The sequence below is a fragment of the Mesorhizobium sp. M0598 genome (assembly GCF_040320865.1).
In the GTDB taxonomy this organism is placed as follows: domain Bacteria; phylum Pseudomonadota; class Alphaproteobacteria; order Rhizobiales; family Rhizobiaceae; genus Mesorhizobium.
On the sequence record NZ_JAMYQL010000001.1, the window covers coordinates 115,344 to 227,839 of the forward strand.

General features: G+C 63.1%; 111 protein-coding genes and 1 tRNA gene (1 of these 112 only partly in view). 53 read left to right on the forward strand and 59 right to left on the reverse strand.

What is annotated here, in order from left to right; translation table 11 throughout:
- Positions 1-401: the 5' portion of a L,D-transpeptidase gene (locus NKI59_RS00500; RefSeq protein ID WP_352701680.1), read on the reverse strand. Its footprint begins 364 nt before the window's first position; 401 of the gene's 765 nt are visible here — the first part of the coding sequence; the start codon lies at positions 399-401; its stop codon lies off the left edge, out of view.
- A gap of 187 nt (positions 402-588) precedes the next feature.
- On the opposite strand from NKI59_RS00500, the gene NKI59_RS00505 reads away from it, so the two are divergent.
- The 3 genes from NKI59_RS00505 to xylB all read left to right on the forward strand — a co-directional run bounded on the left by NKI59_RS00505 (position 589) and on the right by xylB (position 4,193).
- Positions 589-1,212: a LysE family translocator gene (locus tag NKI59_RS00505; RefSeq protein WP_352568431.1), complete on the forward strand. Its 624-nt coding sequence runs from the start codon at positions 589-591 to the stop codon at positions 1,210-1,212.
- Positions 1,213-1,221: 9 nt separating this feature from the next.
- On the forward strand, positions 1,222-2,547 hold the full coding sequence (locus NKI59_RS00510) for a tetratricopeptide repeat protein (protein ID WP_352568433.1): 1,326 nt from the start codon (positions 1,222-1,224) through the stop codon (positions 2,545-2,547).
- A 191-nt stretch (positions 2,548-2,738) separates the two neighbouring features.
- On the forward strand, positions 2,739-4,193 hold the full coding sequence (gene xylB, locus NKI59_RS00515; RefSeq protein WP_352568569.1) for a xylulokinase: 1,455 nt from the start codon (positions 2,739-2,741) through the stop codon (positions 4,191-4,193).
- 38 nt (positions 4,194-4,231) lie between these two features.
- On the opposite strand, the gene NKI59_RS00520 is transcribed toward xylB, so the two are convergent.
- Positions 4,232-4,594 (reverse strand): nuclear transport factor 2 family protein, encoded by a 363-nt coding sequence (locus NKI59_RS00520; protein ID WP_352568435.1) that lies wholly within the window; start codon positions 4,592-4,594, stop codon positions 4,232-4,234.
- Between the two features lie 110 nt (positions 4,595-4,704).
- On the opposite strand from NKI59_RS00520, the gene xylA reads away from it, so the two are divergent.
- Positions 4,705-6,030, forward strand: coding sequence for a xylose isomerase (gene xylA / locus NKI59_RS00525; protein ID WP_352701684.1), 1,326 nt, complete (start codon positions 4,705-4,707; stop codon positions 6,028-6,030).
- Positions 6,031-6,162: 132 nt separating this feature from the next.
- On the opposite strand, the gene NKI59_RS00530 is transcribed toward xylA, so the two are convergent.
- Positions 6,163-6,795 carry a TetR/AcrR family transcriptional regulator gene (locus NKI59_RS00530; RefSeq protein ID WP_352634890.1) on the reverse strand — a complete coding sequence of 211 codons (633 nt, stop codon included), beginning with the start codon at positions 6,793-6,795 and terminating at the stop codon, positions 6,163-6,165.
- Positions 6,796-6,888: 93 nt separating this feature from the next.
- Here NKI59_RS00530 and NKI59_RS00535 point away from each other — a divergent pair, with 93 nt between their 5' ends.
- Both NKI59_RS00535 and NKI59_RS00540 read left to right on the forward strand, forming a co-directional pair.
- On the forward strand, positions 6,889-7,545 hold the full coding sequence (locus NKI59_RS00535) for an O-methyltransferase (RefSeq protein WP_352701686.1): 657 nt from the start codon (positions 6,889-6,891) through the stop codon (positions 7,543-7,545).
- 166 nt (positions 7,546-7,711) lie between these two features.
- Positions 7,712-7,921 (forward strand): hypothetical protein, encoded by a 210-nt coding sequence (locus tag NKI59_RS00540; protein ID WP_023680243.1) that lies wholly within the window; start codon positions 7,712-7,714, stop codon positions 7,919-7,921.
- A 62-nt stretch (positions 7,922-7,983) separates the two neighbouring features.
- On the opposite strand, the gene NKI59_RS00545 is transcribed toward NKI59_RS00540, so the two are convergent.
- Entirely contained in the window at positions 7,984-8,964 is a 981-nt protein-coding gene (locus NKI59_RS00545) for a GlxA family transcriptional regulator (RefSeq protein ID WP_352634886.1), read from the reverse strand.
- A gap of 76 nt (positions 8,965-9,040) precedes the next feature.
- On the opposite strand from NKI59_RS00545, the gene bcoG reads away from it, so the two are divergent.
- From bcoG to NKI59_RS00580, 7 genes are all read left to right on the forward strand, one after another.
- Positions 9,041-9,952, forward strand: coding sequence for a 3-dehydrocarnitine:acetyl-CoA trimethylamine transferase BcoG (bcoG, locus tag NKI59_RS00550; protein ID WP_352451615.1), 912 nt, complete (start codon positions 9,041-9,043; stop codon positions 9,950-9,952).
- A 31-nt stretch (positions 9,953-9,983) separates the two neighbouring features.
- The gene (locus NKI59_RS00555) at positions 9,984-10,613 is read left to right on the forward strand and encodes an HD domain-containing protein (protein WP_352620667.1); all 630 of its coding nucleotides are present in this window, start codon (positions 9,984-9,986) and stop codon (positions 10,611-10,613) included.
- Entirely contained in the window at positions 10,610-11,683 is a 1,074-nt protein-coding gene (locus NKI59_RS00560) for a 3-hydroxyacyl-CoA dehydrogenase NAD-binding domain-containing protein (RefSeq protein WP_352701688.1), read from the forward strand. Before NKI59_RS00555 ends, NKI59_RS00560 begins: the two co-directional genes overlap by 4 nt.
- Positions 11,684-11,687: 4 nt before the next feature.
- Positions 11,688-12,851 carry an acyl-CoA dehydrogenase family protein gene (locus NKI59_RS00565; protein ID WP_352701691.1) on the forward strand — a complete coding sequence of 388 codons (1,164 nt, stop codon included), beginning with the start codon at positions 11,688-11,690 and terminating at the stop codon, positions 12,849-12,851.
- 201 nt (positions 12,852-13,052) lie between these two features.
- Positions 13,053-15,131, forward strand: a complete 2,079-nt coding sequence (locus NKI59_RS00570) for an acetate--CoA ligase family protein (protein WP_352620661.1) — start codon at positions 13,053-13,055, stop codon at positions 15,129-15,131.
- The gene (locus NKI59_RS00575; protein ID WP_352451620.1) at positions 15,124-15,906 is read left to right on the forward strand and encodes a carnitinyl-CoA dehydratase; all 783 of its coding nucleotides are present in this window, start codon (positions 15,124-15,126) and stop codon (positions 15,904-15,906) included. The genes NKI59_RS00570 and NKI59_RS00575 overlap by 8 nt, the downstream gene beginning before the upstream one ends.
- A gap of 216 nt (positions 15,907-16,122) precedes the next feature.
- A complete protein-coding gene (locus NKI59_RS00580; RefSeq protein WP_352590827.1) occupies positions 16,123-17,061 on the forward strand; it encodes an alpha/beta hydrolase in 939 nt (312 codons plus the stop codon).
- Positions 17,062-17,107: 46 nt separating this feature from the next.
- Here NKI59_RS00580 and NKI59_RS00585 read toward each other — a convergent pair whose 3' ends face one another.
- From NKI59_RS00585 to NKI59_RS00595, 3 genes are all read right to left on the reverse strand, one after another.
- Positions 17,108-17,374 carry a hypothetical protein gene (locus NKI59_RS00585; RefSeq protein ID WP_352701693.1) on the reverse strand — a complete coding sequence of 89 codons (267 nt, stop codon included), beginning with the start codon at positions 17,372-17,374 and terminating at the stop codon, positions 17,108-17,110.
- 94 nt (positions 17,375-17,468) lie between these two features.
- Positions 17,469-18,254 (reverse strand): DUF899 domain-containing protein, encoded by a 786-nt coding sequence (locus tag NKI59_RS00590; RefSeq protein ID WP_023677589.1) that lies wholly within the window; start codon positions 18,252-18,254, stop codon positions 17,469-17,471.
- Between the two features lie 159 nt (positions 18,255-18,413).
- Positions 18,414-18,968, reverse strand: coding sequence for an autotransporter (locus tag NKI59_RS00595; RefSeq protein WP_352701696.1), 555 nt, complete (start codon positions 18,966-18,968; stop codon positions 18,414-18,416).
- Positions 18,969-19,067: 99 nt separating this feature from the next.
- Between NKI59_RS00595 and NKI59_RS00600 the strand changes: the two genes are divergently transcribed.
- The gene (locus NKI59_RS00600) at positions 19,068-19,814 is read left to right on the forward strand and encodes a GntR family transcriptional regulator (RefSeq protein ID WP_023677587.1); all 747 of its coding nucleotides are present in this window, start codon (positions 19,068-19,070) and stop codon (positions 19,812-19,814) included.
- A 164-nt stretch (positions 19,815-19,978) separates the two neighbouring features.
- On the opposite strand, the gene NKI59_RS00605 is transcribed toward NKI59_RS00600, so the two are convergent.
- The 5 genes from NKI59_RS00605 to NKI59_RS00625 form a co-directional block, all read right to left on the reverse strand.
- Positions 19,979-21,637 (reverse strand): FAD-binding dehydrogenase, encoded by a 1,659-nt coding sequence (locus tag NKI59_RS00605; protein WP_352634875.1) that lies wholly within the window; start codon positions 21,635-21,637, stop codon positions 19,979-19,981.
- A gap of 58 nt (positions 21,638-21,695) precedes the next feature.
- Positions 21,696-22,682: a Gfo/Idh/MocA family protein gene (locus NKI59_RS00610; RefSeq protein WP_352701698.1), complete on the reverse strand. Its 987-nt coding sequence runs from the start codon at positions 22,680-22,682 to the stop codon at positions 21,696-21,698.
- 146 nt (positions 22,683-22,828) lie between these two features.
- Complete coding sequence (locus NKI59_RS00615; RefSeq protein ID WP_352701701.1) at positions 22,829-23,404, reverse strand: YceI family protein; 576 nt, start codon at positions 23,402-23,404, stop codon at positions 22,829-22,831.
- Positions 23,405-23,472: 68 nt separating this feature from the next.
- Entirely contained in the window at positions 23,473-24,051 is a 579-nt protein-coding gene (locus tag NKI59_RS00620) for a cytochrome b (RefSeq protein WP_352701703.1), read from the reverse strand.
- A 59-nt stretch (positions 24,052-24,110) separates the two neighbouring features.
- Complete coding sequence (locus tag NKI59_RS00625; protein ID WP_352701705.1) at positions 24,111-25,001, reverse strand: LysR family transcriptional regulator; 891 nt, start codon at positions 24,999-25,001, stop codon at positions 24,111-24,113.
- Positions 25,002-25,106: 105 nt separating this feature from the next.
- On the opposite strand from NKI59_RS00625, the gene NKI59_RS00630 reads away from it, so the two are divergent.
- Positions 25,107-26,102, forward strand: coding sequence for an aldo/keto reductase (locus NKI59_RS00630; RefSeq protein ID WP_352568464.1), 996 nt, complete (start codon positions 25,107-25,109; stop codon positions 26,100-26,102).
- A gap of 270 nt (positions 26,103-26,372) precedes the next feature.
- Here the strand turns inward: NKI59_RS00630 and NKI59_RS00635 are convergent, their stop codons facing one another.
- The 7 genes from NKI59_RS00635 to infC all read right to left on the reverse strand — a co-directional run bounded on the left by NKI59_RS00635 (position 26,373) and on the right by infC (position 33,034).
- Entirely contained in the window at positions 26,373-26,975 is a 603-nt protein-coding gene (locus NKI59_RS00635) for a nucleotidyltransferase family protein (RefSeq protein ID WP_352701707.1), read from the reverse strand.
- A 37-nt stretch (positions 26,976-27,012) separates the two neighbouring features.
- Positions 27,013-29,421: a phenylalanine--tRNA ligase subunit beta gene (gene pheT, locus NKI59_RS00640; protein ID WP_352701709.1), complete on the reverse strand. Its 2,409-nt coding sequence runs from the start codon at positions 29,419-29,421 to the stop codon at positions 27,013-27,015.
- A gap of 106 nt (positions 29,422-29,527) precedes the next feature.
- Entirely contained in the window at positions 29,528-30,613 is a 1,086-nt protein-coding gene (gene pheS / locus NKI59_RS00645) for a phenylalanine--tRNA ligase subunit alpha (protein ID WP_352663440.1), read from the reverse strand.
- Between the two features lie 96 nt (positions 30,614-30,709).
- On the reverse strand, positions 30,710-31,111 hold the full coding sequence (rplT, locus tag NKI59_RS00650) for a 50S ribosomal protein L20 (RefSeq protein WP_006201247.1): 402 nt from the start codon (positions 31,109-31,111) through the stop codon (positions 30,710-30,712).
- 147 nt (positions 31,112-31,258) lie between these two features.
- The gene (rpmI, locus tag NKI59_RS00655) at positions 31,259-31,462 is read right to left on the reverse strand and encodes a 50S ribosomal protein L35 (protein ID WP_006201248.1); all 204 of its coding nucleotides are present in this window, start codon (positions 31,460-31,462) and stop codon (positions 31,259-31,261) included.
- 191 nt (positions 31,463-31,653) lie between these two features.
- On the reverse strand, positions 31,654-32,295 hold the full coding sequence (locus tag NKI59_RS00660; RefSeq protein ID WP_352697215.1) for a methyltransferase family protein: 642 nt from the start codon (positions 32,293-32,295) through the stop codon (positions 31,654-31,656).
- Positions 32,296-32,497: 202 nt separating this feature from the next.
- The gene (gene infC / locus NKI59_RS00665) at positions 32,498-33,034 is read right to left on the reverse strand and encodes a translation initiation factor IF-3 (protein WP_023677573.1); all 537 of its coding nucleotides are present in this window, start codon (positions 33,032-33,034) and stop codon (positions 32,498-32,500) included.
- Positions 33,035-33,249: 215 nt separating this feature from the next.
- On the opposite strand from infC, the gene NKI59_RS00670 reads away from it, so the two are divergent.
- Entirely contained in the window at positions 33,250-34,017 is a 768-nt protein-coding gene (locus NKI59_RS00670; protein ID WP_352701712.1) for an alpha/beta hydrolase, read from the forward strand.
- Between the two features lie 2 nt (positions 34,018-34,019).
- Here the strand turns inward: NKI59_RS00670 and NKI59_RS00675 are convergent, their stop codons facing one another.
- The gene (locus tag NKI59_RS00675; protein WP_023677571.1) at positions 34,020-35,033 is read right to left on the reverse strand and encodes a 1-aminocyclopropane-1-carboxylate deaminase; all 1,014 of its coding nucleotides are present in this window, start codon (positions 35,031-35,033) and stop codon (positions 34,020-34,022) included.
- Between the two features lie 170 nt (positions 35,034-35,203).
- Between NKI59_RS00675 and NKI59_RS00680 the strand changes: the two genes are divergently transcribed.
- From NKI59_RS00680 to NKI59_RS00695, 4 genes are all read left to right on the forward strand, one after another.
- Positions 35,204-35,668 (forward strand): Lrp/AsnC ligand binding domain-containing protein, encoded by a 465-nt coding sequence (locus tag NKI59_RS00680; RefSeq protein ID WP_023677570.1) that lies wholly within the window; start codon positions 35,204-35,206, stop codon positions 35,666-35,668.
- Between the two features lie 258 nt (positions 35,669-35,926).
- On the forward strand, positions 35,927-36,415 hold the full coding sequence (locus NKI59_RS00685; protein ID WP_023677569.1) for a DUF2852 domain-containing protein: 489 nt from the start codon (positions 35,927-35,929) through the stop codon (positions 36,413-36,415).
- A 100-nt stretch (positions 36,416-36,515) separates the two neighbouring features.
- A complete protein-coding gene (locus NKI59_RS00690; RefSeq protein WP_352701714.1) occupies positions 36,516-37,274 on the forward strand; it encodes a M48 family metallopeptidase in 759 nt (252 codons plus the stop codon).
- Between the two features lie 3 nt (positions 37,275-37,277).
- Positions 37,278-37,703, forward strand: a complete 426-nt coding sequence (locus NKI59_RS00695) for a hypothetical protein (RefSeq protein ID WP_352701717.1) — start codon at positions 37,278-37,280, stop codon at positions 37,701-37,703.
- Positions 37,704-37,775: 72 nt separating this feature from the next.
- Here the strand turns inward: NKI59_RS00695 and NKI59_RS00700 are convergent, their stop codons facing one another.
- Positions 37,776-37,994, reverse strand: coding sequence for a hypothetical protein (locus tag NKI59_RS00700; RefSeq protein ID WP_023677566.1), 219 nt, complete (start codon positions 37,992-37,994; stop codon positions 37,776-37,778).
- Between the two features lie 167 nt (positions 37,995-38,161).
- Here NKI59_RS00700 and NKI59_RS00705 point away from each other — a divergent pair, with 167 nt between their 5' ends.
- The 6 genes from NKI59_RS00705 (at position 38,162) to NKI59_RS00730 (ending at position 43,779) form a co-directional block, all read left to right on the forward strand.
- Positions 38,162-38,821 (forward strand): phosphoribosylanthranilate isomerase, encoded by a 660-nt coding sequence (locus tag NKI59_RS00705; protein ID WP_023677565.1) that lies wholly within the window; start codon positions 38,162-38,164, stop codon positions 38,819-38,821.
- A 33-nt stretch (positions 38,822-38,854) separates the two neighbouring features.
- A complete protein-coding gene (gene trpB / locus NKI59_RS00710; protein ID WP_352576311.1) occupies positions 38,855-40,105 on the forward strand; it encodes a tryptophan synthase subunit beta in 1,251 nt (416 codons plus the stop codon).
- A 2-nt stretch (positions 40,106-40,107) separates the two neighbouring features.
- Positions 40,108-40,947, forward strand: a complete 840-nt coding sequence (gene trpA, locus NKI59_RS00715; protein WP_023677563.1) for a tryptophan synthase subunit alpha — start codon at positions 40,108-40,110, stop codon at positions 40,945-40,947.
- A gap of 37 nt (positions 40,948-40,984) precedes the next feature.
- Positions 40,985-41,911, forward strand: a complete 927-nt coding sequence (accD, locus tag NKI59_RS00720; RefSeq protein WP_023677562.1) for an acetyl-CoA carboxylase, carboxyltransferase subunit beta — start codon at positions 40,985-40,987, stop codon at positions 41,909-41,911.
- A gap of 62 nt (positions 41,912-41,973) precedes the next feature.
- Positions 41,974-43,299 carry a bifunctional folylpolyglutamate synthase/dihydrofolate synthase gene (locus NKI59_RS00725; protein WP_352472565.1) on the forward strand — a complete coding sequence of 442 codons (1,326 nt, stop codon included), beginning with the start codon at positions 41,974-41,976 and terminating at the stop codon, positions 43,297-43,299.
- A gap of 60 nt (positions 43,300-43,359) precedes the next feature.
- Entirely contained in the window at positions 43,360-43,779 is a 420-nt protein-coding gene (locus tag NKI59_RS00730) for a VOC family protein (RefSeq protein ID WP_352701719.1), read from the forward strand.
- 48 nt (positions 43,780-43,827) lie between these two features.
- Here NKI59_RS00730 and NKI59_RS00735 read toward each other — a convergent pair whose 3' ends face one another.
- The 13 genes from NKI59_RS00735 to NKI59_RS00795 all read right to left on the reverse strand — a co-directional run bounded on the left by NKI59_RS00735 (position 43,828) and on the right by NKI59_RS00795 (position 61,754).
- Entirely contained in the window at positions 43,828-44,109 is a 282-nt protein-coding gene (locus tag NKI59_RS00735; protein ID WP_254815949.1) for a cupin domain-containing protein, read from the reverse strand.
- Between the two features lie 132 nt (positions 44,110-44,241).
- Entirely contained in the window at positions 44,242-44,565 is a 324-nt protein-coding gene (gene trxA, locus NKI59_RS00740) for a thioredoxin (RefSeq protein WP_023677558.1), read from the reverse strand.
- A gap of 73 nt (positions 44,566-44,638) precedes the next feature.
- A complete protein-coding gene (gene addA, locus NKI59_RS00745) occupies positions 44,639-48,151 on the reverse strand; it encodes a double-strand break repair helicase AddA (protein WP_352701721.1) in 3,513 nt (1,170 codons plus the stop codon).
- The gene (gene addB, locus NKI59_RS00750; RefSeq protein ID WP_352701724.1) at positions 48,148-51,285 is read right to left on the reverse strand and encodes a double-strand break repair protein AddB; all 3,138 of its coding nucleotides are present in this window, start codon (positions 51,283-51,285) and stop codon (positions 48,148-48,150) included. Before addB ends, addA begins: the two co-directional genes overlap by 4 nt.
- The gene (locus tag NKI59_RS00755) at positions 51,282-52,040 is read right to left on the reverse strand and encodes a nucleotidyltransferase family protein (protein ID WP_352701726.1); all 759 of its coding nucleotides are present in this window, start codon (positions 52,038-52,040) and stop codon (positions 51,282-51,284) included. Before NKI59_RS00755 ends, addB begins: the two co-directional genes overlap by 4 nt.
- 41 nt (positions 52,041-52,081) lie before the next feature.
- Positions 52,082-53,593, reverse strand: coding sequence for a tRNA (adenosine(37)-N6)-threonylcarbamoyltransferase complex ATPase subunit type 1 TsaE (tsaE, locus tag NKI59_RS00760; RefSeq protein WP_352701728.1), 1,512 nt, complete (start codon positions 53,591-53,593; stop codon positions 52,082-52,084).
- Between the two features lie 8 nt (positions 53,594-53,601).
- The gene (locus NKI59_RS00765) at positions 53,602-56,163 is read right to left on the reverse strand and encodes a sensor histidine kinase (protein ID WP_352701730.1); all 2,562 of its coding nucleotides are present in this window, start codon (positions 56,161-56,163) and stop codon (positions 53,602-53,604) included.
- A gap of 188 nt (positions 56,164-56,351) precedes the next feature.
- Entirely contained in the window at positions 56,352-57,752 is a 1,401-nt protein-coding gene (gene ahcY / locus NKI59_RS00770; RefSeq protein WP_352701732.1) for an adenosylhomocysteinase, read from the reverse strand.
- 156 nt (positions 57,753-57,908) lie between these two features.
- Positions 57,909-58,205, reverse strand: a complete 297-nt coding sequence (locus tag NKI59_RS00775; RefSeq protein ID WP_023677551.1) for an HPr family phosphocarrier protein — start codon at positions 58,203-58,205, stop codon at positions 57,909-57,911.
- The gene (locus NKI59_RS00780; protein WP_023677550.1) at positions 58,202-58,603 is read right to left on the reverse strand and encodes a PTS sugar transporter subunit IIA; all 402 of its coding nucleotides are present in this window, start codon (positions 58,601-58,603) and stop codon (positions 58,202-58,204) included. The genes NKI59_RS00775 and NKI59_RS00780 overlap by 4 nt, the downstream gene beginning before the upstream one ends.
- Positions 58,604-58,767: 164 nt before the next feature.
- The gene (locus NKI59_RS00785; protein ID WP_352701735.1) at positions 58,768-59,214 is read right to left on the reverse strand and encodes an HPr kinase/phosphorylase; all 447 of its coding nucleotides are present in this window, start codon (positions 59,212-59,214) and stop codon (positions 58,768-58,770) included.
- A gap of 31 nt (positions 59,215-59,245) precedes the next feature.
- Positions 59,246-61,030 (reverse strand): sensor histidine kinase, encoded by a 1,785-nt coding sequence (locus NKI59_RS00790; RefSeq protein ID WP_352701737.1) that lies wholly within the window; start codon positions 61,028-61,030, stop codon positions 59,246-59,248.
- A 22-nt stretch (positions 61,031-61,052) separates the two neighbouring features.
- Positions 61,053-61,754 carry a response regulator transcription factor gene (locus NKI59_RS00795; RefSeq protein WP_023677547.1) on the reverse strand — a complete coding sequence of 234 codons (702 nt, stop codon included), beginning with the start codon at positions 61,752-61,754 and terminating at the stop codon, positions 61,053-61,055.
- A 342-nt stretch (positions 61,755-62,096) separates the two neighbouring features.
- Here NKI59_RS00795 and NKI59_RS00800 point away from each other — a divergent pair, with 342 nt between their 5' ends.
- From NKI59_RS00800 to NKI59_RS00810, 3 genes are all read left to right on the forward strand, one after another.
- Positions 62,097-63,707 carry a phosphoenolpyruvate carboxykinase gene (locus tag NKI59_RS00800; protein ID WP_352701739.1) on the forward strand — a complete coding sequence of 537 codons (1,611 nt, stop codon included), beginning with the start codon at positions 62,097-62,099 and terminating at the stop codon, positions 63,705-63,707.
- 79 nt (positions 63,708-63,786) lie between these two features.
- Complete coding sequence (arfB, locus tag NKI59_RS00805) at positions 63,787-64,224, forward strand: alternative ribosome rescue aminoacyl-tRNA hydrolase ArfB (RefSeq protein WP_023677545.1); 438 nt, start codon at positions 63,787-63,789, stop codon at positions 64,222-64,224.
- A 131-nt stretch (positions 64,225-64,355) separates the two neighbouring features.
- Positions 64,356-64,973 carry an alpha-ketoglutarate-dependent dioxygenase AlkB family protein gene (locus tag NKI59_RS00810; RefSeq protein ID WP_023677544.1) on the forward strand — a complete coding sequence of 206 codons (618 nt, stop codon included), beginning with the start codon at positions 64,356-64,358 and terminating at the stop codon, positions 64,971-64,973.
- On the opposite strand, the gene NKI59_RS00815 is transcribed toward NKI59_RS00810, so the two are convergent.
- From NKI59_RS00815 to hisB, 14 genes are all read right to left on the reverse strand, one after another.
- Positions 64,936-66,549 (reverse strand): hypothetical protein, encoded by a 1,614-nt coding sequence (locus tag NKI59_RS00815; RefSeq protein ID WP_023677543.1) that lies wholly within the window; start codon positions 66,547-66,549, stop codon positions 64,936-64,938. The genes NKI59_RS00810 and NKI59_RS00815 overlap by 38 nt on opposite strands.
- 91 nt (positions 66,550-66,640) lie before the next feature.
- On the reverse strand, positions 66,641-68,215 hold the full coding sequence (locus NKI59_RS00820) for a hypothetical protein (protein WP_352701741.1): 1,575 nt from the start codon (positions 68,213-68,215) through the stop codon (positions 66,641-66,643).
- Positions 68,205-68,600: a GtrA family protein gene (locus tag NKI59_RS00825; RefSeq protein ID WP_023677541.1), complete on the reverse strand. Its 396-nt coding sequence runs from the start codon at positions 68,598-68,600 to the stop codon at positions 68,205-68,207. The genes NKI59_RS00820 and NKI59_RS00825 overlap by 11 nt, the downstream gene beginning before the upstream one ends.
- A 7-nt stretch (positions 68,601-68,607) precedes the next feature.
- Positions 68,608-69,378 carry a class I SAM-dependent methyltransferase gene (locus NKI59_RS00830; protein ID WP_023677540.1) on the reverse strand — a complete coding sequence of 257 codons (771 nt, stop codon included), beginning with the start codon at positions 69,376-69,378 and terminating at the stop codon, positions 68,608-68,610.
- Positions 69,378-70,385, reverse strand: a complete 1,008-nt coding sequence (locus NKI59_RS00835) for a glycosyltransferase family 2 protein (protein WP_051406152.1) — start codon at positions 70,383-70,385, stop codon at positions 69,378-69,380. Before NKI59_RS00835 ends, NKI59_RS00830 begins: the two co-directional genes overlap by 1 nt.
- Positions 70,386-70,462: 77 nt before the next feature.
- Positions 70,463-71,422, reverse strand: coding sequence for a type I pantothenate kinase (gene coaA, locus NKI59_RS00840; protein WP_023677538.1), 960 nt, complete (start codon positions 71,420-71,422; stop codon positions 70,463-70,465).
- Between the two features lie 18 nt (positions 71,423-71,440).
- Positions 71,441-71,767 (reverse strand): phosphoribosyl-ATP diphosphatase, encoded by a 327-nt coding sequence (locus tag NKI59_RS00845; RefSeq protein WP_352645299.1) that lies wholly within the window; start codon positions 71,765-71,767, stop codon positions 71,441-71,443.
- Positions 71,768-71,803: 36 nt separating this feature from the next.
- On the reverse strand, positions 71,804-72,598 hold the full coding sequence (gene hisF, locus NKI59_RS00850; protein ID WP_023677537.1) for an imidazole glycerol phosphate synthase subunit HisF: 795 nt from the start codon (positions 72,596-72,598) through the stop codon (positions 71,804-71,806).
- On the reverse strand, positions 72,595-73,431 hold the full coding sequence (locus tag NKI59_RS00855; RefSeq protein ID WP_352634852.1) for an arginase family protein: 837 nt from the start codon (positions 73,429-73,431) through the stop codon (positions 72,595-72,597). The genes hisF and NKI59_RS00855 overlap by 4 nt, the downstream gene beginning before the upstream one ends.
- A gap of 3 nt (positions 73,432-73,434) precedes the next feature.
- The gene (hisA, locus tag NKI59_RS00860) at positions 73,435-74,178 is read right to left on the reverse strand and encodes a 1-(5-phosphoribosyl)-5-[(5-phosphoribosylamino)methylideneamino]imidazole-4-carboxamide isomerase (protein WP_023677535.1); all 744 of its coding nucleotides are present in this window, start codon (positions 74,176-74,178) and stop codon (positions 73,435-73,437) included.
- Between the two features lie 2 nt (positions 74,179-74,180).
- On the reverse strand, positions 74,181-74,471 hold the full coding sequence (locus tag NKI59_RS00865) for a DUF1330 domain-containing protein (protein ID WP_023677534.1): 291 nt from the start codon (positions 74,469-74,471) through the stop codon (positions 74,181-74,183).
- A 3-nt stretch (positions 74,472-74,474) separates the two neighbouring features.
- The gene (gene hisH, locus NKI59_RS00870; RefSeq protein ID WP_023677533.1) at positions 74,475-75,125 is read right to left on the reverse strand and encodes an imidazole glycerol phosphate synthase subunit HisH; all 651 of its coding nucleotides are present in this window, start codon (positions 75,123-75,125) and stop codon (positions 74,475-74,477) included.
- 1 nt (position 75,126) lies between these two features.
- Complete coding sequence (locus NKI59_RS00875; protein WP_023677532.1) at positions 75,127-75,600, reverse strand: DUF2628 domain-containing protein; 474 nt, start codon at positions 75,598-75,600, stop codon at positions 75,127-75,129.
- 4 nt (positions 75,601-75,604) lie between these two features.
- Positions 75,605-76,204, reverse strand: coding sequence for an imidazoleglycerol-phosphate dehydratase HisB (gene hisB / locus NKI59_RS00880; protein ID WP_352634850.1), 600 nt, complete (start codon positions 76,202-76,204; stop codon positions 75,605-75,607).
- Between the two features lie 226 nt (positions 76,205-76,430).
- On the opposite strand from hisB, the gene hslV reads away from it, so the two are divergent.
- From hslV to NKI59_RS00905, 5 genes are all read left to right on the forward strand, one after another.
- A complete protein-coding gene (gene hslV / locus NKI59_RS00885; protein WP_023677530.1) occupies positions 76,431-76,982 on the forward strand; it encodes an ATP-dependent protease subunit HslV in 552 nt (183 codons plus the stop codon).
- Positions 76,972-77,514, forward strand: a complete 543-nt coding sequence (locus NKI59_RS00890; protein WP_352701744.1) for a GNAT family N-acetyltransferase — start codon at positions 76,972-76,974, stop codon at positions 77,512-77,514. Before hslV ends, NKI59_RS00890 begins: the two co-directional genes overlap by 11 nt.
- Positions 77,515-77,518: 4 nt before the next feature.
- Positions 77,519-78,115 carry a DUF2585 domain-containing protein gene (locus NKI59_RS00895; RefSeq protein ID WP_352701746.1) on the forward strand — a complete coding sequence of 199 codons (597 nt, stop codon included), beginning with the start codon at positions 77,519-77,521 and terminating at the stop codon, positions 78,113-78,115.
- Positions 78,116-78,119: 4 nt separating this feature from the next.
- Positions 78,120-79,433 (forward strand): ATP-dependent protease ATPase subunit HslU, encoded by a 1,314-nt coding sequence (gene hslU, locus NKI59_RS00900; RefSeq protein ID WP_352454824.1) that lies wholly within the window; start codon positions 78,120-78,122, stop codon positions 79,431-79,433.
- 182 nt (positions 79,434-79,615) lie between these two features.
- Complete coding sequence (locus NKI59_RS00905) at positions 79,616-80,575, forward strand: DUF1402 family protein (protein WP_352576350.1); 960 nt, start codon at positions 79,616-79,618, stop codon at positions 80,573-80,575.
- A 34-nt stretch (positions 80,576-80,609) separates the two neighbouring features.
- On the opposite strand, the gene NKI59_RS00910 is transcribed toward NKI59_RS00905, so the two are convergent.
- The 3 genes from NKI59_RS00910 to NKI59_RS00920 are packed head-to-tail and all read right to left on the reverse strand — an operon-like array spanning position 80,610 to position 83,324.
- Positions 80,610-81,839, reverse strand: a complete 1,230-nt coding sequence (locus tag NKI59_RS00910; protein WP_352635044.1) for an NAD(P)/FAD-dependent oxidoreductase — start codon at positions 81,837-81,839, stop codon at positions 80,610-80,612.
- 2 nt (positions 81,840-81,841) lie between these two features.
- The gene (locus NKI59_RS00915) at positions 81,842-82,156 is read right to left on the reverse strand and encodes a MocE family 2Fe-2S type ferredoxin (RefSeq protein WP_352454826.1); all 315 of its coding nucleotides are present in this window, start codon (positions 82,154-82,156) and stop codon (positions 81,842-81,844) included.
- Between the two features lie 40 nt (positions 82,157-82,196).
- Positions 82,197-83,324, reverse strand: a complete 1,128-nt coding sequence (locus NKI59_RS00920; protein ID WP_352701749.1) for a fatty acid desaturase family protein — start codon at positions 83,322-83,324, stop codon at positions 82,197-82,199.
- A gap of 137 nt (positions 83,325-83,461) precedes the next feature.
- Here NKI59_RS00920 and NKI59_RS00925 point away from each other — a divergent pair, with 137 nt between their 5' ends.
- From NKI59_RS00925 to NKI59_RS00955, 7 genes are all read left to right on the forward strand, one after another.
- Positions 83,462-84,493: a LacI family DNA-binding transcriptional regulator gene (locus NKI59_RS00925; protein ID WP_023677522.1), complete on the forward strand. Its 1,032-nt coding sequence runs from the start codon at positions 83,462-83,464 to the stop codon at positions 84,491-84,493.
- 309 nt (positions 84,494-84,802) lie between these two features.
- Positions 84,803-85,744: a sugar ABC transporter substrate-binding protein gene (locus NKI59_RS00930; protein ID WP_352451673.1), complete on the forward strand. Its 942-nt coding sequence runs from the start codon at positions 84,803-84,805 to the stop codon at positions 85,742-85,744.
- 114 nt (positions 85,745-85,858) lie between these two features.
- On the forward strand, positions 85,859-86,935 hold the full coding sequence (locus NKI59_RS00935; RefSeq protein WP_292655972.1) for an ABC transporter permease: 1,077 nt from the start codon (positions 85,859-85,861) through the stop codon (positions 86,933-86,935).
- Between the two features lie 2 nt (positions 86,936-86,937).
- Positions 86,938-87,705 carry an ATP-binding cassette domain-containing protein gene (locus tag NKI59_RS00940; RefSeq protein ID WP_254815918.1) on the forward strand — a complete coding sequence of 256 codons (768 nt, stop codon included), beginning with the start codon at positions 86,938-86,940 and terminating at the stop codon, positions 87,703-87,705.
- A gap of 68 nt (positions 87,706-87,773) precedes the next feature.
- Positions 87,774-88,775 (forward strand): inositol 2-dehydrogenase, encoded by a 1,002-nt coding sequence (gene iolG / locus NKI59_RS00945; RefSeq protein ID WP_352701752.1) that lies wholly within the window; start codon positions 87,774-87,776, stop codon positions 88,773-88,775.
- Between the two features lie 23 nt (positions 88,776-88,798).
- Positions 88,799-89,593 (forward strand): SDR family oxidoreductase, encoded by a 795-nt coding sequence (locus NKI59_RS00950; protein WP_352701754.1) that lies wholly within the window; start codon positions 88,799-88,801, stop codon positions 89,591-89,593.
- Positions 89,594-90,067: 474 nt separating this feature from the next.
- Positions 90,068-91,159 (forward strand): 3-deoxy-7-phosphoheptulonate synthase, encoded by a 1,092-nt coding sequence (locus NKI59_RS00955; protein WP_352701756.1) that lies wholly within the window; start codon positions 90,068-90,070, stop codon positions 91,157-91,159.
- 197 nt (positions 91,160-91,356) lie between these two features.
- Here the strand turns inward: NKI59_RS00955 and NKI59_RS00960 are convergent, their stop codons facing one another.
- Entirely contained in the window at positions 91,357-92,466 is a 1,110-nt protein-coding gene (locus NKI59_RS00960) for a Gfo/Idh/MocA family protein (protein ID WP_352701758.1), read from the reverse strand.
- Positions 92,467-92,619: 153 nt separating this feature from the next.
- On the opposite strand from NKI59_RS00960, the gene NKI59_RS00965 reads away from it, so the two are divergent.
- Positions 92,620-93,465, forward strand: coding sequence for a MurR/RpiR family transcriptional regulator (locus tag NKI59_RS00965; RefSeq protein WP_023677514.1), 846 nt, complete (start codon positions 92,620-92,622; stop codon positions 93,463-93,465).
- Here the strand turns inward: NKI59_RS00965 and NKI59_RS00970 are convergent.
- On the reverse strand, positions 93,462-94,352 hold the full coding sequence (locus NKI59_RS00970) for an AraC family transcriptional regulator (RefSeq protein ID WP_352701761.1): 891 nt from the start codon (positions 94,350-94,352) through the stop codon (positions 93,462-93,464). The two genes, NKI59_RS00965 and NKI59_RS00970, sit on opposite strands and share 4 nt — an antisense overlap.
- A gap of 138 nt (positions 94,353-94,490) precedes the next feature.
- On the opposite strand from NKI59_RS00970, the gene NKI59_RS00975 reads away from it, so the two are divergent.
- The 9 genes from NKI59_RS00975 to phnN all read left to right on the forward strand — a co-directional run bounded on the left by NKI59_RS00975 (position 94,491) and on the right by phnN (position 103,973).
- Entirely contained in the window at positions 94,491-95,219 is a 729-nt protein-coding gene (locus NKI59_RS00975; protein WP_352701763.1) for an SDR family NAD(P)-dependent oxidoreductase, read from the forward strand.
- Positions 95,220-95,418: 199 nt separating this feature from the next.
- Positions 95,419-97,353, forward strand: coding sequence for a bifunctional 5-dehydro-2-deoxygluconokinase/5-dehydro-2-deoxyphosphogluconate aldolase (locus tag NKI59_RS00980; protein WP_352701765.1), 1,935 nt, complete (start codon positions 95,419-95,421; stop codon positions 97,351-97,353).
- Positions 97,354-97,387: 34 nt separating this feature from the next.
- A complete protein-coding gene (iolD, locus tag NKI59_RS00985; protein WP_352701767.1) occupies positions 97,388-99,232 on the forward strand; it encodes a 3D-(3,5/4)-trihydroxycyclohexane-1,2-dione acylhydrolase (decyclizing) in 1,845 nt (614 codons plus the stop codon).
- Positions 99,233-99,276: 44 nt separating this feature from the next.
- On the forward strand, positions 99,277-100,194 hold the full coding sequence (gene iolE / locus NKI59_RS00990; RefSeq protein WP_352701769.1) for a myo-inosose-2 dehydratase: 918 nt from the start codon (positions 99,277-99,279) through the stop codon (positions 100,192-100,194).
- Between the two features lie 27 nt (positions 100,195-100,221).
- Positions 100,222-100,440: a hypothetical protein gene (locus NKI59_RS00995; protein WP_023677508.1), complete on the forward strand. Its 219-nt coding sequence runs from the start codon at positions 100,222-100,224 to the stop codon at positions 100,438-100,440.
- A 2-nt stretch (positions 100,441-100,442) separates the two neighbouring features.
- The gene (gene iolB, locus NKI59_RS01000) at positions 100,443-101,255 is read left to right on the forward strand and encodes a 5-deoxy-glucuronate isomerase (protein ID WP_352619340.1); all 813 of its coding nucleotides are present in this window, start codon (positions 100,443-100,445) and stop codon (positions 101,253-101,255) included.
- A 148-nt stretch (positions 101,256-101,403) separates the two neighbouring features.
- Positions 101,404-102,111 carry a DUF1045 domain-containing protein gene (locus NKI59_RS01005; protein WP_352701772.1) on the forward strand — a complete coding sequence of 236 codons (708 nt, stop codon included), beginning with the start codon at positions 101,404-101,406 and terminating at the stop codon, positions 102,109-102,111.
- A gap of 96 nt (positions 102,112-102,207) precedes the next feature.
- Positions 102,208-103,347, forward strand: coding sequence for an alpha-D-ribose 1-methylphosphonate 5-triphosphate diphosphatase (locus NKI59_RS01010; RefSeq protein ID WP_023677505.1), 1,140 nt, complete (start codon positions 102,208-102,210; stop codon positions 103,345-103,347).
- On the forward strand, positions 103,344-103,973 hold the full coding sequence (phnN, locus tag NKI59_RS01015) for a phosphonate metabolism protein/1,5-bisphosphokinase (PRPP-forming) PhnN (RefSeq protein WP_023677504.1): 630 nt from the start codon (positions 103,344-103,346) through the stop codon (positions 103,971-103,973). Before NKI59_RS01010 ends, phnN begins: the two co-directional genes overlap by 4 nt.
- Before the next feature lie 91 nt (positions 103,974-104,064).
- Here the strand turns inward: phnN and NKI59_RS01020 are convergent, their stop codons facing one another.
- The 4 genes from NKI59_RS01020 to NKI59_RS01035 form a co-directional block, all read right to left on the reverse strand.
- Positions 104,065-104,595, reverse strand: a complete 531-nt coding sequence (locus NKI59_RS01020; protein ID WP_352701774.1) for a DUF2231 domain-containing protein — start codon at positions 104,593-104,595, stop codon at positions 104,065-104,067.
- 154 nt (positions 104,596-104,749) lie between these two features.
- The gene (locus NKI59_RS01025; RefSeq protein WP_023677502.1) at positions 104,750-105,745 is read right to left on the reverse strand and encodes an ABC transporter permease; all 996 of its coding nucleotides are present in this window, start codon (positions 105,743-105,745) and stop codon (positions 104,750-104,752) included.
- A 23-nt stretch (positions 105,746-105,768) separates the two neighbouring features.
- On the reverse strand, positions 105,769-107,313 hold the full coding sequence (locus tag NKI59_RS01030) for a sugar ABC transporter ATP-binding protein (RefSeq protein ID WP_023677501.1): 1,545 nt from the start codon (positions 107,311-107,313) through the stop codon (positions 105,769-105,771).
- A 114-nt stretch (positions 107,314-107,427) separates the two neighbouring features.
- On the reverse strand, positions 107,428-108,390 hold the full coding sequence (locus NKI59_RS01035) for a sugar-binding protein (protein ID WP_352588525.1): 963 nt from the start codon (positions 108,388-108,390) through the stop codon (positions 107,428-107,430).
- 603 nt (positions 108,391-108,993) lie between these two features.
- Between NKI59_RS01035 and NKI59_RS01040 the strand changes: the two genes are divergently transcribed.
- Entirely contained in the window at positions 108,994-110,100 is a 1,107-nt protein-coding gene (locus tag NKI59_RS01040; protein ID WP_352701776.1) for a LacI family DNA-binding transcriptional regulator, read from the forward strand.
- 69 nt (positions 110,101-110,169) lie between these two features.
- The gene (locus NKI59_RS01045; RefSeq protein ID WP_352701778.1) at positions 110,170-111,312 is read left to right on the forward strand and encodes an alpha-hydroxy acid oxidase; all 1,143 of its coding nucleotides are present in this window, start codon (positions 110,170-110,172) and stop codon (positions 111,310-111,312) included.
- A gap of 46 nt (positions 111,313-111,358) precedes the next feature.
- Here NKI59_RS01045 and NKI59_RS01050 read toward each other — a convergent pair whose 3' ends face one another.
- Entirely contained in the window at positions 111,359-111,673 is a 315-nt protein-coding gene (locus tag NKI59_RS01050; protein WP_352701780.1) for an antibiotic biosynthesis monooxygenase family protein, read from the reverse strand.
- A 646-nt stretch (positions 111,674-112,319) separates the two neighbouring features.
- Positions 112,320-112,396: transfer RNA gene (locus tag NKI59_RS01055), tRNA-Arg, on the reverse strand.
- Positions 112,397-112,496 lie beyond the last annotated feature (100 nt).

A 112,496-nucleotide genomic window follows, 5' to 3' on the forward strand; every position in this document is an offset into this window, starting at 1 on the left:
GGCTGCACCAGATAGAGCAGCCGTTCCTGCGAGTGAACGACGATCGTGCCGGGTTGCTCGCCGGTCGGATCGACGACGATCTGGCGGCGGAACTCCGGCTTGACCTTGAGATAGGGCACTTCCGGCACATTGAAGCCACCGTCGGTGAGCGAAGCGTACATCACGTCGGGGCTGGTGATGTTCTTGTCGACGCTGATACTCGGACGGATGGGCCGGATCGAGCCGGTGGTGACGTCGTCGAGCTGGAGCGACGGCAGATCCAGCGTCTGGCTGCAGCCGGCGATGCCGAGCAGCGCCAGCGCACCGGCGCCGGACAGCACCGTGCGACGGGAAAGCTGTATTTCGGTTTCGATTGCGTCGCCATTGTGCGGCAGCGACAGACCTTGCGGCAACTCACGCATTTACCCAAACCCTACGCTGTCGACGGGAAACACGGTCCGGCCGAATAGCAGGCATTTTCGCCAATCATGGTTGAAAAAGCGTGAAGGCCGGCCGCCTGGCATTAACGAGGGGCTTTTTCGATTTTGCCTCTTTACATCTGCGCGAGGCCAAGGATTTATCCTCTTCTTTGAGCTCAAGGAGAAGAAAATGTCCTTCGAAAACTGGGCCGCTTTTGCCGCCGCCTCGGCAGTCCTTCTGGTCATTCCAGGTCCGACCATCCTGCTGGTGGTGTCCTATGCGCTCGGCCAGGGCTGGCGCACCGCGCTGCCGATGGCAGTCGGCGTGGCGCTCGGCGACTTCACCGCGATGACATTGTCGATGCTGGGCATCGGCGCGCTGCTGGCGGCGTCGGCCACCGTGTTTACCGTGCTGAAGGTGATCGGCGCCGGCTATCTGATCTATCTCGGCATCAAGCTGTTTCGCGCCGGCGGCGCGCTCCGGGCCGAACCGCGCACCGATGCGGTGTCGTCGGCGAAAATGATGGCGCATGCCTGGCTGGTTACCGCGCTCAATCCGAAAAGCATCACCTTTTTTGTCGCCTTCCTGCCGCAGTTCCTCGACCGGCATGCGGATTTCTGGACACAGATGCTGATCTTCGAGACGACCTTCCTGGCGCTCGCCTTCGCCAATGCCTTCGGTTATGCGCTGATCGCGGCAAGGGCGCGCAACGTGGTGCGCAACCCAAAGGCGATCCGCATCTTCAACCGCACCGGCGGCACGCTGCTGGTCGGCGCCGGCATCGCGACAGTGGCGATGCGCTCGGGCAACTGAGAACAGACCATGGCGGTGAGCGACGCATTTGGCCTGACGCTGTCTGGCGCGACGGAGGCCGGGCTCTCGTCCTACAGCCGGGCTGTTCGCGAATTGCAGTGCTTCATCGGCGATCCGGTCGGTTCCATTGACCGGGCAATCGCCGAAGATCCCGGCTTCGTCATGGCGCATGTGTTCAAGGGTTATCTCTTTGGCCTTGCCACCGAGCGCGAAGCGACGGCGGTGGCCAAGGCATGTCACGAGGCGGCGCTGCCGCTTGCCGCGACGACGCGCGAGCAGGCGCATGTCGCCGCCCTTGGCTACCTTGCGGATGGACGCTGGCACGAGGCCGCCCGCGTGCTGGAGGATATCGCCATCGAGTTTCCGCTCGATGCGCTGGCGCTGCAGACCGGCCACCAGATCGACTTCTTCACCGGCAATGCGCGCATGCTGCGCGACCGCATCGGCCGCGCGCTGCCGTCCTGGCAGAGCGGCATGCCGGGCTATCACGCCATACTCGGGATGCAGGCCTTTGGCCTGGAGGAAATGGGCGACTACGCGCGCGCCGAAAAACTTGGCCGCACGGCGGTGGATCTCGAGCCGCGCGACGGCTGGGCCCAGCATGCGGTGGCCCATGTCATGGAGATGCAGAGCCGGCAGAAGGACGGCATTCTGTGGATGCGCGCCAATCCCGAAGCGTGGACGCGGGAAAGCTTCCTGCAGGTGCATAATTGGTGGCATCTGGCGCTGTTCCATTATGATCTCGGCGAGACCGACGAGGTGCTGGCGCTCTACGACGGGCCGATCTATGGCGAGCGCTCGAAGCTGGCGCTCAACATGGTCGATGCCTCGGCGATCCTGTGGCGGCTGCATCTCGGCGGCGTCGATGTCGGCGAGCGCTGGACGGCACTCGCCGCCAACTGGTTGCCCAAGGCGAGCGCCGGCCATTATGCCTTCAACGACGCCCACGCGATGATGGCGTTTGTCGGCGCCGGCCTCGAAGCGCCGGCCCGCGGCTTGCTCGAGGCGCAGCGCGAGGCGATCCGCGGCAAGGACGACAACGCTGCTTTCACCAGGGATGTCGGCCAGCCCCTGACGCTCGCCATCAAGGCATTCGGCGAGGGCAATTATGCCGGGACGATACGCCTGATCCGGCCGATCCGGGCAATCGCCCATCGCTTCGGCGGCAGCCACGCACAACGCGACGTCATCGACCTGACGCTGATCGAGGCGGCATTGCGTTCCGGTGATGGCGCGCTGGCGAGGGCGCTTGCGGCGGAACGCGCGCTGGCACGGCCGGACAGCCCGTTGTCGGCACTGTTTTCACGGCGTGCAACCGCTCTCGCGGCGAATTGACCAAGGCCACATCTTGCCTTAAAAACTGCCCCGGCCAGATTTTTTCGAGCGTCGAAAAAATCTTCGCGTGTTGACCGGGGTGCGTTTCCGGCGGCACGATTGCCGGGATATCTTCGCCGCCCGTGTCACAGGACTGGGCAGGGAAGCAAGAAAGACCGTCGCCGCCAGGCATGACGGACATGGGAGGAAACATGTATCTCGGCCTCGATCTCGGCACGTCGGGCGTCAAGGCGCTGCTGATCGATGCAAGGCAGAGCATCGTCGGTTCCGGCCATGCACCGCTCGACGTGTCGCGCCCGCATCCCGGCTGGTCCGAGCAGAACCCGGCCGACTGGATCCGCGCCTGCGAAGCGGCGGTCGGCGAGCTGCGGTCAATGCATGCGAAGGAACTCGCGGCGGTCAAAGGCATCGGCCTTTCCGGCCATATGCATGGCGCCACTCTGCTCGATGCCGCCGATCAGGTGCTGCGCCCCTGCATCCTATGGAACGATACACGCAGCCACGCCGAGGCGGCCGCGCTCGACGCCGACCCGCGCTTTCGCAAGCTAACCGGCAACATCGTCTTTCCCGGTTTCACCGCGCCAAAGCTGGCCTGGGTCAAGAACAACGAACCGGCTGTTTTCGCCAAGGTGGCAAAGGTCCTGCTGCCGAAGGACTTTTTGCGGCTCTGGCTCGCCGGCGAGCATATTTCGGAAATGTCGGATTCGGCTGGCACGTCGTGGCTCGATGTCGGCAAACGAGCCTGGTCCGCCGAACTGCTCGCCGCCACATCGCTCGACGAAAGCCAGATGCCGTCGCTGGTCGAAGGCACGGCCAAGGCCGGTGCCTTGCGCGCCGAACTGGCCGCGAAATGGGGCATGCAGGCGGGCATCCCGATCGCCGGCGGTGCCGGCGACAATGCGGCTTCGGCCTGCGGCATGGGCACGGTCGGCGCCGGGCAGGCGTTCGTCTCGCTCGGCACGTCCGGCGTGCTTTTCGCCGCCAACGCGTCGTATCTGCCCAACCCGGAAAGCGCCGTGCACACATTCTGCCACGCACTGCCCGGCACCTGGCACCAGATGGGCGTCATCCTGTCGGCAACCGATTCGCTCAACTGGCTGTCGGGGATCGCTGGAAAAAGCGCCGGCGAGTTGACCGCCGAACTCGGCGATGCGCTGCAGGCGCCGGCCGGTGTCTCCTTCCTGCCGTACCTGTCAGGCGAGCGGACGCCTCACAATGATTCCGTCATTCGGGGCGCGTTTACCGGGCTTGCCCACGAATCCGGCCGCGCGGCGCTGACCCAGGCCGTGCTCGAAGGCGTCGCTTTCGCTTTCCGCGACAGCCTCGAAGCTCTGGCCAAAGCCGGCACGACGCTGACCCGGGTGACGGCGATCGGCGGCGGCTCGCGCTCGCGCTATTGGCTGAAGGCCATCGCCACAGCGCTTGGCCTGCCAGTCGATATTCCAGCCGACGGCGATTTCGGCGCTGCCTTTGGCGCGGCCCGACTTGGCCTGATCGCGGCGACCGGTGCCGATCCGCGCGCCGTCTGCGCGGCGCCGGCGACCGACGCCACGGTCGAGCCGGTCGCCGCCCTCGGTGACGCCTATGCGCAAGCCTATCAGCGCTATCGCCAGCTTTATCCGGCGATCAGAGGCGCCACGGCGTGAACGGTTTCCCGCCCACGCCGCGGCCTGCCGAGAAGGCCTCATTGTGCCGGCACTTTGTCGAGAAAGCCGGTGACGCTTTTCAGCCGGCCATTTTCGATGACGCCGATATCCGTGCCTTCGATGACGGATTCGATGCCGTCCGGCCCAAGATTCCACGAAAAGCGGATGGTATCGGCGAAGCCGTCCGGCTTGCCTTTCAGCGAGAACCTAAAGCCGGCAAAGCGCTGCTGCACGCCGTCGATCAGCGCCGCGATGCCGTCATGGCCGTCGCCCCGCATGATCGGATCGCGATAGCCGACGTCCTCGGTGAAGGTTGCCTCGAGCAAGGCTTTTCTGCGCGCGTCGTCGCTCTCGTTCCAGGCGGCGATGTAGTTTTCGGCAATGGTGTTGAGGTCGGTCATGGTATGTCTCCTTCGTTGGGTGGCTTTGACATGAGCCTTTTCGACCAGCTTCAGCGCGAAACCAATTACGCCTGAGGTAATCAGGCCGAACCATGCGAGAGGAAAAGAACATGAGCAGCGGTTTTTTCGGCGACATCCAACAGATCAAATACGAGGGACCGGATTCGACCAATCCGCTGGCCTACCGGTTCTACAATCCCGACGAGATCGTCGCCGGCAAGCGGCTGGAAGACCATCTGCGCTTTGCCGTCGCTTATTGGCATTCCTTCGCCTGGCCGGGCGGCGATCCGTTCGGCGGCCAGACGTTCGACCGGCCATGGTTCCCCAAGGCCGGCGGCACCGACACCATGGAGCTGGCCAAACTCAAGGCCGACGTCGCCTTCGAGATGTTTTCGCTGCTGGGCGCGCCTTATTTCTGCTTCCACGATGCCGACGTGCGGCCGGAGGGCCGGGACTTTTCCGAAAGTGCGGCGCGGCTCGACGAGATCGCCGATTACTTCTCGGGAAAGATGAAGCAGACCGGCGTCAAGCTGCTGTGGGGCACGGCCAACCTGTTCTCCAACCGCCGCTTCATGTCAGGCGCCGCCACCAATCCCGATCCGGACGTCTTTGCCTATTCGGCGGCGACGGTGAAACACTGCATCGACGTCACCAAGCGGCTGAACGGCGAGAACTACGTGCTGTGGGGCGGCCGCGAGGGCTATGAGACGCTGCTCAACACCGACCTTGCCCGCGAACAGGAACAGGCCGGCCGTTTCCTCAACCTGGTCGTCGATTACAAGCACAGGATCGGCTTCGAAGGCACCATCCTGATCGAGCCGAAGCCGCAGGAGCCGACCAAGCACCAGTATGATTACGACGTCGCCACCGTCTATGGCTTCCTCAAGCGTTTCGGACTGGAGAACGAGGTCAAGCTCAACATCGAGCAGGGCCACGCCATCCTGGCCGGCCATTCGTTCGAACATGAGTTGGCGCTGGCCAATGCGCTCGGCATTTTCGGCTCGATCGATATGAACCGCAACGACTACCAGTCGGGCTGGGATACCGACCAGTTCCCGAACAATGTACCGGAGATGGCACTCGCCTATTATCAGGTGCTGCAGGCCGGCGGCTTCAAGACCGGCGGCACCAATTTCGATGCCAAGCTCAGGCGCCAGTCGCTCGATCCGCAGGACCTGCTGATTGGCCACATCGGCGGCATGGATTGTTGCGCCCGCGGCCTCAAGGCAGCGGCACGCATGGTCGAGGACAAGGCGCTGTCCGCCCCGCTCGCCGAGCGCTATGCCGGCTGGGATTCGGCCGAGGCCAAGGCGATGCTTGCCGGCAAGCGCACGCTGGAGGAAATCGCCGAGCGCGTCGTCAAGGAGAAGATCGAGCCGCAGCCCAGATCCGGCCGCCAGGAATTGCTCGAAATCATCGTCAACCGGTACGTCTGAGGCGTACCGTTTTCACGGCCACATTGTTCAGCGGCCGCCGGCTAAAGACGGCTTTCCGCGGGGCTGAACCGACGAAGGTTTTGCCCCGTGTGAAACTCGCGTGGCCTGTTCGCTGACCGGGTTTGGCGCGTCTTAGCCGTGATCGAGGCCTCTCAGGTAGGCGCAGAACATGTCGGCCATGGCGTCGGCGTAGGCTTCAATCTCCGCGGGGGTTCGGGGCAACTCCGAGAACTGCTTCCCCACCGTGCTGAGCGTCGTCATGACCAGATCGCCGGCCAATTCGCGAGTCGCTTGCGCGGCGTTGGGCAACGCTTCCTGCATGAAGAGCTGGATGGTGCGGTCTCCGGACGCCCTTGCCGTCTGCGCCTCGGGCGCGTCGCGGTAAAGCGGTGCGGCGTCGTCGAGCGCCACACGCACCGCGGCCTCCTCACACTCCGAGCGGAGGAAGGCGTGGACCAGGTCGCGCAGCCGGTCAAGTGGCGGTTTCCTCACGTCCTCGAGGATGTCGCGCAGCAAATCGGTCGTCTGCCGCCATTCGTCGCTCTGGAGCCGGAACAGGATCGCCGCCTTGTTCGGAAAATACTGATACAGCGATCCGACACTGACACCGGCCTTCTCGGCCACCCGCGCCGTGGTGAAGCGCTGCGCGCCTTCCCTCGCCAAAACCTGAACAGCAGCCTGCAAAATCGCAGCGACGAGCTCCGCCGAGCGGGCCTGCTTCGGCTGTTTTCGCGAGGAAATCCGCGGACTTCGGTGATCGCTCATTGAGAGCCGCGCCAATGCGATTAGTGAATGCGAATGATTAGTCGTATTTTGAATGCCGCACAAGAACGCATTCAATTCCGACTGGAGACCGATATGACCACACTGACGACAACGCCGCTCGCGCCCCTGCTGGACCGCCTGTTCGAGGAAGCCGCCGCCGCAACGAGCCCCGCGGTGGCGGAACTCTCCGCCGAGGAGCGGATGCGCCTCGTTCGGAGCAAGACCGAATACCTCGATTTCTATGGGCGGCTAAAGGACCTCTGGCTTCCCGTCTCGCGAGAGACTGGCACGCTGCTCTACATGCTGGCACGAGGCAGCGATGCACGGACGATCGTTGAATTTGGAACCTCGTTCGGCATCTCGACCCTGCACCTTGCCGCAGCCTTGCGGGACAATGGCGGCGGCCGCCTGATCACCAGCGAGTTCGAGCCATCCAAGGTCGCGCGCGCGAGGAGTAATCTGACAGCAGGTGGTCTCATCGACATGGTGGAAATCCGCGAAGGAGACGCGCTGCAAACATTAAGCGTCGATCTTCCCGAAACGGTCGACCTGCTTCTGCTCGACGGCGCCAAAGCGCTCTATCCCGAGATCTTGAGTCTGGTTGAAAGCCGCCTCAGGCCGGGCGCCTTCGTCGTTGCCGACAACGCAGATCTTTGCCCCGAATACCTCGAGCGGGTGCGCTCGACCGGGAGTGGCTACATGTCCACGCCGTTCGGCGAGGATGTTGAACTGTCGATGCGGCTTGGCTGAAGCACTGCCTGACCTGCCGGAACGATCGTGCCCAAGATGGGCGGCGGCGGACAAAACTTTGCCCGGCATCGCCCATCAATCGCCTCGCTCTTGCCTTCAAACAGCCGTCACGAACCTCCTATAGTGTGGTTCGTGGCGGGATTCAGAAAGAAGGAGGCGAAACGATATGCAGCACGAACGCGAAATCGACGCCCTGCTCTCATCTGGCGAGGCTGGATCGATCATCGACCGGCTGATGGCGCTGCCGCACCCGAAACAAGGTGCGCTGAGTGCAAACGAATGGGATCGCGCGGTCGCCAGCCGCTTCGAGACCCATCTTGCGAGACAGATGCGCTCGCAGATCGACGGCAGCAGCGACCGCCAGGACGCTGCCTGATCTACCTTTGTCTATGCATGTCGTTATCCCAAAACCGCTCCGCACTTTTGGGGCGACATGCATTATCCCCGACGCAGCCTGACCGGCGCTTCGCCGAACGCTCTTGAAAACGCTCTGGAAAATGCCGCGGCGGACGAAAACCCCGTTCGCCCGGCAATGTCCGCCATGGCGATGCGCGTGTCGACCACCAGCCGGCGCGCGGCGCCGAGGCGCAGCCTGAGGTAATAAGCGCCGGGCGTTTCGCCGATCGACTTGCGAAAGATGCTTTCCAGCGTCCGTGCCGTCACCCCGGCGCGCTTTGCCACGGCGGCGACAGTCAGCGGCTGGTCGACATGCGCTTCCATCAGCCGGATGGCTTGCGCCAGCCTGGGATCGTAGCCGTCGAGACGGCCGAGCGAGACCAGCGGTTGCGCGTCCGTCGCGGCGCGCGCCTGGTCGTAGATGAAGACGCTCGCGACATCGAGCGCCACGGCCATGCCGAGCCGCGTGCGGATCAGATGCAGCATCAGGTCGAAGGTCGGCGAGGCGCCGCCGGTGGTGAACACCGGGCCATCGATGACGTAGCGGTCGGGGCGCACGTCGACGCCGGGAAAGGCCGACGAGAAATCCTCCATGTCCTCCCAGTGGGTGGTGGCGCTGCGCCCCTCCAGCAGACCCGCGCGGGCAACCAGCCAGGTGCCGGCCTCGACGCCGCCGCAGGCGCGTGCCGCGCGCGCCGCCCGGCGCAGTCCGGACAGCAGGGCCGATGTGGCGTAGTTCTGCGTGCCGAAGCCGGCGACGACGACCAGCATATCGGTTGTGTCAGCCGCATCGAAGCGGCCGCTGACCACCACCGGCAGGCCGCATGTGGTGACCGGCGCCTCGCCTGTCACCGAGACCAGCCTGAAATCGAACAGCGTCTCACCGGCAATGCGGTTGGCGGCGCGCAACGGATCGACGGCCGACGCGACGCACATGATCGACGAGCCGGAGAATACCAGCAGCGTTACCTTGAGCGGCAAACGCTCGGCCCGAAAGATCGTCGGTTTTTCGTTTTTGGTCACACGATCTTCGTAAAACGCAAAACAGTTTCCGGCAAGTCAGGCATTCTTGCCCTACGTTCTATTGGGAGAGAGTCCGATGCCGTTAGCGATGAACCGTGAGGTTTTCATTACCTGTGCCGTGACCGGGTCCGGCGGTTCGCAGGACCGCAGCCCGCATGTGCCGCGCTCGCCCAGAGAGATCGCCGATTCGGCCATCGAGGCGGCAAAGGCAGGTGCTGCAATCGTGCACTGCCATGTGCGCGATCCCGAGACCGGCAAGCCTAGGCGCGACGTGCATCTCTATCGCGAAGTAACCGAGCGCATCCGCGCGGCAGACGTCGACGTGGTGCTGAACCTGACCGCCGGCATGGGGGGTGACATGGTATTCGGCCCGCCGGAGAAGCCGCTGCCGCTGAACGAAAAAGGCACGGACATGGGCGGCGCGAGCAACCGCATGGAACATGTGCGCCAGTGCCTGCCGGAAATCTGCACGCTCGATTGCGGCACGATGAATTTCGCCGAGGCCGATTATGTCATGACCAATACGCCCGGCATGCTGCGTGCCATGGGCGGCATGATGACGGCGCTCGGCGTCAAGCCGGAGATCGAGGCCTTCGACACCGGGCATCTGTGGTTCGCCAAGCAATTGGTCGAGGAAGAAGTGCTGAAGCCGGACGCGCTGGTGCAATTGTGCATGGGCGTGCCGTGGGGCGCGCCGGACGACCTCAACACCTTCATGGCCATGGTCAACAATGTACCGTCGACCTGGAACTGGTCGGCCTTTGCCATTGGCCGCAACCAGATGGCCTATGTCGCGGCCGCGGTGCTGGCCGGCGGCAATGTCCGCGTCGGACTGGAGGATAATCTCTGGCTCGACAAGGGCGTGCTGGCGACCAATGCGCAGCTGGTCGAGCGGGCGGTCAGCATCGTGTCGAATATGGGCGCCAGGGTCATCGGCCCGGACGAAGTCCGCAAGAAGCTGAACCTGACGAAGCGCGCACCGCTTTGAAAAGCCGGTAGCCGGTTGGGAGGAGCCGCCGATGAAGACCGTGAAATTCACCGCCATGAAGGACGGCGACCGCGAGGACTATGCGTTCCTCACCGAGCACGAGATCGACTATGCGGTAAAGACCGGCGAGCGGCTGCTCGACGCGCTCGTCCAGCTTGATGCGGGCCTCTCGGGCTACAAGATCACCCGGCTCGGCCATTCACTGCAAGCGGCAACACGGGCCTGGCGCGACGGCGCCGACACCGACTGGATTGCCTGCGCCTTGCTGCACGATATCGGCGACATCTACGCGCCCTATAACCACGACGAGTATGCGGCGTCGATCCTGAAGCCTTTTGTGCGCGAGCAATGCACCTGGGTGGTGGAGAAGCACGGCGATTTCCAGCGCCTCTATTACGCCCACCACCTCGGCGGTAATCCACACGCCCGCGACCGTTTCGCCGGGCACATCTACTTCGACGATTGCGATGAGTTTTGCGAACGCTGGGATCAGTCGAGCTTCGATCCCGACTACGAGACATTGCCGATCGATTTCTTCCGGCCCTTCGTGCTCGAAGTGTTCGCGCGCAAGGCCTATGACGCATCCGTGATCCGTGCCGGCGAGCGTGTCGCCCTCACCGACCCCGCAACAGCCCGCACAAGAACCGGAGCTTCCGCATGAGCATCATCAACAAGGCGGCCGCCATCGGCGGCGGCGTCATCGGCGCCGGCTGGGTGGCGCGGCTGCTGCTCAACGGCATCGACGTGTCGATCTTCGATCCCGACCCCGAGGCGTCACGCAAGGTCGGCGAGGTGATGAAGGGAGCGCGACGCGCCTACAAGCAGATGCTGCCCGGCGGCCTGCCGAAGGAGGGCAAGCTTACCTTCGCCAAGACGATCGCCGAGGCGGTGGCCGACGCCGACTTCATCCAGGAAAGCGTGCCGGAGCGGCTCGACTTGAAGCACCGCGTGCTGGCCGAGATCGACCTTTATGCGCCGGCCAACGCCATTATCGGCTCCTCCACCTCCGGCATCAAGCCGACCGACATGCAGGTGGCGATGAAGAAGCACCCGGAGCGGCTGGTCGTCGGCCATCCGTTCAACCCCGTCTATCTGCTGCCGCTGGTCGAAATCGTCGGCGGCGAACAGACCTTTCCCGAGGCGATCGAAGTCGCCAAGGAGATGTATGCCTCGATCGGCATGAAGCCGGTGGTGATCCGCAAGGAGATCGAAGCGTTCGTCGGCGACCGGCTGCTCGAAGCGGCCTGGCGCGAGGCGCTGTGGCTGGTCAAGGACGGCATCTGCACGGTCGAGGAGCTCGACGACATCATGCGCTACGGCTTCGGCCTGCGCTGGGCGCAGATGGGCATGTTCCAGGTCTATCGCGTCGCCGGCGGCGAGGCCGGCATGCGCCACTTCATGGCGCAGTTCGGCCCGTGCCTGAAATGGCCGTGGACCAAGCTGATGGACGTGCCGGAGTTCAACGATGAGCTGGTCGAGCTGATCGCCACGCAGTCGGACGACCAGGCGCACGGTCTGTCGATCCGCGAGCTCGAAAAGATCCGCGACGACAATCTGGTCGCCATCATGGAGGCACTGTCGAAGCAGAACAAAGCCAAAGGCTGGGGTGCCGGCGCCCTGCATAAGGACTACACCAGGCAGCTGGCCAAGCTCGCGGCCAAGAAGCCCACCGCCTCCAAGGCGGCCGAAAAGGCAAAGGCTGAAAAGCCGAAGAAAAGGAAGAAAGGCTGAGACCATGGATTTTGGTCTTTCGGAGGAGCAGAAGCTCATCGTCGAGACGACGCGGGCCTTCGTCGAGAACGAGCTTTACCCACATGAGCGCGAAGTGGAGCGTACCGGCGTGCTGCGCCGCGAGCTGATCGAGGAGATCAAGGCCAAGGCGATCGAAGCCGGCCTCTATGCCGCCAACATGCCGGCCGATGTCGGCGGCGCCGGGCTCGATACGGTGACCTGGCTGCTCTATGAAAAGGAACTCGGCCGCGCCAATTACGCGCTGCATTGGACCTGCGTGGCGCGGCCTTCGAACATCCTTCTCGCCGGCACGCCGGAGCAGCGCGAAAAATATCTGTTTCCCTGCATTCGCGGCGAGAAATGGGATTGCCTGGCAATGACCGAGCCGGGCGCCGGCTCCGATCTGCGCGGCATGAAGGCAACCGCCGTGCAAGACGGCGACGACTGGGTGCTGAACGGCACCAAGCATTTCATCAGCCATGCGGACCTCGCCGATTTCGCCATCGTCTTCATGGCCTCGGGTGAGGAAGGGTCTTCGCGTGGAAAACGCAAGAAGATCACCGCCTTCTTTGTCGATAAGGGCACCAAGGGTTTTACGGTGCGCGACGGCTACCGCAACGTCTCGCATCGCGGCTACACCAATGCCATCCTCGAATTCGACGATTGCCGGTTGCCGGCCAGTCAGGTTCTGGGCGAGGTCCACAAAGGCTTCGACGTCGCCAATTCGTGGCTTGGCGCAACGCGCCTGCAGGTCGGCGCCACCTGCCTCGGCCGCGCCGAGCGGGCGCTTGGCCACGCCGTCGAATACGCCGCGCAGCGCCAGCAGTTCGGCCAGCCGATCGGCAAGTTCCAGGGCGTGTCGTTCAAGCTCGCCGACATGGCGACCGAGCTGAAGGCCGCCGACCTGATGGTGTTCGAAGCCGGCTGGAAGTACGATCAGGGTACCGTCACCGACCAGGACATGGCCATGGCCAAACTGAAGGCCACCGAGATGCTCGCCTTTGTCGCCGACGAGGCGATCCAGATCCATGGCGGCATGGGGCTGATGGACGATTTGCCGCTCGAGCGCATCTGGCGCGACGCCCGCGTCGAGCGCATCTGGGAAGGCACCTCGGAAATCCAGCGCCACATCATCTCGCGGGCGCTGCTGCGCCCGTTCGGGGGCTGAACAGCGCAATGTTTGCATTCCTTCGCGCCCCCCTCTGTCCTATCGGACATCTCCCCCTCAAGGGGGGAGATCGGCCGCCATTCCTGATTTCGCCAGTTATTGCCGTTGCATGCCTGGGGCCGGCGGCCCAACTGCCAATCTCCCCCCTTGAGGGGGAGATGCCAAGTTTTGGCAAAGAGGGCAGGGCAGAGGAGGGTGTTCATGCACAAACTTGAGCGCCTTTTGCGCCCGCGGACAATCGCGGTCTTCGGTGGCGCGCAGGCTGCCGCCGTCGTCGCGCAATCGATCAAGATGGGCTTTGCCGGCGAGATCTGGCCGGTGCATCCGAGCAAGGCCGAGGTCGCCGGCCGCAAGGCCTATCGCTCGGTGGCCGAATTGCCCGGTGCGCCGGATGCCGCTTTCGTCGGCGTCAACCGGCACTTGACCATCGAAGTGGTCAAGGCACTGGCCGAGCGCGGCGCCGGCGGTGCGGTCTGCTTCGCCGCCGGCTTCCTCGAAACCGAGGCCTATGACGAGGACGGCGAGCGGCTGCAGGCCGAGCTGGTCGCGGCGGCGGGCCAAATGCCAATCATCGGGCCGAACTGCTACGGGCTCATCAACTATGCCGACGGCGCGCTTTTGTGGCCCGACCAGCATGGCGGCATCAGGCTGCCAGAAGGCGGTCGCGGCGTTGCCATCATCACCCAGTCGTCGAACATCGCCATCAATATGACGATGCAGAAGCGCGGCCTGCCGATCGCCTTTCTGATGACCGCCGGCAACCAGGCGCAGACCGGGCTTTCCGAAATGGCGCTCGGCCTGATCGAGGACGACCGTGTCACCGCGCTCGGCTTGCATATCGAGGCTTTCGATTCGGTAGCCGGCTTCGAAAGGCTGGCGGCACGGGCGCGCGAGCTGAAAAAGCCTGTCATCGCCATGAAGGTCGGCCGCTCCGAGCAGGCGCGGCAGGCGACCGTTTCCCATACCGCGTCGCTGGCCGGCTCGGACGCAGCGTCCGGCGCCTTCCTGAAGCGGCTCGGCATCGCCCGCATCGATTCGATCCCGGCCTTCATCGAGGCGCTCAAGCTGCTGCACGTCACCGGCCCCCTGCCCGGCTACCGGCTGTCGTCGATGAGCTGTTCGGGCGGCGAGGCGTCGGTGATGGCCGACAGCGCCGAAGGCCGCTGGGTGACGTTTCCGCCACTCACCCCCGAGCACCGCGCGCATGTCAAATCGACGCTCGGGCCGCTGGTCGCGGTGGCCAACCCGCTCGACTACCACACCTTCATCTGGAACAACGAGCCGGCGATGACCGCCACCTTCACCGCGATGGTGTCGGGCGGCTTCGACCTCAACATGCTGGTGCTCGATTTCCCGCGCCCCGACCGCTGCTCGGACACCGACTGGTGGGCGACGCTGCGCGCCTTCGAAGTGGCGCTGAAGACCAACAGCGCGCAAGGCGCGATCGTCTCCTCGCTGCCGGAGAACCTGCCCGAGGAATACACTGCCGGCCTGATGGCGCGGGGCATGGTGCCGCTGTTCGGCATCTCCGAAGCCATGGACGCCGCCCAGGCGGCGGCCTTCATCGGCTGGGCCTGGCGCGAGCCGCAGGCGCAGCCGATCGACACTTCGGCGTCCGGCGCGCCGGTCGGCGACCATGTCACGCCGGACGAGGCCGAGGCGAAGGCGCGGCTCATTGAGGCCGGGCTCCCCGTGCCGAAGGGCGAGCGCGCCGGCAACGCGGTCGAAGCTGTCATCTCCTCGATGGCGCTCGGCTTCCCGGTGGCGCTGAAGGCCCTTGGTGTCATCCACAAGTCCGAGCTCGACGCGGTCCGGCTCAATTTGAGGGATGCCGAATCCGTCAGCACCGCCGCCCACGATCTCGGCCCGCTCGGCACGGGCCTTTATGTCGAGCGCATGGTGCGCGACGGCGTCGCCGAGCTGCTCGTCGGCTTCACCCGCGACCCGATGTTCGGCGCGGTGATGACGCTCGGCACCGGCGGCGTGCTGGTCGAGCTGTTGCGCGACAGCGTCACGCTGATGCTGCCGGCGACCCGCGACGATATCGAGGCCGCTTTGCGCGGGCTGAAACTGTTCCCGCTGCTCGACGGCTATCGCGGTCGGCCGAAGGCCGATGTCGCAGCGGCAATCGATGCGATATCGGGCATTGCCGCTTTCGTGCAGCAAAACGCCGGCGAGATCGAGGAACTCGACATCAATCCGCTGATCGTCTGCACCGAAGGCAAGGGCGCCTGGATCGCCGATGCGCTGCTGGTGCTTGGAGACAAGAAGAATGTCTGAAATCATTTCGACCCGCCGCGAAGGCGCTGTCCTCGAAGTCACGCTCGACCGGCCCAAGGCCAATGCCATCGACCTGAAGACGTCGCGGCTGATGGGCGAGACTTTCAAGGCGTTTCGCGACGATCCCGACTTGCGCGTCGCCATCGTCAAGACCGCCGGTGACAAGTTCTTCTGCGCCGGCTGGGACCTGAAGGCCGCGGCCGGCGGCGACGCGGTCGACGGCGACTACGGCGTCGGCGGCTTCGGCGGGCTGCAGGAACTGCGCGATCTCAACAAGCCGGTGATCGCCTGCGTCAACGGCATGGCGGTCGGCGGCGGCTTCGAACTGGCGCTATCCTGCGACCTCATCTATGCATCGGATCACTCCTCCTTCGCGCTGCCCGAAATCCGCGCCGGCACGCTTGCCGATGCGGCGACGATCAAGCTGCCGAAGCGCATCCCCTACCATGTCGCCATGGACCTTCTGCTCACCGGCCGCTGGATGGATGTCGCCGAGGCGCATCGATGGGGCCTGGTCAACGAGGTGCTGCCCAAGGAAAGACTGGAGGACCGCGTCTGGGAGATCGCGCGGCTGCTCGCCAGCGGCCCGCCGCTGGTCTTCGCCGCGATCAAGGAGACGGCCCGGGTCGCAGAATCGCTGACTTTCCAGGACGCGATGAACCGGGTGACGCGCCGGCAACTGTCGACGGTTGACGCACTCTACGGCTCGGAGGACAATCTCGAGGGCTTTCGCGCCTTTGCCGAGAAGCGCGATCCGGTGTGGAAGGGGAAGTAGTGGTATTGCAGGAATGATGGCGCTCACCCCCCTCTGTCCTGCCGGACATCTCCCCCTCAAGGGGGGAGATTGGATGTCATCATCGCTTTCGCCAATTGTCGACGCCGGAGAAAAGGCGGTTTCGCCGAAGCTGCCGATCTCCCCACTTGAGGGGAAGATGGCCGGCAGGCCAGAGGAGGGTGTTCAGGCGGATTCATTGCGATCCATTCAGCGCCCATGACCGACTACAAAACCCTCATCGACGCCGAGACCTGGGCCTTCATCGAGCGGACCAATTCTTATTATCCGCCCGATACGATCGACTACACCATCGCCGAGCAGCGCGAGATCTACAACCGGATGTGCCGCGAGTTCTTTGCCGGCTATCCCCAAGGCGTCACGGCGGAAACCACCGCCATTGCCACACCCTGGCACATTCCGATCCGCGTCTACCGCGCCCCGGCGCCGGAAGCTTCGGCGATGGTGCTTTATTTCCATGGCGGCGGTTTTATCCTCGGCGGGCTCGACAGCCACGACGACCTCTGCGCCGAGCTTTGCGGCCGCACCGGCTATGAAGTGGTTTCGGTCGACTACCGGCTGGCGCCTGAGCACCTTCATCCGGCCGCCTTCGACGACGCCATCAGCGCCTTCGAATGGGCGGCGGCGACTTACGAGCGTCCTGTCCTGCTCTGCGGCGACAGTGCCGGCGGCAATCTCGCCGCCGCTGTCAGTCACGCAACGCGCGGCCATGCGCGCAAGCCGATCGGCCAGATTCTGGTCTATCCCGGCCTTGGCGGCGACAGCTCCGCCGGTTCCTACGTCACCCACGCGGAGGCGCCGATGCTTACCGCGCGCGACCTCGTTTTCTACAGGGACATCAGGACCGGTGGCGACGATCGCACCGGCGATCTCACTCTGTGGCCGCTCGCCGACGCCGAGTTCGCCAATCTTCCGCCCACCGTCGTGATCACCGCTGAATGCGACCCGCTGTCGTCGGACGGCGAAGCCTATCGCGACCGCATCGTTGCCGCGGGCGGGCGCGCCTGGTGGCTCGAGGAGCCGGGGCTGGTGCATGGCTATTTGCGCGCCAGGCACACGGCCGGCCGCGCCCGCTCGAGCTTTACCCGGATTGTCGATGCGGTAGCGGTTTTGGGAAGGGGCGAGTGGATCTGGTGAGGGATGTCTTCCCGACCAGAACGGGCCTTTGTCGGCCGGTACAGCTCTATTTGCGGCGGCGTCGCCGGCCGGAAACCTGCTTCAGCCAAGGTCCTAAATGAAAGCCGCTCATCAGCAGGTACATCGGGACCATGCCGCCCAGCGGTGACGCCTCTTGCCCGGTCGAGCACATCATGTCCGGCACGCCGCCGAGAAGCGTCAGCAGCGCCATGGTTGCGAAGGTCGGCGCGGCCGCAAAGGACAGCCAATCGGCTGCACTATCGCCGGCCGGGCTCGCATCGCCGGTGGATCCGCCTGCATGAATCTCGCTCATGTCCGTTGTCCTGCATAGCGAGCGGGATGCGGTCGAACCGTGCATCCCGCTCCTCCAATTGTCCTGGCCGCATTTGCGCGACGCCAAAGACGTTCTATTCAGTGCGGTTCCGGAACGCGGCCTCTCCGGCGTCCGACACCTCGACCCACTTTTTGTCGGGAACGGCTTCGGCGCCGTAATTGTCGTGCCAGTTCCACCACTTGTACGTCGGCGTCTGCGGATAGCCCTCGGGCGAATCCTCCCAAACCTCCTGGCGGCCGAGCGGCGACAGGTCGAGATAGCTCCATACGGTCCCCATCGCCTCGTCGCCGCGGTTGTTAATGAAGTAGGTACGGAACACGCGATCACCGTCGCGGATGAACACGTTGTGGCCGTGCCATTCGTCAACGCCGAAATCGGCATCGAAGCTGTCGGTGATGGTGTACCAGGGCATCTTCCAGTCCATCCGCGCCTTCAGCCGCGCAATGTCGGCCTGCGGTGCGCGCGAGGCGTAGGCAAGCGTGGTGTCGCGGGCGTTCAGATGGGCAAGATTGCCGACCTGGTCCGCCCCCAGCGAGCAGCCGCGGCAAGCGTGGTCGGGCCAGCCGAATACGCCGGGCTCGAAGAAGGCGCGGTAGACGATCAGCTGACGGCGGCCCTCGAACAGGTCGAGCAGGCTCACCTTTCCGTCGGGGCCCTCGAACGTATAGGTCTTCTCCACCGCCATCCACGGCATCCGCCGGCGCTCGGCGGCCAGTGCGTCGCGAGCCCGGGTCACAGTCTTCTCCTTCACGAGCAACTGCTGGCGCGCGGCCTCCCACGCGTCAGGCGAAACGACCGGTGGTGTCTTCATCGCGAGCCGCGTCGTCTGCTCGCCTGTGCCATTCTGATGTGCCGTCATTGTGCATCTCCCTTGCTGGTTTGTCGCCGCACCGGCGCGACGTGTTGGGTCGTGAGCCAGGATAGGGGCGATAGCGGATTGGCGAGAGTGACAAGTGTGACGCGATTCCGACGGGTCCGCTGATCACGGCCAATTTCGCCGCCCGCGACGCCCCTGCGCTCATTCGTGCCCGGACTGCTGAATGGGCCGAGCGCCGGCCAGATAGCGGTCATTGTCAAACGGCTCGGCGTGGTTGCTGTCCGGACTCCACAGCTGCCGGTGGGTTCGTGTGAGATCGCCGAGGTAGACATGCAGCGCACCCGATCGCGCACCGCCCGTATTCGCAACCGCATGCACGGTATTTGACGCCATGTGCACCACGGCAGGCGCTGCGATGTCCTGCCTTTCGGGAACATCGAGTTCGCTGCCGGCAACGGGATAGATGAAGTTCGTCTCGCTGCCCTTGTAGATGCCGATCAAGGCATCCATCAGGTGGTTGTGAGGCGGGTACTGCAGGCCGGGCGACAGAGTGATGTGATAGATCGTCAGGTTCGGACTCGCATGCAGAAGCACCTCGTCGTCGTCTTCTTCGTGAGCGAGTGTTCCCGATGCGTGAAAGCGGTTGGTGTAGTCGCCCAGGACCGTCCTTACCGCTTCGAGGGGACCTGGCCCCTTCGCGGCATTGACGATATCATCGGCAGCGGCGTAGAGAGGCGAGTTGGCGGGTAAAGGCATATCAGTTATCCTCCCTGAGATGCTCAGATTATCAATCTGAGATGCTCACGCTACCGAATGCTGATGCCAGCGTCAACCGGACAGCCAGACGGACAGAATATGAAAACGACGAAGTTGACCGCCGAACCGGCAAGGCCGGCCACGGTCGAGGCGACAGCACTGTCAGCCGCCGACGTCCTTCGCAGGGAACAGGCATATGAGCAGCTGAGGAACGACATCATTGCCTGCGTGTTGCGCCCCGGCGAAGCGCTGACGGAGAAACAGATCGGTGATCGATACCAGATCAAAAAGGCGACCATCCGCGCGGCGCTGGCCCGACTGATGCAGGAAGGACTGGTCAGGAGCGAGCCGCGCCGCGGCTACGTCGTTGCTACGCTCAGCCTGCGGGATGTCAACGAGATCTTCGATGTCCGCAGCTTGATCGAGCCGGAAGTGTTCAGGGTGGCGGCATCGAACATGACCGAGCGCGGGCTCGAGGATGTCAGGCTGGCAGCGCAAAAAGTGCTGAAGCCGGAGACGCTACGCAGCCACGTTGCCTTTCTTGCGGCCGACCGTGCCTTTCGTCTGGCCCTTGCGGAGCTCTCGGGAAATTTACGACTGGCGCATCTCCTGGACCAGATACTCGACCAGTCGGCGCGGGTTCTCCACCTCGGCTTCAAGTCCCGCGACTTCACCCAGTTGATCATCGCCCAGCAAAAGGAGCTGGTCCTTGCCTGCGAGGCAGGCGAGGTTTCCGCCATCGTCAAACTTGCCCGTTCGCAGTGCCTGTCTCTCAAGAAGCAGGTGCTCGAGGCTTTGCTTGCCGGTTCCAAGCTTCAAGACGTCAATTTGCAGCCCTTCGCCTAGAGCGGTTCCGGTTCTCCTGGAACCGGTAACCCGCTCTAACCATCTGTTTTGCCGCATTTATGCGGACGCCAAATGATTCCATTTTGGCTGCAAAATGCTCTAAGGGAAGTTGGCCATTCGGTGCAATCGCCACCTTGGCGCAACGGCCGCCGGCGGGCCTTGTTTCACCCCACCGCGCGTGCCGCCGCCCGTCCGGCACTGCGGCCGGAAAAGATGCAGCCGCCGAGAAACGTGCCTTCGAGCGCCGCATAGCCGTGCATGCCGCCGCCGCCGAAACCGGCGGCCTCGCCCGCCGCGTACAGCCCCTCGACTGGTTGGCCGCCGGCGCCCAGCACGCGGCTGTCGAGGTCAGTCTCCAGCCCACCGAGCGTCTTGCGGGTCAAGATGCTGAGCCTGACGGCAATCAGCGGGCCATTGGCGGGATCGAGCAGCTTGTGCGGCCTAGCCGTGCGGATCAGCCGGTCGCCGAGATAGGCTCGCGCGCCGCGCAACGCAGTAATCTGCATGTCCTTGGAGAACGGATTGTCGAGCTGCCGGTCGCGGGCGCGGATTTCGCGCTCAACCTGCGCCAGTTCGAGCAGCGGCTCGCCGCCGGCCACTGCGTTCATGCGGGCGACCAGCGCCGGCAAATCAGGCTCGACGATGAAATCCTCGCCCTTCTCCATGAACGCCTTGACCGGCGCGGGCACGCCGCTGGTGGCGCGGCCGAGCACCTGGCGCCAGCTCTTCCCCGTCAGATCGGGGTTCTGCTCGGAGCCCGACAGCGCGAACTCCTTCTGGATGATCTTTTTGGTCAGGATGAACCAGGAATGATCGAAGCCGGTGCTCATGATGTGGCTGAGCGTGGCCAACGTGTCGAAGCCGGGATAGAGCGGGACCGGCAGGCGCTTGCCGCGCGCATCGAGCCACAGCGATGACGGGCCGGGCAGGATGCGGATCGCATGATCGGTCCAGATCGGTGCCCAGTTCCTGACGCCCTCGACATAGTGCCACATGCGGTCGCGGTTGATCAGCCGGCCGCCGGCGGCTTCGGCGATCGCCAGCATGCGGCCGTCGACATGATCGGGAACGCCAGTGATCATGCGTTTCGGCGGCGCGCCCATCCGCTTCGGCCAATTCTCCCGGACCAGCTGGTGATTGGCGCCGATGCCGCCGGAGGCGACGATGACGGCCTGCGCCTTCAGCTCGAAATCGCCGGTGATCTCGCGCGAGCTCTTGCGGCCGCGCTCGGCATCGCTCGCCGCCAATAGGTCGCCGCGCACGCCGTCGACGACGCCGCCCGTCCGCGTCAATTCGTTGACCCGGTGACGGAATTTGAAGCGGATCAGCCCGCGCTTCTCGGCCTCGCGTACGCGCTGCGCGAACGGTTCGAGCACGCCAGGGCCGGTGCCCCAGGTGATGTGGAAGCGCGGCACCGAATTGCCGTGGCCGACGGCATTGCCGCCGCCGCGCTCGGCCCAGCCGACCACCGGAAAGAATTTCAGGCCGCGCTGCATGAGCCAGGAGCGCTTCTCGCCGGCGGCGAAGCCGAGATAGGCCTCGGCCCAGCGGCGCGGCCAGAGATCTTCCGTGCGGTCGAAGGCTGCGGTGCCCAGCCAGTCCTCGAGCGCCAGCTCATACGAATCGCGGATGCGCATGCGCCGTTGTTCGGGCGAATCGACAAGGAAGATGCCGCCGAGCGACCAGAATGCCTGGCCGCCAAGCGACTGTTCCGGCTCCTGCTCGACGATGATGGTCTTCTTGCCGGCCGCAGTCAGTTCGGCCGCAGCGACAAGGCCGGTAAGGCCGGCGCCGACAATGATCACATCCGCATCGTCGGACATCTATTTGGCCATGATCTTGTCCAAAAACCGGTCCCCACTTTTTGGGATCATGGCCGGCCTAGACTGTTTCCCAGCCTTCCTTCTCGCCGGCGCGGAAGATGGCATCGATGACCTTCTGGTTGAGCACCGATTCTTCCAGAGTGAAGACGCGGTCCTTGCCGCCCTGGGCCGCCCGCGCAAAGGCCTCGACTTCCAGCCGGTATTGCTGCGTGCCGGGAAAGCGGAACACCTGCGCCTCGCTGTGGTTCTGGTTGTGCAGCTCGACGCGGTGATGGTCGTAGAGCCCGGCGTTGAACGGTGAGAACACCTCGATGAAGCCCTTCTCGCCGTGCAAGACCATCACCTGGCGTGCCGCCATCTGCGTCGACAGGTAAAACGACAGCTCGAAGTCGCCGAAATCGGCGCGGATCGAGGAATAGATGTCGGTGCCGAATGTCTTGTCGCGCTCGATCGTCGCCTGGACGCGCAGAGGCTCCTTGCCGGTCGAAAAGCGCGTCGATACCGTCGGATAGACGCCGATGTCGGGCAGCGCGCCGCCGCCGAGATCGAGCTTGTTGCGCATGTTGTTGGGGTCGACATTGTAATAGGAGAACGCGCCCTGGACATGGCGCAGCCGGCCGATGGCGCCGTTGGCGATCAGGTCGCGCACCTTGATCCACTGCGGATGGTAGACGACCATGAAGGCTTCGCAGACCAGCACCTTCCTGGCATCGCGCAGCTTGATCAGCGGCGGAATGTCCTTGGCATCGAGCGCCAGCGGTTTTTCGACCAGGACATGCTTGCCGGCCTCGATCGCCTTGGCCGTCCATTCGACATGCTGCGAGGTCGGCAGCGGAATGTAGACGCCGTCGATGTCGCTGGAGGCGAGCAGCTCCTCATAGGAGCCGAACGCGTGGCGCGCACCGAAGCGTTCGCCCAGCGCCCGCGCTTTCGACAGATCGCGGCTGGCAATCGCGGACAGCACGCCGTTCTCCGCCTCGACGATTGCCGGCAAAAGCTGCTCGCGGCCGATCTTGGCCGTCGACAAAACACCCCATCGGAACATCAGATTTCTCCTCTCGATTGCAGGCCTGGAGGTTTGCCTGAAATCGGCGGAAAAGCCAATGCAGGAGCATGGCGGCGAACAGGGCGATCATCTGCGGCTTGTCCGGATGCCGGCGCTGCCCTTGCGGAACCTGGGTCCTGCAAAGGCTATCCCCGCTTGCCGGTCAGCGTCATGTCGAAGTCGACGACGTTGGAATAAATCGGCGTGCCGACATCCATGCCGTAGCGCGACCGCAGCACCTTGCCGGTGACGTGGAATTTTATCGTACCCGCCTTGAGGCCACCGAGATCGGCCGTGAACTTTTCCTGAAAGGTCTTGCCGCGCGCCGTCAGCCGGCCGGTGACAAGGGCTGACGTGTCGCCGGTCCGTTTGACGCTGGTCGAACGGAACTGGATCTCCGGATTGTTGGCCGCGTCGAAGACTGCGTCCGAGCGGAGAAAGGCATCGATGCGGCTTTGGCCGGTACCGACGCTTTCGGGGAAGATGGTGAAATTGACCTGGGACCGGCCGACATCGCTGTTGTCGATGAGGATACTGCCCTTGAAGCGGGAGAAAGCGCCGTCGAGCCCGCCGCCGCCGAGCTTGCCGATGGAGAAGTGGATGCTGGAACTCCCCGGGCGGATGATGTAGCTGCCGGCCGCGTCGCCGAGGGCAACGGCGGCGAAAACAGGCATGGCAAAACAAGCGGCGGCGGCCGCAAATCCGAAGATGCGCGCGTACATGGAAATGGTCCTCTTGGCAGGCAACGCTTTCTTGCGTCCTCGCCCCATCAACGAATGAGCGGTCCGCTCTATTCCCTGTCGTGATGTGACGAAGCCTTGATCATGCGCGTCAGCACGGTATCCCTCAGCCAGAAATGATGGCGCAGCGCTGCGGCGAGATGCAAAGCGACAAGTCCGATGCCGGCATAGGCGAGATACCAGTGCGTCGCTGCCCAGAAGCTTTCTGCCGTGTCCGATTCACCGAGCGGCAGATTGGGCATGACGAACAGATTGAACGGCACGCTCGGGATCTCCAGCACCGAGACCGAGACCAGCGCCCAACCGGACAACGGCAGAGCGAGCTGAAACGCATAAAGCGCGAGATGGACCAGCGGCGCCATCCGGCGCTCGAACGGGCCGACCGAGCGCGGCAGCGGCGGGGCCGGTCTGCCAAGGCGCCAGGCGATGCGCAGGATGACCAGTCCAAGCAGCAGGAAGCCGAAGGATTTATGCAGCTGGATCAGCTCGAAGGCGGTGCGCTGGCTGGACAGCCGCACCATGACGAAGCCGAGCACGAACTGGCCGATAAAGAGCGCCGCGATCAGCCAGTGAAGGATGATCGCCGTCCAGCCGTAGCCGGCCGTCTGGTTTTTGGGCAGTGCTGACATGGTCGGTGAACGAATGCCAGGTCGGCTTTCTTCCACCCTCACCCCTGTGTAGGGTTGGCTTACTCGCCGACCTTGAAAAAATCGACAAAGGCCCTGAGCGCCGGCCGCATCTGGCGGCGGCTGGGGTAATAGACGAAGAAGCCGTCGAAGCGCGGGCACCAGTCCTCCAGCACGCGAACGAGCTTGCCGGCGGCGAGCGCGTCGCGGACATAGTCCTCGAACACGAAGGCGAGCCCGGCGCCGTCGACCGCGGCGTTGGCAATCAGATGGTCCTCGTCGAGGATCAGCGGCCCTTGCACCGGTATCTCGATCTCCTCGCTGTTTTGCTCGAATTCCCAGCGGTAGAGAACGCCGCTGGAAAAGCGGAAACGGATGCAGCGGTGAGCGGCGAGATCGTGCGGATGCTGCGGCTTGGGCACGGTCTCGAAATAGGATGGCGCGCCGACCACGGCGCCGCGAAGGTCTGGTCCGATGCGCACCGCGATCATGTCGCGTTGCAGGCTCTCGCCCAGTCGCACACCGGCATCGAAGCCGCCCTCGACGACGTCGGTGAAGCGGTCCTCGATGACGATCTCCAGCACGATGTCGGGATAGGCAGCAGCAAAGGCGCCGAGCCTTGGCGTCAGCGCCAGGTGGGCGGCGGTGCGCGGCACGGTCAGCCGGAGATTGCCCGCCGGCCGGTCGCGCGCCTCGATCGCCGATTCCAGCGCCAGGTCGATTTCCGACAGCGCCGGCCTGAGGCGCTCGAGCAGTTGCGCGCCCTCCTCGGTCGGAGCGACGCTGCGCGTGCTGCGCGCCAGCAGGCGAACGCCAAGACACGCTTCCAGGCTGGACACCGCATGGCTGACCGCCGATGGCGCGATTGCCAGTTCCTTGGCGGCGCCACGAAAACTGCCGCACTGGGCGACGGTTGCCAGCACCGCGAGCTGTGAAAGATGGGTTCGCTGCATTGATCTATTTCTTGGAACAGCCCGTACACATGAGAGCCGATTATCGAACTCAGTGCAAGACGCTATCTCTGCGGCATCACAACCATCACAACAAGGAGACACGTGATGCAAACCCGCAAGCTTGGCAATAAACTTGACGTCTACCCGGTCGGCCTCGGCTGCATGGGGATGAGCTTTGCCTATGGTGGCCAGCCGGAGGCGGAGGCGATTGCCACGCTGCGCCATGCCGTCGAGATCGGGGTCAATTTCTTCGACACGGCCGAGGTCTATGGCCCTTACGAGAACGAGATCCTGGTCGGCAAGGCGCTGAAGCCGGTGCGTGACAAGGTGACGATCGCAACCAAATTCGGCTTCAAGATCCTCGAAGAAGGCAGCGGCATGGAGCGCATGGCCGGTGTCGATAGCCGCCCGGAGCATGTCAAGGCGGTGGCCGAAGCGTCATTGAAGCGGTTGGATACGGAGGTGATCGATCTCTATTACCAGCACCGCGTCGACCCCAACGTGCCGATCGAGGATACGGTCGGCGCCATGGCCGAGCTGGTGCGCGAGGGCAAGGTGCGGGCGCTCGGCCTGTCGGAGGCGAGTGCGGCGACCATCCGCCGGGCGCATGCCGTGCACCCGATCGCCGCCGTGCAGAGCGAGTATTCACTGTGGAGCCGCGATCCGGAGGGGGAAGTGTTTGCCGTCTGCCGCGAGCTCGGCATCGGCTTTGTCCCCTATAGCCCGCTCGGCCGCGGCCTGCTCACCGGCACGATCGCCAAGCCCGATGTTCTCGGCGCCGACGACTGGCGCCGCGGGTTGCCGCGCTTCCAGGCCGACGCCATGGCGGCCAATGCGGCGGTCGTCGCCGTGCTGGAAAAGATGGCCGCCGGGAAGGGCGTGACGCCGGCGCAGCTGGCGCTCGCCTGGGTGCTGCATCAGGGCGACTTCATTGTCCCGATCCCTGGTGCGCGAAAAATGCGCCATCTGGAGCAGAATACGGCGGCAGCCGATATCGTGCTGAGCCAGGCCGAGGTGGCATCCATCGGCGACGCCCTGTCGCCGGAAAAGGTGGTCGGCAAGCGCTATACCGAGGAGCTGCTGGCGCTGGTTAACGGGTGAACGGCAATCGACGGCCTAATCGAAACGGGGCGTTTCGGCACCCCTTTTTGACTAATACGGTGCGATGCAAAGCGTTGTGAGACCTCGGCGCGAGGCACCCCCCTCTGTCCTGCCGGACATCTCCCCCTCAAGGGGGGAGATTGGCAGTTCCCGCGCCCTGCCCGCCCTTCCGGCGCCGGTGATTGGCGAAAGCCGAGGCGACATCCGATCTCCCCCCTTGAGGGGGAGATGCCTGGCAGGGCAGAGGGGGGTGCCTCGCGCCGACATTTCCTACCAAGGCACGACACTGATCTCCGGCCAGTTCTCCCTGGCACGCGCGCCCTTCATCTCGTGCGTCTGCCGATTATCCAGTGTACGGTTCGGGGTAACGCGAAACGAGAAGATGTCGTCGAGCCCGAACGGCGCCACGGGCGCGAGTTGCCCATCGGTGCCGAATCTAACCCCGACCGCATGGGTTTTCGAAGCGAAATAGGACAGCGCCTCGGCGGACGACGACAGTCTGGGATAGGAACCGCCAAAGCGCGCCTCAAACCACAGATGCACCCGCGCCTGGTTGCGCACTTCGACCGGCAGCGTCAGTCCTTCAAACTGCTTCGCCGCCCGGCGGATGACCGTGTCCTCGGCTTCATAGGACAGATCGCTCTCATCGAAATAGAACAGGTCGACATCCCGGATGCCGTACCCCGAGGGCTTTCCGGTCAGATGATTCCAGACGCTGTTGTAAAGCGCGCCGGAAACGACCAGCCAGTCGGGGAGGTCGAGACCGCGTACCCGCGACAGCGTCTCACTGACCAGCGGATCGGCTGAGACGATATCGAGAAAGACTGCTCGCTGTTCCTCAAAGGGCAGCCCTGAATAGCGCAGATGGTCCATCGCCCTTTGGAGGGCGATTCGCCATATGTCCGCAAGCTCAGCCGCGCAGCACGCCGCCGGTCTGCTTGCCGACATTCTCGACGATGCGCTTGGCCAGCGCCTCGAAATCGTCGTCGGTCAGCGTCTTTTCGACCGGCTGGATCGACACTTCGATAGCGATCGATTTCTTCGCCGCGCCGAGCGCTGCACCCTCGAAAACATCGAACACCGAGACGCCGGAAATCAGCTTTCGGTCGGCGGCAAGGGCGGCGCGAACGAGTGTGCCGGCTTCGACCGCCTTGTCGACGACGAAGGCGAAATCGCGCTTGACCGCCTGGAAGGCGGACAGATCCAGCCTCGGCTTTGTTCGCGTCGGCTTGGCCTTCGGCTCAGGCACGGTATCGATGAACACTTCGAAGCCGCAGAGCGGGCCGGAGACGTCCAGCCCCTCCAGCGTCTTCGGGTGGAACTCGCCAAACGTGCCAAGGATTACCTTCGGCCCAAGCTTGATCGTGCCGGAGCGGCCGGGATGATACCAGGCCGGGCCGCCAGCCTCGATCTGCAGCCGCTCGACCGGCGCGCCGCAGGCTTCGAGTGCTGCGATCGCATCGGCCTTGGCATCGAAGACGCCGACGGCGCCGGCATTGCCGGCCCAATGGCGGCCGGAGCCCTCGAGCCTGGCGGTGCCGCGCCGCACGCCGGCGGCAACACGCCGCTGCTGGTCGGCGCCGTCGCCCTCGTAAGTGCCCGACACTTCGAACAGCGCGACATCGCCGATGCCCCTGTCGGCATTGCGCTGTGCTGCCGCAATCAGCCCCGGCAGCAGCGACGGCCGCATGTCCGACATATCGGCGGCGATCGGGTTGGCAAGCTTCAGCGCCTGCTGGCCGCCGCCGAACAATTCGGCGTGTTTTGCCGGAACGAACGACCAGGTGACGGCCTCCATCATGCCGCGCACGGCAAGCGCCCGCTTGGCGGCGCGGGTGCGGATCTGCAGCACAGTCAGGATCCTGGCGTTGACCGCATCGTGCGAACCAAGCGGCTGCGGCGCGATATTGTCGACGCCGTGGATGCGCATGACCTCCTCGACCAGGTCGGCCTTGCCGTCGACATCCGGCCGCCAGGACGGGACCGCCACATTGACGACATCGCCCGTGCCCTCCGGCTTGAAGCCGAGGCGGGCTAGAATGTCGAGGCTCGTCGCGCGCGGCACTTCGATGCCGGTCAGCCGCTTCACTTCCGACAATGGGAACGAGACGATCTTCGGCTGATGGCCGGCATAGCCGACGACTTCGGTTTGCGCCGGCGTACCGCCGCAGAAATCGAGCACCAGCTTCGTTGCCAGCTCCAAGCCGGGAACCATCATTTCCGGGTCGACGCCACGCTCGAAGCGGTAGCGTGCGTCGGTGATGATGCCGAGCGCGCGGCCGGTGCGGGCGGTGGTGATCGGGTCCCAAAGCGCCGACTCGATCAGCACGTCGGTGGTGTTCTCGTCGCAGCCGGAATGCTCGCCGCCCATGATGCCGGCAATCGATTCGATGCCGTCCTGGTCGGCGATGACGCACATCTCCGGCGTCAGCGTGTATTCGCGGCCGTCGAGCGACAGCACCTTTTCGCCATCACGCGCCCGGCGCACGGCGAGATTGCCGGTGACCTTCGCAGCGTCGAAGACATGCAGCGGCCGGCCGCGGTCGAAGGTGACGTAATTGGTGATATCGACGAGCGCGCTGATCGGCCTCAAGCCGATGGCGAGAAGCCTTTGCTGCAGCCATTTCGGCGACGGTCCGTTCTTGACGCCGCGCACCAGGCGCAGCGCAAAGCCGGGACAGAGCTCCGGCGCTTCGATCGTCACCTTGACCGGCGTCTCGCCCTTGCCGGGGATCGGCTCTATCGGCGCGCTCTTCAGCGTGCCGAGCCCGCTCGCCGCCAGATCGCGGGCGATGCCATGGACACTGGTCGCATCCGGCCGGTTCGGCGTCAGATTGATCTCGATCAGCGGGTCGTCGAGATGGGCATAGGCGGCGAAGCTGGTACCGACCGGCGCATCGGCCGGAAGGTCGATGATGCCGTCATGCTCCTCGGACAATTCGAGCTCGCGCTCGGAGCACATCATGCCGTGGCTTTCAACGCCGCGGATCTTGCCGACGGTCAGCGTCACGTCGATGCCGGGAATATAGGTGCCCGGTGCTGCAAAGGCGCCGACCAGGCCCGCGCGGGCGTTCGGCGCTCCACACACGACCTGCACCGGCGGCTTGCCGTCGCCGGTGTCGACGGTCAGCACGCGAAGCCGGTCGGCGTCGGGATGCTGGACCGCCGTCACCACCTTGGCGATGACGAAGGGAGCCAGGCTCGCCCGGTCGTCGACATGCTCGACCTCGAGGCCGATCGAGGTGAGACGCTCGACGATTTCCGCCAGCGAGGCGTCGGTCTCGAGATGATCCTTGAGCCAGGAGAGGGTGAGTTTCATGACTGTGTTCCGTCTGGTCTGGGCACGCTGCACTTGAAGCTATGCGGCCGCGCGTCGGACATGTGCAGGAAGGCGAGCTGCCCGCGGATTTGCTGCGGCCCGGTCGTCACGCGCTCAAGCCCCCGAACAGCGTCGGCATGTCAAGCGGCCTAAAACCGTAATGCGACAGCCAGCGCACATCGGCGTCGAAGAAGGCGCGCAGATCCGGCATGCCGTATTTCAACATGGCGATGCGGTCGATGCCCATGCCCCAGGCGAAGCCCTGGTATTCGTCGGGATCGAGCCCGCCGTAACGGAGCACATTGGGGTGGACCATGCCGCAGCCGAGGATCTCCATCCAGTCCGAGCCCTCGCCGAAGCGCACCTCGCCGGGCCGCGAACGGTCGCACTGGATGTCGACCTCGAGGCTGGGCTCGGTGAACGGGAAGAAGGACGGCCGGAAGCGCATCTTGACGCTCGGCACTTCGAAGAAGGCCTTGCAGAACTCCTCCAGCACCCATTTCATGTTGGCGACGTTGGCCGATTTGTCGATCACCAGCCCCTCGACCTGATGGAACATCGGCGAGTGGGTGGCATCGGAATCCTGCCGGTAGGTCTTGCCGGGAATGACGATGCGGATCGGCGGCTTCTGCATCTCCATGGTGCGGATCTGCACCGGCGAGGTGTGGGTGCGCAAAAGCTTGCGCTCGCCCTGCGCGTCCGGCTGGAAGAAGAAGGTGTCGTGCATCTCGCGCGCCGGGTGGCCTTCCGGGAAGTTCAGCGAGGTGAAATTGTAATAGTCGGTCTCGATGTCCGGACCTTCGGCGATGGCAAAGCCGAGATCGCCGAAAATCGCCGCGATCTCGTCGATAACCTGGCTGATCGGATGGATGCGGCCGCGCTCGGCCGGCGATTGCCTGACCGGCAAGCTGACGTCGACCTTCTCGGCGGCAAGCCGTGCCGTGATCGCCACATCTTTCAGCTCGGCGCGGCGCGCCGAAAGTGCCTCGGTGACGCGGTTCTTAAGGCCGTTGATTGCCGGGCCTTTGACCTGTCGCTCCTCGGCGCTCATCGAGCCGAGTGTCTTCAGCATCTCGGAAACCGAGCCCTTCTTGCCAAGGGCAGAGACACGCACCGCCTCGATCGCCTGCTCGTCGGCGGCCGAGGCGATCTCGGCCATCAGGGAATTTTCGAGAGTTTCCATGTCACTCATGTTCCAGATCCGATTGGAAGCAAAGAAAAACCCGCGCCAGCCCTGCCAGCGCGGGTTTCCCAAATCAAGTGTCGAATAGCTTGGGAAGCGCTGGTCTTAAGCGACAGCGCTTTCAAAAGCATTCGGCGTGGTATTCTTCAGGTATTCGAGCGCGACCTTGGCCTTGGCCACGAGTGCGGCGAAGGCCTGCGGCTCGTGGATGGCCATGTCCGACAGGATCTTGCGATCGATCTCGATGCCGGCCTTGTTGAGACCGTCGATGAAACGGCCGTAGGTCAGGCCATGCTCATGCGTCGCCGCATTGATGCGCTGGATCCACAGCGCGCGGAACGAGCGCTTGCGGTTCTTGCGGTCGCGATAGGCGTACTGCAGCGACTTTTCCACCGCCTGCTTGGCGATGCGGATGGTGTTCTTGCGACGGCCGTAAAAACCCTTGGCGGCTTTCAGGACCTTCTTGTGCTTGGCGTGCGAGGTGACGCCTCTCTTTACGCGTGCCATGTCATGATCTCCTTAAAAGCAATTCCAGGAAAAGTGCCTGGCGGTTTTCCGTTCGGAATTGCGTAAAACAAATGCGTGCCCAGACCGAATGCTCTTATTTTGGCGCATGATGTTTCCAAAAAGTCTGCAACTTTTTGGCATCATGCCCTAGAGGCCGTTCGGCAGAAAATTCTTGATGACCTTCTTGCCATCCGGTTCAGCCAGAACCATCGTGCCGCGGGCATTTCGAATGAACTTGTTGGAACGCTTGATCATGCCGTGACGCTTGCCGGCCGCAGCCGACAGAACTTTACCCGTACCTGTGATCTTGAACCGCTTCTTGGCGGCCGATTTGGTCTTCATCTTGGGCATTTTGCTACTCCGTTTATATGCGCACCAATGCGCTTTTTGTTCGCTTCAGGCCGACCAAAGCCCGAAAAGCAAATGAAACCGCCACGGCATGCCCTGCCGGGCGGTTTTTTGGGAACGGCGGTCCTATACGTCAAAGCGGGCTGGCGCGCAACACCCCGTGCCCAGCAACACTGTACTCAGCAACACTGCACTCAGGGGAAACGGAACAGCACCGGCAATATGCCGGACTGCTGGGCGCCGTCGATCAGTTCGAAAGCCGGCAAGGCAACCAGGAAGACCAGACCGTCCAGCAGCGTGGTTCGCAGCAGGCGCGGCTTGAAGCTGCCGGTGTCGCCTTCCTGATACAGCGATAGTTTCGGGAAGAAGCGCGGCACTTTCGCCAGGTAGGCCTGGTATGGCGCGCCGAGAACCTGCTTGAGGAATTTCTCCTCGCGCAGGATAACGATGTAAAAGGCACCCGCGCAGAGCGCTCCAAAGCCGATCGTGGCGGAGATGGAGCCGATCTGTGCGCCGACACCGGCGGCAGCTAAAGTGGAGAAAAGGTAGAGTGGGTTGCGCGTAATCGAATACGGTCCGCCGGTCACCACTTCTGAGGATTTGCGTCCACCGATGTAGAGCGTCGACCACAAGCGTCCGACGACGCCGAGAAAGATCAGCACGACGCCGACCATTTCGATCGTTTCATGCACTGGCGTATCGGGCGGGAAAACCGACTGGCCGAACAGCAGCGCCGCAAACATCACCACGATCAGAACGGCAAGTACCATCCTGCGCGTGTGCTGATAGCTGCCCAGTCCATATCTGGCTTCCGAATGCTTGACTTCATTGACCATGTCGGGAATCCGATCGTCGAGGGAACCAGAGCGTCTTTGCTCTCGCCGGCGATCGCAGCGTCTGGCCAAGAAAACAGGCGCCCCGCCGATCGCCGGGACGCCTTGCAACATGATTCAGGCGGATTTTATGCACGTCGCCCAAAAGTGCGCAGCGGTTTTGCGACAACGACATGCACAAAACAGAACTAAAGCGCAACGCGCTTTAGCGGGGCGCCAGCACCATCATCATCTGGCGGCCTTCGAGCTTCGGTTCGGCTTCGACCTTGGCGATGGGCGCCACTTCCTCGCGAACCTTGTTCAGAAGCTGCATGCCGAGTTCCATATGCGCCATCTCGCGACCGCGGAAGCGCAATGTCAGCTTGACCTTGTCGCCTTCCTCGAAAAAGCGCCGGACGGCCTTCATCTTGGTCTCATAGTCGTGGCTGTCGATGTTCGGGCGCATCTTGATCTCCTTGATCTCGATGACCTTCTGGTTCTTGCGCGCCTCGGCCGCCTTCTTCTGGTTGGCGTATTTCAGCTTGCCGAGATCGAGGATCTTTACGACGGGCGGCACTGCATTGGGCGATATCTCGACCAGATCGAGCCCCGCCTCTTCGGCGAGCAGCAATGCATCGTTGATGGAGACATCGCCGCGGTTCTGGCCTTCGGCGTCGATTAGCTGGACCCGGGGAACCCGGATGTCACGGTTGGAGCGCGGGCCTTCCTTGGTGGGCGCCGCTGCTTTGAAAGGTCTGCGAATGGTCGTGGTCTCCTTGAGCCGTTTCGTTAAGGGGTTCTTCAGTTCAGAATTGCGAACGCGCAATGTGGTGAGCGCGCGGTCGGAGTCAATAGCACAGCATTCTCAGGAAATCACCTGCTCGATGGAATGCTCCTCTGCACCAAGCGAAGAAAGTGGCGGAGCACTTTTCGTTGAACCCCCGCTTGTGCCAAAAGACCGGCGTGAGGGAATACACCATGACCACCACCCCGATCTTCCTGGACGTCGACGGGACGAGCATCGCCGTCAGGCATGCGGCAGGTGCCGAGCCCGGCATCGTCTGGCTCGGCGGCTACAAATCCGACATGCTGGGCACCAAGGCCGAAACGCTGTCGGAATGGGCGCGCAAAGAAGGTCGCGCCTTTCTGCGCCACGATTATTCCGGCCACGGCGAATCGGGTGGCGCCTTTGCCGACGGCACCATCTCGAAATGGCTGGGCGAGAGCCTGGCGGCTTTCCGCCGCTTCACCCAGGGCAGGCAGATCCTGGTCGGCTCCTCGATGGGCGCCTGGATCGCGCTGCGCATGGTGCAGGAATTGCGCAAGGCGGGCGAAAACAGCATCGCAGGTCTTGTGCTGCTGGCCCCGGCGCCCGATTTCACCGCTGAACTGATCGAGCCGGTGCTGACCGGAGCGCAAAAGCGCGACCTCAGGAAAAAGGGCTTTTTCGAGGAGCCGTCGGACTATTCAGCCGAGCCTTACATCTACACGCGCGCGCTGATCGAGGACGGCCGCAACAACCGGGTGATGACCGGGCCGATCGACACGCACTGTCCGGTCCACATCCTGCAAGGCCTTGCCGATCCCGACGTGCCGTCGAGCCATGCGTTGAAGCTGGTCAGCCTGCTGCCGGCCGACGACGTCACGCTGTCGCTCATTCCCGACGGCGACCACCGCCTGTCGCGGCCGCAGGATCTCGACATGCTGGTGCGGGCGGTGGACGCCATGGTGCGGCAGGCGGGATAGATTCAGCCGTTGCGGAACGCATAAGCATATCCGTTGATGGCCGGAGCGCCGCCAAGGTGGGCGTAGAGCACTTTCGATCCCTTGGGAAAATAACCCTTGCTCACGAGATCGATCATGCCCTGCATGGATTTTCCCTCATAGACCGGATCCGTGATCATGCCTTCAAGACGCGCGCAGAGACGGATTGCTTCCTTCGTCTCCTGCGAGGGGACGCCGTAGACCGGATAGGCATAATCTTCGATCAGGACGACATCGTTCTCATCGAGCTCCTTGCCGAGTTCGACCAGCGTCGCGGTGCTCTGCGCGATCTTGAGCACTTGCGCCTTGGTCTGCGCCGGGGTGCAGGATGCGTCGATGCCGATCACCTTGCGCTCGCGGCCGTCCTTGGCGAAGCCGACCAGCATGCCGGCGTGAGTCGAACCGGTGACGGTACAAACGACGATGTAGTCGAAGGCAAAGCCGAGCTCCTTCTCCTGCGCGCGGACCTCCTCGGCAAAGCCGACATAGCCCAGGCCGCCATATTTGTGTACCGAAGCCCCGGCCGGAATTGGATAGGGTTTGCCACCCTTGGCCTTCACATCCGCGATTGCCTGTTCCCAGCTTTCCCTAATCCCGATGTCGAAACCCTCATCGACCATCTGGACATCAGCGCCCATGATCCGGCTCAAAAGGATATTGCCGACGCGATCGTAGACGGCGTCCTCGTGGGGCACCCAGCTTTCCTGCACGAGGCGGCACTTCATGCCGATCTTCGCCGCGACGGCCGCCACCATGCGCGTATGGTTGGATTGGACGCCGCCGATCGACACCAGTGTGTCGGCGTTTGAGGCGATCGCGTCCGGGACGATATATTCGAGCTTGCGCAGTTTATTGCCACCGAAGGCAAGGCCGGAATTGCAATCCTCCCGCTTGGCATAGAGATCGACCTTCCCGCCGAGATGACCACCAAGCCGCTCCAGTTTCTCGATATGGGTCGGCCCGAATGTGAGCGGATAACGTTCGAATTTCTCGAGCATGAGAGTGCCCTCGCTTGTTCCATTCATTGCGGTGTGGTGCGATGAACACTATCAGCTCTGCCTTGAAATGTGCTCTCAAAGATCGAGCCCAGAATATCCAAAATATCGCTTCATGGCATTGAAATGTCATATATATTCGATTCTTAATCCGAATAACGGAAGAATCTTTCATGCGCGCAGCGCTCGACCGGATCGACCTGAAAATGTTGCGCCTGCTCCAGGGCAATGGGCGACTGACCAATGCGGAGCTGGCGCAGTCGGTCGCTGTTAGCCCGGCGACGTGCCACCGCCGGACGCAACGCCTGTTCGATGAAGGCTACATCAGCCATGTCAGGTCGATGGTGACCCCGCAGAAGGTCGACAGAGGCGCGTTGGTGATGGTTGGCGTCGTACTCGACCGTTCGACCCCGGAGAGTTTCGCGGAATTCGAAAAGGCCGTCGCCAAGCTGAAATTCATCCTCGACTGCCATCTGGTGGCAGGCGACTTCGATTATTTTCTGAAGATCAGGGTTGGTGACATGGCGGATTTCAACCGAATCCACGGGGACCAATTGATCGCACTGCCTGGCGTTCGCCAGACCAGAACCTTCTTCGTGATGAAAGAGGTCGTCGACAATGCGCCTCTGGATTTTTGAACGGACGGCTTCGAAGCGTCAAACCATTGCACTCAGCCAGCAGACGCGATCGGCGCTGGATTTTCACTACAGAACCGTCGGCGGCATTGCCCCCTTACGGGGCCTGACTGCTCTTTTCCTCGAAATGCTCAAAAAGCGATAATCATTTCAGCCGCTTGTCCGGTTTTGGCGGTCGCTGTCTTGAATCGCCGTTTTCTCCATCCCATTTCGATTTCACGCAGCCGGATTTGGCTGTCTCCAACTGAAGGATTGGGAGAAATGAACACATCTGCATTGATCCGTCCGGCCTGGACGCCGGCGACCATCGCGTTGATGGTGATCGGGTTCATGGTGTTCTGGCCGCTCGGCTTCGCCATGCTCGCCTACATCATCTGGGGCGACCGGCTCGAGGGCTTCAAGCGTGACGTCAATCGCGCCACAGACGGCATCTTCGCCGGCTGCCGCCGCGGGTCCGACAAGGCCGCGCGCTGGGGCCATGGCTCCGCCCGCACCGGCAACGTCGCTTTCGACGACTGGCGCGAAAAGGAACTCGAGCGGCTTGCCGAGGAACGCCGCAAGCTCGACGAGATGCTGAGCGAGTTCGACGAATATGCCCGCGAATTGCGCCGCGCCAAGGACCAGGAAGAGTTCGACCGCTTCATGGCCAACCGCAACAAGTCGACGTCGCCCACGACCGGTGGGTCAACCGGCTCGACGACGAACAACAAACGCGGCGGTAATTCCACGCCAGGCCTGCTCGACGAGTAAAGGTCCTTGCCCCGATAAATAATTCAAAAACGGCGTCGCGTCAGCGGCGCCGTTTCTTTTTTGTTCTATTCGTTTCCCTCGAATCGCGTATCGTCCCGGCATGTCATTCGGCTTCTTCCGCACCCCGGCGAAACCCAAGCCCACGCCCGTCGTGGAGCGCGAGCATTGCGTTGCCGGCCGCACGCTGCCGCTCAAGATCGTCGAGAACGACCGGGCGCGGCGCCTGACGCTGCGCATCGACTCCGGCGGCCGCGGCCTGCGCATCACCGTGCCGCCGGGGCTGCGCCGCGGCGAGGTGGAAAAATTCCTCGACCGCCATCAGGACTGGCTGGTGCAAAGGCTGGCCAAGGTACCCAACCGGCCACAGGTGCGGCCCGGCATCAAGGTACCGGTGCGCGGTGTGCCGCATCGCATCGTCCATGAACCGTCGAAACGCGGAACCGTCACGCTGTCGCGCGACGAGCGCGGACCGCTGATGATCGTGCATGGCGAACGCGTGCATCTGCCGCGCCGCATCGCCGATTTCCTGAAGCGCGAAGCCAAGCGCGAGATCGAGGCGCTGGTGACGAAGCACAGCGCGGCGATTGGCAAGCGGGCCAAGGCGATCCGCTTCAAGGATACGTCGAGCCGCTGGGGGTCCTGCACGTCGGACGGCAATCTGTCGTTTTCCTGGCGCATCATGATGGCGCCGCGGCCGGTGATAAACTACCTCGTCGCGCATGAGGTGGCGCACCTCAAGGAGATGAACCACGGCCCGAAATTCTGGAAATTATGCGAGCAGCTTTGCCCGGACACCGAGCGCTGCAAGGACTGGCTCAAGCGCAATGGCGGCGCGCTGCAGGCGATCGCGTTCGAGTGATTGATGCCTGCGCGGATGGAATACCGGCTGATTGGAGCGGGCTGGGCGATGTGCGATGTCACGGTTGGGGACCTTCAGGCGACCGTGGCGGCGTCTTATCTGGGCGATGCCCTCAACGAGTTGCTTGGCGCCACGCTGAACGCGCTGAAAGGCACCAGGTATTCGGTCGCACGCTTCTGTGATGAGCCCGGTGAGTATCGCTTCGTCCTGGTGCCAGAAGGCGCTTTTGTCAGAGTGCAGATACTGGAATTTTCAGAAATCTGGTCTGACGAGCCAGACGACTTCGGCGAGGTGAAACTTGAAGCCACATGCGGGTTGCGAGAGTTCGCAGAAGCAGTTCTCAGTGCCGCGCGTGAGGTTTTGAACACACATGGCCTCAAGGTTACAAGGAAAACTGGCGCAAACATGACTTTCCGTTGGAGGCCATGAACAACCTAAGTTGCGCGTTGAGAGGAGGAACACTCCATTGACAGAGTGCGCTTTTGATCAGGGCTTAATTGCTCAATCGTCATTGGCCGCGTTCAACTCCTCCGGCCGCAGCCCCTCGTCGGCGTGGCGCGGCCAGGGCAGGAAATCCTTCTCAAAGCCATCGTTGCTGAAATAAGCCAGCGCCCGGTGCGCCTCGGCGCCGTTGAAGGCGGCCTTGTCCATCAAATGAGCGATGACCTCATGGGCCTGCGCCAGCTTTTGCCTGAGTTCCGCGACGGTCTTTTCCGGCATGATCTTTGTTCTCCCGCCTTTGTGCCTGAGCAAGGCAGCGCGTTGCGTTCTTAGATTAGCAAGGTAGCGCGTTGCGCTCTTACATTAGCAAGGTAGCGCGTTCCGCGCTGGCGGCAAACAGGATGCTTTTTCTCGACTCTTTGGCCGTTTCGTGCCAATCCCGCGCCATGGCGCTCGACATCAAGATATGCGGGTTGAAGACCGACAAGGCACTGGCCGCGGCATTGGCCGGCGGCGCCAGCCATGTCGGCTTCATTTTCTTTGCCAAAAGCCCGCGCTATGTCGAGCCGGCGGAAGCTGGCCGCCTGCGCGAAGCGGCGCGCGGCAGGGCCAAGGCGGTTGCGGTGACGGTCGACGCCGGCGACGCGTTTCTGGATGAGATCGTCGAAAAAATGCAGCCCGACATGCTGCAGCTTCACGGCGCCGAAACCCCTGAGCGGGTGGCCGAGGTGAAGGCGCGCTACGGCTTGCCGGTGATGAAGGCGCTGCCGGTCAGCGAGGCTGCCGATCTCGAGCAGGTAAAACCCTTCGTCGGCATTGCCGACCGCTTTCTGTTCGATGCCAAGCCGCCTAGGAATTCGGAATTGCCGGGCGGCAACGGTCTTGCCTTCGACTGGCGCATTCTTGCCGGCCTTGACGCCGGCGTCGATTACATGCTTTCCGGTGGGCTCAATGCTGGAAATATCGGCGACGCCGTTCGGCTCGTGAACCCGCCCGGAATAGATATTTCTTCGGGCGTGGAAAGCGCGCCGGGCGTCAAGGAACCGGCGCTGATCGAACAATTTTTCCGGGCCGTCGGGGCAGCACGCGACAACCGCGCCGCCTGACCACGCTTCAAACCGCAGACCAGGAGATCGGCGATGGATAAGCCGGCGATACCGAATTCCTTCCGCACCGGCCCCGACGAGCAGGGCATGTTCGGCATTTTTGGCGGTCGTTTCGTTGCCGAAACGCTGATGCCGCTGATCCTCGAGCTGGAGCGGCACTGGAACGAGGTCAAGAACGACCCGGATTTCAAGGCCGAGCTGACCGATCTCTCGACGCATTACGCCGGGCGGCCTTCGAAGCTCTATTTCGCCGAAGGCCTTACCCGGCATCTTCGCGGGGTTTCCGCGGCTAAGGGCCTCGGGGGCGGCGCAAAAGTCTATTTCAAGCGCGAGGACCTGAACCACACTGGCTCGCACAAGATCAACAACTGCCTCGGCCAGATCCTGCTCGCCAAGCGCATGGGCAAGACGCGGATCATCGCCGAGACCGGCGCCGGCCAGCATGGCGTCGCGTCCGCTACAGTGGCGGCGCGCTTCGGGCTTCCTTGTATCGTCTATATGGGTGCAACCGATGTCGCCCGGCAAAGCCCCAACGTCTTTCGCATGAAGCTTCTGGGCGCCGAGGTGCGGCCGGTGACCGCCGGCCACGGCACGCTGAAGGACGCCATGAACGAGGCGCTGCGCGATTGGGTGACCAATGTCGAGGATACCTATTACCTGATCGGCACCGCCGCCGGCCCGCACCCCTATCCGGAGCTGGTGCGCGACTTCCAGTCGGTGATCGGCACCGAGGCGCGTGCCCAGATCCTCGAGCAGGAAGGCCGGCTGCCGGACACCATCATCGCTTGTGTCGGCGGCGGCTCGAACGCCATCGGCCTGTTCCATCCCTTCCTGGATGACAGGCAGGTGCGCATCATCGGCGTCGAAGCCGGCGGCCGCGGGCTCGACGGCATCGAGCATTGCGCCTCGATGAGTGCCGGCGCGCCCGGCGTGCTGCATGGCAACCGCACCTACCTCCTGCAGAACGCCGACGGCCAGATCATGGACGGCCACTCGATCTCGGCCGGCCTCGACTATCCCGGCGTCGGGCCGGAGCACTCATGGCTGCGCGATTCCGGCCGCGTCGACTATGTGCCGATCCTCGACGACGAGGCGCTGGAGGCGTTCCAGCTGACGACACGCGTCGAGGGCATCATTCCGGCGCTGGAATCGGCCCATGCCATCGCGCAGGCGGTGAAGATCGTGCCTGATATGGACAAGGACCAGATCGTCATCGTCAACCTGTCCGGCCGTGGCGACAAGGACGTGCACACAGTGGCCAATATGCTGGGCATGGAGATCTGATCATGGCCACTCGCATCGACCGCCGCATGGCAAAGCTGAAGGCCGAAGGTCGACCGGCACTCGTCACCTATTTCATGGGCGGCGACCCGGACTACGACACCTCCCTGTCGATCATGAAGGCGCTGCCCGGCGCCGGCAGCGACATCATCGAGCTCGGCATGCCGTTTTCCGATCCAATGGCCGACGGCCCGGCGATCCAGGCGGCCGGCCTGCGGGCGCTGAAGGGCGGCCAGACACTGGTCAAAACGCTGAAGATGGCCTCGGAATTCCGCGCCGGCGACAGTGAAACCCCGATCGTCTTGATGGGCTATTACAATCCGATCTACATCTACGGCGTCGAGCGCTTCCTGAGCGATGCGCTGGCCAGCGGTATAGACGGGCTGATCGTCGTCGACCTGCCGCCTGAGATGGACGAGGAGCTTTGCATCCCGGCACTCAAGGCCGGCATCAATTTCATCCGGCTGGCGACGCCGACCACCGACGACAAGCGCCTGCCCAAGGTGCTGCAGAACACGTCGGGTTTCGTCTACTACGTCTCGATGACCGGCATTACCGGTTCGGCGCTGGCCGACACCGGCAAGGTGGCGGCAGCGGTCAAGCGCATCAAGAGCCATACCGACCTGCCGGTCTGCGTCGGCTTCGGCGTCAAGACCGCCGAGCAGGCGCGCACCATCGGCGCGTCGGCCGACGGCGTCGTTGTCGGCACCGCGATTGTCAATGCCGTCGCCAACGTGCTCGGGCCGAAGGGCGAAAAGACCGCCGATCCGGCCGAGGCCGTCGCCACGCTGGTCAGCGGGCTTTCGCAAGGGGTTCGCGCGGCTCGCCTTGCTGCCGCCGAATAATCTTCCTACGTCTTCTTAAGGGACAGGAGCCGAAGCGATGAACTGGATCACCAATTACGTCCGTCCGAAGATCAATTCGATGCTCGGCCGCCGCACCGACATGCCGGAAAACCTGTGGATCAAGGATCCCGAGACCGGTGAAATGGTGTTCCATAAGGATCTGGAGCAGAACCAGTTCGTCATTCCGTCCTCCGGCCATCATATGAAGATATCGGCAAAGGAACGGCTGAAATTCTTCCTCGACGACGGCAAATACGAGACGCTGGAAAACCCCAAGGTCGTTCAGGATCCACTCAAGTTCCGCGACGAAAAGCGCTACATTGACCGGCTGAAGGATGCCAAGGCCAAGACCGGCATGGAAGATGCCATCATCAATGCGCTGGGCACGGTCGAGGGCCTGCCGGTGGTGGTGACGGTGCAGGATTTTGCCTTCATGGGCGGCTCGCTCGGCATGGCGGCCGGCGACGCCATCGTGCATGGTTTCGAGGTCGCCTTGCAGCGCAAGCGGCCGCTGATCCTGTTTGCGGCCTCCGGCGGCGCCCGCATGCAGGAAGGCATCCTGTCGCTCATGCAGCTGCCGCGGACCACGATTGGCGTCGACAGGCTGAAGGAGGCCGGCCTTCCCTACATCGTCGTCCTGACCAACCCGACAACCGGCGGCGTCACCGCCTCCTACGCCATGCTGGGCGACGTGCACATTGCCGAGCCCGGGGCGCTGATCGGCTTTGCCGGACCGCGCGTCATCGAGCAGACCATCCGCGAAAAGCTGCCCGACGGCTTCCAGCGCGCCGAATATCTGATGGAACACGGCATGGTCGACATGGTGGTGTCGCGGCTGGAGATGCGCCAGACGGTTGCGCGGCTGCTGAGAATGCTGCTCAAGCTGCCGGAAGAGCAAAACCCGCGGGAGCCGGAAATCCTGCCGCCGGTGGCGATACCGGCCGAAGCCCGGCCGCAAGCCTGACGCGACATCACGCGGCGCGAGCGGCTGTTGTGTGCCGTTGTGCGCGCGCGTAGGATTCCTTCATGACCACGCTTGCCGCCGACCGCGAAATCGAAAGCCTGATGGCGCTTCACCCGAAGGGCTTCGACCTTTCGCTCGACCGCATTTCGCGGCTGCTCGAGCGCCTCGGCAATCCGCAAGACCAGTTGCCGCCGGTCATCCACATCGCCGGCACCAACGGCAAGGGCTCCTGTGCTGCTTTTTCACGGGCGCTGCTCGAAGCCGCCGGCTACCGCGTCCACGTCCACACCTCGCCACATCTGGTGAACTGGCACGAGCGCTACCGGCTGGCCGCAGATGGCGGCGGCAGGCTGGTGGACGACAAGGTCTTCGCCGAAGCCATCGCCCGCGTCGCCAAAGCCAATCAAGGCCAGAAGATCACCGTCTTCGAAATCCTCACCGCCGTCACCTTCCTGCTGTTTTCCGAACATCCGGCCGATGCCGTCATCCTCGAGGTTGGCCTTGGCGGCCGCTTCGACGCCACCAATGTCATCGCCGAACCGGCCGTGTCGGTGATCATGCCGGTGTCGCTCGACCACGAAGCCTATCTCGGCGACCGCGTCGAGCTGATCGCCGCCGAAAAGGCCGGCATCATCAAGCGCGGATGCCCGGTCGTCATCGGCGCGCAGGAAAGCGAGACGGCCCAGCAGGTGCTCATCGAAACCGCCGAGCGGCTCGACTGCCCCGCCTTCGTCTATGGCCAGGATTTCCTTGCCTATGAGGAAAACGGCCGCATGGTCTATCAGGACGAAGACGGATTGATGGACCTGCCGCCGCCGCGCCTGCCGGGGCGCCATCAATTCGCCAATGCGGCGGCGGCGATCGCGGCGGTCAAGGCGGCGGGCTTCGAGATCAGCCACCGCGCTGCCGAGAAGGCGATGGCGAATGTTGCCTGGCCGGGCCGCATGCAAAAGCTGCCGCAAGGACGGCTGAGCGAACTGGCGCCGAAGGGCGCCGACATCTGGCTCGACGGCGGCCATAATCCCGGCGCCGGCGTGGTCGTCGCTGAGGCCCTGGCCGAGCAGGAGGAAAAGAACCCGCGGCCGCTGTTCCTGATCTCGGGCATGATCAACACCAAGGACCAAAGCGGCTATTTCCGCGCCTTCAAAGGGCTGGTGCGGCACGTCTACACCGTGCCGGTGAGCCTGAGCGACGCCGGCGTACCGAACGACGAACTGGCGACCCGCGCCATCGAGGCAGGCTTGTCGGCCGAACCGGTTAGTTCCGTTGCAAACGCACTGATGCTGCTGCGCGACACATGGGACGGACCGCCGCCGCGCATCCTGATTGGCGGGTCACTTTACCTGGCCGGCGCGGTATTGGCCGAAAACGGCACGCCGCCGGTTTGAGGCGTGCTTCAGCCGGCCACGGTGACGCCACACTTATCAGACCACCGCGAGGAGCCAATCATGATCAAGGTAAAGCAGCTCGCTCACGTTTGCATTTTCGCGAATGACCTGGAGATGACGCGAAGCTTCTATCGGAACGTCCTCGGCATGGACACCCAGTTCAATTTCCTGCGCGACGGCAAGATTTTCGGCTTCTACCTCAATTGCGGCAGCCGCAGCCATGTCGAGGTGTTCCAGAAAGACGGCGCGAGCTATAGCGACTGGAACCAGATCAACCACTTCTGCCTCGAAGTGGAAAACATCGATGCCGCGATCGCCCATCTGAGGTCAAAGGGCGTTGATGTCACTTCAAAGAAACGCGCGTGCGATGACACCTACCAGGCTTGGATCCGCGACCCCAACGGCGTGAAGATCGAACTGTTTGAATATACTGAGAAAAGCGCACAATTCGTCGGCGGCGATCGTATCGCGGATTGGTGATCGCGCCTCGCCGGACAATTGTGGCGGCGCAGCCGATGCGTTGGTGGACTACTTCAGCTCGACCTCGATGAAGGCGAATTCGCCATCGTTTGCGCTGATGACGTCATGTTCGACGCCCTCGTTGCGGAAATACGGCGAGCCCTTCTTCATCTCGGCAAAGGATTCCCCATCCTTGGTCAGGAGCTTCACCTTGCCGTCGGTCAACGGCACGATCACATAGTCGTGGCCATGGCGATGCCAGCCGGTGTTGTCTCCCGGGGCGAAGCGGTATTCGGTGACGATGACGCGCTCATTGTCGATGAAGACGGTGGCCTTGGCGGATCCGGTCATATCGCTTCTCCTTTGAATTCAGAAGAGAAGAATACCGGGCGGCAAGCCGCGAGTGCCAGAGCGGCCCACCAATGACGCCAGCAAAAGAAGGCCCGGCGCGAGGCCGGGCTTTTCTGCAAAATTTTGATCGGATCAGGCGAGGCTGCCGTTGATCCAGTGCGACAATGCCGTTTTCGGCGCAGCACCGACCTTCATGTCGGCGACTTCACCGCCCTTGAAAATCATCAGCGTCGGGATCGAGCGTACGCCGAACTGCGCGGCCAGCTCAGGATTCTCGTCGATGTTGAGCTTGGCGATCTTTATCTTACTGCCGAGTTCGATGGCGATGTCCTCGAGCGCCGGGGCGATCATCTTGCACGGGCCGCACCATTCCGCCCAGAAATCGACCACGACCGGCTCCTTGGCGTTGAGCACGTCGGCCTGGAAATTGCTCTTGTCGACCTTGACGGTGGCCATGCTGAGATCCTTTCGATTTGTTCGTCGCACCAAATGTGGTGGTGATCGCGTCCGTCTTCAAGCAAGTGTTGTGTCACGCTCCCGTGAGTCTAGCAAGCGCATCGTCCAAGGCCGCCGCCGGCAGCTCGATCAGCCGCGGCGCCTCGGTGAACAGCAGCGCCGCCGAGACCTCGCGTCCCGGATAGAGCGGCTGAAGCAGCGCGCGATAAAGTGCGAGCTGCAGAACATAGGCTTGCGGCACTTCGGCGAGCGTAGCTGGCGCTGGCCGATTGGTCTTGTAGTCGACGATCGAAACCTTGTCCGGCGTTACTGCCAGCCGGTCGATCTTGCCGGAAATCGAGCGCAGTTTGCCCCTTACCTCCAGGCTGCCCATGATGGCGACTTCGGCGCGCGAGTTTGGCGCAAACAGCGGCGCGAAGCGGCTGTCGGCAAGAATTCTGAAAACGCCAGCCAAGGCCTTGTCGTGCTCGTCGTCGAGCCATTCCGCGCCGGCTCTTGCCAGATAGCGTTCGGCGGCATCCCGGCGTTTTCCCTCGGCGATGCCGGGCAGCATCTGCAGCAATTTGTGCAGCGCCAGACCGCGCATGACGGCAAAGCCGGGCTCGGCGTCGGCATCCAGTACCGGCGAACGCGTGTCGGCCACCGCTTGCCGCGCCTCGTCGATCAGCACCGAGGCGCCGGACGGCGAGAGCGGCCGCGGCAATTCCTCGAAGGGCGGCAGAGGCCGGAACAGGGTTTCAGGCAGTGGTGCAAAGCGTTCCGCCTGTCGTGCCTCATTCACTGCCGCCAGTGGCATGGGCGGCAGTTTCGTCACCTGGAAACGATGCACGGTCTCGCCAGTGGCGGGATGCCGGCGTTCTTCGCTCTCCGCGGCACCGACCAGTGCGCGGCTGACGATCGAATGCCAGGTGCCGGTATTCGGCGCCCGCTTGCCATGGTAGCCGCAGACGATCAGCCGATCCTCGGCGCGGGTCATGCCGACATAGAGCAGCCGGCGGTATTCGTCATCGGCGAGCTCGCGGGCGCGGGCCGATGCGGCGCGTGAAAACCCATTGGCGACATCGCTGGCCGAACGCCAGAGATAGCCCTTGCCCTCCCAGCAGTCGCCCGAGCCTTCGAACGGCATCAATCTCGGCAGATGCTGGTCGCTGAACGGCGCGGAGCCGCCATCGACAAGGAATACCACCGGCGCTTCCAGGCCTTTGGCGGCATGCACGGTCATGACGCGAACCTCGTCGCGGGTCTGGTCCATTTCGCGCTTGATCTCGGGGCCGGCGTTTTCCAGCGTCGACAGGAAGGATTCCAGCCCTGGCAGGCCGGTTCGCTCCTCGGCCAGGCAGAAATTCAGGAATTCGTCGAGGATATCGCCGGCCTCCGGACCGAGCCGCGCGATCATCTTCTTGCGCAGGCCGTCGCGGGCGAGAGCTGCGGCATAGAATTCGAACACCGGCTTGAATGCGGCCTCGTTCGACCATGTGTCGAGCCGGCTGACGACTGCGGCCAACGCCTCGCTTTCGCCGACATGCCGGCGCAGCGAGGCGATCAGCGAGACGCCCGACGGCCTCTGGGCAGCAAGCGCGAAAAGCTGCTCTTCCGAAACATCGAAGATCGGGCTGCGCAGCACGGCGGCCAGCGACAGATCGTCCTCGGGCTGGATGAGAAAATGGCCAAGTGCGATCAGGTCTTTCACCGCGACGTGGCCGGGCAGGCTGAGCCGGTCGGCGCCGGCCACCGGAATGTCGCGGCGCTTCAGCGCCCGCGTCAGCGCATGGACGAAGCGATCGCGCTTGCGCACCAGCACCAGCACGTCGCCGGGGCGGAGTTTCTTGCCGCGGCCTTCGATGACCTCACCGTTGCCGATCCAGCCGGCAATCGTTGCGGCGACGTTTTCAGCGACGCGGACTGCCGGCGCGTGGGCATGGTCGACCGCTTGCGTCCAATCGTCTGGTTCGTCGACGACGTTGGCGCCGATCGACGGCCAGACCTCGACATGACCCGGCGCATCGGTGCGGATCGCCTTGTGGTCGAGCGGATCAGGATCGTGGCTGATGCCGCGCCGCACGTTCGGGTCGGCAAAGACCCGGTCGACGGCGGCAAGAACATCTTCGGTCGAGCGGAACGACCAGGTCAGCTTGAGATCGGCGAAGGCGGCGGCGGCGGATCTAACTTTGCCGGCAAACAAAAGCCGGCTGTCGGCAAAGGAATCCGGGGCGGCTCCCTGGAAGGAATAGATCGACTGCTTTTCGTCGCCGACAGCAAAGATGGTGCGGTGGACCGCGTCGCGTGCGCCGAGCCCGGCAAAGAACTCCTCTGCCAGCCGCTTGACCACCTCCCACTGGTCGGGACTGGTGTCCTGCGCCTCGTCGAGCAGGATGTGGTCGATGCCCTGGTCGAGCTTGTACTGCACCCAAGGGCCGGCATCGGGCCGTGCCAAAAGGTTGACCGTGCGGGTGATCAGGTCGTTAAAGTCGAGGAAGCCGCGGGCGCGCTTCAATTGCTCGTAACGGGCGATCAGCCAGTCGGCGATGGTCAGCGCCGCACGCGTGCCTTCCAGCATCCTGAACAAGGCCAGCCGGTCGGAGATTTCGAGAATGGCGTCGACCGCCGCCAGATAACGTTCGGCAAGATCGGGCAGCCGGTCAAGCAATGCCCTTTTAAATGTCTTTGCCGGATCGTAAGGCTCGCCGTCGGCCCTCAGGAAAGCCTTGGAGAGCAAATTCAGGCGACGTACCGGATCCTCCTCGGCAAAGGCAAGGCGGGCGTATGGCAGCAGATTGTTCAGCACGATGCGCGCATCGGCGGCCTCGGCCGCCCGTGAAAAGGTGACGAGATAATCCGGCAGGAAGCCGGGCAGCGGCCAGACCGAGGCGGCTATACCTTCGGCCGTCTGGCCGGCGCGGAAATGGAACTCGTCGAACAGCGCCTGAAAACCATCGCCGCCGGCCGCGGCGATGAACGCACGCAAACCATCGCGCTTGCGCACGATCTCGGCCAGCAGTGCGTCGAGCCCATGCTCGCCGCCGCGCTCCAGCACGGTGGCGAAGGCCTCGGACAATGCCGCATCGCCTGCAACGCCGCCCGAAATCATGTCGCGGCGGGCGGCGGCAAACAGCGAAGCCTCCATTTGCGGATCGAGCATTTCGAAATGCGCAGGGATATTGGCTTCCAGCGGGAACTGATGCAGCACCGATTCGCAGAAGGCGTGGATGGTCTGGATCTTCAGCCCGCCCGGTGTTTCCAGCGCCTCGGCAAACAACCGCCGCGCCCGGCGCATGGTTTCGCGGTCGGGCTGGCGGCCGTCTAGCGCCTCTATCCGTGTCGAGAGCTCGGTATCGCCCAGGGCCGTCCATTGCGACAGGGTCGAAAACACCCGGTTGGACATGTTGGCGGCGGCGGCACGCGTATAGGTCAGGCACAGGATCTTGGACGGATCGGTGCCGCGCAGCAGAAGCCGGATGACGCGCTGGGCGAGCACATGGGTCTTGCCCGATCCGGCATTGGCCGACACCCAGGCGGAATTGCGCGGGTCGGAGGCGCTTGCCTGGCTGGCGGCAGTGTCGCTTGGAATGGGGTAGGCCTTTTTCATGCCTCTCCTCCCTCGTCGTCGGCATCGCCGCCGGCCGACCATTCGAGCACGCGGGCGAGATGGTCGTAATCGCCGTCGGTCTCACCCTCGCGGAACGGCAACGCCCGCGACAAATACCCGGTCGTCGGGTCGGCATAGTGGATCAGCAGCTTTTCCAACCTCGCCCAGGCCTCTTCGGCGAGATCGGCGGCGGTTCGCGGCTTGCGGTTGTATTCGAGGATCGATTCTTCGAACACCTCGCCATTCGGCCTCAGCCGCACGAAAGCCAGTTGCGACGGCTCACAGGCGCCAAGCTCCTTGAAGGCGCCGCGACGCAGCAGCGCGCCCTCCAGCGCCAGTTGCGGCGCGAGCAGCGTGTGCGCCTGCGCTTTGGATGGCGAGGAGCCGGTCTTGTAGTCGAGGATGTCGGCCATGCCGCCAGCCAGCAGATCGATTCGATCAGCGTAGCCGGACAGGGTCACGCCGGATAGGCCGACACCGGTCTTTTCGGCGCGTTCCTCGGCGTGCCGCCGTGCCACGGCGGCGGCCCGGCCGCGCTCCCATTCGATGATGCCGGCGGCAAGCTTTTCAAAACGCGGCCACCACACCGCCTCGACATCGGCGGGCAGGGACGCGTCGGCAAAGCAGGAGCGGCCTGCGGCGATGAGCCCGTCCAGCGCCTCCGGCGCGCGCGGGTCGGCCACCCTCGCCGAGAAGAGGTGCAGAATGGCGTGAAACAGCGTGCCACGCTCGGCGGCGCCCGGATCGCGAATGACCGGATCGAGCGGCATCAGGCCGAGTATCCTTCTGGCATAGACCGCATAGGGATCGCGGCGTAGCGTTTCGATCTCGGTGACCGAGAAGTGGTGCGGCCGCGCGGCGAGCGGCGGCTTCGGCTGCGGCCTCGGCGCAAAGTCCTGCTTTTCGCCGGCATCGAGCGCACGCGCCCAGGCAAGCAGTTCGTCGCCGCGCCGGCGAAGTGCAGCAGCTTGGTCCTCGCCGACGAATGTAAGGATGCGCTGCAGCCAGCGCGAAGGTACCGACGGTGCGTCGCCGGAGCGGCCGGAGCGAGCCAGCACCACTTTTTTGGCGCCCATGGCCATCTGGAAATCATGGGCGGCAAGGCCGATGCGCCGCTCGGGCGGTTCAAGATCGATGCCGGTCTTCATCAGCCGCGACATGAAGCGGTCGCTCTCCGGCTTGCGCGGCCACACGCCTTCGTTGAGCCCGCCGACGACCAGCGTGTCGACATCCTGAAGCCGCGCTTCCAGCGCACCCCAGATGGCGATGTTCCTGTCGGTGCCCTGCGCCGGCTTGACCGTCTCGGGCGCGATCAGCGCCTCCATCACGTCAGGCCATTCGTCAGCGGCGAAGGAGAACGACACCGAGGCCGCGACCAGCCCGCGCAAGAGCTCGGCGAGCTTTTCGCCGGCATCGCCCGCATAGAGTTCGCTCAGGCTGCCGTCAGCGGCGCGGCCGAGACTTTCGAGCGCAACGACGCTGGCGCGCACAAGGGTGGCAAGATCGGCATTCTCGTCGCAGCGAAAAGCAACCAGCGGCGCCAGCGCGGCCGTTAGCCGGATCAGCAGGTCGCGCGCCTGTTCGATGCGCCTGACCGAAAGCCGCGGCCACCAGAAGGGTGGGCGGCGATTGCCGCCGCCGTCGAATTCGAGGAGCCGGGTGTCGAAGAGCTGCGGCAGCGACGCCACGTCCGGACGCCCTGTGCCGCCGCGCAGCCCCACGAGTTCGACGATTTCGGCCGCATAGCGCACGCTTGCCCTCTCCAGGCCGAGGCCAAGCAGGGGATGTTTGAGCAGCGACAGCAGGGCGACGGGGTCGCCCGGGCGGAAGGCTGCCTGAAGCGCCAGCCTGAGCAGGCTGGCGGCTGGTGTGTTGATCAGCGGCGTGCCGCCGGAATCGTCGGCGGCAACGCCGAAGCGCAGCAGCTCGACTGAGACGCGCCGCGCCAGAGCGCGGTCGCCGGTGACGAGTGCGGCGCGCCGGCCGGGCCGTTCGACGGCCTGTTTGAGCGCGACAGCGATCGCCACGGCTTCGTCGCGTTCGCTGGCGGCTTCGAGAAGCGTCACATCGGCGAAGGCCTCGGCAATATCGCCGGCCCTAAAGCGGGCGCGCGTCTCGGCCCAGAGCTCGGTGGTCTCCGCCGGGCGCAGCGCTTCGCCGACAAGTGCGGCGCGCAGCGCAAGCGGTCGCGGCGCAACAGCAATCTCCTCGACATCGGCGCGCGGCACGCCGATCTTGCCGATCAACTTTGCCAGGCCGTATTGCGGGTGGCCAAGCACGGCTGGGCGCGCGCCCGGTGTGGTGATCGCGGCAAAGGACGGCTCGTCCAACGCCCGGTCGAGCCCGGGCAGCACGACGGCGCCATTGGGCAGACCGGCGATCACGGCAAGCAGCTCGGCCGTGGCGGGAATGGAGCCGGTGGAACCGGCGGCGATCACCGGTCCGGCTGGCGGATTACGCTTCAGCCGCGCCGCCTCCAGCCTTATCAGGGCATTACGATGCGCGGCCGGATTGGAACGATGGCGTTCCTCGAGCAGGTTCGGCCAGTTCTCCGTCACGATGGTCAGGAAGTCGAGTGTCACCTGCCACCAGCCTGCAAGATTGCCGGTTACAAGGTCGGCGAGCCTTGCCCAATCCGTGCCTTCGGTGTCGATCTCATCCATCAGGCGTGCAAGGTCGCGCGCCAGCCAGATGGCGTCGGCGGCGGAGGCCGGTATGACGATCTCCTCGTCGAACAATGCCGCGACATGTGCCGGCAGGCGGCGTTTCCACGCCCGCACCAGCGGCGCAAGCAGCAGAAGACGCTCGACCGCGGCGATCGGCGGCGCAAGGTCGATGGCGACCGAAGCTCCTGCCTCGAAGGCGGCTTCATCTTCATCGAACTCACCAAGCGGGCGGATGACCGGCAGGATCGCCGAGCGGCTTCCCGAGCGCGAGAGAGCATCGACGAAGACGCCGCGAAGCGCCCGCGCCGCACGGCGCGTCGGCACATAGATGGTGAGATCGGCCAGCGCCAGCGGATCGCCGTCATAGGCGAAGCCGGGAACCAAGCGCCCCGCAAGCAGCGCCTCGGCCAGCGTCGGCAGGAACGGCGCTCCGGGCGGGATCGAGAAAACGCGGCGGGAGCCGCTCATTTCGACTCGGTAAGAGCGCCGGGTGCCTCAGCAACAGCATTGGGCGTGCCGGCAAGCGCGGCGGCGACCGCTGCTTCCGCCCGCGAGATCGCGTCAGGTGTGCCGACAGTAATCCAGTGGCCCTGCATTTTCATGCCGAACAGGCGGCCGGCGGCGATTGCCGCATCGAAATAGGCGTTGAGAGAGTGTGGACCGGCCGGCGCATCCTTGAAGATGCGCGGATGGACGATTGCGGCGCCGGCATAGATCAGGCCGGCCGGATCGTTGTTCGCACGCCGCAAGGCGCCGTCCGGCGCCACCAGGAAATCGGTGCCGCCGCTATGTCCGGTTGCCGACTGGAGATCCGCAAGCATCAGCAGAATGTCCATTGTCGCGCCCTCCCATGCAAGGGCAAGACGCCTGAGATTGGAGACGCCGCTGTCGATCCAGAAGGTGTCGGCGTTGAGCACGTAGAAGGGCACCCCTAAACTGGGCAATGCCTTGACGATACCACCGGCGGAGTCAAGCAAGCCCCTGCTCTCATCCGAGATGACGATTCTCGGCGCACTGCGGCGGGCTACATGGTCCACGATCTGTTGCGGGAGGTAATGGACGTTGACGACGGCCGTGGCGACGCCGGCTTCGGCTAGGCAGTCCAGCCCCCAGTCGAGCAATGTCTTGCCGGCGACCTTGACCAGCGGCTTCGGCATGGTGTCGGTGATCGGCCGCATGCGCTTGCCGAGGCCGGCGGCGAGCACCATGGCGGTCGTCGGCATCGGCTGCTCATCCGACGCCTTCAGGCCCAAATCCTTAGCCGTCAAATCGAGCGTTCCTCCAGCAAGCCGTGGGCGATGTAGAAATCCTGCAGCCCGGCCAGCGCCGGATGCGCCAGTGCCCGGCGAAGATAGTCGCGGATGCGCGGCAGATGCTTCAGATAATAAGGCTTGCCGTCGCGTTTTTCGAGCCGCACGAAGATGCCGAGGATCTTGGAATTGCGCTGTGCGGCCATGATTGCATAGGTTTCGCGGAATTCGTTCTCATCGAAGGCACCGGCAGCGCGTCGCGCGGCGATGTAGGCGGCGAGCGTGTGCTTTTCGATTTCGGGTGAGATAGTGACGCGCGCGTCCATGGCGAGCGAGGCGACGTCGTAGGCGGACGGCCCGATCAGCGCGTCCTGGACATCGACGACGCCGAGGCGATCGTGACCGGAACGGTCAGCGCGCCAGATCAGGTTGGGTGAATGGAAATCGCGCAGCATCAGCGTGTATTCGCGCCCCTCCAGCCGATCGAGCACCGCACTCCATTCGCTGCGGTAACCGGCGCGCAGCGCCTCTCTAGGCGGAGCGCCTGATATCGCCGGGACATACCAGTCGACCAACAATTCGGCCTCGATCATCATGGCGTCGCGGTCGAAAGGCGGCACCTCATGGAAGACGCCGGGGCCGGCCTGCATGCGGGTCGGCCATGTTTTGCCGTGCATCATGGCAAGCAGTTCGGCCGCCGCAGCGTAGCGCTCGGCCACCGGCTGGCCGCGCTTGTCGAGAAACCCTTGGGAACCGAGATGCTCCAGCAGGAGAAAACCCTGGTCGAGATCCTGGGCATAGATTTCCGGGACGCTGACGCCGCCGGCCCGCAAGGCCCGGTCGATGGCGACGAACGCCGAAACGGATTGCGCGGTGTGAGCGATCTCGACATAGGGTTTGCCGTCGCGGACTGGCGGTCCGAGCACCAGCCTTGGCGAGTTCATCAGCACCCGCAGCGGAAATCTGGCGAGCGTGACGATCTCGTAGGAGCGAGCCGAGGCATCACCGATGAAATATCGTCGCTGCGCTTCGCCCCAACCGGCCTGCCCGAGAAAATCGCGCATTGCCAGCGATCGCGCCGCGCGCTCGAAGGCGGCGCCCTCTCCCGATAGTCTCGCCAGTCGGCCGTCGCCCTGCTGGAGAAGTTCGACCAGCACCGAGGTTTTCGGCAGATATGCCTCTGCCCGCTCCGGCCATTCGACCAGCGCGGCGCCTTGCGTCAGCGCCTCGTCGAAGCCCAGCTCGTCCAGCTCGGATGCCGTGCCCAAGCGGTAGAGATCGAAATGATGAACCGGCACACGCGTGTCGTAGCTCTGGACCAGCGTGAAGGTCGGGCTCGGCACGTCGAGTCCGGCATCGTCGGCCAGTGCCCTGATCAGCGCCCGTGCCAAGGTCGATTTGCCGGCGCCGAGATCGCCCTTGAGGGCGAGCACGTCGCCAATGCGCAGCGACATGGCGAGATCCTCGCCGAACCTTGCCGTCGCAGCCTCGTCGGCGAGAAAACGCTCCAGCACCAATACCGCCATCGAACGCGCTACTCGGCCGCCGCGCGGATGCCGGACGGCGTGTCGGGAAAGGCGCAAACAACCGTGGTGCCCTTATCCCTGCCGGTCTCGATGCGGACGCTGCCGCCATGCAGTTCGACAAAGCTCTTGACGATCGACAGGCCGAGCCCGGCGCCACGGCGGCGGCCGCCATTGGTGCGCGGCTCGAAGCGCCGGAACACTGAGTCAAGCAGGTCCGGCGGCATGCCGGGGCCGTCATCGTGAACGGAAAATTCCACGCCGTCGGCAAGTTGGCGGCAGGCGAGCGTTATGGTGCTCGCCTCCGGCGCGTAATTGGCGGCATTGCTGAGCAGATTGTAGAGGATCTGGCGGACGCGGATCTCGTCGCCGTGGAAGGTTTTCGGCGCGGCCGCCGCGTCGATCCTAAGCTTGATCGCATGTTCCTCCAGCCGGTCGGCGACCAGTTCGGCGGCAGCCGTAATGGTTCGATCGATGTGAACTTCGGAAATGTCGAGTTCCATGATGCCGGCATCCACCGTCGCCAGGTCGAGGATGTCGTTGACGATGGTGAGCAGGACCGAGGAGGACGAGCCGACATGCCCGATATATTCGCGTTGCTTCTGGTTCAGCGGACCAGTCGACGGCAGTGAAAGAAGCTCGGTAAAGCCGATGATGTTGGTGAGTGGCGAGCGCAGCTCATAGGAGACGTGCTGCACGAATTCGTTCTTGATCTGGTCGGACTTTTGCAGCGCCTCATTCTTGTCCTTCAGCGCCCGCTCGACATTGACGCTGTCGGTAACGTCGACGAAGGTCATCATCACCTGGCCGTTGGGCAAAGGGATGACGGCGTAGCGCAAAACGGTGCCGTTGTTCAATTGGGTTTGGCCGTGGCGGTCGCGGCGCTCGTCGTCGAAGCCGGTGATGGCGGCAACGAACCCGCCCCACGGACTGTCGACGGCACGGCGGTCGCAAAGGTCGCGGATCGTCGAGACATGGACGTTGGGTTTTGAGGCATCGGCATCCAGCCCCCACAATGCCGCGAACGCCGGGTTCGACAATCTCAGCCTGCCGTCGGGGCCGAACACAGCGACGCCTTCGGCGAGGTTGTCGAGCGTCTCGCCCTGGACCCGGACGGCGGTCTGGTAGCGGCTTTCAAGGTCCATCTTCTCGGTCAGGTTCTCGAACACCCAGGTGACGCCGCCCTTGGGCTGCGGATTGGCGACGACGCGAATGGTCTTGCCGTCCGGCAGATGCCACCAATGCTCCTGCGATTCAACCGCGCGGTAAGCGCCGAGCAGGCTCTCTTTCCAGCGCCGCCATTCGGGCTGCTCGGCGATCTTGCCTTCGCTGCGCAGGCGGTCGAGCAGCAAGGCGTTGTCCGGCGCGCTGTGCAGGAAGCCGCTGTCGAGGCCCCATAGTTTCTGGAACGCCTGATTGAAAAACCGCAATTTCTGATCGGTGTCGAAAATCGCCACGGCGGTGTTGAGCTGATCGAGCGTGTCGGCGTGGCTCTGCATGGTCCGCTCATATTCGGCGCGAATGGCCTCGATAGCGCTGATGTCGCAGGCAAGACCAGCCGAACCATCCGCCCAGGCAAAATCGGTCACGGCAAACATACGGCGGTCGCCTTCGATGACCGTGGAGAGCGTCTGTTCAAAGACCGCGCGCGACTTGTGCTGCGCAGCGATCGTGTCGCGCGCCTGGCCGCCGAGGAATTCCTTGCCATCGCGGACCGCCGCTTCGGCATTCTCGGCCTCGACCGCTTCGGCATAGGCGCGGTTGACCCATTTCAGCCGCCCGTCGACAGTACGCAGCCATGACGGCATCTTGAGCGCATCCAGAAGACCGATCAGCGTCTCATGGTCGGCGGCTAAGCGCTGGTTCTCGATCTTCAGCCTGGCCTGGCTTCGCTGTGTCTCCGAAAGCGAGACGAAGCGAACCAGCACATGCGCCGCACTCTTGCGGCCGTGAACCTCGAGCGGCTGGCCGGCCTGCGATTCGATGACCAGATCGAACGGCTTTGCCTTGTCCCGCAGTGCCGCGACGGCATGTTCGAGTGCGGCCGCAGAACGCGGCATCAGCCAGCGGCCGAAAGCCAGGAAGGCCGCCCGGTCCTCCGGCGCGCCGCTCTCGATCGGCAATGTCCCGACAAGCTCGGGCTTCTTGTTCTCGGCCGCCCATACCACCACGCGCTGATCGCGGGAATGGAGCAGCGCCTCCGAGCGCTGCAGCGCGGCATTGACGTCGGCGATACGGGTCCTGAGCTCGGCATTTTCCGCCGCGGTGCGCGCCCGTTCGCGGATCAGAAAGATGGCCGACAGCAATGCCGCCCCCATGACGCCGACGAACATGGCGAGTTGCATGACCTCGACCGTGCTGACCGACAGCCCGGCCTTTTGCGCCACGCGGGTTTGGGCATGTGCAGTAAAGCCAAGCAGCGGACCAACCAGCGCGGAAGAAGCAAGCAGCACCCCGACACGGCTGCCGGCGCGCCATAGAAGGCTGCCGCCTCTGGCAGCGGAGCCCGTGATCGAATCGTTATGGCCGCCGGAAACGGCCTGTCCCGCGCAAGGCGGGTTATCCCCCGGCATGTCTTGGTCCTCTTCGCCGCCTGAATGCAAGACCGCCCTGATGCGTGCGCCCGGGCCTCGTCCCCGGACCGCGAATCAGCACCATAGCGCTTGCGCGAATCGGCGTGAAGAATCAATCAGCGCAAAAATAAAGCCGGGCGAAAAGTCAATCGCCCGGCTTCAATATCTAGTGGCAAGTTTCGCCGTGGTTAATAGCGGTAGTGTTCCGGCTTGAACGGTCCCTGCGGAGTGACGCCGATATAGGCGGCCTGTTCGCCGGACAGTTCGGTCAGGCGGGCACCGAGCTTGTCGAGATGCAGGCGCGCGACCTTTTCGTCGAGATGCTTCGGCAGGACATAGACCTGGTTCTCGTACTGGCCGGGCTTGGTGTACAGCTCGATCTGGGCCAACACCTGGTTGGTGAAGGACGCCGACATGACGAAGCTCGGGTGGCCGGTAGCGTTGCCGAGGTTGAGCAGGCGGCCTTCCGACAAAAGGATCATCCGCTTGCCGTCCGGGAAGGTGATCATATCCACCTGAGGCTTGATGTTGGTCCATTTCAGGTTGCGCAGCGAGGCCACCTGGATCTCGTTGTCGAAGTGACCGATGTTGCCGACGATCACCATGTCCTTCATCAGGCGCATGTGGTCGAGGGTAACGACGTCCTTGTTGCCGGTGGTGGTGATGACGATGTCGGCCGTCGGCGCTGCGTCTTCGAGCGTGACCACCTCGAAACCGTCCATCGCCGCCTGCAGCGCGCAGATCGGATCGACCTCGGTGACCTTGACGCGGGCGCCGGCGCCCTTGAGCGAAGCCGACGAGCCTTTGCCGACGTCGCCATAGCCGCAGACAACCGCGACCTTGCCGGCCATCATCGTGTCGGTGCCGCGGCGAATGCCGTCGACAAGCGATTCCTTGCAGCCATATTTGTTGTCGAATTTCGACTTGGTGACGGAATCATTGACGTTGATCGCCGGGAACGGCAGCAGGTCTTTTTTCTGCAACTGATAGAGCCGGTTGACGCCGGTCGTCGTCTCTTCGGTGACGCCGCGGATCGCTTCCTTCTGCTTGGTGAAGAAGCCGGGCGATGCCTGCATGCGCTTCTTGATCTGGGCAAACAGGATCTCTTCCTCTTCGCTGCCCGGATTGGACAGCACATCCTCGCCGGCCTCGGCGCGGGCGCCGATCAGGATGTACATGGTGGCATCGCCACCGTCGTCGAGGATCATGTTGGAGGTGCCGCCATCGGCCCACTGGAAGATCTTGTCGGTGTAGACCCAATAATCCTCCAGCGTCTCGCCCTTGACGGCAAACACCGGAATTCCGGCCTCGGCAATGGCCGCGGCAGCGTGGTCCTGGGTCGAGAAGATATTGCAGGAAGCCCAGCGGATATCGGCGCCGAGCGCCTTAAGCGTTTCGATCAGCACCGCCGTCTGGATGGTCATGTGCAGCGAGCCGGTGATGCGCGCGCCCTTGAGCGGCTTCTTGTCGCCGAATTCTTCGCGGCAGGCCATCAGGCCCGGCATTTCGGTTTCGGCGATCTCGATCTCCTTGCGGCCCCAGCCGGCAAGCGCGATGTCTGCGACCACATAGTCCTTGCTACCCGTCATGGCAGTGCTCCGATGCGAATTGATTGCGGGACGCGCCCGCCCCGAAAGCGTGTCGGAGGGCGCGAGTTGCCGGCCTGACTAGCAGATCGGGAGTCGGACGACAATGGGATATAAAGAAATCTTTATCCGTGCATGTCTTCGGAAGCGACCCGCACGTCAGCATTCCTCGCCAAAACGGGAAGCAACCAGTTGCTCCAGCGCATCGATGACCTCTTCGGCCTCCGGGCCGGTGGCGGTGACGCGGATCGAATAACCGGGGCTCGCCGCCAGCATCATCAGGCCCATGATCGAGGTGCCGCCGACCTTGACGCCGTCCTTCTCGACCTGGACCGTGGCGTTGAAGCCGCTGGCGATTTGAACGAACTTGGCCGAGGCGCGTGCGTGCAGGCCGCGCTGGTTGACGATCGGAAAGTCGCGAACGATCTTGTCCTTTTCCGGCAACAGCGCGCTCATTTGCTGCTCAGGAGTTGACTGGCGACATTGATGTATTTACGGCCGGCAGCCTGCGCCTCATCCAGCGCGGCCGTCATGTTGTCGCCCTTGCGAACGCTGGACAGCTTGATCAGCATCGGCAGGTTCATGCCGGCAATGACCTCGATACGCCCGGATTCCATCACGGAAATGGCGAGGTTAGAGGGCGTGCCGCCGAACATGTCGGTCAAAACGATGACGCCTGATCCCGTATCGACGCGGCCGACTGCCTCGATAATGTCGCGGCGGCGCTGTTCCATATCGTCGTCGGCACCGATCGCCACGGTCTCGAAATTGTCTTGTGGCCCAACGACATGTTCCACGGCATTGCGGAACTCGGCGGCCAGTTGACCGTGCGTTACAAGCACGAGTCCGATCATTCTTTGGTGGCTCCCGTCATCGCCGCTTCACAGGCGCATTTTATGCTCGCCGACCGTTCCAGGTGGCGGGAGCGCTATCTTGTCGACGCAAGGCCCGTTGACAAGCCCAAAATTGCGCCGGCCCAAGCCAATTTGACGCATTGCAGCAAAAAATCGAAATCGGATCACAGGAAAGGCGCAATCGACAGGCGCGACATCACTGCCGGCAAGGCCGCCGCTACATTGCGCCCGGCAAGATCGATGCGCGGCACTGGTACGCCGACAACGAGTTCGCTGCAGTCTTCCTGGAAGCGGGCCATTTTGCCGGCTGGCACCAACCGGATAATGAGGTCGATCACGCAGCTTGGCTCGAACTGTAACGGTTTGGGGCCGAATCCCGGCACCTCGACGAGGCCGGCTATGCTGGCTGGTGCGCGGCAGACCAGCCGCCCGTCGCAATCTGCAGCATAGAGCTGGTCATCGCCGATCAGCCGGGAAAACAGCCCACGCTGGCTGCAATGATCGATCAAGGCGAGCGCCAGCGTCGTCTTGCCCAAGCCGGACGGTCCGGTGATGAGAATGCCGCGATCACCTATCAGGATCGCGGTGCCGTGGATATTTTCAGGCTGCACAATAGGACCAGGCGTGATTGGAATTCATCCGTCAGCCTTCCGCCGGCAGCGTCACTACGAAGCGCGCGCCCTTGATCTCGCCAGGCTTGGTGCCCGGGATGTTCTCGGCGCTCAGCATGCCGCCATGGGCTTCAACGATCTGCCTGGATATCGACAGGCCAAGGCCCGAGTTCTGACCGAACGCCTCGCCGGCCGGCCGATCGGTATAGAACCGCTCGAAAATGCGATCGATGTTATCGGCCCGGATACCGGGTCCATTGTCGTCGATGGTGACGATGTTGAACTTGCCGGCGCGCGCCAGCGATATGGTGATGTGGCCACGTTCCTCGGGAACGAACGAGCGGGCATTCTCGATCAGGTTGGTGATCACCTGGCCGATCCTCAGATCATGACCGACGACGAAGTAGCCTTTCACGCCCTGTGGCAGTTTGGCGACTTTGAATTCGATCTCGACCGCCTTCTTGTTGCGCGTGGCCTCGCGCGAGACGGCGACCAGATCGGTGATGAACTTCTTGAGGTCGACGGTTCCCGCATCTTCCCGCGCCAGCTCGGCATCGAGACGGGAGGCATCGGAAATATCGGTGATGAGACGGTCAAGCCGCCTCACATCGTGCTGGATGATATCCATCAGCCGGCTGCGCGAATTGTCGTTCCTGGCCAGCGGCAATGTCTCCACCGCGCTGCGCAGCGAGGTAAGCGGGTTCTTCAACTCGTGCGAGACATCCGCGGCAAAACTTTCGATCGCCTCGATGCGGGCGTACAGCGCATTGGTCATGTCGCGCACGGCGATCGACAGATTGCCGATCTCGTCCTGCCGATCGGAGAAGTCGGGGATTTCCTCGCGGTTCTTGACACCGCGGCGAACCCTGACGGCTGCCGCGGAAAGCCGGCGCAGCGGATTGGCGATGGTGGAGGCCAGCAGCATCGACAGGATGGCGGTAACCAGGGCGGCAATGCCGAACACGCGCAGGATCGCCTTCCGCTCGGCCGCGACGATCTTGTCGATGTCGCCGCCTTCGGTCGACAGCATCAGCACGCCGAGAACGGCACGGAAGCGCTGGATCGGCACCGCCACAGAAACGATCTGCTCGCCCTGCTCCGAGATCCGCACGATCGTCGACGGGCTGCCGGTAAGCGCCTTGACCACTTCCGGAAACGCGGCGCCGTTGCCACCCGGCTGCTCGCGATAGACGGGCAGCTGCTTGTTGCGAAAGAAATCAAAGACGAATTTCTGGATGCGCTCCAGAAGGTCTGGCTGTTCCTCTTCGACCGGCGGCAGGTCGTAGCGAAGGATCTGGCCGCGCGAATAGAGATGGCGGGAATCGAGCAGCAGGTTGGCATCGCGGTCGTAAATGCGGGCTCGGGTCCGCGTCGGCGAGATCAACCGCCTGAGCACCGGCGCCACGCGCTCCGGATTGATCGGGAAATCGAGGTTATCGAGCTGATCGGAGCCCGGGCCGAGGCTTTCGCCGGCCTGCAACTCGAGCAGCTTCTCCGGATCGATGCTGATCGAATCGGTCTCGACCGTCGCCGAGGCGGCGATCGCGCCGGCGATGATCTCGCCTTGAGTCATCAGGCTCTCGACACGGGCGTCGATCAGCCCGTCGCGAAAGGTATTGAGATAGAGAATGCCGGTGACCAGGACGGCAAGGCCGGCAAGGTTGAGAAAGAGGATACGCCGCGTCAGGCTGGAAAAGATGTGATGGCCGAGAAACCGGCGCATCGGCACCGTAATTTTCGACACGAAGGCGGGCAGAATCCGCGGCGGGCGCCTGGCGGCGCCCGACCGTCTCACTCGCTCTACTTGCACTGCCATCGAATAGCAGCTCCCGCTCGACTCAAGCTTCGCGGAACCGATATCCGACTCCGTAAAGGGTTTCGATCATTTCGAAGTCATCATCAACGGCCTTGAACTTTTTGCGTAGCCGCTTGATGTGACTGTCGATGGTGCGGTCATCGACATAAACCTGCTCATCATAAGCCGAATCCATCAGCGCATCACGGCTTTTTACAACGCCCGGACGCTGTGCCAGCGAATGCAGGATGAGGAACTCGGTGACGGTAAGCGTCACCGGCTCGCCCTTCCAGGTGCAGGTGTGGCGCTCCTGGTCCATGACAAGCTGGCCGCGCTCAAGCGACCGAGCCTGCTGGTTGGGCGCCTTGGCAGCCGCCTCGCGGGTGCTGGCGCGGCGCAGCACGGCGCGGACGCGTTCGACAAGAAGACGCTGCGAGAAGGGTTTGCGGATGAAGTCGTCGGCGCCCATCTTGAGGCCGAACAGTTCATCGATCTCGTCGTCCTTGGAGGTCAGGAAGATCACCGGCAGGTCGGATTTCTGACGCATCCGGCGCAGCAACTCCATGCCGTCCATGCGCGGCATCTTGATGTCGAGGATGGCGAGGTTCGGCGGGCGCGCCGCCAGTCCCTCCAGCGCCGATGCCCCATCCGTGTAGGTTTCGACCCGATAACCCTCGGATTCGAGGGCGATCGAAACCGAAGTCAGAATGTTGCGATCGTCGTCGACAAGCGCGATTGTTGCCATTTCAAGCGGCTCCCTCATGAGCTGTCCCTTCTTTCGTCGAGAAGGGGCTTTTGCAGGACAAATTAGGTACAAAATGTGGCATAGGCTGTATCCGCTGTCACGCACGGCATGTCGACGGCCACAATTGTACCTCGATATGGATTGGACGAATGAACATCGCCAATCCTTTGGGCAACCATCAGTGTTTTTGCACATATAAACGATTTAAACAACTTTCAAAATATTTAAATCGATTAATGATTTGATATCATTCGCCTTTTCTGGTTTTGACGTTTTTAGCTCCTGCAATGGGAGTTCCGGAATTCGCCGGTAAAGACGCGGTAAATCGAAGAAGGGACACCCATGTCGGAAGCCGGCAAACGCAATCCTGCATGTGCAATCGATCGGATCGGCCTAAGAACCACGGGCGTGGTGCGCTATAATTTCGGCGCGGCCGCGCTCTACGAGGAGGCAATCCGCCGTGGCGAGGCCCGACTCACCGCGCATGGCGCGCTTGCCGCCGAGACCGGGCAGCACACCGGCCGCTCGCCCAGGGACAAATTCGTGGTGAGCGACGAAAGCACCGCGCCGCATGTATGGTGGGACAACAACAAAGCGATTTCGCCGATCCAGTTCGATACGCTGCTTGCCGATTTTCGCGCCCACGCGGCTGGAAAGGACCTTTATGTGCAGGACCTGGTCGGCGGCGCCGACGAGGAGCTGAAGCTGCCGACCAGGGTGATCACGGAGCTTGCCTGGCACTCCTTGTTCATCCGCAATCTGCTCATCCGACCGGCCGCCGCCGAACTCGAGCATTTCATGCCCGATTTGACGATCATCGACCTGCCGTCGTTCCGCGCCGATCCCACCCGCCACGGCACGCGCGGCGAAACGGTGATTGCCGTCGATCTTTCGCACATGATCGTGTTGATCGGCGGTACCTCGTATGCCGGCGAGATGAAGAAGTCGGTGTTCACCGTGCTCAACTATCTGCTGCCGGCAAAAGGTGTGATGCCGATGCACTGCTCGTCCAATGAAGGGCCCGTCGGCGACGCGGCCGTTTTCTTCGGCCTTTCCGGGACCGGCAAGACGACGTTGTCGGCCGACCCGTCGCGCACGCTGGTCGGCGACGACGAGCATGGCTGGGGACCGCACGGCATCTTCAATTTCGAGGGCGGCTGCTATGCCAAGACGATCAAGCTTTCGGCCGAAGCCGAGCCGGAGATCTTCGCCACCACCCAGCGCTTCGGCACGGTGCTGGAGAATGTGGCGCTCGACGCAGGCCGCGTGCCGGATTTCGACGACGGCGGGCTGACCGAAAACACACGCTGCGCCTACCCGCTCCACTTCATCCCCAACGCCAGCAAGACGGGGCGCGCCAGCCACCCGAAGAACATCATCATGCTGACCGCCGACGCATTCGGTGTGATGCCGCCGATCGCGCGGCTGACCCCGGCGCAGGCCATGTACCATTTCCTCTCCGGCTATACCGCCAAGGTGGCGGGGACCGAGAAGGGCGTTACGGAACCCGAAGCGACATTTTCGACATGCTTCGGCGCACCGTTCATGCCGCGGCATCCGTCGGAATACGGCAATCTGCTGCGCGAGCTCATCGCCCGCCACGGCGTCGATTGCTGGCTGGTCAACACCGGCTGGACCGGCGGCGCCTACGGCACCGGCAAGCGAATGCCGATCAAAGCAACGCGGGCGCTGCTTGCGGCGGCGCTCGACGGCTCGCTGAAAGCGGCCGACTTCCGCACCGACGCCAATTTCGGTTTCGACGTACCGGTGACGGTTGCCGGCGTCGACCGCGCCATTCTCGACCCTAGATCGACCTGGATCGACAAGCCCGCCTACGACCGGCAGGCGGCAAGGCTGGTCGGCATGTTCGTCGACAATTTCGAAAAGTTCGAAGCCCATGTCGACGCCACCGTGCTCGGCGCCGCACCACGCATGCAGATAGCGGCTGAATAGCCGTCGCCCCTGGTGATGCTTCAAGGCCCGGCTTCGATCGGGCCTTTTCTTTTTTCGCCTGCCGCGCCATGAGTGCGGCATGAACGCCGACGACAAGATCATCATTACCGACGATGCGGTGATTAATCCGGGCGACCTGCACGAGGACTTCATCCGTTCGTCCGGCCCGGGCGGCCAGAACGTCAACAAGGTGGCGACGGCAGTGCAATTGCGCTTCGATGCCGCCAATGCGGCCGGCCTGTCGGAGCGGGTGCGCGAACGGACCATCAAGCTTGCCGGCCAGCGCGCCACCAAGGACGGCGTCATCGTCATCGAAGCCGGACGCTTCCGCACCCAGGAGCAGAACCGGGCGGACGCCCGGGCGCGGCTGACGGCACTGGTCGCCAAGGCCGCCGAACCACCACCACCGCCGCGCAAGAAGACAAGGCCGTCCAAAGGCGCGGTCGAAAGACGGCTCAAGAGCAAGGCCGGGCGCGGCTCGATCAAGAAACTGCGCGGCCGGGTCGGGGATGAGTGACAGCCAAAGCGGCTTCGGATCTCAGATCGCCGGTTAAAGCGCGCAGCCACCGTCGGAGGCGGCTTTCGGGTCGCCGTTTTCATTTGACGGTGGCATTCTGATTTCTCCAGACCAACGGATTAAGCGACGCGATGCTCGTACTGCCCAAAGGCGTCCGCCATATGCCCGGCTACCTGTCGCGCGCCATGCAGGAAGTGCTGGTGGAAGATATCCGGCAGGTCGTGCAGAAGGCGCCGCTGTTCGTGCCGGCGATGCCGCGTACCGGCAAGGAGATGAGCGTGCGCATGACCAATTGCGGTCCGCTGGGCTGGGTCACCGACAAGGAGCACGGCTATCGCTACCAGCCGACCCACCCGGTGACCGGAAGGCCTTGGCCGCCGATCCCGGAGATGCTGCTCGAACTGTGGCGGGATGTATCTGCCTATGCGCACCCGCCGGAAGCCTGCCTGGTCAATTTCTATTCGCAGGATGCCAAGATGGGTCTTCACCAGGACCGCGACGAGAGCGATTTCTCCGCGCCTGTCGTCTCGGTGTCGCTCGGCGACGATTGCCTGTTCCGGGTCGGCCAGACGACGCGCGACGGCGCCACCAAATCGTTCAGGCTGAGGAGTGGCGACGTCGTCGTGCTTGGCGGCGAAGGGCGGCTCTGCTTTCACGGCGTCGACCGTATCTACCCGTCGACCTCGGCATTGCTCAGGAGTGGCGGCCGCATCAATCTGACGCTGCGACGGGTGACGATGCCGAAATAGGCTGTTCGGGTGGCCGGTGGCCCGGGCGGACATAATCGTCGCGCAGATAGATGCGCTCGGTCTCGTCCTCGATAAGAATGCGGTAGTGCGCCAGGATGGCGTCAAAGCCAAAACGCCCCATCAGTTGGCTTGTCCACATTGTGTTGTTTTTCTTGAAGACGACGATATCCGGGCGCAGACGCGCGAACTCTTCGCGTTTGCTTTCGACGTAGCGCGCCATGATGGCTCGGTAACGCGTGGCTTCGGCGGTGTCACCCGAGAGAGCTGCCTGCCGGGACAGGGAAAGTGCGAACGCTCCAAGCCAATCGCTGACGTGGGTCGAAACGAACTGCCCATCGATCATACGGTTCAACGGATGTCCCGAGGAAATATCCGAACTGACCAACGCTACGGTCGGCCGATCGGTGGCGGCGCGAATTGCGGCAACCAGTGCCGGCCCTGGTTTCTGGGTGCTCCAATAGGGCAAGAAAGCGATTGCCACCGCCGCCAATGCCCAAGCTCGCGAAGGAGCCGTCACGAACGTCAACAGCTTCGACGGCTGCTGCACGATCCTGGGCAGTGCCAGCAGGCAGAAAATGGCTGCCACAGCGCAAAAGATCGCGGGATAGGCATGATAAGACCAGCCTTTGGCTTGGTAGAACAGGGGAAACATGCCGGCGATCGATGCAGCCAACGCTACCGCCGCCAGCTCTGGAAACCGCCTGGCCGGCCACAGCCACCAGATCAGGAAGACAAGGAAACACCACGAGAAACCGTAGCCGATCACAATCGGCCAAAAGATGCCGATCTTTGCATAAACATCCGCCAAGAGGGGATAGATGTCGCGCACGAATTCCGGATGGATCAGCGTGACCGTGCTGAGATAGACAACGCAGATTCCGCCAATGACCCAGTGTTCCAGGGCGAAGATCGATTTCAGACTGCGCCGGCGCACTGCAACGACCAGCGCCGGCGCCAACACCATGATCGCATAGTAGGGCTTGACCAGCAGCAGAATGCTGCCCGACAGGCCGGCGAGTACGGCGAGCCCGGGGTCTGGTTGGGCAGCTGCATCTCTGCGCGCGCGCCAGGCATGAAGCGCAAGCAGCGGCATGAAAAGTGCCATGCCGATATGCTCCCGCTCGCTGAAGGCATTTCCGGGGAAGACCACCAACATTGCGCAAAACGCTGGCCCCAGTGCAAACAATGATGCAGTTTCGGTGAAACCCGCACGCTTGACGATCACGCCCGAGAGCGAAAGTCCGATAAGCACGGCAAGGTATGTCCAGGCCTCAACCAGGATTTCCGGGGCGGTGCCCAGCAATCTGGCCGCAGCCACTGGCGGCAGATAGAGCCAGACGCTGAATGGGGGATTGGTCTCGTAGATTTGCGAGTAAAGCCGCTCACCGGACAGCATACGCTCGCAGACCGTGATCAGCCAGCTAGTGTCGGGAACAGTCCCCCAACGTCGCTGCCAGAAGATCGAGAAGACGGTGACTGCGGCAATGGCCAGGACATTGCGGCTAGGAAGCAGCGACGCCGCAATATCCCGGTCGCGCCAGCGGCTCAAGCCGCCAATGTCGTTCGAGACGCTCATGCTGTTGCACCGAGGCTCTCGAGATCGAGCCATATGTCGTCCAGCGGAGCGATTGGATCCAGCCGTGTCATGGGTTTCCGGGGGCTCCTGCTCAATCGGTTTGGAGCGGCGCAGGCGCCGTGTAACGCAGATAGACAGTGATTTCCGGCTCGGCGTGCAGCAGACGATAGTCGGCCAAGGCGACCTGGATCCGCTTGTCCTGCAGCATCAGGGCAGTCCACGCGGGCGAGCCTGACAGCACGATATCGGGCTTCTTCGCTGATATCTCGGCGGCGTTTTCGCCGATCACCCGATCGCGGATGCTTTCAAGTTCCGGTCTCCGTTCGAGATCGCCGGTGACGCGGGCGAGCGTGTCCGCGTTGGAGACCGCCCAGGCGCTCGGATGGCGTGATGTGAACCTGCCGCCGACCAGCCTGGCGAGGGGATGGGCAACCTGCATCTGGTCGGCAATCGACATGATGGTCGGGGTTTCGACCGTTGCGCGGATCGCGGCGACAGACCGGGCGATCGGGCCGTTATCCGTCGTCAGCGCCGCGTACTGTGCCCTGACCGCTATTTGCAGCACCAGCACGCAGCCGAAGATCAGGGCGGCCTTGCGAACGAAGCCTGCACTGCCGAATGTGCCGAACCGCACAAGCTGGATGCCAAATGCAAGTGTCGCAACAACGACCATCGGCAGCGCGTGATTGGGCCAACCCTTGCCCATGACGATGAAGGCCGGAATGAACCCCAGGGCGGTCAGGAGCGGAATCCTGACGTCCCAGTTCGTCTTTCTCAGGCCGCCGGCCGCAAGCACGGTGGCGGCGGCCAGAAGCAGCACCACTTTCGGCCAGTTTGCCAGCATATCGGCGGCAGAGGCCCTCAACGGAAGATAGACCTCCCTGACCAAGGGCAGGACGTCGCTGACGTAAGCGCGGTCGAAGAGCGCGATGGACGCGATATAGGCGGCCACGATCGCAGCGCCCACCAGGTTCTCTGCGACGAAGAGCGGTCTCAGCGACCGCCTTTCAAGCGCAAGACAGAGCGACGGCAACATGAAGGCCAGCACAAAATAGGGCGGCTTGACCATGACCACGACCGCCGCGCCGAAGCCCGCGACCATGTGCTCCAGGCGCGAGCCCGCGCTGAAATCCAGGTTCCGCTGACGTGTGCATTGCAACGCCACCCAAGGCAGAATGGCAACCAATGCGAAGTGCTCGCGTTGGCCGAATTGATCCGGCATGAAACACAGGATCAAAAACAGGGCCGCCGCTGCCGCCCACAGCGCATGGGGCTGCCGATAGACCGGTTCATCGCGCGCGAGAATGTGGACGGAAACGGAAAGACTGGCCAGGCTCAGGCAAACGACGCCAAGCGTCAGCCAGAATTCCGCACGCATGCCAGTGAGCTTTTCCAGGAGCATGAACGGCATGTAGAGCCAGATCGAGAAAGGGGGGTTGGTCTCCACGATGTCGGTGTTGAGCCGCTCTCCGCCAAGCAGGCGGTCGCAGACGACCAGAAGCCACGACACGTCAACATTGGTCGGAATTGCAACGGTCGATAGCCAGACGGCGTATGTGACGACCAGACTGGCCAGCAGCAACGGAGCACCCGCTACGCCCACAAAGGGCGAGAAGCGGTTGGCGCCGGGCAGCAGTTCACTGAGGGATCGCGCGCTAGAGACCACGAAACACCCACCGCCCGAGGACGACATAGTTGATGACCGGCACGGCAATGCAGGTGAGCAGGATCGGGATTGCGGCAGGGACGCCGAGCATCTGGGTCAAAAGCCCCGGCAGGGCGATCGCGACGGCGAGGCCGGAAGCGGTGAGCAGGAGGAAGCGGGGCAATTCCATAGCGTGGCTGCCGCCCGAGGTGAACGTGAAATATTTATGCCCGGTGTAGGAGAACAGCGCGGCGACGGCGTAGGCCGCAAACGATGTGAGCGCCGCCGGCAGGGCCGCCGTTGCCTGTCCACGCGACAGCAGAAAAGCGCAAACGGCGTAGATCAGCGTCGACGCGATGCCAATCAGCGCAAAGCGCGATAGTCGACGATACGAGCCGGTGCCCATGACGCGGTCAAGCTGCCAATTTCTCGTCGAGGCGAGCGGTTTCGACGGCGCTGTCCTCGCGGAATACCGCCAGCAGCGAAACCCCGAAGGGCAAGCTTGCATTTGGTATGATGCGGCCTTCCGCCGAAAAGACTGCCTTCATCGCCGCATTCAGTGGTTTTGGCGGCGTGGCATGGCCGGCTGGCAAGGCCGACTTGCGCAACCTGTCCACCAGTCGTGCCAGCGCCGCTACCGGGAAGAGCGCGGCATTTGTGTAGCTCAGCCGGTCGATCGCGAAACCAGCCCTTTCGATTCGTTCACGCAGCAGATTGCGTGAATAGCGCCGCATATGATGCAGCCCCACATCATGCGTGCTCCACAACCATTGGTGTGCGGGCACAGTGAGGACGACGCTGCCGCCCGGTTTCAGCACTTGGCGGATCGCGGCAAGCGACGCCTCGTCTTCGGCGACATGCTCCAGCACGTCGAACAGGCAGACGAGGTCGCAGCTTTGCGGCGCGACAGGAATGTTGTCCGGCAGATGTCCGGCGAGGAAGTCGCGGCCGGTCTTTTCCCAGGCAATCCTGCGCGCGAGATCGCTCATCTCGACTGCCGTCACTGCGCCGAACTGCTCCAGCATCCGGATGTTGCCGCCGGTGCCGGCGCCGATCTCGACGATGCGCGCGTTTTCAGGCAGGCCGATGCTGCGAATGACCGCCTCGGCGATGGCGCGACGCCCGCAGAACCACCAATGCTCGTCTTCGGTGGCGGCCATCTGTCGGTAGGCGTCGATCTCCATCAGCTCATTCCCTCATATTTGCGGCGCACGATGTAGATCGGACGCTGCTTGATCTCGGCGTAGACCCTGCCGAGGTATTGTCCGATGATGCCGATGCCGAGTAACTGGATGCCGCCAAGGAAAAGAACACTGACCAGCAGGGAGGCGTAGCCGGGCACATCAACGCCAAAGATCATTGTCTTGGCGACGATCAGCAGGCCGTAGAGGAACGACAGCGCGGAAATCGTCGCGCCGACATAGGTCCAGATTTCAAGCGGAGCGGTGGAGAAGCTGGTGATGCCTTCGAGCGCGAAGTTCCACAGCTTCCAGCCGGAGAATTTCGACTGGCCGGCGATGCGCTGATCGCGGACATATTCGACGCTTGCGGTGCGGAACCCGACCCAGGCGAACAGGCCCTTCATGAAACGACGGCGTTCGGGCAAAGACCGCAGCGCCTGGATGACCTGGCGGTCGATCAAACGGAAGTCGCCGACATCGTGCGGGATCTTCTGCTGCGCGATCCAGTTGTGAACGCGGTAGAACATCGAGGCGGAGCGCTGCTTGAGAAAGCTGTCGCTCGACCGATTGGCTCGCTTGGCCAGAACAACCTCAAAACCCTCGCGCCACTTTTCCACAAGCAGCGGAATGACATGCGGCGGATCCTGCATATCGACATCCATCGGAATCGCTGCATCGGCATCGCAGCTGTCGAGCCCCGCGGTCATCGCGGCTTCCTTGCCGAAATTGCGTGAAAGGTCGATTACGTGGATGCGGGGATCGGTTTGTTGGGCTTCGATCAGCTTTTCGAGCGTCGTATCGCTGCTGCCGTCGTTGACGAAGATGAACTCGAGGGCAACGCCTTTGTCCTTCAGCGGCGCGGTGCTTTCGCATACCGCCTTCAGGAATGGAGCAATTGCGCCTTCCTCATTGTGGACAGGCACGATCAGGGCAATCGTTGCGCCGCCGCTGCCCGGACGTGCGATGCGGTCAGCTGCCGGCTGATCGATGTTTAGGAATGGCGCATTCATTTGTTTGCCGAGCCCGCAGATCAGGCCCGACAATAGAAAGACTGGGTTAAGATGACTTTAAGGAATGTCCCGGGATTTCACAGTTTCCTAAGCGCCACTTCCTCGACCAGATGGTTGGCGCCCTTGCGCAGGATGAGATCGGCACGGGCGCGGGTCGGCAATATATTCTCGCGCAGATTCTTCAGGTTGATGTTGGTCCACAGGCCCTCGGCGATGGCGCGGGCCGCATCCTCGGAAAGTTGCGAATAGCGGTGGAAGAAGGAGGCCGGGTCGCGGAAGGCGGTTTCGCGCAGCCGCATGAAGCGGGCGATATACCAGTGATGGATCAGCGCCTCCTCGGCATCGATATAGATGGCGAAGTCGAAGAAATCCGACAGGAAAGGCACGATCTTGCCGTCCTTGGGCAGCTTGCCCGGCTGCAGGACATTAATGCCTTCGAAGATCAGGATGTCGGGCCGGTCGATGGTCTGGAACTCGCCCGGAATGACGTCATAGGTCAGGTGCGAATAGACCGGCGCGCGGACGTTGCGCTGCGCCGATTTGATGCCAGACAGGAAGCGCAGCAGCGCGCCGACGTCGTAGCTGTCCGGAAAGCCCTTGCGCTCCATCAAATTGTTGCGGCGCAGGATTTCGTTCGGCAGCAGGAAACCGTCGGTGGTGACCAGGTCGACCTTGGGACTCGACGGCCAGCGCGCCAGCAGCTCCTTTAGCACGCGCGCCGTGGTCGATTTGCCGACCGCCACGGAACCTGCAATGCCGATGATGAACGGTGTCTTGGCCGCGTCCAGCGCGTTGAAGAAGGCCTGGCGTTGCCTGAACAGGAGTTGACTGGCTTCGACATGAGCCGACAACAGCCGTGACATCGAAAGATAGATGCGCTCGACCTCGTGGAGATCGACCGGATCGTTCAGCGACCGCAGACGACGGACCTCGTCCTCGGTGAGCGTCATCGGCGTATCGGCGCGGAACCGCGACCATTGCTCGGCCGAGAAGAAACGATAGGGTGAATACTTCTCGGTAGGAGCGAGCTGGTCCATCGAGTTCCTCCGCAGCGATCAGCCCCGGTCCAGCCGAGACGCCTTTTCGGCGATGCCCGAACGACCGGTGCGGCGTTCAAGCTCGTTGAGCACATCGCTCAGCGGAATGTCCGCTATGCCGAGAACGACAAGCCAATGATAGATGAGATCGGCGCTTTCCGAAACAAGCGCGTCCCGGTCGGCGCTGACGGCTGCGATCACCGTTTCGACCGCCTCTTCGCCGAGTTTCTGCGCTGCCTTGCTCATGCCGCGCTGAAAGAGCTTGGCCGTCCACGAATCCGGATCGCCGGAACGTGCGCGTTCGCCAATAATCTTCTCCAGTTCGGAGAGCGAGAACTCGGTCATGACGGCGTTTACAGCCTCTTCTTAGCCGGAAAGGCTCTAGGACCGATTACCCGGCGAGTCCAGCCGCATCGGCAGTCCGGCCTGAGCCATGTGCAGCTTGGCTTCGGCGATGCTGTAGGTGCCGAAATGGAAGATCGACGCCGCCAGCACCGCGCCGGCATGGCCGTCGCGAATGCCTTCGACAAGGTGGTCGAGCGTGCCGACGCCACCGGAAGCGATGACCGGCACGCGTACGGCATCGGCGACCGCGCGGGTAAGGGCTATGTCGTAGCCGGCCTTGGTGCCGTCGCGGTCCATCGATGTTAGCAGGATCTCGCCGGCGCCGAGATCGACCACTCGCCGAGCGAACTCGACGGCGTCGATGCCGGTCTTCTCGCGGCCGCCATGGGTGAATATCTCCCAGCGATCAGCCTCGCTCGCAGCGGACACTTTCTTGGCATCGATGGCGACGACGATGCACTGGTTGCCGAATTTGTCGGCAGCCTCGGCGACAAAATTTGGGGTCTTCACCGCCGCCGTGTTGATCGACACCTTGTCGGCGCCGGCCAGTAGCAGCTTCCTGATGTCGGCGACCTGACGGACGCCACCGCCAACGGTCAGCGGCATGAAACATTGTTCGGCGGTGCGGGCGATGACATCGAAAATGGTCTCGCGGTTTTCCGACGAGGCGGTGATGTCGAGAAAGCAGAGCTCGTCGGCGCCGGCCGCGTCATAGGCTTTTGCCGCTTCGACGGGATCGCCGGCATCGACCAGGTCGACGAAATTGACGCCCTTGACGACACGGCCGTTCTTGACGTCGAGACAGGGGATGACGCGGGCTTTCAGCATCAGATCCTCTCGATCGCCGCAAGAAAGTCGACAAGCAGCTGGCCGACGACGGGCGGAACTTCGGACTGAGAATCAAAGGCCGGGTCGTAGGCCGAGAGCGTCACGCCGACGATTGGGATTGACCTGGCCAGTCCGCAGGCAAGCTGCCGTAGCTGTTCCGGACTCGGGCCGCCCGGGTGCGCGTAGCGGTTCACCTGCAACACATCCGGATCGAGGACATCCAGGTCGAGATGCAGATGCGCCCGCACAGTCCCTGTCGCCGTGAGCTTTCCGATCATATCGAGTGCACCGGCACATTCGGTGCGCACGATCGGCAAAGTTTCCAGCAGTCGCTTTTCGTCGGGATCGAGGTCGCGGGCATCGACCAGCATGCAGCGCGCCGGGTCTATCGGCCGGAACGCCGGAATTGCTGCCGCCATCGGATGCCAGCAGAGCCCGAGCGTCGCCGCCAGCGCCATGCCGTCGAGAAAGCCGTAGGAGGACGTCTCCGGCGTGTTGAGATCGCCATGCTGGTCGATCCAGATGATCGAATCCGCAACTTCACCGGCGACCGCACCGGCGGCGGTCAGGCAATTTCCAGCAAGGATAATGGGGAAGCGTCCTCCATCGCGGGCGAGGTTAACCCTGGTCGCGACGGCGTTGCAGACGGCGAAGCCGGTTGCAATTTCGCGCCCCTGCTCGTCTCCGACCTTGCCGATATCTTCGACGGCGACGTCATGGCCAGCCACGGTCAGGGCTTCGACCAGCCCACCGCCGATGATGGCGTCCGGCCCCTGGCCGCACCCTTCGTGATAGTGCCCGCTGTCGTAGGGAGCAACGATAATCGAGACCTTCACGTTTCACACCCCTGCCATCGGTTTGCCACGCAGGATCGCCAATGCCTCGGCCGGGTCGATGCGGCCGTCGTAGAGGGCGCGTCCGGAGATCGCGCCTTCGAGCTTGCGGGCATCGGGCAGGGTCATGCGCACGATGTCGGCGATCGAGGCGAGCCCGCCCGAGGCGATAACCGGGATCGACACCGCGTCGGCGAGATCGATGGTGGCGTCCCAGTTGATGCCGGTCAGCACACCGTCGCGGTCGATATCGGTGTAGATGATGGCGGCGACGCCGGCACCCTCGAATTTCCTCGCCAGTTCAATGACGCCGAGGCTCGAGGCTTCAGCCCAGCCTTCGACCGCGACCTTGCCGCCCTTGGCGTCGATGCCGACGGCGATCTTGCCCGGGAATGCCTTGCAGGCCTGCCTGACCAGATCCGGATCGCGCACCGCCACGGTGCCAAGAATGACGCGGGCCAGCCCACGGTCGAGCCAGTCCTCGATCTGCGCCAGGGTGCGGATGCCGCCGCCGAGCTGCACCGGATTGCTCGTCGCCTTCAGGATGGCGCCGACCGCGGCGCTGTTGACGCTCTGGCCCTTGAAGGCGCCGTTGAGGTCGACGACGTGCAACCATTCGAAGCCCTGCTCTGCGAAGGCGCGCGCCTGAGCGGCGGGATCGTCATTGTAGATGGTGGCGGTCGCCATGTCGCCATGCCTGAGGCGCACGCATTTGCCGTCCTTGAGGTCTATCGCCGGAAACAGAAACACCTTCAGGCGCCTTCGACGATGACAAAGTGGCCGGTCGAGCCGGCGAGCCTGTACTTCAAGGCCTCCTGGTATTCAGGCGAGCCGTAGCATTCCAGCGCCTTTTCATAGGATTCGAATTCCACCAGCACGTGGCGATTGCCTGCCGGTCCTTCCGGGCTGGTGTACCGCCCGGCGCGCACCGGGAACTTCGCGCCGTATTTCGCGAAAGCCGCGGCATTGGCCTCGATGTACTGCTTGTAGATCTCGGGATCGTGGACATCGACCATTGCCATCCAATAGCCCTTCTTGCTCATGGTTCAGGGCCTCCAGCCTAGGAAATTGGTGATCAGCGCCAGGCCCAGCGCCTGGCTCTTCTCGGGGTGGAATTGCGTTCCGGCTAGGTTGTCGCGGGCGACAGCGGCCGTTACCGGGCCGCCATAGTCGGCAACCGCCAGCACCTCATCCTCCTTCCGTGCATCGAGATGGTAGGAGTGGACGAAATAGGCGTGCAGTCCCTTGCCACCCGTCGCAATGCCGGAAAACAGCGGATGCTTGCGCTTCAGGTCAATCGTGTTCCAGCCGATCTGCGGGATCTTCAGTGTCGGATCGGCCGGCGTGATCTCCTTGACGTCGCCGGCGACCCAGCCAAAGCCCTTTGTGACGGTCTTTTCCAGGCCTCGCTCCGACATCAGCTGCATGCCGACGCAGATGCCGAGGAACGGCCGAGCCTTGGCGATCGCCACCTCCTCGACCGCTTCCCACATGCCGGCGACCGCACGCAGTCCAGCGGCGCAATCGGCATAGGCACCGACGCCGGGCAGGACGATGCGGTCGGCGGTCCTGACCCGCTCGGCATCGGCGGTGAGTTCGATCGCGGCGGCAATGCCGGCTTCATGCGCAGCACGCTCGAAGGCCTTGGTGGCCGAGCGCAGATTGCCCGACCCGTAATCGATGATCGCCACCCTCATCTCAGGGCTTTCCCGGAATATGGTTCAGCCCCAGCGCCAGGCCCATCTGCGCCGACCGGGCATGTGCTGCGTCTGGGACGATGCGTTGCACCGTCGGTTGTTCATCCGACTGAGCATCGGCTTCCAATGCATAGCGGACGTCTGCGTCGTCGAGCCTGTCGGCCTCGACCACGCCCCATTCATGCCAGCCGCGACGGCGCAGGGCTGCGATCCGCAAGCCCTGCCCTTCCAGTCCGACAAAGAGCATGACAAGCAGGGATAAAAGCGAGCCGGCTGTTTCCAGGTCCAGCCTTTCGCCCAGCATCGAGAGCAGGCCCATGGCGACAAACGCCAATGCCGCCTCGACCCACAGCCGGTGCCAGGCCAGCCACAGCGGCGGCACTAGGAAGCCGAGCCAGGCAAAGCCGTCACGGATAAAGGTAGTGTCCACGCTTTCGCTGCGGCCTGGCGGCTCCATTACGACATAGATGGCCATGGCGTTACCCTTTCAGGGATCCCTTGGTGGAGGGAACCGCGTCCGGCTGGCGCAGGTCGCGCTCAAGTGCCGAACGCAACACACGCGCCACGGCCTTGAAGCAGGTCTCGGCGACGTGGTGGTTGTTGGCGCCGTAATGATTGGTGACATGCAGCGTGATGCCGGCATTCTGCGCCAGCGCGTGGAAGAATTCGCGCACCAGCTCGGTGTCGAACGTACCGATCTTCGGCGACGAGAATGAAACATTCCAGACCAGAAAAGGCCGGCCGGAGACATCGATTGCCGCCCGCGTCAGTGTCTCGTCCATGGCGAGATCGATCGAGGCGTAGCGCATGATGCCGCGCCGCTCGCCCAATGCCTTGGCCAGCGCCTGGCCGAGCGCAATGCCCGTATCCTCGACCGTGTGGTGGTCGTCTATGTGCAGGTCGCCCTTGGCCCTCACGGTCATGTCGATCAGCGAATGGCGCGACAACTGGTCCAGCATATGGTCGAAGAAGCCGACGCCCGTCGAAATGTCGGATTTGCCCGAGCCGTCGACCTGAACCGATACGGCGATGTCGGTTTCCCTGGTCTTGCGGCTTATCTCGGCGGAACGGGGCGCCATGACCTCATCCTTGTCTCAGATTTTGCACGATTCAGGCGTTCACATGCCTGAAAACGAAAGCCTTCTAGCAGCATGATCCGGCGATTGCCAGTTACCGCTGCGGAGCCCGATCCGACCCGGTGGATGGCCGGTTTGCAATCGTCCGGCCTATGCATACATATGGCCGATCAAGTCACTCGTAACGCGCCGATCGCCTCGATGGGATCGGTGCTTATCGGAGCAGAAAATGTCGAATGAACTGACCATGCATGCCACGACCATCCTGACCGTGCGCAAGGGCGGCAAGGTGGTGATCGCCGGCGACGGCCAGGTCAGCCTCGGCCAGACCATCATGAAAGGCAACGCCAAGAAGGTGCGCCGCATCGGCAAGGGCGGCAACGTCATCGCCGGTTTCGCCGGCGCCACCGCCGATGCCTTCACTCTGCTCGAGCGGCTTGAAGCCAAGCTCGAACAATATCCCGACCAGCTGACACGCGCCTGCGTCGAGCTTGCCAAGGACTGGCGCACCGACCGCTATTTGCGGCGGCTGGAAGCGATGATGCTGGTGGCCGACAAGTCGGTGTCGCTGGCGCTGACCGGCACCGGCGACGTGCTGGAGCCCGAATTTGGCGTCATGGCCATCGGCTCGGGCGGCAATTACGCGCTGGCAGCGGCACGCGCGCTGGTGGACAGCGACAAGGGCGCAGAGGAGATCGCCCGCAAGGCGATGCAGATCGCGTCAGACATTTGCGTCTACACCAACAACAACTTCGTCGTCGAAACCCTCGATGCCGCCTGAGCGGAGCCTCCGCTATGGTTTTCGGCCGGTGACCCAGAGGGACCTGCCGATGATCGCCGGCTGGCTTGCCGAGCCGCATGTCGCCGAATGGTGGAACGACCCAGAGACCGAGATTGCGGAGATCCGCGAGCATATCGACAGCATTTCGGTCGAGCCGCTGATTATCGAGCTCGACGGAAAGCCCATCGGCTATTTGCAGAGCTACGATCCGCATCTGGAGGACGGCCATCCCTATAGCGACCAGCCGTTCGGCACGCTCGGCATCGATCTGTCGATCGGCGTGCCGGAGCTTGTCGGGGTCGGCCACGGCTCGGCGATCGTCCGGCAGTTCGTCGAGCAGCTTTTCGAGGAAGGTACGCCGCGCGTCATCATCGACCCGGACCCCGCCAATGCACGGGCTATCCGTGCCTATGAAAAGGCCGGTTTCACGGCTATCGATCGCAGGAAGTCGGAATATGGCGATGCCGTGCTGATGGCGATTGATGCCCCAGAGGGTTATGCCGAACAGGGTGACGCAGAAGAGGGGCAATAGCAGCATGAGCGTATCCAGCGACAAAACCGTCTCGGCCTACTACGACAGTTGGCGAATGGGGCTTCTGCTGGTTCTCGGCCTGGTCATCTTCCAGGCCGGGGTCCTCTACGGCATGGGGCGGACGCCGATCTGTACCTGCGGCTACGTCAAGCTGTGGCACGGCATTGTGCAAAGCTCGGAGAATTCCCAGCATATTTCGGACTGGTACAGCTTCTCGCACATCATTCACGGCTTCCTGTTCTATGCGCTGGCGTGGTTCGTTTTCCCGCGCTCGCCGATCGGGCTCAGGCTGGCCTTTGCGGTGGTTATAGAGGGCGGCTGGGAGCTGCTCGAGAACAGCCCTTTCATCATCGATCGCTATCGCGCCGGCACGATCTCGCTCGACTATTATGGCGACAGCATCATCAATTCGGTGTCGGACACGCTGGCCATGGTGCTGGGGTTTGTCATGGCGCGAAGGCTTCCTATATGGGTGATCGTAACCCTCGCCCTCATCTTCGAATTCGGTGTCGGCTATCTCATCCGGGACAATCTGACACTCAACGTGATCATGCTGCTGCATCCGTTCGAGTCCGTTCGGCAGTGGCAAACTGGAATTTAGTGACATGAGCACCTTCTCTCCTCGCGAAATCGTTTCGGAACTCGACCGCTTCATCATCGGCCAGAAAGACGCCAAGCGTGCCGTGGCGATTGCCTTGCGCAACCGCTGGCGCCGCCAGCAGCTCGAGGGCCAGATGCGCGAAGAGGTGATGCCGAAGAATATCCTGATGATCGGCCCGACCGGCGTCGGCAAGACCGAGATTTCGCGCCGCCTGGCACGCCTTGCCGGTGCGCCTTTCGTCAAGGTCGAAGCCACCAAGTTCACCGAGGTCGGTTATGTCGGCCGCGATGTCGAGCAGATCATCCGCGACCTGGTCGAGATCGCCATCGGGCTGGTTCGCGAGAAGATGCGCGAGGACGTCAAGGCGCGTGCCCACATCAACGCCGAGGAACGGGTGCTCGAAGCGCTCGTCGGCAAGACGGCGAGCCCGGCCACCCGTGACAGTTTCCGCAAGAAGCTGCGCGACGGCGAGCTCGACGACAAGGAGATTGAGATCGAAGTGGCCGATACCGGCAATGGCGGCATGCCCGGCTTCGAGATCCCCGGCATGCCGGGCGCCAATATCGGCGTGCTCAACATCAACGATATGCTGTCGAAAGCGATGGGCGGCAAGAAGACCAAGTTGCGCAAGACGACCGTCAAGGAGTCCTACGGGCTGTTGATCAGCGACGAGTCCGACAAGCTGCTCGATCAGGACGAAGTAGTGCGCAGGGCACTCGAATCGACCGAGAATGACGGCATTGTCTTCCTTGACGAGATCGACAAGATCGCCTCGCGCGAAGGCGGCATCGGTGCCGGTGTTTCGCGTGAAGGTGTGCAGCGCGACCTGCTGCCGCTGGTCGAAGGCACCACGGTTGCGACCAAATACGGACCGGTGAAGACCGACCACATCCTGTTCATCGCCTCGGGTGCGTTCCACGTCGCCAAGCCCTCCGATCTGCTGCCGGAATTGCAGGGCCGCCTGCCGATCCGCGTCGAGCTGCGGGCGCTGGAGAAGGGCGATTTCGTCCGCATCCTCACCGAGACCGAAGCCAGCCTGATCAAGCAGTATATCGCGCTGATGAAGACCGAAGGCGTCGATCTGGTCTTCACCGACGACGCCATCGATTCGTTGGCCGGCATCGCCGTGGACCTCAACGCCAGCGTCGAGAATATTGGCGCCAGGCGGCTGCAGACGGTGATGGAACGGGTGCTGGACGATATCTCCTATGACGCGCCGGACCGCAACGGCACCTCGGTGACCATCGATGCCGCCTATGTCGAGAAGCATGTCGGTGACCTCTCCAGAAACACGGACTTGTCGCGTTTCATCCTGTAGGAGACGCTTCATTCTCGAAGAGGGTCGGGGAATTGCTCCCGGCCTCCCCAATTTGGCCCAGCATTCCCGATGTGTGGCCAAATGGAAGCATCCGGCAAGCTTTCGTCCCGTCGGGTGCAGGCGTCTCTCGACTCCCGGTGGAGCATTACCTAGTTTGCCGGCGACTATTTGGGCGGCGGCGCATGAAAAAACTAATCCTCGTCATTTTGGGGCTGACGCTGGCGGCAGCCATGTTCGCCGCACAAGCGGCAACGATGGTGCCGCCGGGCAACCGCAACACCGAGCAGCCCGACATACCGGGCGCTTCGAGCCGGCGCACCCAGGCGACCAACACCACCTTCCAGGCGAAATACCGCAAAGTCTTTGCGCTGCTCCAGAACGATGCCGAGCTGCGCGGTAAGATCAAGCAGGCAGCCGCGGCCTATGACATCGACCCAATGCATATCGTTGGAGCCATCGTCGGCGAGCATACCTATAATGTCGATGCCTATGACCGGCTGCAGACCTATTACGTCAAGGCGATCTCGTATCTGTCGAGCAAGCTCTCCTTTGCCTATGATGGCGAGGACATCACCGATTTCGTGCAACGGCCGCAATTTGCGAAATGCGCAGGGAAGTCCGACAGCTACGATCTGTGGGAGTGCCGCGAACAGGTGTGGAACCGGTCGTTCCGCGGCAAAACCGTCAACGGCGAGAGCTTTCCCAACGACCGCTTCGGCGCCACTTTCTTCCAGCCTTATTATGCCGGCCAGACTTTTGGCCTTGGCCAGCTCAATCCGCTGACGGCACTGCAGATGAGCGATCTCGTGCACAAGGTTTCCGGCCTGCCGGAACTCGACGTCGGTGACCCCAATGCGGTCTACAAGACGATCATGGACCCTGACCTGACACTGCCTTATGTCGCGGCGACGATAAGGAAGTCGATCGACGCCTATAAAAGCATTGCCGGCTTCGACATCTCAGGCAATCCCGGCATCACGTCGACGCTCTACAATGTCGGCAATCCCGAACAGCGCGCCTATGCGCTGAAAGCCGAGAACGACAAGCGCCGCGCTGCGGGCGAGCCGGAAAAGCTGCCCGAGGAAAATTACTATGGCTGGCTGGTCAACGACAAGCTGCCGGAGCTGAAAGCGCTGTTTTAGCCGAACGCGTTCGGCCAATTATCCACGCGGCGGATCAAGCCGCCAGCAGCGATTTTAATTTGACCGCCTGCGAGACTAGCGCTTCCGGCGCCGGCCTTGCCTGCTTTGCAATCAGCATCTCGGCCAGCCTTATGTCGCGGGCGACCGCGTTGCCTGGGCCGATGCCGCTTGCCGCAACCAGCCTGCCGTCCTCGGCGAGGTGGAACAGGATGAAGGCGCCGTAGCCGAGGTCGCGGCGCACGATGCTGCGGCCTTCGTCCGACAGGCCGGCGATCTGCAAGGTCAGGCCGTACTGATCCGACCAGAACCACGGCACCGCCGCATGGGACTCGCCGGCGCCAAGCATATTCCTTGCGGCGAGCGCGCCCTGCTCCTGTGCATTGCGCCAAGCTTCGAGCCGCACGCGCCGGCCGCCATAGATGGCGAGCGGAAACGAACAGCAATCGCCGGCGGCAAAGATATCCCGGTCGCTGGTGCGAAGCTCGGCGTCGACGGCGACACCATTGTCGACGGTCAGCCCCGCCTCCGCGGCAAGTCCGGTCACCGGCACGGCGCCGATGCCGATCACGGCAAGATCGGCGACAATGTCGTGTCCACCGGCGAGCGCGATGCGCACTTCGGCGCCATCATCGGCAATGGCGGCGATGCCCTCGCCGCACAGGATTTTCACGCCTTCGGCTTCATGCGCCTGATGGATGATCTCAGCGATCTCGGCCGGCACGCCGCGCATCAAGATGCGCGGCTGCGCCTCGATAACTGTGACCGCCGCACCCAGTCTGCGTGCCGCCGCGGCAAGCTCAAGCCCGATGAAGCCGCCGCCAATGATGGCGATGCGATTTCCGGCGCTGAGATGGGCGCGAATGGCCAGCGCGTCGTTGAAGGTCCGGAGGTAGACGCAGCGCCCGCCAAGGCCCGGCATCGGCAGCTTGCGCGGCACCGAACCGGTCGCCAGCAGGAGCTTGTCGTAGGCCAGGACGGAACCGTCCGAGAGGCGCACGACATGCGCCGCGCGGTCGATCGCCACCGCCTGAACCGAATGGATATGCCTGATCGATCTTTCGGCCAGGATCGCGTCGGTGGCGATTGCCTTGAGCAGCGGCGCGTCGGCAACCATCGCGTCTTTCGACAGCGGCGGCCGCTCATAGGGCAGATGCGGCTCGTCGCCGACCAGCGTCACCGGTCCATCATAGCCGAGCTCGCGCAGCGCAAGGGCGGCGCGCCCGCCGCATTCGCCGGCGCCAATGATGACCATTCCCTTCGTCATCATCAACCGATCCGGACAAGGACTTTGCCGGCGTCGACCTTGACCGGATAGGTCCTGAGATCGACGCAGACCGGCGCGCCCCTGGCAGCCCCTGTCTTGTAGTTGAAGCGGCCATTATGCTTCGGGCATTCGATGATATCGTCCATCACCAGCCCGTCGGCCAGATGCACCTTCTCATGCGTGCAAAGCCCGTCGGTGGCGAAATACCCGTCGTCGGGGCTGCGATAGATGGCAAAGGTGCGGCCGCCATGGTCGAAGCGCATCACGTCCTCTTCGTCGATGTCCTCGGCGTCACAGGCCTCGACCCAGTCGCTCATTTACGGGTCCCTCGATGTTTGATGCCTTGGCATGGGCTTGTCATTCAGCAGCCACCGCAACAGCAGCGTTATCGCTGTGGAAATCCTCGCGATAGGGCCTCGCCGTCGGCGGCAGTTCGCGCTTGATGAAATAATCCTCATTGCGCAGCTGGCGCAGGAAAGCCGGTATCATCTCGCGGTAGCCGGCCAGGATGGACGGTGTCGGCGCCGGCAGATCGTGCTTGATCAGTTCGTGCAGCCTGGGCAGCGCATGATAGGGCACCATGGGAAACATGTGATGCTCGACATGGTAGTTCATGTTCCAGTAGATGAAGCGGCTTATCGGGTTCATGTAGACGGTGCGGCTGTTGAGCCGGTGATCGGTGACGTTTTCAGCCAGGCCGCCATGCTGCAGCAGGCCGACCATGACATGGTGCCAGGCACCGTAAAGCCTGGGCAGACCGACCAGCATCAGCGGCAGGAACGAGCCGGTATAGAGCGCCAGCGCAATGGTCGCGGCATAGATTGTCGTCCAGATGCGGGCAATGCGAATTGCCTTCGGCTGCTCCTGGTCGGGAATGAAGGTTCTTTCGGCCGGACTGACGATACCGGCTGCATTGCGCAGCATGTCGCTCATCGCCTGCCAGGCGTCGAGAATGCCGACGAAGTTGAGCACCACGCGCAGCAGATCGGGCGGACGCATCACCGAGATCTCCGGATCGCGGCCGACGATGATGGTATCGGTATGATGGCGCGTGTGGCTCCAGCGCCAGGTCACGGGATTGCGCATGATCATGAAGCAGGCGATCTGATAGACCACGTCGTTCATCCACTGCGTCCTGAAGGCGGTGCCGTGGCCGCATTCGTGCCAGCGTGAATCGGTGGAGGAACCGTAGAGGACGCCATAGACGAAGAAGAACGGCACGCACCACCAGCTGCCCCAGAACCAGGCGGCGCCGGCGCCGCTGAGGATCATGGTGCCGAGCCAGATGATGGTATCGCGGATCGCCGGGCCGTCGGAGCGCTGCATCAGCTCCTTCATCTGCTTGCGCGGCACGTCGGTGTGATACCACTCGGCCGCCGCCAGCCCGCTCTCGACGGCAAGCTTCGCGTCGCGGCCGATCAGGCTGTAGTCGCGTCGGGACGCTGCTGCGGAGCTCGTATTCCCGGTTCGGAGTCCAATATCCACCATAGCGGAGGCCTCGATCATGTTCGGTCAGCGTTCAAAATAACGCCGAGCCCTGATAGGCTCAATATCACAAAGATAGTTTCTATCATTTTCCATCAGAATGGTGTAAAAGGGCCAAACAGTGGAATGAGGCAGCGATGGCGAAACGGCCGACGATCACCGACCTGGCGCGCATTTCGGGGGTCAGCGTTGCCACCGTCGACCGGGTACTGAACAACCGCTTGCCGGTGCGCGAGGAAACCGCGCGCCGCGTCTATGAGGCCGCGACCAGCATCGGCTATCACGCAGCCGGATTGATCAAGCAGCGGATGCGCCATGAATTGCCCGAATACCGGCTCGGGTTCCTGCTGTTGAGACGGGAGGACGTCTTCTACAGTGAATTTGCCCGCGAGCTTGAACTGGCGGTATCGCAGTCGCCGCGCTTTCGCGGCGTGGCCACCATCGACTTCGCCGCTTCGCTGGCGCCGGACGAGATCGTCGAGCGGATGCGCAAGCTGGCCGCCAAATCCAGGGCCGTCGCCCTGGTCGGGCCTGATCACCCGACGCTGACGGTCGCCGTCGAGGCTCTCAAAGCCAATGGCGTACCGGTGTTCTCCCTGCTTTCCGACTTTGCGTCCGGTATTCGCGAGGGCTATGTTGGCCTGGACAATCGCAAGGTCGGCCGAACCGCTGCCTGGATGATCTCGAAGGCCGCGAAGAGACCTGGCAAGGTTGCCCTGTTCGTCGGCAGCCATCGCTTCCACGGCCATGAGCTTCGCGAGATCGGTTTTCGCTCCTTCTTTCGCGAGCAGGCGCCGGAATTCACTCTCCTCGAGACGTTGGTCAATCTGGAAGCGAACCAGATCACGCATGATGCAATGATCGAGCTTCTGGCCCGCCACCCTGATCTCGCCGGTTGCTATGTCGCCGGTGGCGGCATGGAAGGCGCGATCTCGGCGCTGAGGGAGGCAAAGCCGGCTGAGATGCCGGCGGTCGTCTGCAACGAGATCACGCCCGACTCCCGCGCGGCGCTGGCAGATAATTTCCTGACCATGGTGATCTCGACGCCACTGGCGGCGCTTTGCCGCGAGCTTGTCGGGCTGATGGCGCATGCCATCGAGACCGGCGCTGCGAATGCGCCGGGCCAGACCTTTCTGCCCTTCGACATTTATCTGCCGGAAAACATCTGACGTCGCGGTCATCGGCGGCAGACATGATGTAATCTATCAGAACGCTTTCAGGCCTGGCTTGCGTTAGCGTCCGTCTAAAAGCGCTCGAAATGCCGAAAATCCATTCCTCATGGCGAAATCTCGCTTGACGCCCAAGCGAAATGGAATAAATATTTCACCAACTGAGAATTTTGGTTCTTTCGTTCCGGAAGATCTGTTTCAGGCAAATGCCTCCGGAACTAAAAATGGCAATCGGGAGAGAATTCCCTGCGAGATCGGGGATTCCGGGTAGATCGGTGCAGCCGGACACCAATGTGGAGGAGAAATAAAATGAAAAAACTGCTTTTGGGCGTCGCGTTCGCGGCGCTGATGAGTTCGTCCGCCTTTGCTGCCAAGATCGGCGTGTCGATGGCGTTGTTCGACGACAATTTTCTCACCGTGCTGCGCAACGGCATGATTGAACAGGCCAAGGGCATGGACGGCGTCGAGCTGCAGGTGGAGGATGCGCAGAACGACGTCGCCAAGCAACTCGACCAGATCAAGAACTTCGCCGCCTCAGGCGTCGACGCCATCATCGTCAACCCAGTCGACACCTCGGCGACTCAGGCGATGTCGGACGCAGCCGCCGCTGCCAAGATTCCACTGGTCTATGTCAATCGCGAGCCGGTCAACGTCGACACGCTGCCCGAAAACCAGGCCTTCGTCGCCTCGAACGAAGCCGATTCCGGCACGCTCGAGACCAAGGAGGTCTGCCGCCTGTTCAAGGAGGCCGGCAAGACTGAAGCCAACGTCTATGTGATCATGGGCGAGCTGTCGAACCAGGCAGCGGTGCAGCGCACCAAGGACATTGACGACGTGATCGCCACGCCGGAGTGCAGCTTCATCAAGATCATCGACAAGCAGACGTCGAACTGGAAGCGCGAAGAAGCGCAGAACCTGATGACCAACTGGCTGTCGACCGGCAAGCCGTTCGACGGCGTCATCGCGAATAATGACGAAAGCGCCATCGGCGCCATCCAGGCGATGAAGGCCGCCAACATCGACATGAAGTCGGTTGTCGTCGGCGGGGTCGACGCTACCCAGGATGCGCTTGCCGCGATGCAGGCGGGCGACCTCGATGCGACGGTGTTCCAGGACGCGGCCGGCCAGGGTGCCGGCGCGCTTGACGCAGCGCTCAAGCTGGCGAAGGGCGAGAAGGTCGAGCACAAGGTCTACATCCCATTCCAGCTGGTCACGCCGGCAAATATCGACAAGTTCCTGAAGAAGAACTGAGGCGGACCTGTCCGATACGGAGCGGCGCGCCAAGGTAAGACAGCGCCGCTCCGCTTTTTCCCTCTCGGCCTGAACAGCGCCGAGTGGAGACCGTGGCTGACGGAGGAAGCACGATTGGCACAGACATCTCACGGCGTCGGCGGGCTCAGCTATGATGCGAAGCGGCGCGCATGGCCGGCCGAATTCAACGTCTTCCTGGCGCTCGTCATCCTGGTCGGCGCTTTCGAGCTGATCGGCCGGGTTTTCCTGGGCGACAGCTTCCTGTTCAACACCCGCGACAATATCGATGCGATCTTCAACGAAGCGCGCCTGCAGATCATCATCCTGCAGGTGTCGATAGTCGGCATCATTGCCATCGGCGTGACGCAGGTGATCATTACCGGCGGCATCGACCTGTCCTCAGGTTCGATCGTCGGCGCCACGGCGATGATAGCCATGAGCTTCGCCCAGGTGGCGACCGTCAATGGCAACCCGAACCCGAAGGCGATGTTCATCGCGCAGGGCTGGACCGACCTGCCGGTGATCGTGCCCGTGCTGGTCGCGATCGGCTGCGGCCTGCTGGCCGGCCTGGTCAACGGCGCTTTGATCGCCTACACGCGCATCCCGCCGTTCATCGCCACGCTCGGCATGATGGTCACCGCGCGCGGCATCGCCAAATGGTGGTCAAAGGGGCAGCCGATCTCGTTTCCGACCGAGAGTTTCGCCGCCATTGGCAAGGGGCTGATGCCGGTCATCATTTTCATATCGCTCGCAGTGCTGTTCCAGCTGATCCTGAGTTACACCAAATATGGCAAGCACTGCTATGCAATCGGCTCCAATGAGGACGCCGCGCGCATGTCCGGCATCAACATCGCCAACCACAAGATCCTCGTCTACGTCATTGCCGGCGTCCTCGCCGCGCTCGCCGCCGTGGTGCTGAGCTCCAAGAATCTCACCGCCCAGGCCGGCATGGGTGTAATGTACGAGCTCGACGCGATCGCCATGGCGGTTATCGGCGGCGTCTCGCTGTCGGGCGGCCGCGGTTCGATTATCGGGACAGTGATCGGCTCGCTGATCTTCGGCGTCATCATCTCCGGCTTCACCTTTCTGCGCCTCGACGCCTATTATCAGGAGATGGTCAAAGGCGTGATCATCGTCGGCGCAGTCGTACTCGACCAGTGGCGCCAACGCCTGCGGGCGATGAGGGCTTGATCATGTCAGACATCGTCCTGAAGACCGAAAACCTGACCAAGTATTATGGCGGCGTCCATGCGCTGGAGGGTGCCAACTTCGAGCTGCGCAAGGGCGAGCATGTCGCCATCATGGGCGACAACGGCGCTGGCAAATCGACCTTCGTACGCCAGATCACCGGCGTCGAGCAGCGCACCAGCGGCAGGATGTGGTTCGACGGCAAGGAAGTGAATTTTGCCGGCCCCATCGAAGCCCGCGAGGCGGGCATCGAGACGGTGTTCCAGAACCTGGCGCTCGCCGACGACCTCGACGTGCCGTCGAACCTGTTCCTCGGCCGCGAGCGGGTGCTTTTCAATCTCGGGCCCTTCTCGATCCTCGATCGCAAGTTCATGCGCAAGGCGACCGAGGCAGCCTTGGTCCGGACAGCGGTCAAGATCCCCAATCTTTCCAATACTATCCGCCACATGTCGGGCGGCCAGCGCCAGTGCGTAGCAATTGCCAGAACCGCGACCTTTGCTTCCAAGCTCATCATCATGGATGAGCCGACGGCGGCACTCGGCGTGCAGGAGACGATGCAGGTCGAAAACATCATCCGCACGCTGAAGGAGAATGGCGAACCGCTGATCCTGATCTCTCACAACATGCGCCAGGTGTTCGACCTGGTCGACCGCATCGTCGTTTTCCGGCGCGGCCGCATCGTCGCCAATTTGCGCAAGCAGGACACCGACGGCAACGATATCGTCTCCTACATCACCGGCGCCAAGACCGGGCAGGCGGAACTTGCGGCGTAACGGCCAACGCCGAGCCACAGGCGCTGACACGCCCTCCCTTCCGAACCATCCTCAAAGGAAAACTCTTCATGCCTCTTCGCTTTGCTCTTCTCGGTGCCGGCCGTATCGGCAAGGTCCATGCCCGCGCCGTCGGTTCCAATCCTGAGGCCAGGCTGGTCGCAGTTGCCGACGCCTTCGAGAAGGCGGCGACCGGTCTGGCCTCTGCCTATGGCGCCGAAGTGCGCAGCATCGATGCCATCGAGAAGGCCGGCGATATCGATGCGGTCGTCATCTGCACGCCGACTGATACCCATGCCGATCTGATCGAACGCTTCGCCAAAGCGGGTAAAGCGATTTTCTGCGAAAAGCCGATCGACCTCGACGCCGCCCGGGTGGAACGTTGCCTGGCCGTCGTCGACAAGGCCGGCGCCACCCTGATGGTCGGCTTCAACCGCCGCTTCGATCCGCATTTTGCCGCCGTGCGCAAGGCGATCGACGACGGCGCCATCGGCACTGTCGAAATGGTGACAATCACCTCGCGCGATCCCGGCCCGCCGCCGCTCGACTATATCGGCCGCTCGGGCGGCATCTTCCGCGACATGACCATTCATGATTTCGACATGGCGCGCTTCCTGCTCGGCGAGGAGCCGGTGGCGGTCAGCGCGCATGCTTCGGTGCTGGTCGACAAGAAGATCGGCGAGGCCGGCGACTTCGACAGCGTCAGCGTCATCCTCGAAACTGCCTCCGGCAAGCAATGCGTTATCTCCAACTCACGCCGCGCCACCTACGGCTACGACCAGCGCATCGAGGTGCATGGCTCGAAAGGCATGATTGCGGCCGAGAACCAGCGGCCGGTGTCGATCGAACTGGCCAATGAGAAAGGCTATACGCGGCCGCCGCTGCACGATTTCTTCATGACCCGTTATCTCGACGCTTATGCCAACGAGATCGCTGCCTTCATCGCGGCAGCGACGTCAGGCAAGAAGGCGGCGCCGAGCGGCAAGGACGGGCTGGTGGCGCTCAGGCTGGCGGATGCGGCGCTGAAATCGGCCAAGGAAGGCAAGACCGTCCGCCTCGACAAAACAATCTGACTATCAAGCACAGGAGCAAGGCGATGAACGGTTCAGCCGGTCGCAATTCCGAAACACGCGCCATCGTCACCGGCGGCGCACAAGGCATCGGCTTTGCTGTCGCCGAAGCGCTGGCCGATGAGGGCTGCCGGGCGCTGGCGCTGATCGGCCGCTCGCAGGAGAAGGGCGACAAGGCTGTCGCCATCCTCAAGGGGGCAGGCGTCGATGCCATCTTCATCAGCGCCGACGTCTCAAAAGTGGCCGACTGCAAGCGTGCGGTCGAAACGGCGATTGGCCATTTTGGTACCGTCAACGCGCTGGTCAACGCCGCTGCCACCTCGGCTCGCGGCTCGCTGGTCGAGACCTCCGAGGATCTGTTCGACCAGATATTCCAGACCAATGTGCGCGGCCCGTTTTTCCTGATGCAGGGCGTGGTGGCGCATTTGCTGGCGCGCCAGGCACCGGGCTCGATCGTCAACGTGCTGTCGATGTCGGCGCATTGCGGCCAGTCGTTCCTGGCGCCCTATTCGTCGAGCAAGGGAGCGCTGGCGACACTCACCAAGAATGTCGCCAATGCCTATCGCGGCAATCGCATCCGCTGCAATGCGGTGCTGCCCGGCTGGATGGACACCGAGGGCGAGGCGATCGTGCAGAAGAAATGGCACGACGCGCCGGGGGACTGGTTGGAGAAGGCCGAAGCCGCGCAGCCGATGGGCCAATTGGTGAAGCCGGCGCAGCTTGCCCGGTTGATCAGCTATATGATCAGCCCGCAGTCCGGCGTCATGACCGGGTCGCTGGTCGACTACGATCAGAGCATCGCCGGGGCGTCACCGGAATAACGCCGGCAAGTCTAGCGGAACGCCGCCCATCACTTCGTCATCCACGGGCGGAGCAAGGAGCGCAGCGACGCGACGCAGACCCGAGGATCCATGCCGTGACATCTAGGCGTCGCTACAATGCAGAATTTAGTTCCGCAGCACTCCTTGGCCAAGGCAACGGCATGGATCCCAGGGTCTCCGCGACGGAGCTCCGCTCCTGCTTCGCCCTGGGATGACGAAGTTCGGGGGGCTTCAGCCAATCGCGAATGGGCTGGAGTAGACCTCCTCCTCACCAGGCACGTGACAAGCGCCTCCGCATCGACTATATCAGCCCTCATGATCAACCTGACCGCCACCTATTGGTACTTTATGAGCTCGCTGGCGGCGGGAGGATTGCGCTCGATCTGAAGATTGCAGCAACAATATCCGAACAGCCGCCAGACCTGGCGGCTTTTTTGTTTCAGCCGGCAGGTCTCCCAATCAGGAGCATAAGCCGTGTTGACGACCACAGACGATCTTCGGGTCAAAGAAATAAGGGAATTGAGCACGCCGGACGAGGTGATGCGGGAGATACCGCGCACGCTGACGGCGACGCGCACCGTTGCCGCGTCACGCAATGCGATCCACGCCGTGCTGACCGGCACCGACGATCGGCTGGTGGTCGTCGTCGGCCCCTGTTCGATCCACGACCCGGCCGCCGCCGTAGACTATGCCAGCCGTTTGGCATCGCTGCGTGAAAACCTGTCGGACCGGCTGGAGATCGTGATGCGGGTTTATTTCGAGAAGCCGCGCACGACGGTCGGCTGGAAGGGCCTGATCAACGATCCCGACCTCGACGGCAGCTTCAACATCGACAAGGGTCTGCGGATGGCCCGCAACGTGCTCTCGGCGGTCAACAATCTCGGCCTTCCCTCAGCGACCGAGTTCCTCGATATGACAACTCCGCAATACATTGCCGACCTCGTCGCCTGGGGCGCGATCGGCGCACGCACGACAGAGAGCCAGATCCATCGCGAGCTCGCATCGGGCCTCTCCTGCCCGGTCGGTTTCAAGAACGGCACCGACGGCAATCTGCGGATTGCCGCCGAGGCGGTGAAGTCCGCCGCCCAGCCGCATCATTTCATGGCGGTGACAAAGGGCGGGCGCAGCGCCATCGCGACGACCACCGGCAACGAGGACTGCCACGTCATCCTGCGCGGCGGCATTGTGCCCAACTACGACGCGGCAAGCATAGCTGCTGCCTCCGCTGAGCTCGGCCGGATCGGCGTGGCACCTCGGCTGATGATCGATGTCAGTCATGCCAACAGCAACAAGAAGCCGGAAAACCAGCCGCGGGTGGCGGCTGACGTGGCGGGCCAGATCGCGGCAGGCGACGAGCGCATCATCGGCATCATGATCGAGAGCAACCTCGTCGCCGGCCGGCAGGACGTCGTGCCCGGCAAGCCGCTCGTCTATGGCCAGAGCATCACCGACGGCTGTATCGACTGGGAAACAACCGAAACGGTGCTGCACGGCCTTGCCGACGCCGTCGAGCAGCGCCGGTCGGTGCGCCGGAGCATGATATTAAGCCGTTCAGGCGCCGCCTGAGCACCTCCTTCTCCCCTTGTGGGAGAAGGTGGATCGGCGCGCAGCGCCGAGCCGGATGAGGGGTGCTGGAAGAAACTTGGCGTAAAATATTGAGGGATTTTAAGCGATTATTTCTTCGCTGTAGCGATCCGTCCAACACCCCTCATCCGACCGAGCTTCGCTCGGCCACCTTCTCCCACAAGGGGAGAAGGGGCTTACTACCGCACCTCCATCCAGCGCTGTTCCGCGAACGAGCGCGCCATCGCGTGCACCGTGCGCTCGATCTCCAGGCCTTCGTCGAAGTCGATGATCCGCGCCGGCTGGCCGGCAAGCCGCGTCAGCAGCTCCCGGCATTCGATGATCTTGAGATCATTAAAGCCAAGGCCGTGGCCGGGCGCCGGCAGGAAGGCGTCGTAAGGCGTATGGTGCGGCGCCACCAGGATGGTGCGATAGCCTTGCTCGGTCGGCCGGTCGGCCGTCAGATAGAGTTGGAACTCATTCATCCGCTCCTGGTCGTACAGGATCGAGCCCTTCGAGCCAAAAATCTGGATGGCGATCCGGCCTTTGCGGCCCCAGGCCGAACGGTTGACCAGCAGCGTGCCGGCTATGCCGTTTTCGAGATGCATCAGGATGCTGGCGATGTCGTAGGTCTCGACCGCGCGGCGCCCGCCCGAGGCGACGCGGCGGTCGGCATAGGGTTTGGCCATGTCGCACATGACGCGGGCAACGCGGCCGAACAGTACGGCGATGAGCGACAGCGGATGCACGGCGAAATCGTCGAGCGCGCCGTAACCGGACGCCGCCTCGTGCTTCCAGAAGAACAGCGCCTCCGGATCGGCCATGAAGTCCTCGTCCATCTCGATACGCAGATGGTTGACCTCGCCGATGATCTTCTCGTCGAGCAGCGCGCCGATATGGCGGATCGCTGGGTTCTGAATATAGTTATAGCCAAGCGCGGCCACCTTGCCGGACTTTTGGGCCGCCGCAGCCATTGCTTGCGCCTCCGCAAAACTTGGTGCCATCGGTTTTTCACACCACAGATGCTTGCCGGCTTCGAGGATGGCGATGGCCATTTCCGGGTGGAACTGGTTCGGCGTTGTCAGCGAGATGACATCGACATCCGGGTCGTCGACGACGGCGCGCCAGTCACCGGACGCCTTGGCGAAGCCGAATTCGCTGGCACGGCGTTTGGCAAGATCCTCGTTGACCTCGCCCAGATGGACCAGCCTTGGCTTGGCCACATCGGGAAAGACGGTGCCGACCGCGTTCCAGGCAATGGCGTGGCACTTGCCCATGAAACCCGTGCCGATAAGACCTACCCCGACCATCCGCTTGCCTCCCTGTGTGCAAAATTTGTGTGGATGAATTAGTCCATTTTGTCTGGAGATGGAACGCTTGTCTCATTTTTTATGGTGTTCTTGCACAGGCCCGCTATGATGGGGCACAGAGGGAACCAGACGATGAGCCTGGGCGGAGCGACGATGGACGAACGGGTGCCGCGCGATTTCGAGACGCTGCGGGCGACGATCCTGGAGCGGCGCCACAGCTTGCCGAAACGTATCGCCCAGATCGCCGCCTATGCGCTCGACAACCCAGACGATATCGCCTTCGGCACCGCTGCCAGCATCGCCGCTTCCGCCGGTGTCCAGCCTTCGACCCTGATCCGCTTTGCCCAGCAGCTTGGTTTTGATGGTTTCACCAGCCTGCAGTTGGTGTTTCGCGAGCGCCTGCGCGAGCGCAACTCATCCTATGATGAAAGGCTGGCGGCATTGCGCGCCAAGGCCGAGGAAGGCGCCGGCCACCGCGCGATTTTCGACGGTTTTGTTGCCGCAGCCAGTACCTCGCTCAACGACATTTCGCGCACGCTGAATGAAGACCATTTCGAAGATGCAATCACCGTGTTGGCCAAGGCCGAAACCATTTACGTGCTGGCCAAGCGGCGCTCCTACCCGGTCGCCTCCTATATCGCCTATGCATTGGGCAAGCTCAAGATCCGCAACCAGCTGATCGAATCGGCCGCCGGCCTCAATGCAGAGATGATCGGCTTTGCCTCTCCAAGGGACGCCGTGATCGCCATCAGCTTTTCGCCCTATGCCCCGGCCACCATCGAGGAGGCGCGCGTCATTTCGGAGCAAGGCGTGCCGATCGTGGCGATTACCGACAGCTCCTTTTCGCCACTCGCCCAATTCGCCAGGGTCTGGTTCGAGGTCGCCGAGGCCGATTTCGCCGGCTTCCGCTCGCTGTCGGCGACGATGGCTTTGGCTATGGCGCTGACCGTCGCGGTCGGCGAGAAGCGGCGCGATACTGGCAAGAAGCGCAAGCCTTAGATCACCTCTATTGCCGTTTCGCCTTCTGCCGAAAGCCGCGCTGCGTCGCGGGCAGGCGGCGACCCGAACTGGCGGGCATACTCCCGGCTGAACTGGGAAGCACTCGCATAGCCGACGGCGAAGGCGACACGTGCGACGTTGCCCGGCTGGGCAATCAGCAGATGGCGGGCTTCCAGCAAGCGGATTTGCTTTTGATACTGGATTGGGCTCATGGCCGTCGCCGCCTTGAAGTGACGATAAAACGCAGCACTGCTCATACGGGCAATCTCGGCCAGATCGCCGACCCGGACCGGCTGATGGGGATGCGAACGGATCCAGGCGATCGCCCGGCCAATCCGGGACAGATGGCCATCGGCGCGTGCAAGTTCACGAAGCTTTCCGCCTTGGGGGCCTTGCAAGAGCCGAAACAGCATCTCCCGCTCGATCATGGTCGCGAGCACGGGAATCTCCGCTGGCCGGTCAAGCAGCCGCATCATTCGACGCAACGCGTCGAGCAGATCGTCATCAGCGGGAGAGGTGGAGAAACTGTCGCCACTGAGGGCCTGCGCGTGCTCGACGAGGAGCGCGGCGACGGCCTGCAGGTCAAGGGTCAAGCCAATGGCCAGGTAAGGACGCGCCGCGCTCGCTTCGATTATCTGGCTGATGGTGGGCGTCTCGACAGTATAGATGAAATAGCTGGCCGGATTGTAACGAAGAGCCCGGTCGCCGATCAGAACCGTCTTCGCGCCCTGCAGTACGAATAAGATCCCCGACCCCCACACCCCTGACAATGGCGGCGTGGCGACTTCGCTGCGGCCGATCGAAACGCGGGGAACCGCCGTTCTTGTTCGTCGCCCGCGCGCATGGCGGCCGGCGATCTCGATCAACTCCTGCAGCGCTTCGCTCATTGCGCCAGCATCGCGCATTCGCACCGGCGGCGCAACAGCGTGAGAGGATTAGGCAAGAGCCGGAGAGTTGCCGGCGCGCAACGCCCGCTGCCTCGCACCATTTGTGGGTCTTCCACAAGAAAAATGGAGACATCGATTATGAGAACATCGAAAAGCGCGCTGGTGACCGGCGCCAACAAGGGTATAGGCCGTGAAATCGCCCGGCGACTGGCGACCATGGGCTTCAAGGTCTGGCTGGGCGCCAGGAGCGCCGAACGCGGCATGGCGGCGGCGCAGGCATTGCGCGCCGAAGGCCTCGACGTGGAGTGGTTTGAGCTGGACGTCACGCGGGATGACAGGGTGAAGGCGGCAGCCGAGGCATTCAGGCAGGCCAGCCCCTGCCTCGACGTGCTGGTGAACAACGCCGGCGTCGCCATCAATTACGACCTGCCGCCGAGCCAGCAGCGGATCGCCGACATCCAGGCCACCTACGACGTCAATGTCTTCGGCCCGATCCGCGTGACCCAGGCATTCCTGCCGCTGCTGCTAGCAGCACCTGCTGCCCGGATCGTGATGGTGAGCAGCTCCACCGGGTCCATCGGCCGGGCGCTCGATCCCGCCACGGCGAACCACGCCGTTAACATGATGGGCTACGGCAGCTCCAAGACAGCCTTGAATGCCATCACGGTGGCCTTCGCCAGGGAGCTCGCGCCCCAGGGCATCAAGGTCAACGCCGCCGCGCCCGGCTACACTGCCACCGATCTCAACGGGTATAAAGGTCACCGCATGGTGCAGCAGGCGGCCGAGATCGTCATTCACCTTTCGACCCTGGACGCCGATGGCCCGACCGCCGGGTTCTTCAACGATGATGGCCCGCTTCCTTGGTAAATCAGCTGGTTTCAATGGTAGACACTTGACGTTCGTCTGACTTCAAAGTTTCTGAACGCGCGAGCCTTGTACAGCACTTTTCAGCCTTGGGAATGCTCGTTCCATATTGACTATGGATTGGAATTATTATTTCATATTGCCGGCGCCACGCTGCCGCTCGCGCGTGTTACCCAATACAACAAGCCGATGGGAGGTTCGAATGGGCGAAGCCGTGGAAGCGAGACATGCGCCGCTCGACATCATCACCATCGGCCGCGCTTCCGTCGATCTCTACGGCCAGCAGATCGGCTCGCGCCTGGAAGATATCACCTCCTTTGCCAAGTCGGTCGGCGGCTGTCCGGCCAATATTGCAGTCGGCACTGCCAGGCTCGGGCTGCGCTCGGCGTTGCTCACCCGCGTCGGCAATGAACAGATGGGCCGCTTCATCCGCGAGCAGCTGACCCGCGAGGGCGTTTCGGTCCAAGGCCTCAAGACCGATCCGGAGCGGCTGACCGCCCTGGTGCTGCTGTCGGTCGAGGATGAAGGCGTCTCGCCGATGATCTTCTATCGCAGCGATTGCGCCGACATGGCGCTTTCGAAAGACGATATCGATGAGGCGTTTATCGCTTCGGCACGCGCGGTCGTCGTCACCGGCACGCATTTTTCACGGCCCAACAGCGACGCCGCCCAGCGCAAGGCGATCCGTGTCATGAAAGCCAAGGGCGGCAAGGTGGTGTTCGACATCGACTACCGCCCCAACCTCTGGGGTCTCGCCGGCCACGCCGAAGGCTTCGAGCGCTATGTGAAATCCGACCGCGTCTCGGCGCAGTTGAAGACGGTGCTGCCCGATTGCGATCTCATCGTCGGCACCGAAGAGGAAATCATGATCGCCTCGGGGGCAGACGATTGCCTGAGCGCGCTGAAAACCATCCGCTCGCTGTCGGCGGCAACCATCGTGCTGAAACGCGGCGCCATGGGCTGCATCGTCTATGACGGGCCGATCAGCGACGACCTCGAGGACGGTATCCTCGGCAAGGGATTTCCAATCGAGGTCTACAATGTGCTCGGCGCCGGCGACGCCTTCATGTCGGGCTTCCTGCGCGGCTGGCTCGGCGAGGAAGGCCTGGCGACGGCGGCGACCTGGGCCAATGCCTGCGGCGCCTTTGCCGTGTCGCGGCTGCTCTGCGCACCGGAATACCCGACTTTCGAGGAATTGCAGTTCTTCCTGAAAAACGGCAGCAAGCATCTGGCGCTGCGCAAGGACGAGGCGATCAATCACATCCATTGGGCGACCACGCGCCGGCGCGACATCCCCTCGCTGATGGCGTTCGCCTGCGACCACCGCGTCCAGCTGGAGGATGTCGCGGCAAAAGTGGGCGCCGATCCGTCGCGAATCCCAGCTTTCAAGGTGCTGACGGTCAAGGCTGCGGCCAAGGTCGCGGCTGGCCGCGCCGGCTACGGCATGCTGCTCGACGAAAAATACGGACGCGAGGCGATGTTCGAATTCGCCCACCATTCCTTCGCCTGGCTCGGCCGGCCGGTCGAGTTGCCGGGTTCGCGGCCGCTTCGCTTCGAGTTCTCGCAAGACATAGGTTCGCAACTGACCGAATGGCCGGTCGACCACTGCATCAAGTGCCTGTGCTTCTATCATCCCGACGATCCCGCGGCGCTGAAGAGCGAACAGCAGCAGAAACTGCGCGCTTTGTTCGAGGCCGCGCGGAAAGTGGGCAGAGAACTTCTGGTGGAGATCATCGCCGGCAAGCACGGCAAGCTCGACGACATGACCATCCCGCGCGCGCTTGAGGAACTCTACGCACTCGGCATCAAGCCCGATTGGTGGAAGCTCGAACCGCAGGCATCGGCCGGCGCATGGGCAAAGATCGAGGCGGTGATCCTGAAGAACGATCCGTGGTGCCGCGGGATTGTGCTGCTTGGCCTCGAAGCGCCGCAGGACGAATTGGAAGCTGCCTTTGCTGCCACCGCCAAGGCGTCTATCGTCAAGGGCTTTGCCGTCGGCCGCACCATCTTCATCAACGCGGCCGAACAATGGCTTGCCGGCAAGATGTCAGACGATGAAGCGGTTGCCGACATGGCATCTCGCTTCGAGAGACTGACCGAGGCATGGCTTGCGGCGCGCGGCCGCAAAGCAGCATAAGAAGGCGCGGCATAAGGACTGCGGAGGAACCGACATGACCAAGACAATCCGCCTGACGATGGCGCAGGCGCTGACCCGCTTTCTTGCTCGACAGATGACCGAGATGGACGGGAAGAAAGTGCCGATCTTCGGCGGCGTCTGGGCGATCTTCGGCCACGGCAATGTCGCCGGCGTCGGCGAGGCGCTCTACCAGGTTCGCGACGAACTGCCGACCTTTCGTGCCCATAACGAGCAGGCAATGGCGCATGCGGCGATCGCCTACGCCAAGGCCAATTTCCGCCGTCGCTTCATGGCCGCGACCAGTTCGATCGGCCCCGGCGCGCTCAACATGGTGACCGCTGCGGCACTTGCGCATGTAAACAGGTTGCCTGTCCTGTTTCTGCCAGGCGACGTCTTCGCCAATCGCATTCCCGATCCCGTCCTGCAGCAGGCCGAGGATTTTTCCGACGGCACGGCGACGGTCAATGACTGCCTCCGCCCGGTGTCGCGCTATTTCGACCGCATCACCCGGCCGGAGCAGATCATGCCGGCGCTCAACCGCGCCATGCAGGTGCTGACCGATCCCGCCGAATGCGGCCCGGTGACGCTCTCACTTTGCCAGGATGTGCAGGCAGAGGCTTATGATTATCCGGAGAGCTTCTTTGCCGAACGGGTCTGGATTCCGCGCATGATCCGTCCGGATCGCCGGGAACTGGCGGCCGCCGTCGCGGCGCTGAAGAGCGCGAAGAAGCCGCTGATCATCGCCGGCGGCGGCGTACTCTATTCGCAGGCGTGGGAAGAACTGGCCGGGTGCGCGGAATGCTGGGGCATTCCGGTTTGTGAGACGCAAGGCGGCAAATCCTCGCTCCCGGACGATCATCCGTTGAACATGGGCGCGGTCGGCGTCACCGGCACTTCGGCGGCCAACAGACTGGCCGAAGAGGCCGACGTCGTGCTTGCCGTCGGCACCAGACTGCAGGATTTCACCACCGGCTCCTGGGCATTGTTCAAGCATGCCGGCAGGACCATCATCGGGCTCAACGTGCAGCCTTTTGACGCCGGAAAGCACCAGGCGCTGCCGCTGGTCGCCGATGCGGCGGAAGGGCTCGCCGAACTCGCTGCGGCGCTGAAAGGCTGGAAAGCCCTTTCAGGCTGGACCGACAATGCGATCACGGGCAAGAAGAATTGGCAAGCGGATGCCGACAAGGTGACGGCATCGACCAATGCCGCCTATCCGTCCGACGCGCAAGTGATCGGCGCAGTACAGCGCGCCATGGGCTCCGGCGTGGTACTGCTTCATGCCGCCGGCGGCTTGCCCGGCGAATTGCACAAGCTATGGCAGGCGCGCGCGCCCGGCTCCTATCACGCAGAATACGGCTTCTCGACAATGGGCTATGAAATCGCCGGCGGGCTTGGCGTCAAGATGGCCAAGCCGGACGAAGAGGTCGTGGTGATGATCGGCGACGGCTCTTACCTGATGCTCAATTCCGAGATCGCGACCTCGGTGATGCTCGGCCTCAAGCTGACCATCGTGCTGCTCGACAACCGCGGCTATGGCTGTATCAACCGGTTGCAGATGGCGACCGGCGGCGCCAACTTCAACAATCTGCTGAAGGACGCCCGTCACGAAACCTTGCCCGAGATCGACTTCGCCGCGCATGCTGCGAGCATGGGCGCGATCGCCGAAAAGGTGCCGTCGATCGCCGGGCTGGAAACGGCACTTGCGCAGGCGAAGAAGAATGCGCGAACGACGGTGCTGGTCATCGACACCGACCCGCTGGTCTCGACCGAGGCCGGTGGAAGCTGGTGGGATGTCGCAGTGCCCGAAGTCTCGGCACGGCCGCAAGTGAATGCGGCGCGCAAGAAATATGAGGAAGCGCTGAGCGGGCGGGTTCTTTAGCCATCCGCGAACGCGCCTCGAATGTCTAAAACTGGAGTGACGACTTGAAAGCCAAACTGGGCATGTCCCCCATTGCATGGTGGAACGACGATCTTGTTGAACTCAGCGATGATGTGTCGCTGGAGGAGTGCCTGCGCCAGTCGCGCTCGGCTGGCTTTACCGGAATGGAAATGGGCCGCCGCTTTCCCAACGATCCGCAAATCATGCTGCCGATCCTGAAAGAGGCCGACGTGACGCTTTGCGGCGGCTGGTTCTCTGGGACGCTGGTCGACGAAGACATGGCGAAGAACAAGGATCGTATCCAGCCGATGATCGACCTGTTCAAGGCGGTGAACGCGCCATGCATCGTCTATGGTGAAGTCGGCCGCTCCATCCAGGGCGACCGCTCGAAGCCGCTCGCCAGCAAGCCCAGGCTTTCGGACGAGGAAATGAAAGCCTACGCCCGGCGGCTCACGCAGTTCGGCGAATGGTGTGCAGAGCAAGGCATGCCGCTCTCCTACCATCATCATATGGCGGCAGTAGTTGAGACCGAGCCAGAGCTAGATGCCTTCATGCGCTATTCGGGAGAAGGCATTCCATTGCTGCTCGACGCGGGTCACCTGGCCTTTGCCGGCGGCGATGTGCTGCGCGCTATTGATAACCACCACCCGCGCATCAACCATGTGCATGTGAAAGATGTGCGCATGGAGGTGATCGCGGGACTGGATCGCGAGAAGCAATCGTTCCTCGACGCGGTGGCACTTGGCGCCTTCACCGTGCCGGGAGATGGCTCGCTGGATTTTGGCGCCATCGTCCAGAGGCTCGCCGACCATGGCTATGAAGGCTGGTTCGTGGTCGAGGCCGAGCAGGATCCGAAGAAGAACCCGCCGCTCAAGATGGCGCAGGTCGGCTACAAGGAATTGATGCGGGCTATGACGGCGGCCGGCTATACGGTGGAGACACAGGGCTTTCCCAATGCTTGAGAGTTCGCAAGGAAAGGTGTTGATCCGATGAAAGACTCCGAGCACCCGTTTTTCCGGCCGCTGTGGCGGCGCGTCGCCGTTGTCGCGGTCTGCCTGGTCTGGTCGGTGATCGAATTCGCCACCGGCACGCCGTTCTGGGGCGTGATCGCGCTCGGCTTCGCCGGCTATGCCGTCTGGCAGTTTTTCTACCTCTACAAGCCGGCTGACGAGGACGAGCCATCGGCAGACGCCAAACCGAAGGAATGACCATGTCGAAACTGCTCGTCAAAGCCAATAAGGGCCACGGCCGCATCGCCCATGTGACGCCGCAAAGCGCCGGCTGGACCTATGTCGGCTTCGATCTGCATCGGCTCAGGCCCGGCGAGAGCGCTTCCGGGCAAACCGCGGATCGTGAGGTCTGCCTGGTGTTCGTCACCGGCAAGGGCAAGGCCAAGGCCGGCGGCAAGGATCTCGGCTTACTCGGCGAACGCATGTCGCCCTTCGACGGCAAACCTTGGTCGGTCTATGTGCCGCAGGGCTCGGAGTGGTCGGTGAGCGCCGATACCGATCTCGAACTTGCCGTCTGCTCGGCGCCGGGACTGGGCGGCGGTCTGCCGGTCCGTGTCATCGGGCCCGACGATCTCGGCCAGGAGGTTCGCGGCAAAAGCACCAACACGCGCTATGTCACCAACATCCTGCCGGAAGGCAAGCCGGCCGATTCCTTGCTGGTGGTTGAGGTTATCACACCCGGCGGCCACACATCGAGCTATCCGCCGCACAAGCACGACCAGGACAATCTGCCGGCTGAATCCTATCTCGAGGAGACCTATTACCACCGTCTCAACCCGCCACAGGGCTTTGCTTTCCAGCGCGTCTACACCGATGCCGACGAGAACGGTGCTCGTTCGCTCGACGAGACGATGGCGATCGAGGACGGCGACGTCGTGCTGGTCCCCAAGGGTTATCACCCCTGCGCAGCCTGCCACGGCTATGATCTCTATTATCTCAACGTCATGGCCGGACCGAAGCGGACGTGGAAATTCCACAACGCGCCCGAGCACGAATGGCTGATGAAGGCCTAACCACTTCCCCTTCGCCCCAACCGCTGGTCCAAGCGAAAAATCGTCGGCTAACGACCCGGCTGTGTGGTTTTGTTACCGAAAACGCCGCAAAGCTTCGTCAATTCGTCATGGAAATCACCTATGGCAGCGGGGCTGACGAGGACTTTCGATGCGCTACGCGATCTATTTCACCCCCCGACAAGACGAACCGCTGGCACGGATCGCCGCCAACTGGCTCGGCCGCGACCCATTCGGTGCCGCCACAAAGCCGGTCGAGGCTGCGGGCGAGTTGTCGGCGGCAGAAGTTGCCTTCCATACCGCCTCGGCGCGCCGCTATGGCTTTCATGCGACACTGAAGGCGCCCTTCAGACTGGCCTCCACCGAGACGGAAACCTCGCTTCGTGCAGCACTCGACGATTTTGCCGAGGCGACGCCGGTGGTTACGATCCCGCGCCTCGTCGTCAGCCAGATCGACGGCTTCTTCGCGCTGTTGCCGGAAGCACCGCTGCCGGCGCTCAACCGCTTCGCCGACGACGTGGTGCGCGACTTCGACCGCTTCCGCGCGCCGTTGACGGAAGTCGAGATCGAACGGCGCAGCCCCGATTCGCTGAAGCCCGACGAGTTCCGCAATCTCTGCCAGTGGGGCTATCCCTATGTCTTCGAGACGTTTCGCTTCCATATGACGCTGTCCGGCCGGGTGTCGTCACAGGAAAGCCCTCGTCTTCGCCTAGCAGTCGACAGCCTGTTTGCGGACGTGCTGCAACGGCCGGTGGCGGTGGACGCGCTGACGCTGTTTGTGGAAACTGAACCGGGCGCACCGTTCATGGTGCTGTCCCATCACGCGCTCGGGCGCCGCCCGGCCAGAAGAACTGCCTGACCAGAAGAACTGCCTAAATGACTATTTGTTCTAACCGCATTTGTACGACGCCAATTGGTTCCAGTTGGCTGCAAAATCCTGCAAGGACTGCTTGAAATGACCGCCGAGACTGTTCTTGACAACGCCCGGATCGTGCTCGCCGACCAGATCGTCGAAGGGTCGATCGTGCTGCGCGACGGCATGATCGCCGCCATCGATGCCGGACCCGGCCGCAGCGGCGAGGACATGGGCGGCGACTTCATCATCCCTGGCCTGGTCGAGCTCCACACCGATCATCTCGAAGGCCATTACGCGCCGCGGCCGAAAGTGCGCTGGAACCCGATCGCAGCTGTGCTCGCGCATGACGCGCAGGTGGCGACCGCCGGCATCACCACCGTGCTCGACGCTTTGCGTGTCGGCATGGACGAGGATGCCGACCTGACGGCCGCCGACATACGCAAGCTGGCCGACGCGATCGAGGACAGCGTGCAGCAGGACCGGCTCAGGGCCGACCATTTCCTCCATCTGCGTTGCGAGGTTTCGGCGCCGGACTGCCTCACGGCCTTCGCCAATTTCGACGGCGACGAGCGGGTCAGGCTGGCGTCGCTGATGGACCATGCGCCCGGACAGCGGCAATTCGTCGATCTCGAAACCTATGCCTATTATTACCAGCGCAAGCTGAAGCTGACCGATCGCGATTTCCAGAAATTCTGCGAAAAGCGGATGGCGGAATCGGCGAAGAACTCGAGCCCGAATCGCAGCTTCATCGCCGCTGCCTGCCAAGAGCGCGGCATCGTGCTCGCCAGCCATGACGACGCGACCGTCGGCCATGTCGACGAAGCGATCGAGCAAGGCGTCCGTGTCGCCGAGTTCCCAACCACCGAGGAGGCGGCTCGGGCTTCGAAAAAGGCAGGGCTCGGCGTTTTGATGGGCGCGCCGAATGTCATGCGCGGCGCTTCGCATTCGGGCAATGTCTCGGCCCGCACGCTGGCCGGCGATGGCCTGCTCGATATCCTGTCGTCGGACTACATTCCCTTCAGTCTGATCCAGTCAGCCTTCTTCCTCGGCGACGTGGTCGAGGGCATTTCCTTGCCACAGGCGGTGGCGATGGTCTCGAAGAACCCGGCCGAGGCGGTCGGCCTCACCGATCGCGGTGTCATCGAGCCCGGCCGGCGCGCCGATCTGGTTCGCGTGCGCGTCGACGACCATGTCCCGGTCGTCCGCACCGTCTGGCGGCAGGGACGCCGAGTCGCATGATGGTGTCGGCATCGGTCGAGCGTGAATTGTCCGCTACGGGATTTCCGATCCGCGACGGTGTCTTCGTCGCCGTCGTCGGGCCGAGCGGTGCCGGCAAGGACACGGTGATCGGCTATGCGCGCGCCGTGTTTGCCGACGAGAGCCGGCTGGAGTTCGTGCGCCGGGTGATCACCCGGCCGAGCGATGCGGCCACCGAGGATCACGACACGCTCGCCGACGTTGCCTTCGTCGAGGCCGAAGCGGATGGCGCCTTCGCGATTTCCTGGGAGGCGCATGGCCTGCGCTATGGCATCCCGGCCGAAGTCGATTGGTCGGTCTCAAACGGCCGTGTCGCGATCGCCAACGTCTCGCGCGCGATCATCCCGGCGCTGCGGGAACGCTACGCCAATCTGGCTGTCGTCGAAATCACGGCTACACCGGATATCCTGGCCGAGCGGCTGGCGTTGCGCGGTCGCGAATCGCGCGGCGAAGTGCTGGCACGGCTGGCGCGCAGCGCCAATGTGGCGCTGTCCGGACCGGGTGTCACCTCGATCGACAATAGCGGCCCTCGTGAAGCGGCCGGCGAGCGCTTCGCCGAGATGCTGCGCAAGGCCATGGCCTTCTCCGACATGTCGGGCCTTATCTAAAATAGCGCCCACCCGATGCATTCGGTATGGGCGCTACTTGTCTAACCGATATCTTTTTGGAAACCGGTATCCACTTTTCTGGATTATGGCCTCATGCGGCGTGCCGGTCCCGACCAGCATGATGAGTATCCGTGGCAGTGGTTGTCGAAGGCTTCGCTGGCGCATCCGCTGGTGTATCCAGAACTGCAACGTGATGCCGATAGACCATCTCCCAGCCCTTCCAGCCGGTGAACAGCAGTATGCAGACCACTATGAACGACAAGAGCGCGCCCCATGGTCGGACCGCCGCTTCGGCGCCTTGAGCATAGCGAAGGTAGAAATTGATCAGTGCCACAACGACTGCGGTCAAGTTGCCCAGCATGTGGTACCAGGCGTCGGACAAGGCGCGAATGCGCGGCTCGTTGAGGAAGTCGATAAAACCGGCTGTCGCAGCGATAAGGGCCATTACTATGGCTGCCCCGATCAGCCACATCGATGCTCGTGCCCAGAAGGCATCGGCAGTCCCCCAGAAAACCAGGTCGGTGACAAACGCACCGACAAGAAACGCGACAGGAAAAGGTATCAGCATCGGGTGGAGGGGGTGAGTTCCTACTTTGGCGGTACTAACTGGATTCGTGGGCATGGAACGCCTCCGCGTAGCAAAGCTTAAATAAACGCTCAGATACGGGTTTTCGTTCCAAATAGAGACCGACCTGAACTGCTGTCGCGAAGCTCCGGTTGACTCTTTCACGCCACCTGCCATGGCAGTCGGCGTATTTCATCCAGCTATTTTTGCGTCACTCAGCGGCAGCACCCGCCACGCCCTTGCGTGTGGCTTCCAGCATCCGCCGCCGCGCCCTGAACACGCCCCATTGCTGGTCAACCAGCACGCCGATGAGGATCACCCCGCCCATGACGGCGAAGTTGAGCGAGGACGGGATGCCGAGCAGGTTGACGAGGTTCTGCAGCTCCTGCAGCAGCACCGTGCCGAGCAGGACGCCGATCAGCGAGCCTTCGCCGCCACGCAGCGAGAAGCCGCCGAGCACCGCGGCCGCGATGGCATAGAGCTCGTAGAACTGGCCGTGGCTCGCCGGCGAGATCGAGCGTGTGTACATGGCGAAATAGATAGCTGACAGCGCCGTCAGCACGCCGCAGATGACATAGGCGGCCATGACGATGCGGCCGGTGCGGATGCCGGAATATTTTGCCGCTTCCTCGTTCTTGCCGATAGCATAGAGATAGCGCCCGAACACCGACCGGTGCAGCACCACCCACATGACGACGGCGATGACGATCAGCGCGATGAAGCTGTTCGGCACGCCCCAGGACCGCCCCGCCGTCAGGAACTCGAGTTCCGGGAAGTTCTGTCCGAAGGCAAAGCCGGCGGTGCCGTCGGCGGTGTAGAAGCGCGCCACGCCGCGATAGATCAACAGGCCGCACAAAGTCACCACGAAAGGCTGCAATTTGAGCCGGGTGATCAGCCAGCCATGCGCCAGCCCGATGATGCCGCCGAGCACCAGGATCAGCGGCAGGGCGACCGGCCAGGCCATGCCGCGCGTGGCGATGAAGTCGATAAACAGCACGCCGAGCAGCGCAACCACCGAGCCGACCGACAATTCGATGCCACCGGTGATGATGACGAAGGCTTGGCCAATCGACAGGATGCCGAACAACCCGATCAGGTTCGAGGTGTTGGCGAGATTGATCGGCAGCAGGAAGCGCGGGTTGATGATCGCCACCACCGCACCGACCACCAGGATCAGGATCAGCAGGCCGAGATCTTTCTTGCTCATCGTCTTCTCCCAGTGCCTGCGAACTACTTCGGCTGCTTGCCGACCGCCAGCAGCAGCACGTTTTCCTGGCTGAACCGGTCCTTATCGAGAATGCCCGAGATCTGGCCTTCATGCATGACGGCAATGCGGTCGGAAACGCCGATCACCTCCTCCATGTCGCTGGAGATCATCAGCACGGCGACGCCGGCATCGGCCAGCGCCCGCATCAGTCCGTAGATCTCGGCCTTGGCGCCGATGTCGATACCGCGGGTCGGTTCGTCGAGAATCATCACCTTCGGCTTCATCGCCAGCCATTTGGCCAGCACGACCTTTTGCTGGTTGCCGCCCGACAGCGTACCGGTACGCGTCTGCACGGAGGGCGCCCTGATGCCGAGATCGGTCTTCTGCTTCTCGGCGGTGGCGGCCTCGGCGCTGGCCGAGACCAGCGAGCGCCGCGAATGTGCCGGCAGATTGGGCAGCGAGATGTTCTGGGCGATCGAAAGGTCGAGCAGGATGCCGGTCAGCTTGCGATCCTCGGGGACGAGGAAAATACCGTTGGCCACTGCGTCCGCGGCCGAACCAAGAACCAGATCTTTTCCGTCAAGCTGGAACGAGCCGCCAAAGCTCTTGTCGATGCCAAACAGGACGCGCGCCAGCTCCGTCCGACCGGAGCCGACGAGACCGGCGAGGCCGAGGATCTCGCCATGCCTGACATCGAGGTCGACGGGCCGGTCGGGATAGGCAGCGGTGCGAATGGCCTTGACCGACAGCGCGACAGAGCCCGGCGGGCGCGCCGATTCTGCGGCCTTCTCCCTCTCCTTCAGCATGCGGCCGATCATCAGCTTGACCATCTGGTCGTGATTGATGGCGCTCTTCGGCAAGGTTCCGGCGAGCATGCCGTCCCTGAGCACGACGACGCGGTCGGCGACGCGCTCGACCTCGTGCAGGCGGTGCGAGATGAAAATGACGCTGATGCCGTCTGCCTTCAGCGCCTTGATGACACCGAGCAGCTTGTCGGTTTCTGCGATCGGCAGGCTCGATGTCGGTTCGTCGAGGATGACCAGCCGCGCCTCGATCGACAGCGCCTTGGCGATCTCGACCATTTGCTGCTGGGCCAGCGACAGCGCCGACACCGGCGTATCGGCCGAGAAATTGGCGCCCACGCGTTTGAGCAGCGGCGCCGCCAGCGCTCGCAGCCTGGCGCGGTCGACCAGCCTGAACGGGCCGGCGCGCAGCGGTTCGCGGCCGAAGAAAATATTGGCGGCGACGTCGAGGTTCTCGAACAGGTTGAGTTCCTGGTGGACGAAGGCGATGCCCGAACCGATGCTGGCTTCGACGGTCAGACTGTCATGGGCGACGCCATCGACGGTGATGGTGCCGGTGTCCGGCCGGGTCACGCCGCCGAGGATCTTCATCAGCGTCGATTTGCCGGCGCCGTTTTCGCCGACCAGGCCGATGACCTCGCCGGGCCTGACCTCGATCGAGAACCCGTCCAGCGCGACAACGCCGGGATAAGTCTTGCGCACGCCGTCGAGGCTCAGGAACGGAGCGGCCGTGGATGCAACGATGGATGGGTCGGAATAATTCATCACGCCTGACAGCAGCCGGTGAGCCGTTTTGGCCTCAGACTGACGGGCCTTGCGAGGCGCGTCAATAGAATCGCCGGCTCAGGGCGAACCCTTGAGCCGGCGCAACTTATTCGCTCAATTTCCCGACATCGCCTTGAGGTTGGCGGCGTAGGCGTCGACATCGTCCTTGCCGATGATCTTGGTCGGCACGATGATCAGGCCATCGGCGGGAACGCCCGACTTGTCGCCCTCGAGATAGGCAGCCATCAGCTTCATGCCCTGATAGGCCCATTCGAAGGGTTGCTGCACGACGGTGGCGGCGACGGTACCTTCCTTGACGCCGCCCAGCGTGATCGGATCGTCGTCGAAGCCGACGACGGTGATCTGGCCGAGCTTGCCGGCATCGCGCAGCGCTTCATAGATGCGCGGCGTGTTGTAGGAGTAGAAGCCGACCATGCAGGTGACGTCGGGGCTGGCGACCAGCGCGTCCTCGACGTTCTTCTTGGCGCGGGCCTGATCGATGTCGTCGCCACGCACGTCGACCAATTCGATCTTGGTGCCCGCGAGGCCGTCCTTCATGCCCTGGATGCGCTCCTTGGCATTGTCGGCGCCGAGCAGGCCAACGAAGCCGAGGCACTTGCCGCCGTCGGGCATTGCCTTCTTGGCGATCTCGGCCGCCTGCTTGCCGGCATCGACATTGGACGAGCCGATATAGGCGACACGCTTGGTCTGCGGCGCGTCGCTGTCGGTGGTGAACAATGCCGTCTCCGAGGCGATCTTGTTCAGCCCGTCGGTCGACGTCTTGGGGTCCACCGCCGAAACCATGATCCCCTTCACGCCGGCCGTCACCAGATCGTCCATCAGGCGCTGCTGTATGGCGACCGAGGACTGTTCCGGATATTTGAGCTCCAGACTATAGTTGGGCAGTTCGCCTTGAGCCTTCTTGACGCCGGCTTCGGCCGCCTTCCAGAAATCGGAAGCGCCGTTGACGACGAAGGCCAGCGTCGGCTTGTCGTCGGCGCGCGCAATTGCCGTGACGGACAGGCCGAGCAGCAGGGCCGCGGCGGCGACGGACGTATTTCGTATCACAGATTTCATGTTCAACCTCCCATTTGAATCAGTCGTGTCGCTGATGTGAATTTGCGGATTGCGGCTTGGACGCCCCTCCTCCTCAAGGGTTCCGGCAGCGAAAGAACGGCGCCAATCCAGCCACGATGCAAACTCTAGACACTCGTTTGCGGTTAGTAAATAGTCCGATTTGTCTGACATTTTCGATTGCGCGACGCATTACGCCGGCCCGAGAGCCGCCAGACATCGCGTCGCACGCTCGATTTGCCGCGCCCAGCATGATCCATGCCGGGCATGACAAATTGACTTTAGAACGTTGCGAGTTATTAGTAAACAGTATTAGTTTCTTGGTTGGAACGTCGCTTGCCATGAGCGGCAAGGCCTTGGCCGCCGCGTGGAGCAGAGAGACGCCAGGGGATCGAGCGGACCGTCGATGGCTTGCGCAGCGGCAGAAATCCGCGAGAAATCAAGCTTTGTGGCGAGATTGTCGTTTGCGCCGCCGTATGGCGGGCGATGGGATTCGATTGATAATAATGATAAATTTGATTTCCGTTTATAAACGCGGCATGTCGGACCGGCTTGCCGCCCGCGACGCGATCCGGTTAGACGGGCCGGGGTGGGAAACATGAAACCATGAGCGAACCGACGGATCGCAGCGATCCCGATGTCTCCAGGCGGCGCAAGCTGTCCGGGAAAAACCCCAAGGGCCGCGTTACCATGACCGACATCGCCAGGGCGGCAGGCTGTTCGCAGGCGACGGTTTCGTTCGTGCTCAACAACACGCCGGGCATCAGGCTGTCGCAGCAAACCCGAGAGCGGGTGATCGAGACGGCGCGAACGCTGGGCTATTCGCCGCCCGTGTTTTCTGCCTTGCGAGCCCCGGTTGCAGCATTCGACGGGCTGGATGGCGTGATCGGCTTCGCCGTCGACCAGTTGGCGACCAGCCCGGAGGCGGTCGTCGCCATTGAAGGGGCGCGGCAAGCCTCATGGAACGCCGGCAATGTGCTTTTGGTGGCGCAGACCATGGGCGACGAGGTGATGGAGTCTCGCGCCATCGCGGCGCTGACCAAGCGGGGCATTTCGGCGCTGATCTACATGACCATCTTCACCCGCGAGATCGTCGCGCCGGACCATCTCTACGGCCTCGACATTCCGGTCATCCTGCTCAACTGCTACACCGCCGACTATGCCTTCCCCGCCGTGGTGCCGAGCGAGATCGCCGGCGGCCAGAGCTCGACCCGGCACCTGATCAGCCATGGCCACAGACGTATCGCCACCATTACCGGCGAGCCCTGGATGCAGGCGGCGCAGGACCGCCTGAAGGGTTACCGCCGGGCGCTGGCGACAGCCGACATCCCGTTCGACCCGGCGCTGGTCGTCGAAGGCGATTGGTCGGCGAGCGCCGGCTATGCCGCGACCGTCAAGCTCTTGGCGCTGAAGGACCGGCCGACCGCCATCTTCTGCCAGAACGACCGCACCGCGATCGGCTGCTACGAGGCGCTAAAGGAGGCCGGCCTGCACATCCCCCGGGATATTTCGGTGATCGGTTATGACGACGAGGAGATCGCGCGGCATCTGTTCCCGCCGCTGACGACGTCGATCCTGCCGCATATGGCGATGGGACAATGGGCGATCGAGCAGCTTGAAGTCCCCGCTGCTCCCGGTCGTGGCCGCTATCCCATCACCAAGCTCGAATGCCCACTGGTGGAGCGGGAGTCGGTTGGCGCTCTGGCGGGCTGAGGCGAGAGCGCCGGCGATCGACAATGGCACAGGCTTGACATCGGGCCCGGCATATACCCGATTGATTTCATGAGATTGCAAAGCTGCTACAATTTTCAGGACTTCCGCCGGCTGGCAAAACAGCGCCTGCCAGATCCGATCTTCAATTATATCGATGGCGGCGCGGACGACGAGACGACGCTGCGGCGCAACACGGCCGCGTTCGAGGACTGCGATCTCGTCCCCAATGTCCTTGCCGGCGTCGGACAGGTCGACATGTCGGTCACCGTCATGGGCCAGAAGCTGGCGATGCCGGTCTATTGTTCGCCGACGGCTCTCCAGCGACTGTTTCACCATAGCGGCGAGCGCGCCGTCGCCGCGGCGGCGGAGAAGTTCGGCACGATGTTCGGCGTCTCGTCGCTCGGCACGGTCAGCCTGGAGGAAGTCCGCAAGCACAGGACGCCGCAGGTCTATCAGTTCTATTTCCACAGGGATCGCGGCCTGAACCGCGCCATGATGGAGCGCGCCAAGACGTCCGGCGTCGAGGTGATGATGCTGACGGTCGACAGCGTCACCGGCGGAAACCGCGAGCGTGACCTGCGGACCGGCTTTTCCATCCCCTTTCGGCTTACGCTCGGCGGCATGATGCAGTTCGCGATCAAGCCGAGATGGGCTATCGACTATTTGACGCACGAAAAGTTCAGCCTGCCGCAGTTGGACGGCCATATCGATCTCGGTGGCGGAGCGCTTTCCATCAGCCGCTATTTCACCGAGATCCTCGATCCATCGCTGGATTGGAAGGACGTCGAAGACATGGTCCGCTTCTGGAACGGCCAGTTTTGCCTGAAGGGGATCATGAGCGTCGCCGATGCCAGAAAAGCCGTCGACATCGGCTGCACCGGTATCGTTCTGTCAAATCATGGCGGCAGACAGCTGGACGGCTCGCGCAGCCCCTTCGACCAACTGTCGGAGATTGCCGACGCAGTGGGGGACAAGATAGACGTGATCATCGACAGCGGCGTCCAGCGCGGCACGCATGTCCTGAAAGCCCTGTCACTGGGCGCCAAGGCCGTCGGCCTCGGGCGCTACTATCTCTTCCCGCTGGCAGCCGCCGGACAGGCCGGCGTCGAACGGGCGCTCGGCCTGATGCGAACCGAGATCGAACGCGACATGCGGCTGATGGGATGCAGGTCGGTGGCAGAGCTTTCCAGGGGGAATGTGCGGTTTAGGTAATAGAGCCGGGAAGTGGCGCACGGCATAAGCTTTTCGAAGTGCGAAACTATACCGACCTGCCGCTGCTCCTGCCGTCCGTTTCGAAGACAGCCTCGCCGGAAACAGCATCCGTATATCCGCCCTCAAGCTGCTGCAACGTATGCCGGAACCGATCAAGATTGCCCAGCATTTTGTGCCTGGCATCGACCATGTGCTGAAAAGTGTCCCACTCTCCAATCGAGAAGAAGGCGCCATCTCCCGATTTGATGAGAGCCATTTTTCGCAATCCCTCGAAATTGCGCGGAGCGCTGCTGAACAGTTCGACGAATTCGTCTTCACTACCCGGCTTGACCCGGAAGCGGACGCTGTTGAACGCCGTCATGTACGTTCCCCCGTGAAAGAACTGAAAACCTCGAATATGCGAGGCCCTAACGCACCTCGAACCCTTCGAACAGGTGTACAGGAAAATCGGAAGGTTGGCTTCAGTCACCTCTGGCCGAAAGCCCCGTTTCTGGTGCTATTTTGCCAGGAAGAGGACGACGCTCGATCTCAATCGGTACGCCCTTCCGACCGGCAATGAAACGCGCTGTTAACGCCGTTCGCGGGTGACAGGATGTTGGCCGCAGTTCGAAGGTATAATCTGCGTCTCGCTGTCAGTTGCGGAGGCGAAAATGAATTTGCTTCGGATTGCGCTCTTGTGCACGGCCATGATCGACCTTGGAATGCCGGCCGTTCGCGCTGAGGATCGGCCTGTGCCGCAGAACAATAAAGCCGCAACAACGCAGCCGCCCGTTCATTGTGAGGGCCAAAATTGTCTCCCGCCGGCGAAAGATCCCGTGCAGGAATGCACTGGCCAGGATTGCACGCCAGGCCCCGCCGACTGAACCGGGCCCGGAGATTAAGCAGGCCGACTGAGCAGCATTAGCTGACGATCCCCTTTTGGGCATGGATGGCGCTCAGCCCTCGCGACTTTCCGGCCACCGGCAGTAGATTCTGTTACCAATGTTCCCGGGTAGGCATGAGTTTAATGGCGCGCCCGAAGAGATTCGAACTCCTGACCCCCAGATTCGTAGTCTGGTGCTCTATCCAGCTGAGCTACGGGCGCGCAACAGGCCATGCTTTGCATAGCCCCGCGATCCGATCCTGGCGACCGGCCGCGAATGTGAGCTGTTCCCTAGCGACTGAATTTGCGAAAAGCAAGCCGA

Coding starts and splice junctions, on each gene's coding strand:
- NKI59_RS00505 (WP_352568431.1), top strand. CDS start 589: ATGTCCTTCGAAAACTGGGCCGCTTTTGCCGCCGCCTCGGCAGTCCTT.
- NKI59_RS00510 (WP_352568433.1), top strand. CDS start 1,222: ATGGCGGTGAGCGACGCATTTGGCCTGACGCTGTCTGGCGCGACGGAG.
- xylB (WP_352568569.1), top strand. CDS start 2,739: ATGTATCTCGGCCTCGATCTCGGCACGTCGGGCGTCAAGGCGCTGCTG.
- NKI59_RS00520 (WP_352568435.1), bottom strand. CDS start 4,594: ATGACCGACCTCAACACCATTGCCGAAAACTACATCGCCGCCTGGAAC.
- xylA (WP_352701684.1), top strand. CDS start 4,705: ATGAGCAGCGGTTTTTTCGGCGACATCCAACAGATCAAATACGAGGGA.
- NKI59_RS00530 (WP_352634890.1), bottom strand. CDS start 6,795: ATGAGCGATCACCGAAGTCCGCGGATTTCCTCGCGAAAACAGCCGAAG.
- NKI59_RS00535 (WP_352701686.1), top strand. CDS start 6,889: ATGACCACACTGACGACAACGCCGCTCGCGCCCCTGCTGGACCGCCTG.
- NKI59_RS00540 (WP_023680243.1), top strand. CDS start 7,712: ATGCAGCACGAACGCGAAATCGACGCCCTGCTCTCATCTGGCGAGGCT.
- bcoG (WP_352451615.1), top strand. CDS start 9,041: ATGCCGTTAGCGATGAACCGTGAGGTTTTCATTACCTGTGCCGTGACC.
- NKI59_RS00555 (WP_352620667.1), top strand. CDS start 9,984: ATGAAGACCGTGAAATTCACCGCCATGAAGGACGGCGACCGCGAGGAC.
- NKI59_RS00560 (WP_352701688.1), top strand. CDS start 10,610: ATGAGCATCATCAACAAGGCGGCCGCCATCGGCGGCGGCGTCATCGGC.
- NKI59_RS00565 (WP_352701691.1), top strand. CDS start 11,688: ATGGATTTTGGTCTTTCGGAGGAGCAGAAGCTCATCGTCGAGACGACG.
- NKI59_RS00570 (WP_352620661.1), top strand. CDS start 13,053: ATGCACAAACTTGAGCGCCTTTTGCGCCCGCGGACAATCGCGGTCTTC.
- NKI59_RS00575 (WP_352451620.1), top strand. CDS start 15,124: ATGTCTGAAATCATTTCGACCCGCCGCGAAGGCGCTGTCCTCGAAGTC.
- NKI59_RS00580 (WP_352590827.1), top strand. CDS start 16,123: ATGACCGACTACAAAACCCTCATCGACGCCGAGACCTGGGCCTTCATC.
- NKI59_RS00585 (WP_352701693.1), bottom strand. CDS start 17,374: ATGAGCGAGATTCATGCAGGCGGATCCACCGGCGATGCGAGCCCGGCC.
- NKI59_RS00590 (WP_023677589.1), bottom strand. CDS start 18,254: ATGACGGCACATCAGAATGGCACAGGCGAGCAGACGACGCGGCTCGCG.
- NKI59_RS00595 (WP_352701696.1), bottom strand. CDS start 18,968: ATGCCTTTACCCGCCAACTCGCCTCTCTACGCCGCTGCCGATGATATC.
- NKI59_RS00600 (WP_023677587.1), top strand. CDS start 19,068: ATGAAAACGACGAAGTTGACCGCCGAACCGGCAAGGCCGGCCACGGTC.
- NKI59_RS00605 (WP_352634875.1), bottom strand. CDS start 21,637: ATGTCCGACGATGCGGATGTGATCATTGTCGGCGCCGGCCTTACCGGC.
- NKI59_RS00610 (WP_352701698.1), bottom strand. CDS start 22,682: ATGTTCCGATGGGGTGTTTTGTCGACGGCCAAGATCGGCCGCGAGCAG.
- NKI59_RS00615 (WP_352701701.1), bottom strand. CDS start 23,404: ATGTACGCGCGCATCTTCGGATTTGCGGCCGCCGCCGCTTGTTTTGCC.
- NKI59_RS00620 (WP_352701703.1), bottom strand. CDS start 24,051: ATGTCAGCACTGCCCAAAAACCAGACGGCCGGCTACGGCTGGACGGCG.
- NKI59_RS00625 (WP_352701705.1), bottom strand. CDS start 25,001: ATGCAGCGAACCCATCTTTCACAGCTCGCGGTGCTGGCAACCGTCGCC.
- NKI59_RS00630 (WP_352568464.1), top strand. CDS start 25,107: ATGCAAACCCGCAAGCTTGGCAATAAACTTGACGTCTACCCGGTCGGC.
- NKI59_RS00635 (WP_352701707.1), bottom strand. CDS start 26,975: ATGGACCATCTGCGCTATTCAGGGCTGCCCTTTGAGGAACAGCGAGCA.
- pheT (WP_352701709.1), bottom strand. CDS start 29,421: ATGAAACTCACCCTCTCCTGGCTCAAGGATCATCTCGAGACCGACGCC.
- pheS (WP_352663440.1), bottom strand. CDS start 30,613: ATGAGTGACATGGAAACTCTCGAAAATTCCCTGATGGCCGAGATCGCC.
- rplT (WP_006201247.1), bottom strand. CDS start 31,111: ATGGCACGCGTAAAGAGAGGCGTCACCTCGCACGCCAAGCACAAGAAG.
- rpmI (WP_006201248.1), bottom strand. CDS start 31,462: ATGCCCAAGATGAAGACCAAATCGGCCGCCAAGAAGCGGTTCAAGATC.
- NKI59_RS00660 (WP_352697215.1), bottom strand. CDS start 32,295: ATGGTCAATGAAGTCAAGCATTCGGAAGCCAGATATGGACTGGGCAGC.
- NKI59_RS00670 (WP_352701712.1), top strand. CDS start 33,250: ATGACCACCACCCCGATCTTCCTGGACGTCGACGGGACGAGCATCGCC.
- NKI59_RS00675 (WP_023677571.1), bottom strand. CDS start 35,033: ATGCTCGAGAAATTCGAACGTTATCCGCTCACATTCGGGCCGACCCAT.
- NKI59_RS00680 (WP_023677570.1), top strand. CDS start 35,204: ATGCGCGCAGCGCTCGACCGGATCGACCTGAAAATGTTGCGCCTGCTC.
- NKI59_RS00685 (WP_023677569.1), top strand. CDS start 35,927: ATGAACACATCTGCATTGATCCGTCCGGCCTGGACGCCGGCGACCATC.
- NKI59_RS00690 (WP_352701714.1), top strand. CDS start 36,516: ATGTCATTCGGCTTCTTCCGCACCCCGGCGAAACCCAAGCCCACGCCC.
- NKI59_RS00695 (WP_352701717.1), top strand. CDS start 37,278: ATGCCTGCGCGGATGGAATACCGGCTGATTGGAGCGGGCTGGGCGATG.
- NKI59_RS00700 (WP_023677566.1), bottom strand. CDS start 37,994: ATGCCGGAAAAGACCGTCGCGGAACTCAGGCAAAAGCTGGCGCAGGCC.
- NKI59_RS00705 (WP_023677565.1), top strand. CDS start 38,162: ATGGCGCTCGACATCAAGATATGCGGGTTGAAGACCGACAAGGCACTG.
- trpB (WP_352576311.1), top strand. CDS start 38,855: ATGGATAAGCCGGCGATACCGAATTCCTTCCGCACCGGCCCCGACGAG.
- trpA (WP_023677563.1), top strand. CDS start 40,108: ATGGCCACTCGCATCGACCGCCGCATGGCAAAGCTGAAGGCCGAAGGT.
- accD (WP_023677562.1), top strand. CDS start 40,985: ATGAACTGGATCACCAATTACGTCCGTCCGAAGATCAATTCGATGCTC.
- NKI59_RS00725 (WP_352472565.1), top strand. CDS start 41,974: ATGACCACGCTTGCCGCCGACCGCGAAATCGAAAGCCTGATGGCGCTT.
- NKI59_RS00730 (WP_352701719.1), top strand. CDS start 43,360: ATGATCAAGGTAAAGCAGCTCGCTCACGTTTGCATTTTCGCGAATGAC.
- NKI59_RS00735 (WP_254815949.1), bottom strand. CDS start 44,109: ATGACCGGATCCGCCAAGGCCACCGTCTTCATCGACAATGAGCGCGTC.
- trxA (WP_023677558.1), bottom strand. CDS start 44,565: ATGGCCACCGTCAAGGTCGACAAGAGCAATTTCCAGGCCGACGTGCTC.
- addA (WP_352701721.1), bottom strand. CDS start 48,151: ATGAAAAAGGCCTACCCCATTCCAAGCGACACTGCCGCCAGCCAGGCA.
- addB (WP_352701724.1), bottom strand. CDS start 51,285: ATGAGCGGCTCCCGCCGCGTTTTCTCGATCCCGCCCGGAGCGCCGTTC.
- NKI59_RS00755 (WP_352701726.1), bottom strand. CDS start 52,040: ATGCCGACGACCGCCATGGTGCTCGCCGCCGGCCTCGGCAAGCGCATG.
- tsaE (WP_352701728.1), bottom strand. CDS start 53,593: ATGGCGGTATTGGTGCTGGAGCGTTTTCTCGCCGACGAGGCTGCGACG.
- NKI59_RS00765 (WP_352701730.1), bottom strand. CDS start 56,163: ATGCCGGGGGATAACCCGCCTTGCGCGGGACAGGCCGTTTCCGGCGGC.
- ahcY (WP_352701732.1), bottom strand. CDS start 57,752: ATGACGGGTAGCAAGGACTATGTGGTCGCAGACATCGCGCTTGCCGGC.
- NKI59_RS00775 (WP_023677551.1), bottom strand. CDS start 58,205: ATGAGCGCGCTGTTGCCGGAAAAGGACAAGATCGTTCGCGACTTTCCG.
- NKI59_RS00780 (WP_023677550.1), bottom strand. CDS start 58,603: ATGATCGGACTCGTGCTTGTAACGCACGGTCAACTGGCCGCCGAGTTC.
- NKI59_RS00790 (WP_352701737.1), bottom strand. CDS start 61,030: ATGGCAGTGCAAGTAGAGCGAGTGAGACGGTCGGGCGCCGCCAGGCGC.
- NKI59_RS00795 (WP_023677547.1), bottom strand. CDS start 61,754: ATGGCAACAATCGCGCTTGTCGACGACGATCGCAACATTCTGACTTCG.
- NKI59_RS00800 (WP_352701739.1), top strand. CDS start 62,097: ATGTCGGAAGCCGGCAAACGCAATCCTGCATGTGCAATCGATCGGATC.
- arfB (WP_023677545.1), top strand. CDS start 63,787: ATGAACGCCGACGACAAGATCATCATTACCGACGATGCGGTGATTAAT.
- NKI59_RS00810 (WP_023677544.1), top strand. CDS start 64,356: ATGCTCGTACTGCCCAAAGGCGTCCGCCATATGCCCGGCTACCTGTCG.
- NKI59_RS00815 (WP_023677543.1), bottom strand. CDS start 66,549: ATGAGCGTCTCGAACGACATTGGCGGCTTGAGCCGCTGGCGCGACCGG.
- NKI59_RS00825 (WP_023677541.1), bottom strand. CDS start 68,600: ATGGGCACCGGCTCGTATCGTCGACTATCGCGCTTTGCGCTGATTGGC.
- NKI59_RS00830 (WP_023677540.1), bottom strand. CDS start 69,378: ATGGAGATCGACGCCTACCGACAGATGGCCGCCACCGAAGACGAGCAT.
- NKI59_RS00835 (WP_051406152.1), bottom strand. CDS start 70,385: ATGAATGCGCCATTCCTAAACATCGATCAGCCGGCAGCTGACCGCATC.
- coaA (WP_023677538.1), bottom strand. CDS start 71,422: ATGGACCAGCTCGCTCCTACCGAGAAGTATTCACCCTATCGTTTCTTC.
- NKI59_RS00845 (WP_352645299.1), bottom strand. CDS start 71,767: ATGACCGAGTTCTCGCTCTCCGAACTGGAGAAGATTATTGGCGAACGC.
- NKI59_RS00865 (WP_023677534.1), bottom strand. CDS start 74,471: ATGAGCAAGAAGGGCTATTGGATGGCAATGGTCGATGTCCACGATCCC.
- hisH (WP_023677533.1), bottom strand. CDS start 75,125: ATGAGGGTGGCGATCATCGATTACGGGTCGGGCAATCTGCGCTCGGCC.
- NKI59_RS00875 (WP_023677532.1), bottom strand. CDS start 75,600: ATGGCCATCTATGTCGTAATGGAGCCGCCAGGCCGCAGCGAAAGCGTG.
- hisB (WP_352634850.1), bottom strand. CDS start 76,204: ATGGCGCCCCGTTCCGCCGAGATAAGCCGCAAGACCAGGGAAACCGAC.
- hslV (WP_023677530.1), top strand. CDS start 76,431: ATGTCGAATGAACTGACCATGCATGCCACGACCATCCTGACCGTGCGC.
- NKI59_RS00890 (WP_352701744.1), top strand. CDS start 76,972: ATGCCGCCTGAGCGGAGCCTCCGCTATGGTTTTCGGCCGGTGACCCAG.
- NKI59_RS00895 (WP_352701746.1), top strand. CDS start 77,519: ATGAGCGTATCCAGCGACAAAACCGTCTCGGCCTACTACGACAGTTGG.
- hslU (WP_352454824.1), top strand. CDS start 78,120: ATGAGCACCTTCTCTCCTCGCGAAATCGTTTCGGAACTCGACCGCTTC.
- NKI59_RS00905 (WP_352576350.1), top strand. CDS start 79,616: ATGAAAAAACTAATCCTCGTCATTTTGGGGCTGACGCTGGCGGCAGCC.
- NKI59_RS00910 (WP_352635044.1), bottom strand. CDS start 81,839: ATGACGAAGGGAATGGTCATCATTGGCGCCGGCGAATGCGGCGGGCGC.
- NKI59_RS00915 (WP_352454826.1), bottom strand. CDS start 82,156: ATGAGCGACTGGGTCGAGGCCTGTGACGCCGAGGACATCGACGAAGAG.
- NKI59_RS00925 (WP_023677522.1), top strand. CDS start 83,462: ATGGCGAAACGGCCGACGATCACCGACCTGGCGCGCATTTCGGGGGTC.
- NKI59_RS00930 (WP_352451673.1), top strand. CDS start 84,803: ATGAAAAAACTGCTTTTGGGCGTCGCGTTCGCGGCGCTGATGAGTTCG.
- NKI59_RS00940 (WP_254815918.1), top strand. CDS start 86,938: ATGTCAGACATCGTCCTGAAGACCGAAAACCTGACCAAGTATTATGGC.
- iolG (WP_352701752.1), top strand. CDS start 87,774: ATGCCTCTTCGCTTTGCTCTTCTCGGTGCCGGCCGTATCGGCAAGGTC.
- NKI59_RS00950 (WP_352701754.1), top strand. CDS start 88,799: ATGAACGGTTCAGCCGGTCGCAATTCCGAAACACGCGCCATCGTCACC.
- NKI59_RS00960 (WP_352701758.1), bottom strand. CDS start 92,466: ATGGTCGGGGTAGGTCTTATCGGCACGGGTTTCATGGGCAAGTGCCAC.
- NKI59_RS00965 (WP_023677514.1), top strand. CDS start 92,620: ATGGACGAACGGGTGCCGCGCGATTTCGAGACGCTGCGGGCGACGATC.
- NKI59_RS00970 (WP_352701761.1), bottom strand. CDS start 94,352: ATGAGCGAAGCGCTGCAGGAGTTGATCGAGATCGCCGGCCGCCATGCG.
- NKI59_RS00975 (WP_352701763.1), top strand. CDS start 94,491: ATGAGAACATCGAAAAGCGCGCTGGTGACCGGCGCCAACAAGGGTATA.
- NKI59_RS00980 (WP_352701765.1), top strand. CDS start 95,419: ATGGGCGAAGCCGTGGAAGCGAGACATGCGCCGCTCGACATCATCACC.
- iolD (WP_352701767.1), top strand. CDS start 97,388: ATGACCAAGACAATCCGCCTGACGATGGCGCAGGCGCTGACCCGCTTT.
- NKI59_RS00995 (WP_023677508.1), top strand. CDS start 100,222: ATGAAAGACTCCGAGCACCCGTTTTTCCGGCCGCTGTGGCGGCGCGTC.
- iolB (WP_352619340.1), top strand. CDS start 100,443: ATGTCGAAACTGCTCGTCAAAGCCAATAAGGGCCACGGCCGCATCGCC.
- NKI59_RS01005 (WP_352701772.1), top strand. CDS start 101,404: ATGCGCTACGCGATCTATTTCACCCCCCGACAAGACGAACCGCTGGCA.
- NKI59_RS01010 (WP_023677505.1), top strand. CDS start 102,208: ATGACCGCCGAGACTGTTCTTGACAACGCCCGGATCGTGCTCGCCGAC.
- phnN (WP_023677504.1), top strand. CDS start 103,344: ATGATGGTGTCGGCATCGGTCGAGCGTGAATTGTCCGCTACGGGATTT.
- NKI59_RS01020 (WP_352701774.1), bottom strand. CDS start 104,595: ATGCCCACGAATCCAGTTAGTACCGCCAAAGTAGGAACTCACCCCCTC.
- NKI59_RS01025 (WP_023677502.1), bottom strand. CDS start 105,745: ATGAGCAAGAAAGATCTCGGCCTGCTGATCCTGATCCTGGTGGTCGGT.
- NKI59_RS01030 (WP_023677501.1), bottom strand. CDS start 107,313: ATGAATTATTCCGACCCATCCATCGTTGCATCCACGGCCGCTCCGTTC.
- NKI59_RS01035 (WP_352588525.1), bottom strand. CDS start 108,390: ATGAAATCTGTGATACGAAATACGTCCGTCGCCGCCGCGGCCCTGCTG.
- NKI59_RS01040 (WP_352701776.1), top strand. CDS start 108,994: ATGAGCGAACCGACGGATCGCAGCGATCCCGATGTCTCCAGGCGGCGC.
- NKI59_RS01045 (WP_352701778.1), top strand. CDS start 110,170: ATGAGATTGCAAAGCTGCTACAATTTTCAGGACTTCCGCCGGCTGGCA.
- NKI59_RS01050 (WP_352701780.1), bottom strand. CDS start 111,673: ATGACGGCGTTCAACAGCGTCCGCTTCCGGGTCAAGCCGGGTAGTGAA.